Consider the following 114,923-nt stretch of genomic DNA (forward strand, 5'->3'; position numbering starts at 1 on the left):
GACCAGAACGGCAACAGGCGATAGCACCAGTACCAGCAACCAGAAAAGAGACTTTTTCATTCAGCAGCCCTGCAATAAGTTAAAGCCCTGACATACGAGGCTGGCTGTGCACCGTGCCGTCGCCAATTTTAATACCCAACAGCGCAGAGATTTTTTTTGCCATGATTTCAATATCAAAGGCGGCTGCAGAGGAAGAGCTAAAGTCGAGAATCGACTTCTGGGAAGCGTTCGCTTCAACGACGCTCTCATCACGATGGATAATACCCAACAGACGATCGCCCAGTTTATCCTCCATCAGCGCGGTGACGTCACGGCTGACCTGACGGCGATTATCACTCTGATTCAGCACGAAAAAGTGCCCAAGTTTGTGGTTGAGTTTACCGCCGGTTAAACGCTGCTTTTCCACCTGCGACAGCGTCGACATCGAGGCGGTATCCGCCAGCAGCGGGATCAGGTGCAGATCGGCCAGCGGCGTTAATGCCGTCAGCGCCGGTGAAGGGCCTGGAGGCAGGTCGGCGATGATAACTAACCCGGGGTAATTCAATAAGGCCGCCAGCCCACGGGTGAGGAAATGGGGATCGCTGGCCAGGTGTTCGTCAAAAGCCTGACGCTGTGCGTCGCTGACGTCGCCATAGGGCAGAACAAAGATATTGCTGCCCGCACTCAGCACGCACTGGCTCCAGTCGTGAAGCTCCAGCGCTTTCGCGACATAGCCGCGATCATCGCTCAGAGGGACGCCAAAATGCAGGCGTAGCGCATTTTGCACATCAAAATCGATCGCCAGAACTTTGCTGCCGGCGCGAGCTAACGAATAAGCCAGATTTGCCGCGAGGGTCGTTTTTCCTACGCCGCCTTTGGGAGAACACACGCAAATCAACGGCATGTCGCAATCCTTTCTAAAAGTGATTTCAGCGGCTGATCTTTATTTTTCGCCACCGGTTCAACGGCTTTTACCGCAAATAAATGAGCATAGCCTTCAGCCGCCTGCGCAGACGGTACGACCGGACGAACAGCGACCGGTGGTGCTGGCGCGACGACTGGGGCGGGTGCAACGACTGGAGCGGGCGCAACGGACGCGGCCATTGTCGGCGCAGGTTCCGCTGCCAGCGTATTTTCTACAGCCGGAAGAGGGTCATGCGGAGCAGAGACGGACACCGGGGATGGTATTACCGGAGCCGGGGTTGCAGGCGACAAGGATAACGGCGAGTGCGCGGGTTCAGCTTCAACCCAATGAAACATATCCGTAGGGACCGGCTGTGGTATCGGCAACGATACCGACCCTCCCATGGCCAGAGAAGACTCTTTGCTTTCCCCAGGCGAAAGCTGATTGAGAATAACCCAATCTCCCTGTTCTCTGGCGGCGGCGTGTGATGAAAGGTCCTTGAAATCCAGACTTTGCGTACGAGTCTTTTCCTTGAAGCGCTGCAAATCATCATAATGGGTCATGGATAACCTCATGATTCTAAAAAATAATATTTTAGCTGTTTTTATTTTAATACTACGCCTTTAGAGCATAGTTTATTTTATTGTTTTTCATCAACTTAAGTTGGTCAGAATGACCAACAATGCAATGACGTTATAGGGGGGTATCGAACAAGGTAGCGTAAATCACTGATAGTTTTGTGGTTACCCTACCATTTCTTATAAAAAATGATAGCTCCATTTTTTAGGAGGTCCAGACGCCACCCGGCCAGAACTTGCGGCGCCACTGAAATAATCCGTTTTTTATCTCATTAATCTTGAGGTGATGAGCAGAACAAATAGCTATGACGCTTGATGGGATATATTTTAGTCTTTTTATATCGTTGTAGAAATAGGTCGAATAAATTATTTAAGCTAAAAACATCGGCCAGGTACTTTCTTAAGCCTTACTCTTCTCCGGGCATAATAAGCGGCTGCTGTCGAAAGTTTTGGCGCCTTCGACAGCAGCGGGGAACATCAGGCGAGCGGTTTTTGCTGGTTTTCATCCTGGTCGACGGCAAAGCAGGCCACTAGCTGTCCACCATAGTTTTTCAACTGCGGCTGCAGTTGCGTGCACGGGCCGAAACGACGACGACAGCGGGCATTAAAGGCGCAGCCCGGCGGCGGATTCAACGGACTCGGCAGCTCGCCGGTCAGCTTAATACGTTCGCGGCGATCGTCCGGGTTCAGACGGGGGGTGGCCGACAGCAGAGCCTGGGTATACGGATGACGCGGATTGTTGAAGATCTGGTCCTTAGACCCTTTCTCCACGCAGCGGCCGAGATACATCACCATCACTTCATCCGCAATGTGCTCCACGACCGACAGGTCATGGGAGATGAACACATACGACAGCCCCATATCCTGCTGCAGATCCATCATCAGGTTCAGCACCTGCGCGCGAACCGACACGTCCAGCGCCGAGACGGGTTCATCGGCAATCACCACGTCCGGGTCCAGCATCAGACCCCGGGCAATCGCAATACGCTGCCGCTGACCGCCGGAGAACATATGCGGATAGCGATCGTAATGCTCGGTTTTCAGCCCGACCTTCGCCATCATCGCCAGCGCTTTTTCACGGCGCTGTTCTTTGCTCAGTGACGTATTGATCTGCAGCGGCTCTTCCAGGATCTGTCCCACTTTTTTGCGCGGATTCAGCGAGCCGTAGGGGTTCTGGAACACAATCTGGATTTTCTGCCGCCGCAGCTTTTGCGCCGTGGCGTCTGGCTTTAACAGGTCCTGCCCCTGATAGTAAAGTTCGCCGCCGGTCGGGATCTCTATCATCGTCAGCAGACGGCCCAGCGTCGATTTTCCGCAGCCGGACTCGCCGACCACCGCCAGCGTCTTTCCGCGTTCAAGGTTAAACGAGACGCCGTCCAGCGCCTTAACCAGCCGTTCAGGGGCAAACAGCCCCTTCTTCACCGGGTAATATTTTTTCAGATCAATGGCCTGCAACAAAAACTGTTGCGTGGTGGCCTCATGGGTACTCATAGCATAGGCCTCCCGGCATCATCCAGTGGGTAGTGGCATTTCGACTGACGGGTGCCATCAACGCGGTTCAGCTCCGGCTCCTCGCTGCGACACTTATCCGTGGCATAGGGGCAACGTGGGTTTAGCAGACAGCCGTTGGGGCGGTCATATTTCCCGGGCACCACGCCCGGCAGCGACGCCAGCCGCGCTTTATCCTGGGCAAACTCCGGCAGCGCGCGCAGCAGCGCCTGAGTATACGGATGGCGCGGTGCGCGGAAGATATCCTTCGCATCGCCGGCTTCCACCACCTGACCGGCGTACATCACGATAATCTTGTGCGCGGCTTCCGCCACCAGCGCCAGATCGTGAGTGATCAGGACCAGCGCCATGTTCTCTTTTTGCTGCAGCTCCAGCAGCAGCTCGATGATCTGTGCCTGGATGGTCACGTCCAGCGCGGTGGTCGGTTCATCGGCAATCAGCAGCTTGGGTCGGCAGGCTATCGCCATGGCGATCATCACGCGCTGACTCATCCCCCCGGAGAGCTGGTGCGGATAGACATCAAGACGTGATGCCGGGTCAGGAATGCCCACCAGCGTCAGCAGATCGATAGCCCGCTGAATACGGGTTTTCTTATTGCCGCCCTGATGCACCTTAATGGCTTCCATAATCTGGTAGCCGACGGTGTAGCAGGGATTGAGGCTGGTCATCGGGTCCTGGAAGATCATCGCCACTTCCGCCCCCACCAGCTGGCGGCGCTCTTTTTCTGAAATACGCTTCAGATCGCGGCCATTAAATTCCAGCTTTTCCGCCATCACGCGGCCGGGGTAATCAATCAGCCCCATGATAGCCAGGGAGCTGACCGATTTACCGGAGCCGGACTCGCCGACAATGCCAATCACTTCACCCTGATTAACGCTGTAGCTCACGCGGTCTACCGCGCGAAACGGTGTCCCTTCGTCGCCGAAGTGCACCGATAATTTATCAACATTCAATAACGCCATCTCGAACCTCTTACTGCTTCAGTTTGGGATCGAGCGCGTCACGCAGACCGTCACCCATCAGGTTAAATGCCAGCACCGTCAGCAGAATCGCGACACCCGGGAAGGTGACGACCCACCAGGCGCTCTGCGCGAACTGCAGCACATCGGAGAGCATCGTGCCCCACTCCGGTGTCGGCGGCTGCGCACCCATGCCAAGGAAGCCAAGAGCGGCCATATCGAGAATAGCGTTAGAGAAGCCCAGCGATGCCTGAACGATCAGCGGCGCAAGACAGTTAGGCAGAATGTTGATGAACATCTGACGCATCGCCCCCGCGCCTGCCACCCGTGAAGCGGTGACGTAGTCGCGGTTCACTTCCACCAGCACCGCGGCGCGGGTCAATCGCACGTAGTGCGGCAGGGCGACAAAGGTCAGCGCCAGCGAAGCATTCACAATCGAGGGGCCGAAGATAGCCACCAGCACCAGCGCCAGCAGCAGGCTCGGCAGCGCCAGCATAATATCGACAACGCGCATAATGATGGAGTCAACAACGCCGCCAAAGTAGCCCGCTACCAGGCCGAGCACCACGCCGAGAATCAGCGACAGCACCACCACCAGACAGCCAACCAGCAGCGATAAGCGCGCGCCGTACATCAGGCGCGACAGAATATCGCGGCCCACGTCATCGGTACCCAGCAGATGCGCAAAGCTTCCCCCTTCCTGCCAGGCCGGTGGCGCCAGCAGTACGTCGCGGAACTGATCCGCCGGGTTATAGGGGGCAATGAAGTTAGCGAACACGGCGATAATAATCATAATCGCCACGTAGACCAGGCCGACAACCGCCCCTTTGTTGCGTTTGAAATAGTGCCAGAACTCCTGCAAAGGGGTCATTGGCACCGGTGCGGCGACAACTTTATTTTCAGTAATTTGTGACATGATGGCCCCTTACTTCTTATGCCGAATACGCGGGTTCACCACGCCGTACAGCAGATCGACCAGCAGGTTGACGAGGATAATCATCGTCGCGACCAGCAGTACCCCGCCCTGCACCACCGGGTAATCGCGGCGTTGCAGCGCATCGATCAGCCAGCGCCCTAAACCAGGCCAGGAGAAGATCGTTTCGGTCAGAATGGCGCCCGCCAGCAGCGTCCCGACCTGTAGCCCAATCACCGTGACCACCGGCAGCATCGCGTTACGCAGCGCATGGACCACGATGACGCGCATCCGGGTCAGCCCCTTGGCGCGCGCGGTGCGAATATAATCTTCGCCCAGCACTTCCAGCATCGACGAACGGGTCATACGTACAATTACCGCCAGCGGAATGGTGCCCAGCACCACGGCAGGCAGGATCATGTGCATTAAGGCATCAATAAAATCGCCCGGCTCGCCCCAAATCGCGGTATCGATCAGCATAAAACCGGTCAGCGGCAGGGTATCGTCAAGGAATACGGTGTCGCTGATGCGTCCGGAAACCGGCGTCAGGTTGAGCTGTACCGAAACCAGCATGATAAGCATCATGCCCCACCAGAAGATCGGCATGGAATAGCCAGTCAGCGCGAGGCCGACGGAGGTGTGATCGAAGATAGAGCCGCGTTTGACCGCCGCCAGTACGCCCACCGGAATACCGACGATGACGGCGAAAATCATCGCGCACACGCCCAGTTCCATCGTAGCCTTAAAGCGCGGCACGAACTCCTGCCACACGGGAATGCGGCTTTTCAGCGAGATGCCTAAATCCCCATGCAGCACACCCCAGATATAGTGGGCATACTGCTGCCACATCGGCTTATCAAGGCCCATTTCAGCCAGCAGCTGAGCGTGACGTTCAGGGGAAATACCACGTTCGCCCGCCATAATCATCACCGGGTCACCGGGAATCATATGCACAAAGGCAAAGGTGAGAAGGGTAATACCGATAAATGTCGGGATGACAAGTCCCAAACGTCGGAGGATGAACTGCAACATAACCCGGATTCTCTATAGTGACGCCCCGCCTGGTGACCGGACGTCTGTATTGCTCACAAATGTCAATTCCCTCTCCCCAAGGCGGGGAGAGGGGGAACACACTGTTATTATTCGATAGAGACGTTATCGAAGTGGTGTTTACCTAATGGATCGACCACGTAGCCTTTGACTTCTTTACGCACCGGCTCATAGACGGTGGAGTGAGCGACGATCAGCGCCGGAGCCTGGTCATGCATCACCACCTGAGCCTGCTTGTAGAGCTCGATACGTTTGTTGTGGTCGTCGGTCGCACGTGCCGGCTGAATCAGATCTTCAAACGGCTTGTAGCACCAGCGAGAGTAGTTCGAGCCGTCTTTTGCCGCCGCACAGCTGAACAGGGTGGCGAAGAAGTTATCCGGATCCCCGTTGTCGCCGGTCCAGCCCATCATGACGGTCTGGTGCTCGCCTGCTTTCGCACGCTTCAGATACTCGCCCCACTCGTAGGTGACTATCTTGGCCTGCACGCCGATTTTGGCCCAATCAGCCTGAATCATCTCCGCCATACGGCGCGCGTTCGGGTTGTACGGACGCTGTACCGGCATCGCCCACAGATCGATGGAGAAGCCTTTCTCCAGACCCGCTTCTTTCAGCAGCGCTTTCGCTTTTTCCGGATCGTAAGTGTAGTCTTTAACGTCGTCGTTATAGCCCCACATGGTCGGCGGAATCAGGTTCTTCGCCGCCTGGCCTGCGCCCTGATAAACGGCTTTGATAATCGCTTCTTTATTGACCGCATAGGTCAGCGCCTGGCGGACCTTGACGTTATCCAGCGGTTTCTTCTCGGTGTTGAAGGAGAGATAGCCGACGTTCAGGCCCGGCTGTTCCAGCAGGGTAATGTTTTTATCTTGTTTCATGCTCGCGATATCTGCCGGGTTCGGGTACGGCATGATCTGGCATTCATTTTTCTGCAGTTTCGCGTAGCGCACGGAAGCATCAGGGGTGATAGAGAAGACCAGGCGATCGATTTTCGGCTTGGTGCCCCAGTAGCCCGGGAAGGCTTTATACAGAATACGGGAGTCTTTCTGATACTGCAGCAGCTGGAACGGGCCGGTACCGATTGGGTTCAGGTCCACTTTCTCCGGCGTACCGGCTTTCAGCATGTTGTCAGCATACTCTTTTGACAGAATAGAGGCGAAGTCCATGGCGAGATCTGCAAGGAACGGCGATTCCGGGCGGGTCAGCACAAACTGGACGGTTTTATCGTCGACTTTCTTCACTTCGCTAATCAGGTCAGGCAGGCCCATGCCTTCGAAGTATTCATAGCTGCCGCCAGACACTTTATGGTACGGGTTTTGCGCGTTTTTCTGGCGATCGAACGAGAATACCACGTCGTCAGCATTCAAATCGCGAGTAGGTTTAAAGTCTTTATTATCCTGCCACTTCACGCCCTGACGCAGGTGGAACGTATAGGTTTTGCCGTCCGCGCTCACTTCCCATTTTTCCGCCAGGCCTGGAATAACTTCCGTAGTACCGGTTTTAAATTCCACCAGACGGTTATAGATGGGTACCGAGCTGGCGTCATAGGTGGTACCAGAAGTGAATAGCTGTGGGTTAAAGCCTTCCGGCGAACCTTCAGAACAATAAACCAGGGTCTTAGCCTGAACGCTTGCAGCAACGGTCAGGGCGACCAGGCTCAGACCAAGCTTCAGCATCCCTGACTTTTTCAAGGAAATACTCATTATTCTGCTCCAAATGTGATGTTGTTTGCATATATCCGCCAGGCCTTTATTTATTTTTATTCATCATATTTCGCACTACGGATGCGTTGGCTACGCCCGATAGCCCCAGTCACATAGTTATCTATGCTGCCGGGGATGCTCAGCTTGCCGCCTTCCCGTTGCTCGAACTATTAGAATATACCCGGTCCGGTCGGTGGTGCCCGAAGGCATTGAGAGAGATGGGGATTCCTTTCACAAAAACGCCTGAGTTGCAGTGCGGATTCTCCATGAAATGCCCCTCATGCCCTACAATCTGTCAACAGAATGCGTAAACGTCAATACAGCTAACCGGGTTTTACATCCGGGGTGAGAATCAGCAGGCAAAGATTAAAAAAACTTCAGGACGCTATTTTCAGCAGAGAAATTTATGCTAGCAGCAAGCAGGCAGCATAAATAACTTAATACCCGATAACAGCCAGTGATAAGCAATTCTGGTAAATGGTGAAAATTTATTGCGATGTGGCCAATATGTGAGCGATTAATAGCGCGAACGTTAAAACGCACAGCGGAAAATGCTGCCGTTATCCATAAGCTTCGCGAAAAAAGAGCCTTAGAGATATAAAAAAATACAATGGAAGATGTCACAAAATAGTTAACAGGCAACATGAAACAAGGATTCGTGCCTTTTTTGTGACTTTGGTTAACTATCACCCCCCGGCATCGTTGCGCCCGACCCGCAGCTCAACGTCATTCTGCCCCCGGAAGTTCTCATCCTCGTCGGCCGCAGATGCAAAAAAGCCTGCTCGTTGAGCAGGCTTTTTAAATTTGGTCGGTGATAGAGGATGACTCGCCACTGCGTGGCTCGCCCTGCGGGCCGTTGCTAAAGCAACGTTCCCTCGCTACGCTCGGGTCGAACCTCTGCCCCCGGAGGTTCTCATCCTCGTCGGCCGCAGATGCAAAAAAGCCTGCTCGTTGAGCAGGCTTTTTAAATTTGGTCGGTGATAGAGGATTCGAACCTCCGACCCCTTCGTCCCGAACGAAGTGCGCTACCAGGCTGCGCCAATCACCGAATGCGGGGCGCATCTTACTGCTGAGACTCACACCCGTCAATGCCTTATTTGGAAAAAATAGCTCAAGCGGCGAGAAACTCGCCACTCCCGCTATTTCGCCACGGTTTTCCCCGCGTCGGCAACGCGGCACCAGTTGTTATTCTCATTAATCCCGCCGTCCGGCGAGGTATAGCCCAGGCAGCCCATGATGGTGTCATACAGCTCAACGTGACGACGCGGGACTTTCATCGCCGCCTGCTCTTTGAGGCGGGCAAACGCAGCGGCATGATCTGGCGCAGCCAGATACTTATCCGACATCCACACCATCATCGGCACGCGGAACTGTTCCGGCGGCGCCATCTTACGCGGCGTACCGTGCAGGTGCTCATGCTCGTTGATAGACTCTCCGTGATCGGCGGCATAGAACACAATCGCCTTCTTATCACGCAGCTGATCCAGCACGCTCACGATAAAGTGATCGACGTAGGTCACGCTATTATCATAAGAGTTGATCAGCTCCGCTTTCGAGCATTTGTTGTCCACCCCCACACACTCCGGCTGCCATTGCGCAAAGCTGCGCGGGTAACGCTGGGTATAGTTAAAGTGCGAACCTTTGGTATGGAGAATAATCAGGTGCTTACCATGATCATTCTTCATCAGAGAACGCTTAACCTCATCCACCAGCAGCATGTCGTCCACGCTTTTGCCGCGGTTACGCGGCTCCGCGCCAATCTGCTCGCGATAGGCGATGCTGTTCGCCATGGTATTGCTGTAGAACCACATCTCGCTCTGCATCGCATACAGATCGCCGGTAAAGCCGAGCTGGTGCAGGACAGCAAAGACGTTTTGCTCTTTCAGCGTTCGCTGCGGATTGTCTTCCGCCCCGCCCTCACGCACAAACATGCAGCGCAGAGAGAGTTTGGTCGCGGTATCGCAGGAGTAGCCGCGGAAGGCCACCAGGTTTTTCTCCTGCGCCAGCTTCGGCGTGGTATTGCGGTTATAACCCAGGATTCCCATATGGTCCCAGCGGGTAGTTTCACCGATAATGAACACCACGTAGGTATCATCCAGGCCCTGCGGCTCAACATAGGTGAATTTCTTTGCCGGGTTGACCAACGACTTGTTATCTGAGGACTCATCCACCTGCGCCCAGGCGTACAGCCCCAGCGCGGAAAGCCAGTTCGATGGCAGATACGAGTTGGCGATCACCCCGCCGTAGCTCGGCATATCAACTTCAGAGCTACGCTCAATGTCCTTCTGCCGCAGTTCGAGCAGACGAATCGGCCCCCAGACCATCAACCCGGCGAGGGCAACGATAGCGATATTTTTTACCCGCTGGCCCGGCGTCCGAATTTGCCGCAGCAGCGTGTGTTGACAGCGGTTGCTCCAGATAAGCAGCAGCGGCGGTGCGCTGACCAGGGTCAGCCACAGAATCAAATACCAGCCAACCACTTCCTGAGACAGGTCGATATCCGTGGTCATGACCGACGCAATGATGCCGTAACCAATCACCACGTTCAGGAAGGTCATGTAATAGCTGGCGGCAGCGGAGAAAATCACCACCAGCGTGGCGAGTATTCGCCAGACGCGTCGGCCCAGCAGCGACAGAATACGCAGCAGGAAAAATGTCACCAGCACGGTGGCAACCAGTTCCACAATCCCGGAAAGCCCTTTCCAGAGGGTAAATTCCTGCGCATAACCATCAAGGCGACGGAACAGCACAGCAACGTTCATAAACCAGCCGATGTACAGCGCCAGCCAGAGACTGACTTTCTGCTGTGTCATCGTTCTAATATAATTCATGCATGAAACCTGGAAAAAGAAGAGATAAAACCGCCTGACTCACGCAATATAAGCGGGCAGGTTAATAGGGTGCGTTCAGGTTGATTAACGACTCAACCCCATTCGAGATGCCTTGAGGCGACAGGCTCGTGATCCTCTGGTGCTTACTCAAGCAGTGACTGAGGCGAACGAGCGCAGTCAACAATAAGGCAGTTTGAAGGGCGGTGAGTATAAGAAACCTCTATAAAGCGCGCTAAGTAGACCACAGAGAAAGAAAAAAGTATCAGGCGGGAATGTGATCCAACCAAACATTTACAAAATATTTGGTTGGACAGGCACGAATAGCTCAGGAAATGCCGGTATGACGTCGCAAAGATGGCGTATCAGGCGTGGGCTGCGTTGTAGGCTTCACCTTTCGGCTGGCGAATCGTTGTGGAGAGCGCCAGGGAGAGAATCAGCAGGGCAAAGATAACGCAGAAGGTCACGTAGAAGCCGCCGAACAGCGAGGCAATCAACGATCCGCAGATGCTGCCGATACCAAAGCCCAGATAGATGACGCCGTAGTTTTTTGCCAGGTTATTCAGACCGAAGAATTCACTGACCAGCGACGGGAACACGGTAATCGTTCCACCGAAGTTAAAGGCGACGCAGGCAATCGCGGCAAAGAAGGTTGTGGCGTTCAGCGGGGCAAACAGCAGCGCAGCCATGCCGACCAGTGAAACCACCTGACCGATAGTAATGACGCGGATACGGGAAATTTTATCCGACAGAATCCCCAGAACCAGACGTCCGCTCAGGTTGGCGATAGAGATAACGGTGACCGCATTCGCCGCCGTCGCGACATCCAGATGCACCATCCCTTGCGCGATATCTTTTGCTACGCCAATAACATACAGGCCACTCATGCAGGCAGTCAGGAACATCACGGCGAGCATCCAGTACTGCGGTTTACGCATCGACTCGGCCAGCGTGAAGTCATTCTCCACCACGCCATTACGAGAAGCGGCGGTATGATTCGGCGCATCTTTCATTAAGGTGGCGCCGAAAATAATCATCACCAGGACAATGGCGCCCCAGATAATAAAGGTTTTCTCCAGCCCGACGGTGGCCAGCAGGTGGGTATCAATAAATTTGAACCCGAGGCTACCGAGGCCATAGGAACCAATGGAAAAGGCGGAAATCAGTCCTTTACGCTCCGGGAACCACTTCACGCAGTTGGAGAGCGTCAGCAGATAGCCCGCGCCATCCGCCAGCCCCACCAACAGGCCCGCGCTCAGCCAGAGCATCATCAGGCTGTTGGCGTGAGCGGTAAGGAAAAAGCCAAGCCCCAGCAAAATACCGGAAGCCATGGTGACGCGTCTGACGCCAAAGCGTTCCTGCAGTTTACCGGCGACGGAAGAGGATAGCGCCAGACCGAGGCTTAACAGACCGAAAGAGAAAGCCACCTGGCTTACCGGTTCGTCCAGTTTTGCGGAAAGGGAACTGTTGAACAAACTCCATGTATAAACCGATCCCAGCGCGAATTGTGTGACGATCGTGCCGGCCAGCGTAAGCCAGCGGGTATATTGACTGTTTGCAGCGTTCATAGCAGATATCCTGAATAATTAACTGTCGCCACAATAGCGAAGCCAGCCGAACGCCAGGGTAAAAAAGGCATGAAATGCCATCAGCAGGGAATGAAATGCATGTAAGCCGGAATGAATGACATCGAAAAAGATAGGGACATGGCAGCAGCAGAAATAAGTTAGTGATTACTATCTTACAACAATGCGCCATTACTGTGTTTATTAGGTAACAATAACGTTTCACGCATGCTAAAAAAAGGCTAAAAGTTGGCGCTCACCCCCATCACATAGAGATAGCTGGCGCCCGCTGCCGTATTCTCCGCCTGCGATAATGCCGCCCAGGCCGCAAGGTGTGAACTGAGCGCCATATCCGCCCCGAAGGTGACATCGCGCCAGGCGCCATCCTGCCCGCGATTAGGCCCAGTCAGATCCGCAGAGAGCGGCTGGTTATAGCTCACCTGCGCCCACGGATGGACGCCCCATAGCGCCTGGTAATCCATCCGCCAGCCAAGCGTATTTACGTAGGGGTTGTCTGACGCGCGGCGCGCGGGAGCGGTCGATATCACCTCGCTACGCAAACTCGCCACCGGGCCGGAAGTGATACCGTTGCCCAGCGTAAAATTCCACCCCACGCTCATCCCGCGGCCGCTATCCGGCGGTACCACCGCCTGATTCAGCGCAATACCGGGAAGATCGCCGGACGCATTCATACGCTCTGCCAGAATATCTTCATAGCGCGGTTGGCGATCGCTATCCCACGTATAGCGTTCAGGGGTATTACTTTTGGTATCGATAGCGATATATTCCTGTTGCCAGGCATGCGCGTCACTGGCAAACGAGCCCCAGACGACCACACACGCCAGCAGAATCATCCCCCGAAGGCCATTGCATTTCTTTATTATCATTAATGCGACTCCAGAAAAGAGCCAACCTGGCATTATTGCTGTGTTTTTATGGAACGGGATTCACCTGAATACCCTGAATAATGTGATTGGGCGAACGAATACAGCCAATGCACATGCAACCTGAATAATGGCAGGTATATTTGAGGGTAGTATCCCTGTATTAACTATTATCTTTATCTTTCAGCCGTCAAGGCGAACACGTAAGTTTTATGACTAAAGGGAGAGAGACATGCAGCGTTGCGGATGGGTAAGCCAGGACCCGCTTTATATCCAGTATCATGATAACGAGTGGGGCGTTGCGCAAAGAGATGCCGTTAAACTGTTCGAAATGATCTGCCTCGAGGGCCAGCAGGCCGGGCTGTCGTGGATTACGGTCCTGAAAAAGCGTGAAAACTACCGTCAGGCCTTTCATCAGTTCGATCCGCTTCGCGTCGCCGCCATGAATGAGGCCGATATTGAACGCCTGCTTCAGGACGCCGGAATTATTCGCCACCGCGGGAAAATTCAGGCCATTATTGGCAACGCCCGCGCCTTCCTGACCATGGAAGAGAGCGGCGAATCCTTCACCGATTTTGTCTGGTCTTTCGTCGATAATCAGCCACAGATCTCCCATGCCGCCACGCTGGCGGAGATACCCACCACCACACCAGCGTCCGACGCGCTCTCAAAGGCGCTGAAAAAGCGTGGTTTTAAGTTTGTCGGCTCCACCATTTGCTACTCCTTCATGCAAGCCTGCGGCCTGGTCAACGATCATGTGACGAGCTGCTTCTGTCACCCGGGAGGCGATGATGATCCGCAAGTGGGACGCTAAAGAGATCGGCCCGCTGCTCGCCCTGTGGCTGGAGAGCACGATTCATGCCCATCCCTTTATCGACGAAACGTACTGGCACGAGAGCATCGCCGTCGTGCGCGATGTCTACCTGCCCGCCGCCAGCACCTGGGTGTGGGAAGAGGACGCAACGATAAAGGGTTTTGTCAGCGTGATGGAATCCCGCTTTATCGGTGCGCTGTTTGTCGCGCCGGATGCTATCCGCCGCGGCATCGGCAGCGCGCTGCTGAACGAGGTCAAACAGCACTACCTCTGGCTCAGTCTTGAGGTTTACCAGAAAAATATTCAGGCGGTGAATTTCTACCATGCGCAAGGCTTCCGGATAGAAGACTGCGCATGGCAGGACGATACGCTACAGCCGACCTGGATTATGCGTTGGCCGGCGGATCAAACGCCGTAAGCGTCAGCGCGGGGCCGTCATATTTTTCCAGCCACGCCAGCGCCGTATTCCCGGCGCAGCCGTTGCCCAGTCGCGAGGTCGGAATATCTTTGGTCAGAACATTCACCGCGCCGTTTTTGCAAATACCGGCCTGCGGGTCAATATCGGGCCAGGCCCCTTCGTGTAAACAGATAACCCCGGGACGAATGCCCTCCGTCACCACGGCGCCAGCCAGCACCTGGCCGCGCGCATTCCATACCCGCACGACGTCGCCATCAGCAATATTGCGCGCCTGCGCGTCCCGCGGATGAAGGGTTAACGGCTCTCGCCCGGCAACAGCGTACTTTTCGCGCAGCGACGTATGGTTGAGCTGGCTGTGCAGACGATGCGCCGGATGAGCGGACAGCACCTGCAGCTGTCCGGGCTGAGCATTGCCGTGCCACTCGTCCGGCTCCAGCCACATCGGGTGCGGTGGGCAGTCCGGGTAGGCAAAGCCGGCAATGGTTGGAGAGTGAATCTCCATTTTGCCGCTGGCGGTTTTTAGCGGATTAGCTTGCGGATCGGCACGGAATGCCGCAAAGCGGGCAAAACGAGCATTTTCCGGGTTTTCCGGCATTTCAATCAGCTGGTTAGCCTGCCAGAACTGATCAAATGGCGGCAGCGTCACCTGCTGGCTCGCCCCGCGTTGCGCGGCGATCTGATAGAAGGTCTCCAGCCACTGCAGATCGGTTTTCCCTTCGGTAAAACGCGCGCGCCCGCCCTCTTCCCAGCGTTCGCTGAGATCGGCAAAGACGTCAAAATCATCCCGGGCTTCATCGCGGGGCGCGACCACGCGTTTCATCGGCACCAGGTGTTGGTTACTGTAATCGCCGGTCATGGTCATATCGTGCCGTTCAAACGAGGTGGTCGCCGGCAGGACAATATCGGCATGGCGGGCGGCGGCGGTCCAGAAGCACTCCGAAATGACGATAAGCTCCGGTTTCTGCCAGGCCCGAATCAGGCGGTTGGTATCCTGATGATGGGTAAAGTTCGCGCCGCCGCACCACCAGACGAAGCGAATATCCGGGAAATGCCGGTCCATTCCGTTGTGTTGATACGGCGCGCCGGGGTTTTCCAGCGCTTCCACAATACGCGCCACCGGTATTTTTTCGACCGCCTCGGTGCCGCCCGCCACACAGCCTTGCATCGACGCCAGCACCGCCGCCCGGCGGGTCGGATTGCCGCCGTTGGCAAAGTGGTAGGAAAGGCCAAAACCGCCGCCGGGGGTACCAATCTGCCCCAGCATCGCGGCAAGCGTCACCAGCATCCAGTGCTTCTGCTCGCCAAACTGCTGGCGCTGCATCCCCCAGCCGGACATCAGCATGGTGGTATGGTTGTGGAAGAGCGCCGCCAGTTCGCGGATCTTGTCCGCGCTAACGCCGCAAATCTCCGCCGCCCACTCTGCGGTTTTCGGCGTGCCATCGCTTTCACCGGTCAGATAGCGGGCAAAAACGTCATAGCCGCTGGTACAGCGGGCGAGGAACTCATCATCCTGCCAGTCGTTTTCGACCAGCGTATGGGCAATGCCGAGCATCATCGCGACGTCCGTCCCCATATGCGGAGCGATCCATTCGCCCGCCTCGCCAAAGAACTCCGCCGTTTCCGATCGCATCGGATCGATACAGATCACCCGCTTCCCGCTCTGACGCAGGCGGTCAAACCACGGGATCCCCTGCTCATCGGAAGCATTCCAGGCAATTTTTAGCGTATTCAGCGGGTTGGCGCTCCACAGCACCACCACATCGCTGTGCTCCAGCACCATCGGCCAGCTGGTCTGCTGCTGATAAACTTCATTGCCGCCAACCACATAGGGCATGATCGCCTGCGCCGCGCCGGTGGAATAGTCCCCCAGATGCCCGGTATATCCGCCTGCCAGGCTCATATAGCGCTGCAGCAACGTCGCCGCCTTGTGGAGCACGCCGTTAGAGCGCCAGCCGTAGGAGCCGGCAAAAATCGATGCCGGGCCGTAGCTTTCCCGAATCCGCCGATGCTGTGCGTGGATAAGATCCAACGCCTCCTGCCAGCTCACCCGCACAAACTCGTCCTGGCCGCGCACGCCCTGCGGACTCTCCGGCGCGGCAAGGAAACCTTTACGTACCATCGGATAGCGGACGCGGGTTTTGCTGTGTACCTGCTCGCGCACGGCGGTTTGCAGGGAGTTGGCGAAAGCGGTCTCCAGCGCACCGCGGGAAGAGAGGATATTTTCACCATCCGTTTCAACCAGCATAGGCCCCCAGTGAGCCGCGGTTAAGATGGTTTTGGTTGCAGATGAGGTTGGCAAAGCGAGCTCCTGGTCAGCGAATGCAGGGTTGTGACGGCCTGTGACATGACCGTTCAATGTTATTTACAAAAAGAGTGCCGGTCCGGGGAATTTTCTACGTAACGGGACGTCATAATCAACCGTCACGCACGCTGTGACAAAGAATAAAAAGGATTAAGGAAAGAAGATGAAAAAACGCGTACTCATGATTGCGGCTGTGGTTAGCGGCACCCTGGCGATTTCTGGCTGTACCACCAACCCGTATAGCGGCGAACGTGAAGCCGGGAAATCCGGCATCGGCGCCGGGATCGGCTCGCTGGTCGGCGCGGGCGTCGGCGCACTCTCCTCGTCGAAAAAAGATCGCGGCAAAGGCGCGCTGATTGGCGCAGCGGCCGGGGCGGCGCTGGGCGGCGGCATCGGTTATTACATGGATGTGCAGGAAGCAAAACTGCGCGAGAAAATGCAGGGAACGGGCGTCAGCGTGACGCGAAATGGCGATAACATCGTGCTGAACATGCCAAATAATGTCACCTTTGACAGCAGCAGCGCCAACCTGAAACCGGCCGGAGCAAACACCCTCACCGGCGTGGCCATGGTGCTGAAAGAGTATGAGAAAACCGCGGTTAACGTCGTGGGCTATACCGACAGCACCGGCAGTCAGGAGCTGAATATGCGCCTGTCGCAGCAACGTGCCGACAGCGTGGCCAGCGCCCTCATCACCCAGGGCGTGACGGCAAACCGTATTCGCACCAGCGGCATGGGCCCGGCGAATCCTATCGCCAGCAACAGCACGACGGAAGGGAAAGCGCAAAACCGTCGCGTAGAAATCACCCTGAGTCCGCTCCAGTAAGTCCGGCAGTCGACCGCGACCGCCGTCTCCTTCGCCCGGTAAGCGCCGCTTGCCGGGCAAAATGCTTGATATAGCAGATTTTCGCGCTAAGGTGTTCTCCAGATTTCAGCAAAGGAAGCCATCATGGCGAAAGCGGCGCGAGCAACCATTAGCGATGTGGCGAAAGCCGCAAACACCGGCAAAACCAGCATTTCACGCTACCTCAATGGCGAGAAGCACCTGCTTTCCGATGACCTGCTGGCGCGCATTGAAAAAGCGATTGCCGAACTCAACTACCGCCCCAGCCTGATGGCCCGCGGCCTGAAACATGGTCGTACCCGGCTGATTGGCCTGATCATCGCCGATATCACCAACCCCTACTCGGTCAATGTTCTCAGCGGCATCGAAGCGGCCTGTCGCGAAAAGGGCTTCACTCTGCTGGTGTGTAATACCAATAACGAGCTCAACCAGGAGCTGCACTATCTCGACCTGCTGCGCAGCTACCAGGTTGAGGGGATCGTGGTCAACGCCGTCGGAATGCGTGAAGAGGGGCTGAATCGCCTGCAGCAGTCGGCGCTGCCGATGGTGCTCATTGACCGCAAAATCCCGGACTTCGCCTGTGATGTCGTCGGTCTGGACAACACCCAGGCCGCGACCACCGCCACAGAACATCTGGTGGAGAAAGGATTTGAAGCCCTGCTGTTCCTCAGCGAGCCGCTCGGTTCGGTGAACACCCGTCGCGAACGCCTGAGCGCGTTTCGCGCCACCCTCCAGCGCTACAGCGGCATCGTCGCGGAAAACGCGGAAGTTCCACTCAACGACGGCGCCATGCTCGATACGGTGCTGCGCCAGTTCCACTCCCGCCACCGCGGCATGCGCAAGGCGCTGATTTCCGCCAACGGCGCCCTGACGCTACAGGTTGCGCGCGCACTCAAGCGAATCGACCTGGTCTGGGGCAGCGACATCGGCCTGCTCGGCTTCGATGAACTGGAGTGGGCGGAGCTGGCGGGCGTGGGTATTACCACGCTCAAACAGCCCACGTGGCAGATTGGCTATGCCGCGGTTGAGCAGGTGGTGCGCCGGATTGAAGGCACTACCGACCCCATCTGCGAACGGGTCTTCTCCGGCGAGCTGATCGTGCGGGGATCGACCTCCCGCTAACCTTCCTTCGTGATGGTGATCATAAATTAGACATCCTCTGCTTTTCTTTGGAACCGGTACCATCTAGCGTAATAGTGTGATTCGCTACAGCGCTACCGGGAGTTTGTCAGATGGCCAGAAAAATTATTGTCGTGACCGCCGCCTATGGTCATGATTGCCTTAAAGAACTTGGCGGTCAGTCCGCCGTACTGCCGTTTATCGCCGGATCCGGCGCCGATGGCGTGGAGATTCGCCGCGAGCTATTCAGCGCCGACGAGCTCAAGCAGTTGCCGGCGCTGGCCGCCACCATCGAGCGCCACAACCTGCTGACCTGCTACTCCGCACCGGAAGCCTTGTTTGAAGCGAATGGTGCGCTTAACCCGCGTCTGCCGACGCTGTTGCAGGAAGCGCAGACCCTTAACGCCCTGTGGTTAAAACTGTCGCTCGGCCATTTTACCCATAACAACAGTCTGGAATCGCTGCGCCGCATCCTGCAGGAGAGCGGCATGACGCTGGTGGTAGAAAACGACCAGACCGACTGCGGCCAGCTTGCGCCAATGCAGCGCTTTAAAGCCGCCTGTCGGGTGAATCAGCTGCCCGTCACGCTGACCTTCGACATGGGTAACTGGCTGTGGGTCGGCGATTCGCCGGAAGAGGCCGCACGTCATCTGGCGCCCGCCGTCAGCTACATCCACGTCAAAGCCGCAGAGCCGCATCATGCGCACTTTCGCGCCATCCCTCCTGACGAGGCCCCTGCTCGCTGGCTGGCGCTGCTCGCCAACCTGCCTGCCGATGCCCCACGAGGGATCGAATTTCCGCTGGTGGGTCACGATCTGACGGCCGTCACCCGTCGCTATGTGAATTTGTTACGCGAGGAATAAGTCATGGAAAACACATTAGATGTCGTCACCATCGGCGAAGCGATGGCGATGTTTGTCGCGACGGAAACCGGCGATCTGGCCGAAGTAGAACACTTTATGAAACGCGTCGCCGGCGCGGAGCTGAATGTCGCCACCGGCCTGGCTCGTCTGGGGCTGAAAGTCGGCTGGGTTAGCCGCGTGGGTCAAGACAGTTTCGGCCGCTTTGTCCTTCGTTCGTTGGCCAAAGAAGGGATTGATGCGCGCGGCGTCCGTGAAGACAGCCGCTACGCAACCGGCTTTCAGATGAAATCCAAAGTCGAAAATGGAACCGATCCCATTGTGGAATACTTCCGCAAAGGTTCCGCCGCCAGCCATCTGTCGCCAGAGGATTTTCGCGCCGATTACTTCGCCAGCGCTCGCCATCTGCACCTCAGCGGCGTCGCCGCCGCGCTGTCGGAGAGTTCATACGCCCTGCTGGAGCAAGCCGCCGCCACCATGAAGGCCCAGGGGAAGACTATCTCGTTCGATCCGAATCTGCGCCCGGTGCTGTGGAAAAGCGAAGCCGAGATGGTGGAAAAACTCAATCACCTCGCCTTTCAGGCCGACTGGGTTCTGCCGGGCATCAAAGAAGGCATGATCCTCACCGGCCAACAAACTCCGCAAGGGATTGCCGATTTCTATCTCACGCGCGGCGTTCAGGCCGTGATCATTAAAACCGGCAGCGACGGCGCCTGGTTCAAAACCGCCGCGGGCGAACAGGGCGCCGTCGCAGCCGTCAAAGTCGATAACGTCGTCGATACCGTGGGCGCCGGCGATGGTTTTGCCGTCGGCGTGATTAGCGCTCTGCTGGAGGGAAAAACGCTGCAACAAGCGATACGGCGCGGCAACAAAATTGGCGCGCTGGCCATTCAGGTCCAGGGCGACAGCGAAGGATTACCCACACGCGGGGCGCTGGGCGAATAGCCCGGACCGGCGTAATAATAACGGCCTCCTCTGTACCCTACATACGGCGGCGGCGTCATGAACCTCAACTTTAGAGGCAAGCCTATGAACAGCTCTACCAATGCAACCAAACGCTGGTGGTACATCATGCCTATCGTGTTTATCACGTATAGCCTGGCGTATCTTGATCGCGCAAACTTCAGTTTTGCTTCGGCAGCGGGCATTACGGAAGATTTAGGCATTACCAAAGGTATCTCATCGCTTCTTGGCGCACTTTTCTTCCTCGGTTATTTCTTCTTCCAGATCCCGGGGGCGATTTATGCTGAACGCCGTAGCGTACGTAAGCTGATTTTCATCTGCCTGATCCTGTGGGGTGCCTGCGCCTCGCTGACCGGGATGGTGCACAATATTCCGGCGCTGGCGGCGATCCGTTTTATTCTCGGCGTCGTTGAAGCGGCCGTCATGCCGGCGATGCTGATTTACATCAGCAACTGGTTTACCAAATCAGAACGTTCACGCGCCAACACCTTCTTAATCCTTGGGAATCCGGTCACGGTACTGTGGATGTCGGTGGTCTCCGGCTACCTGATTCAGTCCTTCGGCTGGCGTGAAATGTTTATTATTGAAGGCGTTCCGGCCGTCCTCTGGGCCTTCTGCTGGTGGGTGCTGGTCAAAGATAAACCGTCGCAGGTGGACTGGCTGTCGGAAAACGAAAAAGCCGCGCTGCAGGCGCAGCTGGAGAGCGAACAGCAGGGTATTAAAGCCGTGCGTAACTACGGCGAAGCCTTCCGCTCACGTAACGTCATTCTGCTGTGCATGCAGTATTTTGCCTGGAGCATCGGCGTGTACGGTTTTGTTCTGTGGCTGCCGTCAATTATCCGCAGCGGCGGCGTCAATATGGGGATGGTGGAAGTCGGCTGGCTCTCTTCGGTGCCTTATCTGGCCGCGACGATTGCGATGATCGTCGTCTCCTGGGCGTCCGATAAAATGCAGAACCGTAAACTGTTCGTCTGGCCGCTGCTGCTGATTGGCGGGCTGGCTTTTATCGGCTCCTGGGCCGTCGGCGCTAACCATTTCTGGGCCTCTTATACGCTGCTGGTGATTGCCGGCGCGGCAATGTACGCCCCTTACGGCCCGTTCTTCGCCATCATTCCGGAAATGCTGCCGCGTAACGTCGCCGGCGGCGCAATGGCGCTCATCAACAGCATGGGGGCATTAGGTTCATTCTTTGGCTCGTGGTTCGTGGGCTACCTGAACGGCACCACCGGTAGTCCGTCAGCCTCATACATTTTCATGGGAGTGGCGCTTTTTGCCTCGGTATGGCTTACTTTAATTGTTAAGCCTGCTAACAATCAAAAGCTCCCTATCGGCGCTCGTCACGCCTGACCTTTACTACTTACGGAGATCCGTATGAAGCCGTCCGTTATTCTCTATAAAACGCTTCCCGACGACCTGCAGCAACGTCTGGAAAAACACTTTACCGTCACTCGGGTGAAAAACCTGAGCCCTGACACCGTCCAGCAGCATGCGGAAGCCTTTGCCCAGGCGGAAGGTCTGCTGGGGTCGAGCGAAAAAGTTGACGCCGCGTTACTGGAGAAAATGCCCAGGCTTCGTGCGACCTCCACCATTTCCGTCGGCTATGACAACTTCGACGTTGGGGCGCTGAATGCGCGCAAGGTGCTGCTGATGCATACGCCGACCGTGCTGACCGAAACCGTTGCCGATACGGTGATGGCGCTGGTGCTCAGCACTTCCCGTCGGGTGGTGGAGGTGGCTAACCGGGTGAAAGCCGGGGAGTGGACGAAAAGCATCGGCCCGGACTGGTTCGGCAGCGATGTGCACCATAAAACGCTGGGGATCGTCGGCATGGGCCGTATCGGGATGGCCCTGGCGCAGCGCGCGCACGCCGGTTTTGGCATGCCGATTCTGTATAACGCCCGCAGCCGCCACCCGCAGGCGGAAGAGCGTTTTAACGCGCGTTACTGCGATCTGGATACGCTGCTGCAGGAAGCCGACTTTGTCTGTCTGATTCTGCCGCTGACCGCCGAGACTCACCACCTGTTCAACGCGGAAAAATTCGCCAAAATGAAGCCCTCCGCCATCTTTATTAATGCGGGGCGCGGCCCGGTTGTCGATGAGAAGGCGTTGATTGCCGCGTTACAAAATGGCCAAATCCACGCGGCGGGTCTGGACGTTTTCGAGCAGGAGCCACTGGCGAAAGAGTCGCCGCTGTTAAGCCTGCCGAACGTCGTCGCGCTGCCGCATATCGGTTCTGCCACTCATGAGACCCGCTACAATATGGCGGCTTGTGCGGTAGACAATTTGATTGATGCGCTGAATGGCAAGGTTGAGAAGAACTGCGTCAACCCGTAGGTGAAGTGAGGGTAAGCTGAAGCGACCCGGGTCGAGGTCAACGCCTGACCCGGGCTGGCGAACCGGTTAACGCGTTGCGTTAACCGCCGCCGTCCACGCCTGGTTGAAAGCCTGATGCTGGGCAGCCAGCGGGCCAATCAGAGCGTTGTACTGGCTGGCCTGCTGCGAGGTCGGGAACTGAATCCCGTTTGCCACGAAGCTCACCTGAGCATTTTGCTGAGCGATAAAATCACCCACCTGCACCAGTTGCTGAGTAAAGACCTGCGCAGCAGGAATCAGCGGCTGCAGTGCGTTCGCCGGGGCGGTCACGACTTTGCTGTAAACCTGGTCAAAGACCGGTTTCAGATCGTCGCTCTGCTTCAGCGCGCTATGTGCGCCATCGGCCTGCATTTTCGCATTTTCCAGCTGCTGGCTCAGTACGCCCAGCGCGCCGTTTGCCTGACGCAGCGGTTCACGCTGAGTCACATAATCCTGCGCCACGCGAATCGCATTCACGCTGTCTACGACCGGACGCAGACCCGCATCCATCGCCTGACTTACCTGCTGTGAATAGCCGTAAATCACCGCGTAATCGGAAACAAAAGGACCAAACTGTTTTTTCTGATCGGCAGTCAGCGTCGGCAGACGTTCGCCGCTACGCATTGCCGTATTTTGCAGGAAGTCGATAAACGCTTTGCGCTGATCGCCTTCTTTATCGAAACACCCACTCAGGCTAACCACCATTAATAAGGCCGCAATAGCCGCAAACCAGCGAGAGCAGGACTTTCCTGTCGCCATTTTTTTACTCCTTTCAGCCAAAAAAAGCGCACACGGACACACGCGTGCCAGACGCTGACAAGGATAGTCCAGGTCGGCCTTGCAGGATACTCTTTCCTGACAATCTTACGCAGGAAAAGCACCGTTCGCGGCGATTGACGGGAGAACGCCAGCGTCTGTTAAGCCCATCACAATTAACGCCATAACTCGCCCGGCGAGAATAGTTAGTAACATCATGATTTTATTGTAAATAAAATCATTGTTGCGCGTCGAATCCGTGAAAGCGAACGATAATCGCACGCTTCCTGGGCCGGTTGCGTTGCCTGAGGCCAGGTTCAGTGGTTTGATAAATGAGCGATTAACGGCGATGCGTTCGATTATCGCACAAATCACATTAACGACAGCGAGAGAGGCGGCAATTGCCCGACACCGTCCCCCGCTCCGGCTGCCAGGAATGCTGTATGAATAAGACAACCATCGATATTCAGGCTTTTATCAACGAACATCCGTTTACGAAGTACCAGTGGATGATTCTGGCCCTGTGTTTTATTACCGTCGCGATGGACGGGTTTGATACCGCCATCATCGGCTTTATTGCCTCTGACCTGGTACAGGAATGGGGTGTGGAAAAATCCGCGTTAGGCCCGGTGATGAGCGCTGCGCTCGTCGGTCTGGCGGTGGGGGCACTGACCGCAGGCCCGTTGGCTGACCGCATTGGCCGAAAAAAAGTTCTGCTCATGTCGATTGTGGTTTTCGGAAGCTTTAGTCTGTTGACCGCTTTCGCCACCAGCCTCAATCAACTGACGCTGCTGCGCTTTCTGACCGGCCTCGGGTTGGGCGCCGCCATGCCAAACGCAGCAACGCTGATGAGCGAGTATGCGCCGGAACGCCGTCGCGCTTTGCTGGTCAATCTGATGTTTGTCGGGTTCCCGATGGGCTCTTCGCTGGGTGGATTCCTCTCGGCCTGGATGATCCCGCACTACGGCTGGCAAAGCGTCCTGATTCTGGGCGGCGTGATGCCTCTGCTGCTTGCCGTCGCGCTGGTGTTCTTACTGCCGGAGTCGGCACGCTATCTGGTGGTCAAGCGCCAGCCATCGCAGCGTATTGCCGCCATTCTGCGTCGTATCGCCCCGCTGCCTGAACAGGTTGAGTTTGAGCTGCGTGAAGTCGGCCAGGTGAAAGACAAATCGGCCCTGGCCGTCATTTTCTCCCCCCGTTATCTCGTCGGTACCGTGATGCTGTGCATGACCTACTTTCTGGGACTGCTGATTTTCTATTTATTGACCAGCTGGCTTCCGCTGCTGATTCGCGAAACCGGGGCGTCAATGAGCCAGGCTTCGATTATCACCGCGCTCTTCCCGCTGGGCGGCGGTATCGGGGTGCTGATCCTCGGCGCTCTGATGGACAAAATGAACCCCAATAAAGTGGTCGCCGTAGGCTGGCTGTTGACCGGCGTTTGCGTCTTTCTGGTCGGCTTCTCCACCAACAGCCTGGTGCTGATGGGCGTAATGGTCTTTATTGCCGGCAGTATTATGAACGGCGCGCAGTCATCAATGCCGGCCCTGGCCGCCGGATTTTACCCCACCCAGGGCCGGGCGACCGGCGTCGCCTGGATGCTGGGCCTCGGCCGGTTTGGCGGCATCCTCGGCGCCTTCAGCGGAGCCTTCCTGATGCAGGCGCAACTCTCCTTCGTGACCATCTTTACCTTGTTGTCGATTCCGGCGTTTTTATCCGCTATCGCGCTGCTGGTGAAATATAAGATAAGCAAGGGCCAGCCGATACCTGCGCAGGCAAAAACCGAAAATATGCAAAAAGCCTGACCCTCAGGCCAGCGGGCAACCGCTGGCCTGGCGGATTTTTCATCTGTTTACAAAAATTTTCCATTGCGACACGTCTGATGATTAATCATCACCTTATCTGCCGTTTTCATCCCCGAATATCCGTTAAGACGATAGGCTGCCTGCACATAATAACCACCGTGACTATTCTTTGTGTTTTTTCTGACTATTCTTAACAGGCTTGACTAAATTTTCTTTTGCTGTGTGACAGAAGGAGTTCTCAATGGAATATAAAGATCCGGTGTTTGAACTGCTTAGCAGCCTGGAACAAATTGTTTTCAAAGATATTTCCCAGACGATCGCCCAGCCTCGTAAGCAGACCGCATTTAGCGAGTTTGAACAGCTTCGCAAAGGCACTGGTCTGAAAATTGATGATTTTGCCAATGCCATGGGCGTCAGCGTGGCGATGGTACAAGAGTGGGAATCAAGACGGGTGAAACCCTCATCCACGGAGCTCAAATTAATGCGCCTGATTCAGGCAAACCCGCAGCTTTCAAGGCAGATTATCGACTAAAGCTCTATAATAAGAATCAGGTCTGGTTACGGTCCTTATATCGGGACCGTTTTTATTTCTATGAAAAAAGGTTTGCTATCACACCGCAAAAATGAGTTAATGCTCGCAGGTTTGATGTACAGACCACAGAGCATTAGTATAGAGTAGTCCTTGAGCGGTTATCATAGATACCCCGGTAGTGAACTTTCCCTTTATAGCTTCAAATCTGTAGTCCAGACCGTACCGCCGAAAGGTTCATTTATTATTTAAAGGTATTTCGCTATGTCCGGTAAAATGACTGGTATCGTAAAATGGTTCAACGCTGACAAAGGCTTCGGCTTCATCACTCCTGACGATGGCTCTAAAGACGTGTTCGTACACTTCTCTGCTATCCAGAACGATGGCTACAAATCTCTGGATGAAGGTCAGAAAGTTTCCTTCACCATCGAAAGCGGCGCTAAAGGCCCGGCAGCTGGCAACGTAACCAGCCTGTAAGCTTAAATTAAGCTCAGAATTCAAGATCCCTGCCTCGCGGCGGGGATTTTTTTTATCTGCTAATAAAAAACCGCCGCTCATCAGAGGGCAGCTTTTTGTCTTCACCGCGCTGAGAAATGCCAGCCATCCTCCTGCCACGTCAAAGAGTGGGTCAGCCGCAGTCCCCGCAGAAAATCCTCATCATGAGAGACGACAATCATTGCGCCAGGAAACGCGGCTAAAGCCGACTCAATAGCCTGAACGGCAGCCAAATCAAGATGGTTTGTCGGCTCATCCAGCAGCAGAAGCTGCGCGGCTTCTCGCCGCCATAGCACGCAGGCCAGCGCGGCTTTTAGCCGCTCGCCGCCGCTTAAAGCCGACAGCGGCAGATTGATTTTATCCGCGCCCAGCTGCAGCCGGGCAAGACGGCTGCGTAATACACCCGCCTCCAGCGGCGTATCATCAAGATTAAGGTGCGCCATGACCGACAGCGACAGGTCCAGCTGCGTGAGATGCTGATCCAGCCAGGCCGTCTGCACCGACACCCGGCACTTGCCGGACAGTGGCGATTCCAGACCGATCAACGTTTTCAGCAGCGTGGTTTTGCCACAGCCGTTGGGGCCACGCAACGCCACGCGCAGCGGCCCGTCAAGACGCCAGTCGAGCGGCGGTATGGCGGAGAAAGCCAGCTGCAAAGCCTCCAGGACCAACACCTGTTTACCGGCGGCAACCTGGCTTCCCGGCAGAGTGAACATCACCGTGGCCTCCTCCTCTACCCGCTCACGGGCCTGGAGAACCGCGGCGTTCAGCGCGCAATTTTGCTCCTGGTGCTGGCGATGCAGTGTACCGGGCCGCTCCTTCGCCGCTCCTTTATATTTTACCCGTTCAAAGGAGGCGATATTCAGCGTATCCACCACGCGCAGTGTCTGAGCAGAACGTCGCTGACTGGCATCGTGCTCTTTTTGCATCCGCGCCCGCGTGCGACGGCGCTCGGTGGCGGCATGGTCTAACGCCGCGCGCGCGGCCTGCTGCTCCGCGTCGCGCTGCTGCTGATAAGCGGCATAGTGACCGCCGTAGCTGCGCAACGCGCCGGGCGTCAGTTCGAGTATGCGCGACATGCGGGATAACAGCGCGCGATCGTGGCTGGCTATCAGCGCCCCGCCGGGCCAGCATTCAAGCTGGTGATACAGCCAGTCGCGACCCTGCCTGTCCAGGTGATTGGTGGGCTCATCCAGCAGCAGATAATCGGCCGCGGACAGAAAAGCGCCGCATAGCAGGGCCTTCACCCGCTCACCGCCGCTCAATGATGATGCGGGGCGCTCGGGATCAAAATCGGCTAAACCCGCCTCGCGAAAACCTGCGCGCAGGCGATCCGGGAGGTTCCAGCAGCCCTCGAGGCAATCGACATCGTCAGCCAGAGCCTCACCGCGCCCGAGGCGCTGCAAGGCCGCAAAGTAGGGCCCGTAGCCCAGCAGCCCGGCCAGCGTGGTCTGCGGGGTTATCGCGTGCTGCTGCGCAACACAGGCCAGAGAAACAGGCCGTTCGATATGCCCACCAGAAGGCGTATCGATACCGGCCAGCAGGCGCAGCAGACGGGTTTTCCCGACGCCATTACGTCCGACCAGGCCACTGAGGGCATTTTCCAGCGAGAGATTCAACGGGCCAAATAGCGTCTCTCCCGTCGCAAACTGACAGGTGACCTGATGCAAAATAAAAGAGGGGGATTGGGCACGATGGGCCATAAGCACTCCTGAATGAAATTCATATTTCCCCTACAGACGCAGTGCGCCAGCAAGGATCCGAATTCAGCAGGTGTGTTGGTCCATTTTCAGTGTGCTCTCTGTGAGACGAGGGATTCGTCGGGGCACAGGATAGCCATACTCGTCCTTGCATTTCAAGATTAATTTTTCCGCAAACACCTGCGGGTTGAGCGACTCTCCCGCGGCTAAAACGTCAAACCGCCCCGAAATCATCCCCGTTTTATATGCGCATTTTTTATTCTATTTTTTTGAATGAGATGCGCAAATTGTTCCAGTTTTAATCGATCAATAATCGTCCTATCATTTATCACATCGGAGCAACAACGCTCCATACCAAACAAAATCACTTAAGGAATACGACCATGAAATCTATCAAAACTTTCGTTGCAGTTTCTGCTCTGTCTCTGATGACTTTCGGTGCTTTCGCTCAGAGCATCAGCGCCACCGCCTCCACGCTGGATCGTGCTGAAGCCAAAATTGCCGCCCAGGCCGCTGAACAAGGCGCGTCGTATAAAATCACCAGCGCCCAGTTCAACAACCGCGTGCATATGACCGCAGAACTGAACAAATAACGCAATCTCTCTTGCCGGGCCGCCGGACGTTAACCAGACAGGCGACAACGACAACACGATGAAAAGGAAGATAAAATGAAAAATATCAGCGTGATAACCGCCCTGTTTCTGGCCGCTTCATTATCATCTGGCGCCATCGCCGCAGAGCGGCGTCCCGCGCAGCCGGAAGCCGGTTCCAACATGGACACCGCAGTGCATCAGAACCGTATTAACGTCAGCCACGCTTTTGATAAAGAGAGTCTGACCGCGGGGAATTTGCAGTAAATCTGGCCGCCGCAAGGCGTCCGGGTAGGCGAGAGAGTCGCTGAGCGCTATAAAAAAACCTGCCCCAGGGCAGGTTTTTTGTTATGCAAAACAAACGATTATTGCAGCAGGGAAATATCCGCTACCTGCAGGAACAGGTCACGCAGTTTCGACAGCAGCGTCAGACGGTTGATACGGACGTCTTTATCTTCCGCATTCACCATCACGTTTTCGAAGAATTCATCTACCGGTTCACGCAGGGAGGCCAGTTCGATCAGCGCTTCCTGATAGCGGCCTTCGGCAAAGAACGGCTGCAGCTTGTCGCGCAGGACCACCAGATGGGTCGCCAGCTTAATTTCTGCCGCTTCTTTCAGCACGGAGGCATGAACGGCATCGTTCAGCGTCTCTTCGGATTTCGCGAGGATGTTAGATACGCGCTTGTTGGCTGCTGCCAGCGCGGCCGCTTCTTCCAGGGTGCGGAAGTGAGATACCGCTTTCATACGCGCATCGAAATCAGCCGGACGCGTCGGACGACGTGCCAGTACCGCCTGGATGGTGTCGACGGTGTAGCCTTCATCCTGATACCAGGCGCGGAAGCGACCGAGCATGAAGTCAATGACGTCATCGACGACGTTGGCGTTAGTCAGCTTATCGCCGTACAGACGCACCGCTTCTTCGGTCAGCGTTTGCAGATCGAGGTTCAGGTTCTTCTCAACGATAATACGCAGCACGCCGAGCGCGGCACGACGCAGCGCAAACGGGTCTTTATCGCCTTTCGGATGCTGGCCGATACCGAAGATGCCCGCGAGGGTATCCATCTTATCGGCAATCGCTACCGCACAGGCTACCGGATTAGACGGCAGATCGTCGCCGGCAAAGCGCGGCTGATACTGCTCGTTCAGCGCCACCGCCACATCTTCGGCTTCGCCATCGTGACGCGCATAGTGCATGCCCATGATGCCCTGAGTGTCGGTAAACTCGAACACCATGTTGGTCATCAGGTCACACTTGGAGAGCAGACCCGCACGCGTTGCGTGATTGACGTCGGCGCCAGTCTGCCCGGCGATCCAACCAGCCAGGGCCTGAATGCGGTCGGTTTTGTCGCGCAGGGTGCCGAGCTGCTGCTGGAACAGCACGGTTTGCAGACGCGGCAGATGATCTTCCAGACGCTTTTTACGGTCGGTGTTGAAGAAGAACTCGGCATCCGCCAGACGTGGGCGAACCACTTTTTCGTTCCCGGAGATAATCTGCGTCGGATCTTTCGACTCGATGTTGGTGACGAAAATAAAGTTCGGCAGCAGTTTGCCGTCATTACCGTAGACCGGGAAGTACTTCTGGTCGCCTTTCATGGTGTAAACCAGCGCTTCTGCCGGCACCGCGAGGAATTTCTCTTCGAATTTCGCGGTCAGCACCACCGGCCATTCCACCAGCGAGGCCACTTCTTCCAGCAGGCTTTCGCTCAGATCGGCGTTGCCGCCAATTTTGCGCGCCGCGTCTTCGGCATCGGCTTTGATTTTGGCTTTACGCTGCTCGTAGTCAGCAATGACTTTGCCGCGCTCAACCAGAATTTGCGGGTATTGATCGGCGTTGTCGATAGTGAATTCCGGCTCGCCCATAAAGCGATGGCCGCGAATCACGCGATCGGAGGCGATGCCCAGAATGGTTGCCGGGACGACTTTGTCGCCCAGCAGCAGGGTCACGGTGTGAACCGGACGCACGAACTGCACGTCGGAGGCGCCCCAGCGCATCAGTTTCGGGATCGGCAGTTTTGCCAGCGAGGTCGCCACCATGTTCGGCAGCAGCGCTTCCGCGCTTTCGCCCTTGACGTGCGCGCGATACAGCAGCCATTCACCTTTGTCGGTGACCATACGCTCGGCCTGGTCAACGGTGATACCGCAGCCACGCGCCCAGCCTTCGGCCGCTTTGCTCGGTTTGCCTTCCGCGTCGAACGCGGCAGAAACCGCCGGGCCGCGTTTTTCAACTTCGCGATCCGGTTGCGACGCCGCCAGATTAGCGACTTTCAGCGCCAGACGGCGCGGGGCAGCAAACCACTCGACGTTGCCGTGGGCGAGGCCAGCGTTATCCAGCTCCGCGGTAAAGTTCGCAGCAAAAGATTCCGCCAGGCTGCGCAGGGCTTTTGGTGGCAGCTCTTCGGTGCCGATTTCCACCAGGAAAGTTTTTTCAGACATGGCCGCCTCTTATTTATTCTTGTTGCACATCGGGAAGCCCAGGGCTTCACGGGAAGCGTAATAGGCTTCTGCCACGGCTTTGGTCAGGGTGCGAATGCGCAGAATATAGCGCTGACGCTCGGTGACGGAGATGGCTTTACGCGCGTCCAGCAGGTTGAAGCTGTGGGCGGCTTTCAGAATGCGCTCGTAGGCAGGCAGCGGCAGCGGGGTTTCCAGCGCCAGCAGCTGCTGCGCTTCTTTCTCATACTGCTCGAAGCAGGAGAACAGGAAGTCGACGTCTGCGTATTCAAAGTTATAGGTGGATTGCTCCACTTCGTTCTGATGGAACACGTCGCCGTAGGTGGTTTTACCCAGCGGACCGTCGCTCCAGACCAGGTCGTAAACGCTGTCAACGCCCTGAATGTACATCGCCAGACGTTCCAGACCGTAGGTTATCTCGCCGGTCACCGGCTTACATTCGAGGCCGCCGACCTGCTGGAAGTAGGTGAACTGCGTCACTTCCATCCCGTTCAGCCACACTTCCCAGCCCAGACCCCAGGCACCCAGCGTCGGGTTTTCCCAGTTGTCTTCCACGAAGCGGATGTCGTGAATCGTCGGATCCATGCCCAGCTCTTTCAAAGACCCAAGGTACAGCTCCTGAATGTTATCCGGCGATGGCTTAATGACCACCTGGAACTGATAGTAGTGCTGTAAGCGGTTCGGGTTTTCGCCGTAGCGGCCGTCGGTCGGGCGACGAGAAGGCTGCACATAGGCAGTCGCCATCGGCTCTGGCCCCAGCGCACGCAGGCAGGTCATTGGATGAGAGGTGCCGGCGCCGACTTCCATGTCCAGTGGTTGAACAATGGTGCAGCCCTGACGAGCCCAGTAATCCTGTAAGGTCAGGATCAGGCCCTGGAAGGTCCTGGTATCAAACTTTTGCATATTATTTCGTGCTGGATACGTGTGGATTTAAAGGAAGGGATCAGTATACCCGCTGGCTGCGAGATATACAGTACGAAACGGCGTTGTTTAAATAAAATTGCGGGAATTAACGCCATCGCGCGGCATCAGGTGCCGATTTAACGCATAGAAAGATGTAAAAACTGCCCGTCTGGATCAAAAGAACAGATAAAGCGCTCATTCTGCGATGTCAGACCCGACAGCTCATAGCTCCCCTGGAACTGCTCGAAGTGGCTAATGTCCACCATGCGGGGCCCGGTGCTGTAGCGTTTTGCCGCCTTATCCTTGCACAGTTGCGCCATATTGAGGGTAATTTGCGGCGTAATCCGCGCACGTTGCGCTTTTTGCACCGTCTGAGGCGGCTGTTGGCTGCATCCCGCCAGCAGGAGCAATAACAGTCCAGAAAAGAAATATTTCATCACCATTTTCCTCAACCGCCTTGTTAGCAACTCGTTATCGTGCAGGTTACGTGAAATTGTCCGGGCATTGTGCGAATCTCTGCGCATCTCGACAAGAGCGTCGCGATAAACTCGGAATTTTCCATTGCGACATGGCCGGCCAGGAGGAGTCAGACCCTCTTTAAGCAGGAGCAACTGAGGTACCGATGCAGGAAAAAATAAACTGGATAACAAGTTTGCGCGGCATCGCATGCCTGATGGTAGTGATGATTCACAGCACCACCTGGTATATCACCCACCCGCATATCATCAGCTTGCTGGACTGGGATATCGCCAACCTGCTTAATTCGGCTTCTCGCGTCAGCGTCCCGCTGTTTTTCATGATATCCGGCTACCTGTTTTTCGGTGAGCGCAGCGCCCAACCACGGCATTTTCTACGGATCGTACTGTGCGTGGCGTTTTATAGCGCCCTGTCCCTGCTCTACATCACGTTGTTCACCCATATCAACGTGGTGCTGTCACTCAAGCACTTACTGCAAAAACCGGTGTTCTATCATCTGTGGTTTTTCTTCGCGATTATCGTCATTTACCTGCTCTCGCCGCTGCTGCAGGTTAAACAGGTCAGCGGCAGGATGCTGTTGATTCTGATGCTGGTAGTAGGCCTTCTGGCCAACCCCAACATGGTGTCGGTCAAGGCTGGCGGCATCGAGTGGCTGCCGCTCAATCTCTATATCAACGGCGATACGTTTTACTATGTTCTGTATGGCGTACTGGGGCGGGCGATCGGCATGATGGACACCGATAAAAAGTGGCTCACGCTGCTGTGCGCCGCGCTTTTCGCTGCCACGGTGTGGGTGATTTCCCGCGGGACATTGCACGAGCTGAAGTGGCGCGGCGACTTCGGCGATACCTGGTACTTATATTGCGGGCCGGCGGTGTTTGTCTGCGCGATAACCCTGCTCACGCTGGTGAAGAATACCCTCAACGCACGTCCGATCCCTGCCCTGGCGCTGATTGCACGCCATTCGCTGGGGATCTACGGATTTCATGCCCTGATCATTCATGCGTTACGGGCCAGCGGAGTGGAACTGACGCGCTGGCCGCTGCTGGATATCTTCTGGATATTCGGCGCGGCGTTGGGGGGGAGCCTGCTGCTGTCGACGCTGGTACAGCGCCTGGATACCCGACGCCTGGTCAGCTAGCGCGGCAAAAATTAATCCGCCCCATTCGGGGCGGACGCTTATGACGACATCAGCGGCAGCAGCTGCTGATAAATCTGCCGGAACGTTTCGCGACGCGGCGCATAGCGAGCAAAGCGCTCGGCATCCGGTCGATGGGCCTGTTCCAGCGGCAGCTGCGGCAGCAGTTCTGAAAAAACCGCCTCTTTATGCTGCGCCAGCTGCGCTAACCGGGCAGCCCCGAGCGCAGGCCCAACGTCGCCGCCGGTACGGTAATCCAGCTGCTGGCCGCTGATATCAGCCAGCATTTGCCGCCACCAGGCGCTGCGCGCACCGCCGCCAATCAGAGTGATGCTCTCCGGCGTCACGCCGCAGGCATGCACCACATCCATTCCATCCGCCAGCGCGTAGCCCACGCCCTCCAGTACCGCACGTGCCAGTTCTGCCGGGCCGTGCTGATGCGTCAGGCCGAAAAAGACCCCTTTAGCATGTGGGTTGTTATGCGGCGTGCGCTCGCCGGAAAGATAGGGTAAAAACCAGATGGGATCGGCGTTTTCGCTCGCCGATTCCGCCGCCGCCACCAGCGCAGGAACCGTGCCGAGGCCGGTCAGTTTTGCCGCCCAGTCGAGGCAGGAAGCGGCGCTCAACATCACCGACATCAAATGCCAGCGTCCCGGCAGAGCGTGACAAAAGCTGTGTACGGCGCTTTCAGGTTTACTGAGAAAACCGTTGCTGACGGCGAAATAGACCCCGGAGGTTCCCAGGGACAACATCGCCTGCCCCGCATCCGCCATGCCGACGCCTACCGCACCGGCAGCGTTATCGCCGCCGCCAGCGACCACCAGCGCCTGCGGCATATTCCACGCCTCGGCGATGGCGGGACGCAGCGTTCCCGTCACTTCGCAACCTTCGAACAACGCCGGCATGTTATCGCGGCTCAGGCCGCAGGCGGCGAGCAGCTCATCGCTCCAGTCGCGTTTGGCCACATCCAGCCACATCGTCCCGGCGGCGTCAGACATATCGCTGGCAAAGTCACCGGTCATACGCAGGCGGAGATAATCTTTCGGCAGCAGCACCTTGTCCACCTGGCGGAAGATCTCGGGTTCATGGTGCTGGACCCAGAGCAATTTTGGCGCCGTAAACCCCGGCATCATCAGGTTACCGGCAATTTGTCGCGAGCGGCTTACCGCTTTTTCCAGCTGGACGCACTCGTCGCCGCTGCGGCCGTCATTCCACAAAATAGCCGGGCGAAGCACCCGCTGGTGTTTATCCAGCAGCGTTGCGCCGTGCATCTGCCCGGCGATCCCCACCGCTTTTACATCGCGCAGCGTGTGTTGTTCACCCAACGCTTTCATTGCGCGGTCCGTCGCCTGCCACCAGTGCTCGGGGTCTTGCTCGGACCATAGCGGGTGTGGCCGCGATACGGTGAGGGGAGCAGTGTGCGAAGCCAGCACCTCACCTTGCTCATTGAGCAGAATGGCCTTTACGCCCGAGGTGCCCAAATCAATCCCGATGTACATACGGTCTCTCCTTAAACAGTGCGCCACGGTTAACCGTGGCGCGAGAAAGCGTGCTCTCACTCACGCCCGACACTGCCGGGCATCCTTATTACTTATCAAAGAGATAATGGTTAACCAGGTTTTCCAGCTGCTCCTGATGGCCGCTCTGATGCTGAGGAGCCAGATTATGCTGCGCCGCGTAGTGCGCAATCTCCGTCAGCGTCATCTGCCCTTTCAGGATTTGCTGACCCAGATCGCCATTCCAGCCGGCATAGCGTTTCGCGACTCGTTTATCCAGCTCGCCCCCTTCGATCATACGGGCCGCCACTTTCAGCGACAGCGCCATCGTATCCATCGCCCCAATATGACCATAGAACAGATCGTATTTATCGGTGCTCTGGCGACGAACTTTGGCATCAAAATTCAGCCCGCCGGTGGTAAAGCCGCCGGCCTTGAGAATTTCATACATCACCAGCGCATTCTCTTCCACGCTGTTCGGGAACTGATCGGTATCCCAGCCCAGCTGCGGATCGCCGCGGTTGGCATCCACGGAGCCGAACAGACCCAGCGCAATGGCGGTTGCAATTTCATGGTGGAAGGAGTGTCCGGCCAGAGTCGCATGGTTGGCTTCGATATTCAGTTTGATCTCTTTTTCGAGGCCAAACTGCTTGAGGAAACCGTAGACGGTAGAGGCATCATAATCGTACTGATGTTTGGTCGGTTCCTGCGGTTTTGGTTCAATCAGCAGCGTGCCCTGGAAGCCGATTTTATGTTTGTGTTCCACCACCAGCTGCATGAAGCGGCCAATTTGCTCGCGCTCCTGGCGCAGATCGGTATTAAGCAGGGTTTCGTAGCCTTCGCGACCGCCCCACAGGACATAGTTTTCCCCGCCCAGCTTGTGTGTGGCATTCATGGCGGTCACCACCTGAGTCGCCGCCCAGCTGAAGACCTCCGGATCCGGGTTGGTCGCCGCCCCTGCGCCATAGCGTGGGTTGGTAAAGCAGTTTGCCGTCCCCCACAGCAGCTTCACGCCGCTCTGCTCTTGCTTCGCCGCCAGTACATCAACCATCCGGGCAAAATTGTCCAGATACTCCTTCAGAGACGCCCCTTCCGGAGAGACATCCACATCATGGAAGCAGTAGTACGGCACATTAAGCTTATGGAAAAACTCAAAGGCGACATCCGCTTTACGCTTCGCCATTTCCAGCGCGTCGCCCGGCTGCTGCCACGGACGATTGAAGGAGCCCACGCCAAACATATCTGCCCCGTTCCAGCAGAAGGTATGCCAGTAGCAGGCGGCAAACCGCAGATGCTCTTCCATGCGTTTGCCCAGCACCAGCTCGTCCGGGTTATAGTGACGGAACGCGAGCGGGTTAGTGGTTTTTGGGCCTTCATAACGAACGCGATCGAGTTGATCGAAATAGGTTTGCATAATGAACTCCATATTCAGGGGTGCGGCGGGTAATAAGTCATAAGCCAATATAGAATTCATGTTTTACTTTCCTCAATTACGTTATTTCACACCGTGATTGAGAGAATCCACAAACGTGCGCCAGATCGCACAACTGAATATTACTAATACTACTCACGCTATCGTTTCAATGACATATCAATGATATAGCGATTTTATTTATTTTTAAAAACCAGATCGCGGTCATAAATCAGAAAACAAACTAAATTTCGTAATCCAGAAATAAGAACAGATAATTGCCAGTCTTCCTTTAGCTGTTAAGAATTTACTACGTACCAGGCCGTTTCTTTACCCCGTTCGTCTTATCCTGCACTTTACAAAAAAGGCTGATTATTATGAAGATAAAGAACCTTTGCCTCACGCTCTGTGCTTCACTCCTGCTGACCAGTATGGCGGGGATTGCGAAAGAAGTTAAGATTGGTATGGCCATTGACGATCTCCGCCTTGAGCGCTGGCAAAAAGACCGCGATATATTTGTCAACAAAGCTGAATCATTAGGTGCCAAAGTATTTGTTCAGTCTGCTAATGGCAATGAAGAAACGCAAATGTCGCAAATTGAAAATATGATAAACCGCGGTGTTGATGTCCTGGTTATCATTCCCTACAACGGCCAGGTATTAAGTAATGTGATTAAAGAAGCCAAACAGGAAGGTATTAAAGTTTTGGCCTACGATCGTATGATAAATAATGCAGACATTGATTTCTACATTTCCTTTGATAATGAAAAAGTGGGCGAAATGCAGGCCCAAAGTCTGGTAGATAAAGTCCCTCAGGGGAATTATTTCCTGATGGGTGGTTCCCCGGTAGATAATAACGCCAAACTGTTCCGCGCCGGGCAAATGAAAGTTCTCAAGCCTTATATTGACTCCGGTAAAATTAAGATTGTTGGCGACCAGTGGGTTGACGGCTGGCTGCCGGAAAACGCATTAAAGATTATGGAGAACGCCCTCACTGCTAACAATAACAAAATCGACGCGGTGGTCGCTTCCAACGATGCCACCGCCGGCGGCGCGATTCAGGCATTAAGCGCGCAGGGTCTGGCGGGTAAAGTCGCCATTTCCGGCCAGGATGCCGACCTTGCGGGCGTGAAGCGGATTATTTCCGGTACGCAGACCATGACCGTCTATAAACCGATTACCACGCTTGCCACCACCGCCGCTGAAATTGCCGTCGAGCTCGGCAATGATAAAGCGCCGCATGCTGATACTACGTTGAATAACGGACTTAAAGATGTCCCGTCCCGCCTGCTCACCCCGATCGAAGTGAATAAAGACAATATTGAACAAACGGTTATCAAAGACGGTTTCCACAAAAAGAGCGATTTATAATTCCTGACGCCCCTCGCCGGGGCGTCATTCTCGTCCAGCTGGATATCGCTTATGCGGAGCATCTATGTCCTGGTTACTTGAAATGAAAAACATCACCAAAACCTTCGGGACCGTGAAGGCGGTGGATAATATCAGCCTGCGGCTTAACGCAGGTGAAATTGTCTCACTCTGCGGCGAAAATGGTTCTGGTAAATCCACGCTCATGAAAGTCCTGTGCGGAATTTATCCTCACGGCAGCTATGACGGTGAGATTATTTTTGCCGGTGAAACGCTTAAGCCCAGTCATATTCGCGACACCGAACGCAAAGGTATCGCCATTATTCACCAGGAGCTGGCGCTGGTTAAACACCTGAGCGTTCTGGAGAATATTTTTCTTGGCGCGGAAATCTCCCGCTATGGTCTCCTTGATTATGAAACCATGACTCTGCGCTGCCAGAAGCTGCTGGCACAGGTGAATTTGACCATTTCACCCGATACCCGTGTCGGCGATCTCGGCCTTGGGCAACAACAGCTGGTTGAAATTGCCAAAGCGCTCAATAAGCAGGTGCGGTTATTAATCCTTGATGAACCCACCGCCTCTCTCACCGAGCAGGAAACGGCCATTCTGCTGGATATCATTCGCGATCTGCAGGCCCACGGCATCGCTTGTATTTATATCTCCCACAAGCTGAATGAGGTGAAAGCCATCTCCGACACCATCTGCGTCATTCGCGATGGCCAGCATATTGGCACCCGCGATGCCAGCGGCATGAATGAAGATGATGTGATAACCATGATGGTTGGCCGCGAACTCACCGCTCTCTACCCGAACGAGCCGCACGACTGCGGCGATGAAATTTTACGCGTCGAGCATTTAACCGCCTGGCACCCGGTCAACCGGCATATTAAGCGGGTCAACGATATCTCTTTTTCACTGCGTCGCGGTGAAATCCTCGGCATTGCCGGGCTGGTCGGCGCCGGGCGTACCGAGGCCGTCCAGTGCCTGTTTGGCGTCTGGCCGGGGCGCTGGGAAGGGAAAGTGTTCATTGACGGTCAGCCGGTGGCGATTCATCACTGCCAGCAGGCTATCGCCCACGGTATTGCCATGGTCCCGGAGGACCGCAAGAAAGACGGTATCGTGCCGGTGATGGCGGTGGGTAAGAACATCACTCTGGCGGCGTTAAATCAGTTTACCGGCCCGCTGAGCAGCCTCGATGACGCCGGGGAGCAGCACTGCATCCAGCAATCCATCCAGCGGCTGAAAATCAAAACGTCATCGCCGGAGCTGGCCATTGGTCGTCTGAGCGGCGGCAACCAGCAGAAAGCGATTCTGGCCCGCTGCCTGTTGCTGAATCCGCGCATCCTGATTCTCGATGAACCCACACGCGGCATCGATATCGGGGCGAAATACGAAATCTACAAACTGATTAATCAGCTGGTGCAGCAGGGGATCGCCGTCATCGTCATCTCGTCCGAACTGCCTGAAGTTCTCGGGTTAAGCGATCGGGTGCTGGTGATGCATGAAGGCAAGCTGAAAGCCAATTTAGTCAATCATCATCTGACCCAGGAGCAGGTGATGGAAGCCGCGTTGAGGAGCGAACACCATGTCGAAAAACACGTCGTCTGAGATAAAAATTATCCCGCCCGCCCCTGCCGGTATGGCTGGACTCAAAGGGCTGAACCTGCAGGTTTTCGTGATGATCGCCGCGATTGTGGTGATTATGCTGTTCTTCACCTGGGCCACCGAAGGAGCCTATTTAAGCGCGCGTAATATTTCTAACCTGCTGCGGCAGACGGCGATCACCGGCATCCTGGCGGTCGGGATGGTGTTCGTCATTATTTCCGCCGAGATCGATCTTTCCGTGGGCTCGATGATGGGGCTGCTCGGCGGCGCAGCGGCGATTTTTGACGTCTGGCTCGGCTGGCCGCTGCCGCTGACCATTGTGGTCACGCTGGCGATGGGGCTGATTCTCGGCGCCTGGAACGGCTGGTGGGTCGCCTACCGCAAAGTCCCGTCGTTTATCGTCACCCTCGCCGGGATGCTGGCGTTCCGCGGCATTCTGATCGGTATCACCAACGGCACCACCGTCTCGCCCACCAGCCCGGCGATGTCGCAAATTGGACAAAGCTATCTGCCTGACGGTCTGGGTTTCGGCATCGGCGTCATTGGCATGGCGGCCTTTATTGTCTGGCAATGGCGCGGTCGCCTGCGTCGCCAGTCTCTGGGATTAACCACGCCCGCGCCAACCTCGACGGTGGCTCGCCAGAGCATCACCGCGGTTATCGTGCTCGGCGCCATCTGGCTATTAAACGATTATCGCGGCGTCCCCACGCCGGTTCTCATCCTGGCGGCCCTGCTGCTGGCGGGGATGTTTATGGCCACCCGCACAGCCTTCGGCCGGCGAATCTATGCCATTGGCGGCAATCTGGAAGCCGCACGTCTGTCCGGAATTAGCGTTGAGCGTACCAAGCTGGCCGTTTTCGCCATCAATGGTCTGATGGTGGCCATCGCCGGTCTGATCCTCAGCTCGCGGCTGGGCGCCGGCTCGCCTTCAGCCGGTAACATCGCCGAGCTGGATGCTATCGCCGCCTGCGTCATCGGCGGCACCAGCCTCGCTGGCGGGGTTGGTAGCGTCGCCGGTGCGGTCATGGGGGCATTTATCATGTCGGCGCTGGATAATGGCATGAGCATGATGGACGTCGCCACGTTCTGGCAGTACATCGTCAAAGGCGCCATTTTACTGCTGGCGGTATGGATGGATTCGGCGACGAAGCGCAGAGCGTAAGTCTGCCGAATTAAGAATGCCCGAATTCTTTGCGCTACCGCCAGCTTTACGCATAAGAGGCTTGCCATGTTTCGGGCATTGGCCGGTATTGTATGGCCAGAAAGGGAAAACCAGGAAAAGAGACTATGTTTGCAAAGCGCCACCGTATTACGCTGCTATTCAATGCCAACAAAGCCTACGACCGGCAGGTCGTCGAAGGGGTAGGAGAATATTTACAGGCATCGCAACAGGAATGGGATATCTTCATTGAAGAGGATTTTCGGGCGCGTATCGAGAATATCAGGGAGTGGCTGGGCGACGGCGTGATTGCTGATTATGACGACCCGGAAATCGAAAGACTGCTGGCCGACGTCGAGGTCCCGATTGTCGGCGTCGGCGGCTCCTATCATCGCCCCGAATGCTATCCCCCGGTGCACTACATTGCGACGGATAACGCCGCGCTGGTCGAAAGCGCCTTCCTGCATCTGAAAGAAAAGGGCGTCCAGCGCTTCGCCTTTTACGGGCTGCCCGCTTCCAGCGGAAAACGCTGGGCGGTCGAGCGCGAACACGCGTTTTGCCAGCTGGTCGCGAAGGAGAAATATCGCGGCGTGGTTTACCAGGGGCTGGAGACCGCGCCGGAAAACTGGCAACACGCGCAAAACCGGCTGGCGGACTGGCTGCAAACGCTCCCCCCGCAAACCGGGATTATCGCCGTGACCGATGCCCGCGCCCGCCACGTGCTCCAGGCCTGCGAGCTGCTGCATATTCCGGTGCCGGAAAAACTGTGCGTCATCGGCATTGATAATGAAGAGTTGACCCGCTATCTGTCGCGCGTCGCGCTCTCCTCAGTGGCACAGGGGACCCGGCAGATGGGTTACCAGGCGGCCAAGCTGCTGCATCGACTGCTGGATAAAGAGCCGCTCCCGCTACAGCGTCGGCTGGTGCCGCCCATGCGCGTTGTCGAACGGCGCTCCACGGATTATCGCTCGCTCAGCGATCCGTCGGTCATTCAGGCCATGCACTACATCCGCAATAACGCCTGCAAGGGCATCAAGGTCGAACAGGTGCTGGATGCCGTCGGTATTTCCCGTTCTAACCTCGAGAAGCGCTTCAAGGAGGAGGTCGGCGATACCATTCACTCCATCATTCACCGCGAGAAACTCGAAAAGGCCCGCAGCCTGCTGGTGTCCACCACGCTGTCGATTAATGAAATTTCGCAAATGTGCGGCTATCCGTCGCTGCAATATTTCTATTCGGTATTTAAGAAAGAGTACGACGTGACGCCGAAGGAGTACCGGGACAGGCACAGTGAAGTGATGATGTAGCGAATAGAAAGTGAGACCACAAAGAAAAATGCCCGGGGCTGACGCTCCGGGCATTTTTTTATTACATATGGGCAGCAATCAGCCGCTGGTTGTCCTGATACATCGCGAAGAGATAGTTGTTATAGCTCGACCCTTTCGTCGAATAACCCTTCAGCTTATGAATCATGGTGCTGGCCGTCAGTTCCTGATCCGCTTTACGCAGCTGCGCGCGTGATTTACGGAAGGAGCTGTATGCCGGATGCGTGTTCAGGTTCGTCACGTAAGCCTGTACCGACTCCTCCACAGAATCAAACTGGGAGTAGCCTTTCATCGCGCCGCTGCAGTTCCCGCCACCGCATTTCATACCAAACAGATTGTTGTTCATCCGCGCCAGTCTGGAGGTACCCCAACCGCTTTCCGCCGCCGCCATGGTCGCCACCATACTGTTCGGAATGATGTCAACGCGTTCCATCAGCGTACTCCATGGAATATGACGCGTATTGCCAGACCATTTCACCTTATAGCGTGCCGCAATATCCTTCAGACGCGTGCGCTCTGTCGGTGACCAGCGCGAGTCGTATTGTTTGGCGACAAGCCAGTTACGATCGGCGGTGATCACCTGATTCTGTTTAGTAATATAAGGCATTACCGTCCGGAGAAACGCTTTTTTCCTTGGGGTTCCGGAAGGGTATTTTCGCAAATCAGGAAGTGAACTACTCTTTACACTATTGCGAGAATACTCTTGTTTACTGCTTACCTTAACCTGACTACTTTTCTTTACTTGTGAGGCTTTATGACTCGTTGTTGCTATGTGGGTTGTTGCCAACACACTCCCTGAAAATATACAGGTAAGTAACATGAGTATCGCAGCCCCATATCGTCGCATGGGAATCGATATCATTAGGTCTCCTGGTCGGATTTAATCATTCCAACACCTTGTTTTACGCAAAAAAACGTTAATTGAATCGCGAATAGTATCAAAAATACCCAGTGAGAGCACTAACAGAAATAGTCCAATTCCTAAAAGCTGTCATCTGAAATCGGTTTCTGCACGGTCACCAGAGAACGAAAATGCTAGTGCCCTCTCATTTTTCGCCTGTTTTTTGACCTCTGTCACTCAGCCCTTTTTGTCCTCCCTGCAAAAGCGCAGACGGGATGAGTTCATTATCCGGGTTAGCGGGCAAACTGAACAAAAAACCGCTGACAGGACTCCAGAATGAAACTCGCTGCGCTAGCGTCGCTGTTGTTGCCAGGAATGGCCTTCGCCGCCTGGACCACCCCCGATTTTCCGGCCTTTACCGAAGAGGGCACCGGCAGATTTATCAGTCAAAATGAGGTGGCGAAGGGAACGCGCCCGCTACAAATTAATTTTGGCCAACAGTGCTGGCAGCCCGCCGGGGCGATCAAACTCAACCAGATGCTGTCCATGGAGCCCTGCCGCGGCGCCCCCGCGCAGTGGCGGGTCTTCCGCGAAGGTCGCTACACGCTTGAAGTGGATACCCGCTCCGGTACGCCAACGCTGATGCTCTCGCTGGAGGAAAAAGAGGCGGCGACGGCTTCCGCGCCGCAGCTGCGCCAGTGTCCAAAATGGGATGGCAAGCCGCTGACGCTGGATGTCAGTCAGACCTTTGCCGAGGGCAGCAAAGTCCGTGATTTCTACAGCGGCAATCTCGCCACGGTCAGCGCCGGGAAAATTACGCTGCAACCGGCCCCCAACAGCAACGGTTTACTGCTCCTTGAGCGGGCAGACACCCCCGCCGATGCTCCTTTCAACTGGCATAACGCCACCGTCTATTTCGTGCTGACCGACCGTTTCGTCAACGGTAACCCGGCCAACGACAACAGCTATGGGCGGCACAAAGACGGGATGCAGGAAATCGGCACCTTCCACGGCGGCGACCTGCAAGGGCTGACCAGCAAACTCGACTACCTGAAAGCGTTAGGCGTTAACGCGCTGTGGATAAGCTCGCCGCTGGAACAAATTCACGGCTGGGTCGGCGGCGGAACCAAGGGCGATTTCCCGCATTACGCCTATCACGGCTACTACGCTCAGGACTGGACCAGACTGGATGCCAATATGGGGAGCGAGGAAGATTTGCGTCGTCTGGTTGATGAGGCGCACAAGCGCGGCATTCGCATCCTGTTCGATGTGGTGATGAACCACACCGGCTACGCCACTCTCGCCGATATGCAGGCGTTCAAATTCGGCGCGCTGTATCTGCAGGGCGAGGAGCTGAAAAAGACCCTCGGGGAACACTGGACCAACTGGAAACCCGGCCCGGGCCAGACCTGGCACAGCTTCAACGACTACATCAACTTCAGCGATAAAGCCGGCTGGGAAAAGTGGTGGGGCAAAAAGTGGATTCGCACCGATATTGGCGACTACGACAACCCCGGCTTTGACGATCTGACCATGTCCCTGGCCTTCCTGCCGGATCTGAAAACGGAATCAACGGTCCCTTCCGGGTTACCAAACTTCTATCGCAACAAGCCGGATACGGCGGCGAAAGAAATTCCCGGCTATACGCCGCGCGATTATCTGACCCACTGGTTGAGTCAGTGGGTGCGTGATTACGGCATTGACGGTTTCCGCGTCGATACCGCCAAACACGTCGAACTGGCCGCCTGGCAACAGTTAAAAAACCAGGCCACCGCGGCGCTGGCGGCATGGAAAAAAGCCAACCCGGAAAAAGCGCTGGATAACGCGCCGTTCTGGATGACCGGCGAGGCCTGGGGCCACGGCGTCATGCAGAGCGATTACTACCGCCACGGTTTTGATGCGATGATTAACTTCGACTACCAGGATCAGGCGGCGAAAGCGTCAGGCTGTCTCTCCAGTATTGACCTGACCTGGCAGCAGATGGCGGATAAACTGCAGACGTTTAACGTCCTGAGCTATCTCTCATCCCACGACACGCGTCTGTTCCGCGAAGGCGGCAGCACCGCGGCAGAACTGCTGCTGCTGGCGCCAGGCGCGGTACAGCTCTTCTATGGCGATGAGTCCGCGCGGCCGTTCGGACCTACCGGCTCAGATCCGCTGCAGGGGACGCGTTCGGATATGAACTGGCAGGACGTCGCGGGTAAAGCCGCGCTCAGCGTCAGCCACTGGCAGAAACTCGGCCAGTTCCGCGCCCGCCACCCGGCGATTGGCATGGGTAAACAGACCACGCTCTCGATGCCGCAGGGTTACGGTTTCGTCCGTGAAAACGCCGATGACAAAGTGATGGTGGTCTGGGCGGGTCAACGATAGCCCCCCTTCTGATGGCTCCCCGATCGCTTCCGGGAGCCTTTTTAGAATAAAAAACTAATAAAAATCGATAATCCAGCATAAAAATGAAATCTTAGACTTTCCTGCCGATTTGCACCGCGTCGAGGCTGGCGTTATGGTTATCCACTTTCCAGGAAGACCGACAGATTATCCGCAATGACATTTTCACTTTTCGGCGACAAATTCACCCGTCATTCAGGCATTACCCGCTTGATGGAAGACCTCAATGACGGCCTGCGCACTCCGGGCGCAATCATGCTGGGCGGCGGTAATCCCGCGCAGATCCCGGAAATGAACGACTACTTCCAGAACCTGCTGGCCGACATGCTCACCAACGGCAAAGCCCTTGATGCGCTTTGTAATTACGACGGTCCGCAGGGAAAAAGCGAACTTCTGAGCGCGTTGGCGCAGATGCTGCGTGAAGCGCTGGGCTGGGAGATCGAACCACAGAATATTGCACTAACAAATGGCAGTCAGAGTGCATTTTTCTACTTGTTTAACCTCTTTGCCGGGCGCCGTGCGGATGGCAGCACCCGCAAAGTCCTGTTCCCGCTAACGCCGGAATATATCGGCTACGCCGACTCGGGCCTCGAAGAGGATCTGTTTGTCGCCACCCGCCCGAATATTGAGCTGCTGCCAGAAGGCCAGTTTAAATACCACGTCGATTTTGAGCACCTGCAGGTCACGGAAGAGACGGGGATGATTTGCGTCTCTCGCCCGACCAACCCGACCGGTAACGTGATTACCGACGAAGAGCTGATCAAACTGGATGCGCTGGCCCACCAGCACGGCGTCCCGCTGGTGATTGATAACGCGTATGGCGTGCCTTTCCCGGGGATTATTTTCAGCGACGCCAGACCGCTGTGGAACCCGAATATTGTGCTGTGTATGAGCCTGTCCAAGCTGGGCCTGCCGGGCAGCCGCTGCGGGATCATCGTCGCCAATGAGAAAATCATTACCGCCATCAGCAACATGAACGGGATCATCAGCCTTGCGCCGGGCGGAATGGGGCCGGCAATGATGTGCGAAATGATCAAACGCAACGACCTGCTGCGCCTGTCGGAAACGGTCATCAAACCGTTCTACTACCAGCGCGTACAGGAAACTATCGCCATTATTCGCCGCTATCTGCCGGAAGATCGCTGCCTGATTCATAAACCTGAAGGGGCGATTTTCCTCTGGCTGTGGTTTAAAGATCTGCCGATCTCCACCGAGCTGCTGTACCAGCGGCTGAAAAAACGCGGCGTGCTGATGGTGCCGGGCGACTACTTCTTCCCGGGCCTTGATAAGCCCTGGCCGCACACCCACCAGTGCATGCGCATGAACTACGTGCCAGACCCGGAGAAAATTGAAGCGGGCGTGAAAATCCTCGCCGAAGAGGTTGAACGCGCCTGGGGTGAGCAGGGCGCGTAATCGCGCGTTTTGTCGCCCGTCTGAATCGCCAGCGCCGTCCGCAGACGGCGCTCGCCGCTTAATCTCTCCAGCTCCGCCGGCGTCATGCAGTACAGCGCCTGGGTCGGACAGGCCGCCACACAGGCCGGGCCGTCTTCGCGATGGCCGCACAAATCGCATTTCAACGCCTGCACGCCATTGTCGGTCATCATCACGGATATCGCGCCGTACGGACAGGCCAGCATGCAGCTTTTGCAGCCAATACAAAGGGATTGTTCAACGTACACCCTACCGCTGACCCGGCTAATCGCCCCCGCCGGGCAGACGTTGGCGCAGGGCGCGTCTTCGCAATGATGGCAGGTCACGGCGGTGGTAAAAGACCCGCTCTTCACCACCCAAATGCGTGCGCTGAAGGCTTTTGGAGAAAGTGCGGCGCAATCCTGATTTGCCTGGTGTGACACCACGCAGGCGACTTCACAGGTACGACAGCCAATGCATTTGGCCGAATCCGCAATGATAAAACGGTTCATTTTCCCCCCCGCCTGACGTTGATTAGCGTCAGAGTGCCAGAAAACGAACCGCCTTCGCTTTGATCCTGGCGGGGATTGTTGCCAGATCTGTCATCTGCCCAACCGCATCGGGCTTTTTGCCTACACGCGTAAGGTAAATCCCAGTTCGTTAGAGATAGCCTGTGCCGTGTCGCGCAGCGGCTTAAGCAAATTTTTCTCGCCAATCTGTTTCAGACGTGACGTCGAGAGTGAGATGGAGATGGCATACGGTACACGGTGTTGAATATCAAACACCGGAACAGCAATGCAGGAAACGCCAAGCTCATTCTCTTCACGGTCCATCGCCATCACGCTTTCACGAATTTGCGCCAGCTCATCGTACATCGCAGGCAGCCCCGTAATGGTGTTGCGCGTCAGAGGCTGAATCTGCTCCTGATGCGTTTCCCAGTACTCTTTCACATATTCCTGCTGACCAAACGCCATGTAAATCTTACCCATTGCCGAACAGTACAGCGGCATATGTTGGCCGATATACGCGCGGGTACGCAGCATCCCGGTCGTCGGTTCCAGCTTATAAATCAGAATGGCGTGATCGTCCTCACGGCTGGAGAAGTTGATGGTTTCCCCGGTAGAGAGGTTTAGCGCTTCCAGATGCGGCGCCGCCACGTGGATAATATTCAGCGACGTCAGGGCTTTTTGTCCGACGGCAATAAATTTGGTGGTTAAACGATAGCTCCCGGCGGCAGGTGCGGGAGTGACGTAGCCACAGGATTGCAGCCCTTGTAGTAATCGGTGCACGGTGCTTTTGTTCAGCCCGGCCAGTTCTGAAAGATGCGCCAGCGGGCAACCGTTCGGGTAATTGCTTAAGATTTCTATCAACATCAAACCGCGAAACAAACTTTGGCTTCCAGCCGGCCGCTCTTTCTCCGGCGCGTTTTCACTCTCTTTTGTGTTCATCGCTTCCGCTCTCCATTCAGTGGCGACCTGATGGTAGCGCAAAGTGTGTTTCACTTCACGATCTGAACATAAATTTTGTAATTAACTGATTTTATTGAATTTCAAAAACATCCTCACCGATTGCTTTGTGAAATCATGATCGATATATTTGAAATCAGATTTCGCATAGTGAAATTTATAGCTTGTAAAACGTTCTCACCCCCTCATCGGGAGGTCACCTTAAATGACAGAAGCAGCAGTGTTGTCTCCGTTGTTATCTATGCGCCACATCATCAAGCGTTTTGGTGGCAATGTGGCGGTCAATAACGTCAGTCTGGATATTTACCCGGGCCAGGTTGTGGCGCTGTTGGGAGAAAACGGCGCTGGCAAATCGACGTTGATTAAGGTGCTGGCGGGCGTCTATTCCCGTGATGGCGGCGAGATCCTGTTTCGCGGTCAGCCGGTGGATTCTGCCGCCGCGTTACGTCAGGGCAACGAACAGCCTATCGCCTTTATTCATCAGGATTTAGGCCTGGTAGAGTGGATGACCGTCGCCGAAAACATGGCGCTGGTGATGGGGTTTCCCCGTCGCTTCGGTCTGATTGACTGGGCGGCCACCAAACGCCAGGCGCAAAAAGCGCTGGAAGATATCGGCATTCAGATAGACCCGGATGACCGCGTGTTTGACCTTTCCCGCACCGAAAAATCCCTGCTGGCGATTGCCCGCGCGGTGGCAGTTGACGCCTCGGTACTGGTGCTCGATGAACCGACCGCCTCACTGCCTGCCGACGATGTACGCCACCTGTTCCGCGTCATGAACATCCTGCGCGAGAAGCAGGTAGGCATGATTTACATCACCCACCGCCTGGATGAGGTGATGGAGATGGCGGATACCGTTTGCGCGATGCGCGATGGTTGCTACGCCGGAGGCGGCGATATCAGCCGCTACAGCCTGCGTGGTCTGGTCGAACTGATTGTGGGCGAAAACCTGCGTGATGACCAGCGCCAGTCCTTACCCGATGCCAGCGCGCCGGTGCTGTTGAAAATGGACCACGTCAAAGTGGGCGATACCGGGCCGGTCTCCTTCGAGCTGCGTGCCGGTGAGATGGTGGCGCTCGCCGGTCTGCGTGGCGCCGGTCAGGAAGAGATTGGACGTTTGCTGTTTGCCTGCAGGACGCAGGAAAGTGGACAAATCACCTTAAATGGCGTGCCGTTTACGGCGACAACACCAGGGGAGGCGATGTCCGCCGGCGTCTCTTTTGTCGCCGGCGACCGTCTTCATGAAAGTCTGATTCCGGGCATGATGGTGCGTGAAAACCTGTTTATGAACCCCTGTAAACACGGTCATGCGCCGCTTTCCCGCTATAACGAAAAAAGCGAAGCGCCGCTGAGCTGGGAGAAAATCCGCCAGTTCGACGTGCGCCCCTCGCAGATAAATATTGAAATCAGTGCACTGTCGGGCGGCAACCAGCAAAAAGTGGTCATGGCACGCTGGCTCTCGCTCAATGCCCCTCTGCTCATTCTGGAAGACCCTTCTGCAGGCGTTGACGTGGGCGCACGCGCAGAAATTTACGATTTACTCAATCAGGCGCTGCAAAACGGCGTTGCCATTCTGGTCATTTCCAACGACCTGGAAGAGGTGGCGCACATCTGTAACCGGGCGCTGGTATTTAACCGCGGGCAGATCGTCGGCGAACTGCTCAACCAGGATGTCACCTTTGCCAGATTGCTTGAGCTGGCATCGGGCAGCGGCACCATACATTAAGTCGGAGTGCGTTATGGCTAAAACATCAATGAAATCGACGGCCCTGGAATCACGCGTATCACTTCATGAACACGGTGTGGCCACCTGGCTTGGACAATTAACCACCCGTTACGGTTTACCCGCGATCTGTGTGGTGCTGGTTATCGTTTTTTCACTGACAACGCCTTCGTTTGCTTCCCTGTTGACGTTGCAGGCGATCCTCGACAGCAAATCGAAAATCGCCCTGCTGGCGCTGGCGGCGACCATCCCGATGATTGTCGGCAAAATCGACCTCAACGTCGGCTTCGGCATCGTGCTCTGGCATATCCTCGCCATTACTTTGCAGGTCGAATATGGTTTCTCCTGGCCCGCCGCTGTGGCGATCGTGCTGGTGCTCTCTGCGCTCTACGGTTTGCTGAACGGTATTCTGGTGGCGCTGGCGGATATCGACAGCTTTGTTGCGACCCTGGGTTCCGGTACGGTGCTGTACGCCATCGCGCTCTGGCACTCTGGTGGTCGGCAGATCGTTGGTGACTTACCGGACGCCTTTATCGCCCTGCATCACTCCGACCTGTTCGGTATTCCGGTGGTGGCCTTCTACGTCCTTTTTGCCGCCGTGGTGCTGTGGATTATCACCGAACATACCCCGATTGGTCGCTGCATGTACGCGGTGGGCGGTAACCCGGTCGCCGCAGCGCTCAACGGCATTTCCGTTAATCGTTACATCATCGGGGCATTTATCACTTCCAGCACTTTAACCGGCTTTACCGGGGTGATCATCGCCGCCGAGCAGGGCGTGGGCCAGGCCAGCGTTGGTATGGATTATCTGCTCCCGGCGCTGGTGGGCGCGTTCCTTGGCAGCACCACCATTCGTCCCGGCCGGGTGAACGTCTGGGGCACGGTGGTCGGTATTGCGGTGCTGGCGATCGGTATTGCGGGCATCCAGCAGTTCGGCGGCGCGTTTTGGGTCGAACCGCTGTTCAACGGTGCGACGCTGCTGCTGTCGATTACCCTGGCGGGCTATGCTCAACGCCGTCGGGCATTAAATAAAAAACTGGTGCAGCGGGCACAATCGCCAGCATCAGGCTCCTCCGTTACCCAATGACTCTCGCGTAAGGAACTGAAAATGAATAACAAAATAGTTCAGTACTGTCTGGCTGCCGGGTTGATGATGGCAAGTGGTTTCAGCCTCGCCGACGATACCTTTGTTCAGCAGGCGAAAACGGCGATTGCCAAAGCCACCGCGCCAGTCACCGACTGGGATGGCCCAACCCAGGGTCCGACGCTGCAGCCTGGTAAGAAGATCATTTTCATCGCCTCGGACATGAAAAACGGCGGCGTGCTGGGGGTTAAAGAGGGGCTGGAAGAAGCGGCGAAAGCCGCAGGCTGGCAGCTGGATGTGCTGGATGGCGCAGGTTCGGTGAAAGATCAACTGGCGGCGCTTAACCAGGCGATCGCCCGCAAACCGGACGGTATCGTCATTGGCGGCTGGAACCCCAACGTCGCCAAAATTCCGCTGAAAAAAGCCGTGAAAGAGGGCATCGTGCTGACCGCCTGGCACGCGGTGCCCGCGCCTGGCCCGGTTCCGGCTTACAACATTTTCTACAACGTGACCTCCGACTCGAACGAAGTCTCGCGCATGGCGGCGCTGTATGCGGTGGCGAAATCCAACGGTACCGCCAAAGTGCTTATTTTCACCGACTCGCTGTACCAAATCGCGCTGGATAAAGCCAACGCGATGAAGAAGGTGATTGAGCAGTGCAGCGGCTGCCAGGTAGTGGAATTTATCGATACCCCGCTTGCCGACACCTCCAACCGCATGCCGGGCATGACCTACAGCCTGATCCAAAAATATGGCGACAGGTTCGAATACTCGCTGGCAATTAACGATCTGTACTTCGACTTTATGGCTCCAGCCCTGCAAACCGCGGGCAAAGGCACCGGAGATAAGCCGCCGTACAACATCTCCGCTGGCGACGGTTCCGTCACCGCCTACCAGCGCGTGCGTGAAGGCAAAGCGCAGGTAGCAACCGTACCCGAGCCGTTGAAACTGCACGGCTGGCAGCTGCTGGATGAATTAAACCGCGCCTTCGCCGGTAAAGAGCCGTCTGGCTATGTCACCCCGGCGCATCTGGTGACCAAGGAGAACATCGGCGCCGACGGCGGCCAGAACAACGAATTTGACCCGGACAACCATTATCGCGATCGCTACAAAGCCATCTGGGGAGTGAAGTGAGATGTTAGTCGTCACGGGAAGTTTTGCATGCCTGTGCTCACCGGCGATCTGGGCAGAGGGCCCGGTGTGGCTGGCAGACCAGCAGTGCCTGATTTTCAGCGATGTGAAGGGCAACAGAATGTTCCGTTGGGATGCGCAAAATGGGGTCAGCGTGTTCCGCGCCGAATCCCACTATGCCAACGGCAACGCGCGGGACTTGCAAGGGCGTTTGTTGACCTGCGAGCACGGTCGGCGCGGTATCAGCCGTACCGACGCCGCAGGCAATCACACTCTGCTGGTGGATAAAGTCGACGGGCTGCGTTTTAACTCCCCCAACGATATCGCGGTGCGCCAGGACGGGTCGATTTGGTTTACCGATCCGCCCTACGGCATCATCAGCGACGAAGAGGGCTATCGCGCCGCAAGCCAGGTCATTGGCTGCTACGTCTACCGATTTGATGAAGCGCGAAACCAGGTCGCTATTGCCATCAGCGATACCCAGCGCCCCAACGGGCTGGCCTTTTCGCCGGATGATAAATGGCTATACGTGGCAGATATGTCGGTTATTGATTTTCCGAGCCAGGGCCGCCGGGAAATTCGTGCTTACCGCCTTGAAGGCGATAACGCGTTATTTTCCCACGTCGTAACCCAGGTTAAACCGGGTATTCCGGACGGATTTTGCGTCGACCGGGACGGGAATATTTACTGCAGCTGCGAGACAGGGATTTTGATTTTCTCCGCCGCAGGCGAATTACTGGACACCATTGCGGTCCCCGAGCGCGTCTCTAACTGCACTTTTGGCGGCCCCGACGGGAATACGCTTTTTATTACGGCGACGACATCGCTGTACCGGGTGACCCTCGCCCCATCCCGCCTTCAGGGATAAACCGGAGTAACGCCGAAACACACCGGTCCTGCCGGCGTGTTTTTGCAACCCAACACTATTTAGTGGAATAAAATTCCACTATGTGAAACGAAAAGTTGTCATGGAGAAAGCGTATGTTATTGAGTTTTTCTGACCTTAAAAATGAGTTTAACCGCGTCCTGCTGGCACGCGGTGTGGCGGCTGAAACCGCCGATGCCTGTGCGGAAATGTTCGCCCGCACCACCGAGTCAGGGGTCTATTCACACGGCGTAAACCGTTTCCCACGCTTTATTCAGCAACTGGAAAACGGCGATATCATCCCTGAGGCCCTGCCAGGACGCACCGCTTCACTGGGGGCGATTGAACAGTGGGATGCCCGGCGATCTATCGGCAACCTGACCGCCAAAAAAATGATGGACCGGGCAATTGAACTGGCTTCTGACCACGGTATTGGCCTGGTTGCTGTGCGCAACGCCAACCACTGGATGCGCGGCGGCAGCTACGGCTGGCAGGCGGCGGAAAAAGGCTACATCGGCATCTGCTGGACCAACTCCATTGCCGTGATGCCGCCGTGGGGCGCCAAAGAGTGCCGCATCGGGACTAACCCGCTGATCGTCGCCATTCCGTCTACGCCGATTACCATGGTGGACATGTCCATGTCGATGTTCTCCTACGGCATGCTGGAAGTGAACCGCCTGGCAGGCCGTCAGCTGCCGGTTGACGGTGGCTTCGATGACGAAGGCAACCTGACCAAAGACCCGGCGCCCATCGAGAAAAACCGCCGTATTCTGCCGATGGGCTACTGGAAAGGTTCAGGCCTCTCCATCGTGCTGGACATGATCGCCACCCTGCTCTCCGATGGCTCTTCCGTTGCTGCGGTCACTGAAGACAACAGCGACGAGTTCAACATTTCGCAAGTCTTTATTGCTATCGAAGTGGACAAGCTGATCGATGGCGCCACCCGCGACGCCAAGCTGCAACGCATCATGGATTACATCACCAGCGCCGAACGGGCCGACGAAAACGTGCCGGTGCGGTTGCCCGGTCATGAGTTTGCTCGTCTGCTGGAAGAGAACCGCCGCAACGGAATCACCGTTGATGACAGCGTGTGGGCAAAAATCAAAGCGCTGTAAGGAATATCATCATGATTTATGGACATATTTCTCAACCTAACGCCTGCCGGTATCCGGCAGCGATTGAAAAAGCGCTGGAATTTTTGCGCACCACGGACTTCAGCAAGCTGGAGACCGGGGTGGTCGAAATCGAGGGGCGCACGATCTTCGCGCAGATCCTCGACCTGACCACCCGTCCGCACGATGAACTGCGCCCGGAGGTGCACCGCCGTTACCTCGATATCCAGTATTTATATTCCGGTGAAGAGCAGATCGGTGTCGCTATCGATACCGGCAATAATGTAGTAAGTGAAGAATTACTTGAGCAGCGGGATATTATTTTCTATCACGACAGCGAAAACGAATCGTTAATAGAAATGAGACCGGGGAACTATGCCATATTTTTCCCGCAGGATGTTCACCGTCCGGCCTGTAAAAAACACCGGGAAACGGAAATCAGGAAAATAGTGGTTAAAGTTGCTATTTCCGCTTTAGATTAATCCGTCATTTATTTATCGAACACCGATAAATAAAAGGAGTGAAAAATGGAAAGAAATGACGCCGGTTATATCATCGGCGCATACCCTTGCGCGCCCTCATTTCACCAAAAGAGCGAACAAGAAGAGACGGAATTCTGGCGCTTACTCGCGGATACGCCCCACATCCGTGGGCTGGAACAACCATGCCATGAGCACTTTCATCCCTATGGCGATGAGTGGTTGCTCCAGCATACGCCGCAGGAGTGGAAGATGGTGGTGACGGCCATCCCGGAAACGATGCGTCGCCGCGGCGGCGGCAACACGGCTTTCGGCCTGGCCTCCAGCGATGAAGAACAGCGTCTGGCATGCGTCGCATTCCATCGTCATTTACACAACAAAATCAATGCACTAAACAAACGTTTTGCCGGCAAGGTCATCTCCCTTGAACTGCAGGCTGCACCGCTTGTGGGTAATGCGAGCGTAGAGCAGGCAACCGATGCCTTCGCGCGCTCCATCAAAGAGATTGCGGACTGGGACTGGTCATGCTCACTCATGCTGGAACATTGTGATGCCATGAACCAGCCTGCGCCACGCAAAGGCTTTCTGCCGCTGGAAAACGTGCTGCAGGTGCTGGCGGGTTACCGCATTGATATCTGTATCAACTGGGCGCGTTCAGCGATTGAAGGGCGTAACGCCGCCCTGCCGCTGGCGCATACTCAGGCGGCACGTGCCGCGGGCAAACTGGGGGCGCTGATGTTCTCTGGCACCGCGACCGAAGGGCCGTACGGCGAATGGACTGACCTGCACGCACCGTTCGCCCCGTTTTGCCCGCAAGGCCTGTTAACAGCGGCTCACGCAAAAGAATTATTTAATGTGGCTGATTCAGCACAATTACAGTTTGCCGGTATTAAGTTACTGGAAATTGATGCGAATGCTGATGCGAATCATCGCATAGCCATATTACGCGATGGCATTCACGCGCTAAACATAGCCCGACAATAAATATAAAGCGTCAATTTCATCGCAAGGTCAGTCAATTTAAACACGAGATTAATATGAATACTTCCTCTTACGCTACAACCGCGGATATTCCGCGCCAACGCTGGTTAAGAATTATTCCTCCGATTCTTATCACCTGTATTATTTCTTATATGGACCGCGTGAATATTGCCTTTGCTATGCCCGGCGGGATGGATCAGGATTTAGGCATCACCGCGACGATGGCAGGCCTGGCTGGCGGTATTTTCTTCCTCGGCTATCTCTTCTTACAGGTTCCCGGCGGCAAAATCGCCGTTCACGGCAGCGGCAAAAAATTCATCGGCTGGTCGCTAGTCGCGTGGGCGGTAATTTCCGTGTTTACCGGTCTTGTTACCAACCACTACCAGCTGCTGGCGCTGCGCTTTCTGCTGGGTGTGGCGGAAGGCGGTATGCTGCCTGTGGTACTCACCATGATCAGTAACTGGTTCCCGGATGCCGAACGCGGTCGCGCGAATGCCATCGTCATCATGTTCGTGCCGATCGCCGGGATCATCACCGCCCCACTCTCCGGCTGGATAATCACCGCCCTCGACTGGCGCTGGCTGTTCATCATCGAAGGTCTGCTCTCCCTCGTCGTGCTGGTGATGTGGGCGCTGACGATTTATGACCGCCCGCAGGAAGCCCGCTGGATTTCTGACGCGGAGAAAAAGTACCTGGTGGAAACCCTGGCCGCTGAACAGCGCGCCATTGCCGGTAAAACCACGGTGAATGCCTCTCTGAGCACTGTGTTGTCTGACCGCACCATGTGGCAACTGATTGCCCTGAACTTCTTCTACCAGACCGGGATTTACGGCTACACCCTCTGGCTACCGACCATCCTGAAAGAGCTGACCCACACCAGTATGGGCCAGGTCGGGATGCTCGCCATTCTGCCTTACGTGGGGGCGATTGCCGGGATGTTCCTGTTCTCTTCCCTGTCTGACCGCACCGGCAAACGCAAACTGTTCGTCTCCCTGCCGCTGATTGGTTTCGCCGCCTGCATGTTCCTTTCCGTTGTGCTGAAAGAGAGCGTCTGGCTGTCGTACACCGCGCTGGTCGGTTGTGGCTTCTTCCTGCAGTCCGCTGCCGGGGTGTTCTGGACCATCCCTGCCCGTCTGTTCAGCGCCGAAATGGCCGGCGGCGCACGCGGTGTGATCAACGCCCTCGGCAACCTCGGCGGCTTCTGCGGCCCGTATGCCGTGGGCGTGCTGATCACGCTTTACAGCAAAGATGCGGGCGTTTACTGCCTGGCGATTTCACTGGCGATTGCCGCGCTGATGGCGCTGCTGCTGCCGTCCCGGTGCGATGCCAACAGTGCGTCTATCGGCGCGGTCAACGCACCGAAACGCGCGATCTGACGCCTTCACCCCAACCCTCTCCCACCGGGAGGGGATGCAAACCAGGAAAAAAAGATGAGTGAAAAAGAGACCTTCTGGCTGGGTATCGATTGTGGCGGTACTTATCTGAAAGCAGGCCTGTACAACAGCCAGGGTAAAGAATTTGCTATTGAACGCCGGTCCATTCACACCCTCAGCCCGCAGCCCGGTTGGGCGGAGCGCGACATGACGGCATTGTGGCAGCACTGCGCGGCAACCATTTCCCGTCTGCTGCAACGCACCGGCATTCGCGGTGAACAAGTCGATGGCATCGGGATTTCCGCTCAGGGCAAGGGGCTGTTTTTGCTGGATAAAAATGACCAGCCGCTGGGCACCGCGATCCTCTCTTCCGATCGCCGCGCGATGGAGATCGTCACACGCTGGCAGCAGGACGGCATTCCGCAAAAGCTCTACCCGTTAACGCGCCAGACCTTATGGACCGGGCACCCGGCTTCACTGTTGCGCTGGGTGAAGGAGCACGAGCCGCAGCGTTACGCGCAAATTGGCTGCGTGATGATGGGCCACGATTATCTGCGCTGGTGCCTCACCGGCGTGAAAGGCTGCGAAGAGAGCAATATCTCTGAATCCAACCTCTACCATATGACCTCCGGGCGGTACGATCCCCGCCTGACGCAGTGGCTTGGCATCAGCGAAATCGACGCTGCGCTGCCGCCCATTGTCGGTTCATCCCAAATCAGCGGTGAAATCACCTCTCAGGCAGCCGCCATGACCGGTCTGGCGGCGGGAACTCCCGTTGTGGGCGGTCTGTTTGATGTGGTTTCTACCGCGCTCTGCGCCGGGCTTGATGACGAGTACACGCTGAACGCCGTCATGGGAACCTGGGCGGTCACCAGCGGCATCGCTGAAGGGCTGCGCGATAACGAAGCGCACCCCTTCGTCTACGGACGCTACGTGAATGCTGGCCAGTACATTGTCCACGAAGCCAGCCCTACCTCCTCCGGCAACCTCGAATGGCTGACCGCACAACTTGGCGACATCAGCTTTGATGAAATCAACAAGCTCGTCGACAGCCTGCCGAAAGCCGCCAGCGATGTCTTCTTCCTGCCCTTCCTGTACGGCAGTAACGCCGGGCTTGAGATGACCAGCGGCTTTTATGGCATACAGGCGCTGCATACCCGCGCGCACCTGCTACAGGCGGTCTATGAAGGGGTCGTATTTAGCCACATGACGCACCTCAACCGCATGCGCGAACGCTTTACCGAGGTACGTTCCCTGCGCGTCACCGGCGGCCCGGCGCACTCTCCCGTGTGGATGCAAATGCTGGCGGACGTCAGCGGCCTGCCGGTTGAACTGCCGCAGGTGGAAGAGACCGGCTGCTTTGGTGCCGCCATTGCGGCTCTCGTCGGCACCGGCGTTTACGCAAACTTCACCGATGCCCAGCAGACCTTCAGCTACGAAATACGCACCCTGACGCCGGACATGAACGCCCACGCGGCCTACCAGCGCAAATACCGCCGTTACCAGATGTTAATTGAAGCACTTCAGGGCTTTCACGCCCGTATTAAGGAGCACTCTTTATGAGCCGACCATTACTGCAGCTGGCGCTCGATCACACCGACCTTGCCGCCGCCCAGCGCGATGTTGCGTTGTTAAAAGACCGTGTGGATATCGTAGAAGCGGGCACCATTCTCTGCCTGAGCGAGGGGCTACATGCCATTCGCGCCCTGCGCGCCCAATGCCCGGAAAAACTGATCGTCGCCGACTGGAAAGTCGCCGACGCCGGGGAAACCCTGGCCCGGCAGGCGCTGGACGCGGGGGCCAACTGGATGACCATCATCTGCGCCGCGCCGCTGGCCACCATCGAAAAAGGTCACGCCGTCGCTGCTGCGCGCGGAGGCGAAATCCAAATCGAGTTGTTTGGTAACTGGACCTTCGACGATGCGCGCGACTGGTACAGCGCCGGCGTGCGTCAGGCGATTTATCACCGTGGGCGCGACGCTCAGGCGAGCGGCCAGCAGTGGGGTGAAGTGGATCTGGCGCGCATGAAAGCGCTGTCGGATATCGGCCTGGCGCTCTCCGTCACCGGGGGCATCACCCCTGCCGACCTGCCGCTGTTCAAAGAGATTAACGTGAAGGCCTTTATTGCCGGACGCGCCCTTTCCAGCGCCGCCGATCCGCAGCAAGTGGCTGAAGAGTTCCACGCCCACATTCGCGACATCTGGAGAGCGTAATTATGCGTAACCATCCATTAGGCATTTATGAAAAAGCGTTACCGAAAGACTTATCCTGGCCGGAGCGTCTGGTTCTGGCGAAAAGCTGCGGATTCGACTTCGTGGAGATGTCCGTCGACGAAACCGATGAGCGCCTGTCGCGACTCGAATGGACCACCGCCCAGCGCGCCTCGTTAGTGGAAGCGATGCTGGAAACCAATGTGTCGGTTCCGTCGATGTGCCTTTCCGCACATCGCCGTTTTCCGTTCGGCAGCCGCGACGAAGCCGTGCGTGAGCGGGCCAGGGATATCATGAGCAAAGCCATCAAGCTGGCGCGCGATTTGGGTATCCGCACCATCCAGCTCGCCGGTTACGACGTCTATTACGAGGAGCATGACGCGGGCACTCAGCAGCGTTTCGCCGAAGGGCTGGCGTGGGCCGTTGAACAGGCTGCAGGGGCTCAGGTGATGCTGGCGGTGGAGATCATGGACACCGCGTTTATGAACTCCATCACCAAGTGGAAAAAATGGGACCAACTGCTCGCCTCGCCGTGGTTCACCGTCTACCCGGACGTGGGCAACCTCAGCGCCTGGGGTAATGACGTCCCGGCGGAGCTGGCTCTGGGTATCGACCGCATCGCCGCGATTCATCTGAAAGACACGCAGCCGGTCACCGACACCAGCCCAGGCCAGTTCCGTGATGTGCCGTTTGGTGAAGGATGCGTCGATTTCGTCAATGTCTTCAGCACATTACAGAACCTGAACTATCGCGGTGCATTTCTGATTGAGATGTGGACTGAAAAAGCCAAAGAGCCGGTACTGGAAATCATTCAGGCCCGCCGCTGGATTGAAGCCCGTATGGAGGAAGGAGGATTCGTATGTTAGAGCAACTGAAAGCCGAGGTGCTGGCGGCAAACCTGGCGCTGCCCGCTCACGGGCTTGTTACCTTCACCTGGGGGAACGTCAGCGCAGTGGATGAAAGCGGCAAACTGATGGTGATTAAACCTTCTGGCGTGGAGTACGCCGTGATGAAAGCCGAAGATATGGTGGTGGTGGATATCGCCAGCGGCAAAGTGGTGGATGGCAGCAAGAAACCCTCTTCCGATACGCCAACGCACCTGGCGCTCTATCGTCGCTTCCCGGAGATCGGCGGCATTGTGCATACTCACTCCCGCCACGCCACCATCTGGTCGCAGGCCGGGCTGGACCTGCCCGCCTGGGGCACCACCCACGCGGACTATTTCTACGGAACGATCCCGTGCACCCGCCTGATGACCGCTGAAGAGATCGGCGGCGAGTACGAGTACCAAACCGGCGAGGTGATCGTCAAAACATTTGAGGAGCGCGCCCTGAACCCGATGCAGGTTCCGGCGGTACTGGTGCACTCCCACGGCCCGTTTGCCTGGGGTAAAAATGCCCATGACGCGGTGCACAATGCGGTGGTGCTGGAAGAGTGCGCCTATATGGGCCTGTTCTCGCGCCAGCTGGCCCCACAGCTGCCGGATATGCAGGCTGAATTGTTGGATAAACACTACCTGCGTAAGCACGGAGCAAATGCCTATTATGGGCAGTGAGCGACGCCTCTGCGGCCCCCTGACAAGCTTCCGCCGGGAGAGCGTCGGGGGTCAGGGTATCAGACCACGCAATGCCAGAGCCTTATTCCGAATTAATATGCTCCTTACAATACCGCCGCTTCCATGCGGCGGGCGTTATGCCGGTATGCTTGCGGAAAATCTGCCGAAAATAGCCCACATCGTGAAAACCGCACTGCTCCGCCACCTCTTTTAGCGACAGCGAATCGCTGATCAACAGCTTCTCCGCTGCCCGTACACGCTGACGGTGAATGGCTTCGGTTAACGTCAGACGAAAGGCCCGTCGGTAAACCCGACCTAAATAATCCACATTGCAATGCAACTCTTTCGCCAGCAGCGACGCCGAAATGGGCAGATGAAAGTGCGTACCGATCATCTGGCGAGCTTTCCAGGCCAGCGCAATACCCGGGTTATTCCCCGCGCTTTCGCTTAAAGCAGAGGCGGATATCTGCTGTAGAATCAGCAGCAAAATACATTCCAGCGCTACGCTACGATGCACATTTTCCTGCTCATTTAAGAATTGTCGAAATAACCCGGTCATATATTGTGGGTCACTTAACGTTGTGTGCTGCGGTAACATCAACACCGATTGATGCGCTTTTTTTTCCACCGCTGGTGTTAATTCAAAATGCAGCCAGTAAAACTTTAAATCTGCCGGAAATTCCCCCACGCCGACATGACGGCGTTGCGGCCAGAGTAATAAACTTTCTCCTGAATTTACCGTGAAAATCTTATCCTCTTCACGGATCGTTAATGTCCCCTTTTCAACAAAAATAACTTCCCAGGAATGCAGGGTACGCGACGGGTGGCTGCCCACGCCGCGAGAAATAAATAACCCTCCGTTTTGCACCCGGATCGGAAGCGCTATGGATAATTCGAGCATAACTATGTCAACTCTCGCTAATACGTGATGAAAATAATCATCTTATTATTGATTATTAACGAAAACAGCCTGATTGAGCGGATCGAAATCACATTTTCTCAATCAGGTCGGAATCATCACCTTTTTGTACTTTTCCCTTCCCTTGTCGTGTGGTGAATTCAATGCAAAATAAAAAGGTACTTTGCAAACTACACAACAAGAGCCACAACCAGGCGGCTTATTTTCTGGAAACAAAATCTCCGAATACGTGAGGCGTTCTCCATGACTTCGACATTAATTTCCACTACCGATCCGGCGCAAAAAGCGCTGGACGATAAATTATCCGTACGTGAAAAAGTAGGCTATGGGCTGGGGGATGCAGGCGGAACGGTCATTACCTGCCTGATCATGAACTTTTTAACTTTTTTCTATACCGATGTCTTTGGGCTAACGCCCGCGCTGGTCGGGACCCTGTTCCTGGCCCTGCGCGTTTTCGACGCGATTTCCGACCCCATTATGGGCGTTCTCGCCGACCGAACTCAAAGCCGCTGGGGGCGCTTTCGTCCCTGGCAACTGTGGATTGCCGTGCCGATCGGTATTATCGGCGTACTGACGTTTACCGTGCCTGATGCCAGCATGGGGGTAAAAATCGCCTGGGCATTCGGCACCTATCTGCTGCTGTCGATGAGCTACACCGCGATTAACGTGCCGTACTGCGCGCTGATCAACACCATGACCACTCGCCATAGCGAGGTTATCTCGTGCCAGTCCTGGCGCTTTGTCCTGTGCGGCGTAGCGGGGTTTCTGGTCTCCGTCGGACTGCCGTGGCTGGTAAAAGCGCTCGGTCAGGGCAACACAGCCCAAGGCTATCAGTATGGTGTCGGCGTACTCTGCGCCATTGCGGTGGTGATGTTCCTGTGCTGCTTCTTCTGGGTCCGCGAGCGCGTCTCGCTAGACATGATGGGTAAATTTACACTGCGGGAGCATATCGCCGGTCTGCGTAAAAACGACCAGCTGCTGCTGATGCTGGTGATGTCGTTCCTGCTGATCAACGTCTTTAATATCCGCGGCGGCGGCTATATGTACTTCATCACCTACGTCCTTGAAGGGTCTACCGGCTACACCTCGCTATTTTTCACCATGGTGACCTTCGCATCGATTTTCGGCTCCATCATCATCAACCTGCTTTCACGCCGCTTCGATACCATCAAGCTCTACTACTACACCAATCTGGTGCTGGCCACCCTGGCCATCGCGATGTGGTTTTTACCAACCGGCCAGGCATACCAGACCCTGTGGCTGGTGGTTATCCTCAGCAACGGTATTATTCTCGGCTTCACCCTGCCGCTGCACTTCTCATTGATGGCCTTCTCTGACGACTACGGCGAATGGAAAACCGGCGTGCGTTCTTCCGGTATGAACTTTGCCTTCAACCTGTTCTTCATCAAGCTGGCGTGGGCCTCCAGCGCCGGAATTATCAGCCTGATTTTTATCTACGTGGCCTATCAGCCTGGCGCCGGCAACCAAACGGCCCTGTCGTTGTCCGGGATCGCCTCAATGGAAACCCTGCTGCCCGCCCTGTTCCACCTGCTGCTGGCCTTTTCGATCCGCGTCTGCAAGCTCAATAATCCGATGATGGTGCGCATTGCCACCGACCTGCATGCGCGTCACGTTCAGCCTTAAGGAGTCCGTCATGTCTGTAATGGAAGTCAATCTACGCAAACTGAAAATCAGCGACCCGTTCCTCGGTCAGTACCAGCAGTTGGTGCGCGATGTGGTGATTCCCTACCAATGGGATGCACTGAACGATCGCATCGACGAAGCCGATCCAAGCCATGCGATCGAAAACTTTCGCATTGCCGCAGGGCTGCAGGAGGGGGAGTTTTACGGGATGGTATTTCAGGACAGTGATGTGGCGAAATGGCTGGAAGCCGTGGCCTGGTCGCTGTGTCAGAAGCCGGACGCCGGGCTGGAAAAAACCGCCGATGAGGTGATTGAACTGGTGGCCGCCGCCCAGTGTGAAGATGGCTATCTGAACACTTACTTCACGGTCAAAGCGCCTGCAGAACGCTGGACTAACCTCGCCGAGTGCCACGAACTATACTGTGCCGGGCACATGATTGAAGCGGGCGTCGCCTTCTTCCAGGCGACCGGTAAGCGTCGGTTGCTGGAGGTGGTTTGCCGCCTCGCCGACCATATCGACAGCGTGTTTGGCCCCGGAGAACATCAGCTGCACGGCTATCCTGGGCACCCGGAGATCGAGCTGGCGTTAATGCGCCTGTATGACGTGACCCAGGAGCCGCGCTATCTGGCATTGACGAACTATTTCGTCGAAACGCGCGGAACGCAGCCGCATTTTTACGATATCGAATATGCGAAACGCGGCAAAACGTCCTACTGGAATACCTACGGCCCGGCGTGGATGGTGATGGATAAGCCCTACAGCCAGGCGCACCAGCCGATTTCTGAACAGCCCGTCGCCATCGGTCATGCGGTTCGCTTTGTTTACCTGATGACCGGCATCGCCCATCTCGCCCGCTTAAGCCAGGACGAAGGCAAACGTCAGGACTGCCTGCGCCTGTGGAACAATATGGCCCAGCGTCAGCTGTATATTACCGGCGGCATTGGTTCGCAGAGCAGCGGTGAGGCCTTCAGCAGCGACTATGACCTGCCAAACGACACGGTCTATGCCGAAAGCTGCGCATCCATCGGTTTAATGATGTTTGCTCGCCGAATGCTGGAAATGGAGGCCGACAGCCAGTACGCCGACGTGATGGAACGCGCGCTGTATAACACCGTGCTGGGAGGAATGGCGCTGGATGGCAAGCACTTCTTCTACGTTAACCCGCTGGAAGTGCACCCGAAGTCGTTAAAATTCAATCATATTTATGACCACGTGAAGCCCGTTCGTCAGCGTTGGTTCGGCTGCGCCTGCTGCCCGCCGAATATCGCCCGCGTACTCACGTCTCTGGGGCACTATATCTATACGCCGCGTGAAGAAGCGCTCTACATCAATCTGTATGTCGGCAACAGCGCGGAGATCCCGGTTGGCGATAAGACCTTGCGGCTGCGTATCAGCAGTAACTATCCGTGGCAGGAGCAGGTGAAAATAGCAATCGACTCACCCATCCCAATCGACCATACCCTGGCGTTACGTCTCCCGGACTGGTGCGAAAAGCCGCAGGTGACGCTGAACGGTGTGCCCGTTCCACAGGATGTACGCAAAGGCTATCTGCACATCATCCGTCGCTGGCAGGAAGGCGACACTATCCTGCTAACGCTGCCTATGCCGGTGCGTCGCGTTTACGGTAATTCGCTGGTGCGCCATCAGGCAGGCCAGGTCGCCGTACAGCGAGGCCCGCTGGTTTATTGTCTGGAGCAGGCGGACAACGGCGAGCAATTGCATAACCTACAGCTGCCGCGTCACGCACGGTTCAGCGCTTTTGAAGGCAAAGGGATTTTTGCTCACAAGATACTTCTCCAGGCGCCGGGCTATAAGCAAACGGCGGAGAATGCGGAACGTCAGGCGCTGTGGAATTACGACCGCACGCCAGCCTCACGCCAGCCGCAGACCTTAACCTTTATTCCGTGGTTTAGCTGGGCCAATCGCGGCGAAGGAGAGATGCGCATCTGGGTGAAAGAAACGGACGAATAAGCGCGGGAGGTATCGCAGCGCCCCGAGGGAGTTCAACCAGAGAATCCCCGTCGGCGCTGTGCTGTCCGAAAACGCCTGAAGAGACTTACAGGAACAACGCCTTATCGCGCAGAATATGGTCATTACCGCGCCGGCGGGTAAAGCCAGTCCGGTCAAAATATTCGAGGATTTGGATCGCCAGCTTTCTGCCGACGTTCAGCGTATCGCGGAAGTCTGCCGCGCAGGTCGAACCGCGCAACTGATCCAAATCGCGGATCATGCTGGCAAAGGTCACAATCCGATCGTTGCGATAATAACGATCTTTGACGATCGCGGTAATCATGCCCTGCTGCGCCGCCTGACGCAGCACCGCGCGCATCAGCGACTCTTCAACGCCCGCCTCTTTCGCCAGGTCGCGTACCCACCAGGGCTCATCGGCGAACAGGTCGGCAACCCGCAGCCAGATGGCCTGCTGCTCTTCGGTAAAGCCCGCTTTGTGTTCCGGCAGATGCAACCATCCGTGATGGCTGTCGATGGTCCCACTGGCGCGCATCTGTTCAATCAGCAGCAGCACCAGCGCTTCGTCCTCCATCGGCAGCGCAATGCGCCGCAGACGTTCGCGGCCCGGTCCAGGCTCCTCGCGATGCTGATCGTGATAGCGCGCCAGCGCATCAAGGAGTTTTGTCTGCCAGCACGCCGCCAGCGCAGGACTGAGCAGATTATGACCCGCCTGCAGATAGCCAGCGTTGCGGGTCAGCGCCGCCAGGCCATTTTCATTCAGCTGGCGGGCCCAGGCAAATTCATCCACACGTACCGCGTCGCGCTGCAGGTGCGTCTCCAGTGCCTGGGCGTCATCCGCAGCCGCCGTCAGCGCATGAAGCCACTGCAAATATTCCGCTTTCCGTTTCCCGCGCCGCGGCGGATTTAGCGTCACTACGCGGGCTCCCGCCAGGGTCGCGCGGGCGGAGATATCGCGCAGCACCAGGCGGTCGTTATCTGCCAGCCACAGCGGAGTATCGAGTACCAGTTCGGCGAGATCCCCCTCCAGCAGCGATACGCGTCCGGTAATATGGCTGGCGGCATGGTGGATATGCAAAGACTGCCACTGCGTCAACGGCGTGTGGCGCTGTAATTCAACAATCACCCGTCCGGACGGCTCGGGAGGCTGAACGGACAGCAGCCAGTCGCCGCGATTCAGCACCTCTTTCTGCGCATCGCCGACAATATTCAGCGCGATGCGCTGACCGGCCCGCGCCCGCTCGACCGGCTGGTTTTGTGCATGCAACCCGCGCACGCGCATCGGCTTATCCACCCCGGTCAGCCATAGCGTATCGCCGACGTTGACCTCGCCGCTGAGCGCGGTGCCGGTCACCACCAGGCCCGCCCCTTTTACGGTAAAGGCGCGATCGATAGCCAGGCGAAAACGCTGATGCTGCGGGTGGCTACGTTCAGGTAGCTGGCGCAGATGTTCGCGCAGCGCGTCAATGCCCCGGTTTTCCGGCGCCGCCGTAGCAAACAACGTCGCCTGGGTAAAGCCAAATTCGGCCAGCACCGCCACCACGTCGGCATGCACCTCGCTCACGCGCGCCGCATCAACGCGATCGGCCTTGGTCAATGCCACGGTCAGCGACGGCTTTCCCGTCAGTTGCAGAATGGCCAGATGTTCGCGAGTCTGCGCCATCACGCCATCATCGCAGGCCACCACCAGCAACGCGTGGTCAATACCGCCCACGCCCGCCAGCATGTTAGACAGAAACTTTTCGTGGCCCGGCACATCGATAAACCCCAGTACGCGACCGTCGGGCTGTGGCCAGTAGGCGTACCCCAGATCGATCGTCATCCCGCGCGATTTCTCTTCCGGCAGGCGGTCGGCATTAACGCCGGTGATCGCCTGCAGCAACGTCGTTTTGCCGTGGTCAACATGTCCGGCGGTGGCAATAATCATTGTAATAACATCTCCATAAACCGGGGTTCATCTTCAAGACAGCGCAAGTCCAGCCACAGACAGCCATCGTAAATCCGTCCGATAACCGGGATCGTCAGCCCACGCCAACGGGTCGCCAGCGCCTCCAGCTGACTGCCGCGACCATCGCGCGGCGTAAAGGTCAGCGCCGCCCCAGGCAGGCGATCCACCGGTAGCGAACCGCTGCCAATTTGCGACTGACACGGCTCCACCCGCACCTCAAACTGCGTGTAGTGGGCGGCCAGCAACGGCTGCAGGCGCCATGCCTGCGCCTGAATCGCCTCCGCCGTGCGGGTCAGCAGGCGCAGCGTGGGCAGCCGATCGGCCAGCGTTTCCGGATGCAGATAGAGCCGCAGAGTGGCTTCCAGCGCGGCAAGGGTCATTTTATCCGCCCGCAGCGCGCGCTTCAGCGGATGCTGCTGCAAACGAGCAATCATCGCCTTTTCGCCAACGATAATCCCCGCCTGCGGGCCGCCCAGCAGCTTATCGCCGGAAAAGCTCACCAGACTGACGCCCGCCGCAATCATCTCCTGCGGCATCGGCTCTTTCGGCAGGCCATACTGGCTCAAATCAACCAGCGAACCGCTGCCCAAATCGGCGATCACCGGAATACCCGTTTCGCGGCCAATCGCCGCCAGCCCGGCTTCATCGACGGCTGTCGTGAAGCCCTCGATGCTGTAATTGCTGGTATGGACCTTCATCAACAGCCCGGTATTGTCATTCACGGCCTGGCGATAATCTTTGGCATGGGTGCGGTTGGTGGTGCCGACCTCATGCAGGATGCAGCCCGCCTGACGCATCACATCGGGAATGCGGAATGCGCCACCGATCTCCACCAGCTCGCCGCGCGAGAGCACCACCTCTTTACCGCCGGCGGTGGCCGCCAGCATCAGCAGCACCGCCGCGGCGTTATTGTTGACGATACACGCATCTTCCGCGCCGGTGATGCGGCACAGCAGATCCGCCAGCGCCCGATCGCGATGCCCGCGCCCGGCATCATCCAGGCTGTACTCCAGAGTGACCGGAGCGCGCATCGCCTGTGCGACCGCTTCAACCGCCGCTTCCGCCTGGATAGCCCGCCCCAGGTTGGTATGCAGCACCGTGCCGGTGAGGTTGAACACCGGACGCAGCGCGCTTTGCCCGGTTTGCGCCAGCCGCCGCCCGGTCTCCTGCGGCCAGTCATCGCACCAGCCCGGCAGCGCCTGTTCCTGACGAATATATTCCCGCGCCTCCTCCAGCATCTGGCGCAGCAGCGCCACCACCTGAGCATGACCATAGCGGGCCAGCACAGCAGAAAAAGCAGGGTCGCGAAGCAAACGGTCGGTGGCCGGAAGCCGGGTGTAAAGCGCACGAATATCGGTAGTCATGAATGGACCTGGCGGTAAGTTATTTACCCCCTCCCGGCGGGAGAGGGAGTCAACAAATCAGCGCTGATTGTAACGTCTCCGGAAAGAAACTGTTACCTGCCTGGGTCAAGTCCTTGGCGGTTCGGTACGGGCGAAACTGGCGCGCTGAAACAGCGCGTCGACCAGCTTAATCAGCTGAGGCCGGGTCGCACACCAGCCGGGCGCAACCCGCCGAAAGTTGAGATAGGCAATCGCGCACGCCGCTGAAATCGTCGCCAGATTAACCTCATCGATCCGCAGGCTGCCATCGGCTACACGGGCTTCCAGTTCATCAAGGCCGCGGGCTACTTTCTCCCGCTGGCGCAGCAGCTCGCTTTCTGACTGCTGCGCCGCCGGACGGGTCTTTTCGCGTACCAGCGCCTGCGCCGCCTCCATTACGCCGTCGGCCAGCGCCTCCAGCTGGCGCATTTTCAACGCCGCGTTCGGGTCCGATGGCACCATTGCCGGCGCAGCGTCGAGCTGTTCAAGGTATTGCGCGATAATGGGGGAGTCATACCAGCATTCGCCGCTGTCCGTGACCAGCACCGGCACCTTACCCAAGGGATTGTATTTCCCGACGCCGTTCACCTCCTGGTAGGGAAATTCATTGACGAATTCGAAGGGGAGGTTTTTCTCCAGCAGAATGACGGAGATTTTACGCACAAAGGGACTGGTGTAGCTGCCGATCAGTTTCATTGCCTGCTCCTTTCGCCCACAAAAAGATAAGTATGGGTCAGGCGCAGGCAAAAGGCAGGTCAGACTTCACGTCAATCGCCTGGCTGACTTTCCGATAGCGCGGGTAGTCTTTGTAGAGCCGGTCGCGCTCGGCGGAAACACGCACCGTGTTCGCCTGCGCTTCAGAAAGCTGTGCCTTCAGGGTATTGATGCTGTGCAGCGCGGTCACCAGATCGGCCTGCAGTCTGTCGACCCGGGCCTGATAGCGCACGGGATCAATCGGGCGCGCAGAGTTTGTCGGCGATCACATCCGCAAAATTCAACCAGTTATTTTTTGTGAACAACATCACAATATAGAGACAAACCAGAAACAATATTATGTGATGTAATTCACATTAATTAACCTAATCGGGTTAATTTTGACCCGTTGCGTTTTTTTTGCACACCAATTTTGTGATGAGAATCACTATAAATAGCTATCAGATACCTATATTCATGTGATCAAGGTCACACAAAAACCCACCAACTGGACAGTTTAATGATTCAGTGCCAGATTCGCTTTATCAATCAGGGTCCGGCGACCTCTGCCGCCATATTCACAACAAGCCTCAGGCTTTTAGCCTACGCGATAAGCAAAACAGAAGAAGGGGTGTTTTATGTCATCCGATATCAAGATCAAGGTGCAAAGCTTTGGTCGTTTCCTCAGCAATATGGTGATGCCAAACATCGGCGCGTTTATCGCGTGGGGTATCATTACCGCATTATTCATCCCGACAGGGTGGTTACCAAACGAGACGCTGGCGAAATTAGTCGGCCCGATGATCACCTACCTGTTGCCGCTGCTTATCGGCTATACCGGTGGTAAGTTAATTGGCGGTGAGCGTGGTGGCGTCGTCGGCGCTATTACCACAATGGGCGTCATCGTCGGCGCGGACATGCCGATGTTCCTCGGCGCGATGATCGCAGGTCCGCTGGGCGGCTGGGCGATTAAACATTTCGATAGCTGGGTAGACGGTAAGATTAAGTCCGGTTTCGAGATGCTGGTGAACAACTTCTCTGCCGGTATTATCGGGATGATCCTCGCGATTCTGGCATTCCTCGGCATTGGCCCGGCGGTTGAGGTTCTGTCTAAAATTCTGGCGGCAGGCGTTAACTTCATGGTTGTCCATGACATGCTGCCGCTGGCATCAATCTTCGTTGAGCCAGCGAAAATCCTGTTCCTTAACAACGCCATCAACCACGGTATCTTCTCGCCGCTGGGTATCCAGCAGTCTCATGAGCTGGGTAAATCCATCTTCTTCCTGATTGAAGCCAACCCGGGTCCGGGGATGGGCGTGCTGATGGCATACATGTTCTTTGGTCGCGGTAACGCGAAGCAGTCCGCAGGCGGTGCCGCAATCATCCACTTCCTGGGCGGTATTCACGAAATCTACTTCCCGTATGTGCTGATGAACCCGCGTCTGATCCTTGCCGTGATTCTCGGCGGTATGACCGGTGTGTTCACCCTGACTATCCTCAACGGCGGTCTGGTTTCTCCTGCCTCCCCAGGTTCTATCCTGGCGGTGCTGGCGATGACGCCGAAAGGGGCGTACTTCGCTAACATCGCGGCAATTATTGCGGCCATGGTCGTCTCCTTTGTGATCTCCGCCATTCTGCTGAAAACCAGCAAAGTGAAAGAAGAAGATGATATCGATGCTGCGACCCGTCGCATGCAGGATATGAAAGCCGAATCCAAAGGCGCGGCCACACCGCTGTCTGCAGGTACCGTGGCTAACGATCTGAGCCATGTGCGCAAAATCATCGTCGCCTGCGATGCCGGCATGGGTTCCAGCGCCATGGGCGCCGGGGTACTGCGTAAAAAAGTGCAGGATGCGGGGCTGAGCAATATCTCCGTCACCAACTGCGCCATTAACAACCTGCCGCCGGATGTCGACCTGGTGATTACCCACCGCGATCTGACCGAGCGGGCGATGCGCCAGGTGCCGCAGGCCCAGCACATTTCGCTGACCAACTTCCTCGACAGCGGCCTGTACACCAACCTGACCGAGCGTCTGGTTGCGGCGCAGCGCCATACTGATAACGAAAAGAAAGTTCACGGTAGCCTGAAAGACAGCTTTGATGCACCGGAAACCAATCTGTTCAAGCTTGGCGAAGAGAACATCTTCCTCGGTCGCAAAGCGGCGACGAAAGAAGAGGCGATCCGCTTTGCGGGCGAGCAGCTGGTGAAAGGCGGTTATGTTGAACCGGAATATGTGCAGGCGATGCTGGACCGTGAAAAACTGACCTCCACTTACCTGGGCGAGTCCATCGCGGTACCGCACGGCACCATCGAAGCAAAAGACCGTGTCCTGAAGACCGGCGTGGTGTTCTGCCAGTATCCGGAAGGGGTTCGCTTTGGCGAAGACGAAGATGACGTCGCCCGTCTGGTTATCGGTATCGCGGCACGCAATAACGAGCACATTCAAGTGATTACCAGCCTGACTAACGCGCTGGATGATGAGTCGGTGATTGAGCGCCTGACCCACACCACCAGCGTTGAGGAAGTGTTGTCTCTGCTGAAAGTGTAACCTGGAGTCCGGATAAGGCGTTCACGCCGCAATCCGGGAACGCCCACCCTCTCCTCATGCGTGGGGAGAGGGTTCGGTTGAGGGACCCGCCTCACCCGAACCCTCTCAGGTAAAAACATTAATGAAGGCTAATACTATGAATGCATTACATTTTGGCGCAGGTAATATCGGACGTGGCTTCATCGGCAAATTGCTGGCTGACGCGGGGATCGCTTTAACATTCGCCGATGTGAATCAGGTGGTACTTGATGCCCTGAATGCCCGTCATAGCTATCAGGTTCATGTCGTCGGTGAAAACGAGCAGGTCGATACCGTCTCCGGCGTCAATGCCGTCAGCAGCATCGGCGATGAAGTCATTGACCTGATTGCCCGCGTTGACCTGATCACCACCGCCGTCGGCCCGGTGGTGCTGGAGCGCATTGCGCCGGCTATTGCGCAAGGACTGGCGCAGCGTAAAGCGCAGGGGATAACCGCCCCGCTAAACATCATTGCCTGCGAAAATATGGTGCGCGGGACCACACAGCTTAAAGGCCACGTATTTAACGCCCTGGCGGAAGAAGATAAAGCCTGGGTAGAAGCCAACGTCGGCTTTGTCGATTCCGCGGTTGACCGTATTGTTCCCCCGTCAGCCTCTGCGACGCATGACCCGCTGGAAGTGACCGTGGAAACCTTTAGCGAGTGGATCGTCGATAAAACCCAGTTTAAAGGGACCTTGCCGGCGATCCCTGGCATGGAATTAACCGACAACCTGATGGCATTTGTCGAACGTAAGCTATTCACCTTAAACACCGGACATGCTATAACCGCCTACCTCGGAAAACTGGCCGGGCACCAGACAATCCGCGAGGCGATTCTCGATGAGAACATTCGCGCCGTGGTGAAAGGGGCCATGGAAGAGAGCGGCGCGGTACTGATCAAACGCTACGGCTTTGATGCGCAGAAGCACGCCGCCTACATCCAGAAAATCCTCGGCCGTTTCGAGAATCCGTACCTGAAAGATGACGTTGAGCGCGTGGGCCGTCAGCCGCTGCGTAAACTGAGCGCGGGCGATCGTCTGATTAAGCCGCTGCTTGGTACGCTGGAATATGCTCTGCCGCATGTTAACCTGGTCAAAGGGATCGCGGCGGCAATGCATTTCCGCAGCGAAGAAGACCCGCAGGCGCAGGAGCTGGCAGACTTGATTAACGAGAAGGGTCCCCAGGCTGCGCTGGCACAGATTTCCGGTCTGGATGCAGCAAGCGCCGTGGTGACCGAGGCCGTTAACGACTACAACGCCACCAAATGAGGCAAGACCTGGCGCGGTACGAACCGCGCCCATTACTACTCCTGTCAGATATGCAGGCCATAATGGAAGAAACACAGGCATTTGAAAACCGCGTGCTTGAGCGTCTGAATGCTGGCAAAACCGTACGAAGCTTCCTGATCACCACCGTCGAGCTACTCACGGAAGCGGTCAATATTCTGGTGCTTCAGGTGTTCCGTAAAGACGACTATGCGGTGAAATACGCAGTGGAGCCCTTGCTGGATGGCGATGGGCCGCTGGGAGACCTTTCTGTACGCCTGAAGCTGATTTACGGCCTTGGGGTGATTAGCCGCGCCGAATACGAAGACGCCGAGCTGCTGATGGCTCTGCGCGAAGAGTTGAATCACGACGGAAATGAGTACGGTTTTACCGATGATGAAATTCTTGGGCCTTTCGGCGAACTGCATTGCGTGACCGCCCTGCCGCCGACGCCACTGTTTGATGAGAGCGACGAAGAACTGCTGGCAATGCAGAAGCTGCGCTACCAGCAGGTTGTACGTTCAACAATGATGCTGTCTCTGACCGAGCTGATTTCCCGAATCAGCTTGAAAAAAGCCTTTCAGAAATCAACGCTCTGACCCGGGTTACACCTGGTCACAAGTCGGCCGGTAAAGCTGCCTGTAATACTCCAGACGACTCAGGAACAGCGCCTCTTTGTTCTGCGGGATTTCCCGCGGCACGTGCTGCAAACGCGGGGATTTTTTCAAATACTCCATAAAAGCCTGGCTTGAAGCCATAAAATCAACTGTCTTGTCGATAATACGCGGTACGCCGTCACCGATTTTTGCCATCTCGCCCTCCTGTTTTCAGGGATTATCCTGTAAAGGATTAGCGAAAAATGAGGCCAGGGTTGAGGAAAACGTGCGGTATTGATGACAGACTTCACAGAGATGAAAAACAGGCGGCTATTAGTAATAATATTATTTACATTCATATAATTATAAATCATTACGCCTGAGACTTCCGCGGAAAAAACGTCGGGCTTTTGATAAATGACTACCCACAACAGAAGTCACAGCACATACTATATGTTGTCGAAATCCCTTTATTAATAGATTAAGTCATCATGAAAGAAGTCGAAAAGAATGAAATCAAGCGTTTGAGCGACCGCCTCGACGCCATCCGCCATCAGCAGGCAGACCTGTCGCTGGTGGAAGCTGCGGACAAATACGCCGAGCTGGAAAAAGAAAAAACCACCCTCGAAGCCGAAATTATTCGCCTGCGCGAAGTTCAGGGCCAGAAACTAAGCAAAGAAGCCCAGAAGCTGATGAGCCTGCCACATCGCCGCGCAATCACCAAAAAAGAGCAGGCCGATATGGGCAAGCTGAAGAAAAGCGTTCGCGGACTGGTGATTGTGCATCCGATGACCGCCCTCGGTCGCGAAATGAACCTCAAAGAAATGACCGGCTTCTCTAAAACCGAGTTCTAATCCTTTAGTCCCGAGAACCTCCCCGGTGGCGCTACGCTGACCGGGGCTACGGGTTCGTGCGGTCGGGTAGCCCGGATCAGGCGCTCGCGCCGCCATCCGGGAAAATCCCCGGCGGCGCTACGCTGGTCAGGGCGACGGAATCGTGTCCGCTGGCGGTTGGTAGCCGGGCAGGCGCTGATTCACATATCACTCACGTCCATGAACTCCCCTCTCTTATTGGCCCAACCAATTATTTCCTAAACCACTCAACGGTTCACATATCCATCATTTTTGGTCACAGACGTATTGCCTGATAATAACATTTGATTAACCATTCATTGTCGTTAACCCTACAACTCAATTTTGGCTGGGCCAGTTTTACAAAAGATGTGATCTGCAAGGAGCGCAGACTCAGCACCGCATCTTTGTGGCCCGATGGAGACCTGCATGAACCTCTGGCAACAAAATTACGATCCGGCCGGTAATATCTGGCTCTCAAGTCTTATCGCATCGTTACCGATTCTGTTTTTCTTTTTTGCCCTGATAAAGCTCAAGCTCAAAGGGTACCTGGCAGCGACATGGACCGTGGCCATTGCGCTATCGGTCGCGCTGCTGTTCTATAAAATGCCGGTGGACCGCGCGCTGACTTCTGTGGTCTACGGCTTCTTTTACGGCCTGTGGCCCATCGCGTGGATTATTATCGCCGCGGTATTCGTCTATAAAATTTCGGTCAAGACCGGGCAGTTCGACATTATCCGCTCGTCGATTCTCTCGATTACCCCTGACCAGCGCCTGCAGATGCTGATTGTCGGCTTCTCCTTCGGGGCTTTCCTCGAAGGTGCGGCCGGCTTTGGCGCGCCGGTGGCGATTACCGCCGCGCTGCTGGTCGGCCTGGGTTTTAACCCGCTGTATGCGGCGGGCCTGTGTCTGATCGTCAACACCGCGCCGGTTGCCTTCGGTGCGATGGGCATTCCCATTCTGGTCGCCGGCCAGGTGACCGGTATCGACAGCTTTGCCATCGGCCAGATGGTCGGTCGTCAACTGCCGTTCCTGACCATTATCGTCCTGTTCTGGATTATGGCGATTATGGACGGCTGGCGCGGTGTCAAAGAGACCTGGCCGGCGGTCATGGTGGCCGGTGGCTCGTTCGCCATCGCACAGTACCTCAGCTCCAACTTCCTCGGCCCGGAACTGCCGGACATCATCTCTTCCCTGGTGTCGCTGGTTTGCCTGACCCTGTTCCTCAAACGCTGGCAGCCGGTGCGTATCTTCCGCTTTGGCGATATGGGCGCCGCGCAGGTCGATCAAACGCTGGCGCGTACCCATTACAGCGCCGGGCAGATCGCTCGCGCCTGGTCGCCCTTCCTGTTCCTGACCGCCACCGTGACCCTGTGGAGCATTCCGCCGTTTAAGGCCCTGTTTGCCCCCGGCGGCGCGATGTATGACTTCGTCATCAATATCTCTGTCCCGTTCCTCGATAAGATGGTGGCCCGCATGCCGCCGGTTGTCAGCGCCGCCACGCCTTACGCTGCGGTGTATAAGTTCGACTGGCTGTCGGCTACCGGCACCGCCATCCTGTTTGCGGCTTTACTTTCCATCGTCTGGCTGCGCATGAAACCGAAAGACGCGCTGGTCACCTTTGGCAGCACGTTAAAAGAACTGGCTCTGCCGATTTACTCTATCGGCATGGTACTGGCGTTCGCCTTTATCTCTAACTATTCCGGGCTGTCGTCGACGCTGGCCCTTGCGCTGGCGCATACCGGCCACGCGTTTACCTTCTTCTCGCCGTTCCTCGGCTGGCTGGGGGTATTCCTGACCGGTTCGGACACCTCGTCTAACGCGCTGTTCGCCGCGCTGCAGGCGACCGCGGCACAGCAGATCGGCGTATCCGATATTCTGCTGGTCGCGGCCAACACCACAGGCGGCGTCACCGGTAAAATGATTTCGCCGCAGTCCATCGCCATCGCCTGTGCGGCGGTAGGGCTGGTGGGGAAAGAGTCGGACCTGTTCCGCTTTACCGTAAAACACAGCCTGATCTTTACCTGCATGGTTGGCGTTATCACCACGCTACAGGCCTATGTCTTAACCTGGATGATCCCATGATAGTGATGCCCCGGCGCCTCGCAGACGATGTCGTCCGTCGTGTGCGGGCGCTGATTGAAGAACAAAAGCTGGAGGCGGGCATGCGACTGCCCGCCGAGCGCCAGTTGGCCGCGCAGCTTGGCGTATCGCGCAACTCGCTGCGCGAAGCGCTGGCGATGCTGGTGAACGAAGGTCTGCTGGTCAGCCGTCGCGGCGGCGGGACCTTCGTGCGCTGGCAGCACGAGACGTGGTCGGAACAGAATATCGTTCAGCCGCTAAAAACGCTGCTCGCCGACGACCCCGATTACAGCTTTGATATTCTGGAAGCCCGCCACGCCATCGAAGCCAGCACGGCCTGGCATGCGGCGATGCGGGCAACCGATGCCGAAAAAGAGCGCATTCGCCTGTGCTTTGAAGCCACCCAGAGCGAGGACCCGGACCTCGCCTCGCAGGCCGACGTGCGCTTTCATCTGGCGATCGCCGAAGCCTCGCACAACGTGGTGCTGCTACAAACCATGCGCGGCTTTTTCGACCTCCTGCAATCCTCGGTCAAACAGAGCCGCCAGCGGATGTACCTTGTCCCGCCGGTATTCGCCCGTCTGACCGAACAGCACCAGGCCGTGATGGAGGCCATTTTCGCCGGTGACGCCGAAGGCGCACGGCAGGCGATGATGGCGCATTTAGGCTTTGTCCACGCCACGATTAAACACTTTGATGAAGACCAGGCCCGCCAGGCGCGAATTACCCGTCTGCCCGGTGACCACAATGAAAATGCCAGGGAGAACCCGTGATGATTATTTCAGCCGCCAGCGACTATCGCGCAGCCGCACAGCGTATCCTGCCACCGTTCCTGTTCCACTACATCGACGGCGGCGCCTATGCCGAACACACGCTGCGCCGCAACGTTGAAGACCTGTCTGATGTGGCGCTCCGCCAGCGGGTCCTGAAGAATATGTCGGACCTGAGCCTGGAGACGACGCTGTTCAAAGAAAAGCTCTCCATGCCGGTGGCGCTGGCGCCGGTCGGACTGTGCGGAATGTACGCTCGCCGCGGTGAAGTGCAGGCGGCAGGCGCCGCGGATGATAAAGGGATTCCGTTCACCCTCTCCACCGTTTCCGTCTGCCCGATAGAAGAGGTCGCGCCGACCATCAAGCGTCCGATGTGGTTCCAGCTGTACGTCCTGCGCGATCGCGGCTTTATGCGCAATGCGCTGGAGCGCGCCAAAGCGGCGGGCTGTTCCACCCTGGTGTTTACCGTTGATATGCCCACCCCCGGCGCCCGCTATCGCGATGCCCACTCCGGGATGAGCGGCCCGAACGCGGCGATGCGCCGCTACTGGCAGGCGATGACTCACCCACAGTGGGCGTGGGATGTCGGTTTAAACGGTCGCCCTCACGATCTCGGCAATATCTCCGCCTATCTCGGCAAGCCTACCGGTCTTGAGGATTATATCGGCTGGCTGGCCAACAACTTCGATCCGTCGATTTCGTGGAAAGACCTTGAGTGGATCCGCGAATTCTGGGATGGCCCGATGGTGATCAAAGGGATCCTCGATCCGCAGGATGCGCGGGATGCGGTACGCTTCGGCGCCGACGGGATCGTGGTCTCCAACCACGGCGGCCGCCAGCTCGACGGCGTTCTCTCCTCTGCCCGCGCGCTACCGGCGATCGCTGATGCGGTCAAAGGCGATATCGCCATTCTCGCCGATAGCGGTATTCGTAATGGTCTTGATGTGGTGCGGATGATTGCGCTGGGCGCCGATAGCGTACTGCTGGGCCGCGCCTATCTCTACGCGCTGGCCACCCACGGTAAGCAGGGGGTAGCCAACCTGCTGAATCTTATCGAGAAAGAGATGAAAGTGGCCATGACCCTGACCGGAACCAAAACCATCGGCGAAATCAGCCGCGATTCGCTGGTGCAGAACGCCGACGCGCTGCAAACCTTCAATGCGATTAAGCAGGGTAACGCTGCCTAACCCCCCGCCCGGCGCTCTCCCACGAGGATGAGGGCCGGGCAAATATCTGCTATTCTGCCCGCGCGATTAAGAGCCTAATGAGACAGGGCAGCATGCTGAACATTGTACTATTCGAACCTGAGATCCCGCCGAATACCGGGAATATCATCCGCCTGTGCGCCAACACCGGCTTCAATCTGCACATTATCGAGCCTATGGGATTCACCTGGGATGATAAGCGCCTGCGCCGCGCCGGGCTGGATTACCATGAATTTACCGCCGTTCAGCGTCATCGCGACTACGCGGCCTTCGTCGAAAGCGCCAGGCCGCAGCGCCTGTTCGCCCTGACCACAAAGGGCACGCCGGCTCACAGCGCGGTAAGCTATCAGGATGGCGATTTCTTGATGTTTGGCCCGGAAACGCGCGGCCTGCCGGCCAGCATTCTTGATGCCCTGCCGGCGCAGCAGAAAATCCGTATTCCGATGATGCCGGACAGCCGCAGCATGAACCTGTCAAATGCGGTGTCGGTGGTCGTGTACGAGGCCTGGCGCCAGCTGGGGTATCCTGGCGCGGCATTGCGCAGTTAGCCTCCGCGATTCACGGATGGCGGCGCATCGCGCCTTATCCGGGCTACATACCGGCACCAGACCGTAACCCGGCTAAGCGCAGCGCCAGCCGGGGAAGCTCCCGGATGGCGGCGCATCGCGCCTTATCCGGGCGACATATCAGCACCAGACCGTAGCCCGGCTAAGCGAAGCACCAGCCGGGGGAAACTCCCGGATGGCGGCGCATCGCGCCTTATCCGGGCAACATATCAGCGCCAGACCGTAGCCCGGCTAAGCGCAGCGCCAGCCGGGGGAAACTCCCGGATGGCGGCGCATCGCGCCTTATCCGGGCGGCATACCGGCACCAGACCGTAACCCGATTCTAGATACCGTCGCCGTACTCGAAGGTATGGTGAATACCGTTAAAGTGCTGATCCATATCCATCGCGGGTTTATCGCTCTCTGGCTTACCGACGATACGCGCCGGTACACCGGCTGCGGTGGTGTGCGGCGGTACGGGCTGTAGCACCACGGAACCGGCGCCAATTTTCGCCCCCCGACCCACTTCAATATTGCCGAGGATCTTCGCACCGGCGCCAATCATCACGCCTTCACGGATTTTCGGGTGCCGGTCGCCGCTGGTTTTACCGGTCCCGCCGAGGGTGACGGACTGCAGAATCGACACGTCGTCCTCAATCACCGCCGTTTCGCCAACCACAATGCCGGTAGCGTGATCGAGCATAATCCCGCGGCCAATTTTCGCCGCCGGATGGATATCCACCTGGAAAGAAACGGAAACCTGGTTTTGCAGGAAAATCGCCAGCGCGCGGCGCCCCTGATTCCACAGCCAGTGGCCAATGCGATAGGCCTGCAGCGCGTGGAAACCTTTCAGGTACAGCAGCGGCGTCGAGTATTTATCGACCGCCGGATCGCGGGTGCGCACCGCCTGGATATCGCAGGCGGCGGAAGCGATCATTTCCGGGTCAGCGGCATAGGCCTCTTCCACCACTTCACGAATAGCGATAGCCGGCATAATGGGGGAAGCCAGCTTATTCGCCAGCATATAGCTCAGGGCGCTGCCCAGATTTTCGTGTTTGAGTAGCGTTGCGTGGTAAAAACTGGCGAGCATAGGCTCACAGTCGGCCAGAGCCCGGGCTTCGGCTTTAATATTATTCCAGACGATATCCAGTTCTTCACACGGCATTGCTGACTCCAGGCGATAGCAGAATGACCGGCCAGTTCTACGCTGACCGGGTCATCGAGGTGACAAAGGTTCCTTTAAGATTAATTGCTGCGCTCGTCCTTGCGCGCACGGCCTAATAAAGTCAATGCTGCCTCGCGCGCAATTTTTCCGCAATACAATACCTGATAAATTTCCTCGGTTATTGGCATTTCAACACCTAAACGCTGTGCCAGAACGCGAACTTCCCTGGTATTGCGATAGCCTTCAACCACCTGGCCAATCTTATCCTGCGCGCTTTGCACATCCATACCCTGACCGAGCATCATGCCGAAGCGGCGGTTACGCGATTGGTTATCGGTGCAGGTCAGCACCAGATCGCCCAGCCCCGCCATCCCCATAAAGGTTTCCGGATCGGCGCCCAGCGCGGTACCGAGACGAGACATTTCAACCAGACCCCGGGTTATCAGCGCCGTACGCGCATTGGCGCCAAAGCCGATGCCGTCAGACATCCCGGCGCCAATGGCGATAACGTTTTTCACCGCCCCGCCAAGCTGCACGCCGATAAAGTCCGGGTTGATATAGACGCGGAAGCTTTTACCGCAGTGCAGTAAATGCTGCAGGTCGTCGGCAAACTGCGGCTCCGTGGAGGCCAGCGAAATGGCCGTCGGCAGCCCTGCCGCCAGTTCTTTGGCAAAGGTCGGGCCGGAAATGACCGCCAGCGGGATCGTGTCGCCCAGCGCTTCGCGCGCGACATCCTGCAGCAGGCGACCGGTTTCGGCCTCAAGGCCTTTTGTCGCCCAGACCAGGCGCGCATCCGGGCGCATCAGCGGTTTAATCTGCCGCAGAACCTCACCAAAGACATGGCTGGGCACCACAACCAGAATATCGCGGCTGGCCGCCAGCGCGGCAGACAGATCGCTTTCAAGATGCAGCGTGTCAGGGAAAGGGACGTCAGGAAGGAAAGCGGCGTTGCAGCGGTCATGTTGCAGCGTCGCGATATGTTTCGGGTCATGGCCCCAGAGCACAACATCGTGGCCATTTCTTGCCAGGGTGATGGCAAGAGCGGTGCCGTATGAGCCGGCACCGATCACAGTCATTGCAGCATTAAGTGCGTTCATCAGGCATCCTGATGTTGTTCGGCACCTTCGCCAGCTTGCTGCTGCAGATAGTTCATGAACAGCGCATCGAAGTTCACTGGCGCAAGGTTCAGTTGCGGGAAGGTACCGCGAGACACCAGGCTGGTAATGCACTCACGCGCATACGGGAACAGAATGTTCGGGCAGTATGCGCCGAGGCAATGCGCCATCTGGTTGCCGTCAATGCCGTCGATGGAGAAGATGCCGCCCTGCTGTACTTCGCACAGGAATGCGGTTTCTTCGCCCAGCGCAGCGGTTACGGTTACGCGCAGCACCACTTCGTAGACGCCTTCAGCCAACTGGCTGGAAGCAGTGTCCAGATCAAGTTTAACTTCCGGCTGCCAGTCTTTCTGGAAAACTTGCGGCGCATTCGGCGCTTCAAAGGAAATATCCTTGGTATAGATACGCTGGATCTGGAACGTCATTTCGGTGCTGTTTTGTTCTGACATAGTAAAACCCTTTCGTGTTGTCCTTAAATACGCCTACCCGACCTGGGCGGACGCAAAATTAGCGCAGCAGGGGATCAAGTCCACCACGTGAATCAAGCGCATACAAGTCGTCACAGCCGCCAATGTGCTGCTCATCAATAAAAATCTGCGGAACCGTCGTACGACCGCTGCGCTCAATCATCTCTTCACGCTTCGCGGCATTGCCATCGATCGGCAGTTCATTGAACGTTACGCCTTTACTGTTCAGCAGTGCTTTTGCACGAATACAGAACGGACAGGTCGCTTTGGTGTAGATATCAATATTGGCCATGACTTCACTCCTGTTTTTACCCGCAGGATTTTACGCCGCAGACAAGGCTGCCCCCCGACGGCTCGCCGCAGTGGGGGAAACCTGGCTACGTCATAAAGACGTGGGTAAATTTATTTGCCGCGTACCAGCGGAAGGTTTTCGCCGCTCCAGCCAGCAATGCCTTCTTTCAGTACAAAGACCTTTTCAAATCCGGCTTTATTCAGCGCGCTGGCAGGCTCTTGTGCCTGCATACCGGAACCATCTACCACTATAATGGGTTGTGCTTTGTGTTTTTCCAACTCACCAACGTTATTTGCCTTGATTTCGCTCGGCAGCAGGTTGATGGAGCCCGCGATATGGCCTTTACGGAAGTCGTCACGCTGACGCAGGTCGACAACCACGGCATCTTCTTTGTTGATCAGACGCGTCGCTTCGCCACGGGTAATGACTTTAACTTTCGACATCAGCCCCTTAAAGGTGGTGAACAGCACCGCCACCAGCAGCGCGATCCACGCGATGCTCAGGACGGGGTGACGGCCGACGAATTGCATAATTTCTTGCATGGGGGGTTACAACTCCCGACTAAGTGATAAAAAAACCAGGGAAGGAGTATACCTGTGCATTGCGGCAAATACAGCCAGTGAGCGCGATGTAATGTATTTTCTGCGGCCCGTCACGAAAAAATCCCCTTCCGACGACTTTCGCGCGGGCCCGACGCTCTCTTTCTTTGATCTTTTACGGTGCTTTGAACGATTCAGCTGTAGTAAAATTACGCAAATTTTCTGTCTTTGAGCATGAGGTTGTCGCAATGTCGAATTCTAAAAAGCCGATGGTACTGGTCATTCTGGATGGCTATGGCTATCGTGAAGACCAGCAGGATAACGCGATTTATAGCGCGAAAACGCCAGTCATGGACGCATTGTGGGCGAAACGTCCCCATACGCTGATTGATGCTTCTGGTCTCGAGGTCGGTCTGCCGGATCGCCAGATGGGCAACTCTGAAGTGGGTCACGTTAACCTCGGCGCCGGTCGTATCGTTTACCAGGATCTGACCCGTCTCGATGTCGAAATCAAAGAACGCACGTTCTTTGCAAACCCGGTGCTGACCGCCGCGGTCGACAAAGCCGTTGCTGCGGGTAAAGCCGTGCACATCATGGGCCTGATGTCCCCAGGCGGCGTTCACAGCCACGAAGACCACATCATGGCGATGGTAGATCTGGCCGCCGAACGCGGGGCAGAAAAAATCTACCTGCACGCTTTCCTCGATGGTCGCGACACCCCGCCGCGCAGCGCTGAAAACTCGCTGGCGAAATTTGAAGAAAAATTTGCCGCGCTGGGTAAAGGCCGCGTGGCCTCCATTATTGGCCGCTACTACGCCATGGACCGCGACAATCGCTGGGACCGCGTTGAGCAGGCGTATGATCTGATGACCCTGGCGCAGGGCGAGTTCCAGGCCGACAGCGCCGTTGCCGGTCTGCAGGCCGCCTACGCCCGCGATGAAAACGACGAATTCGTGAAGGCGACCGTCATCCGTGCCAACGGCCAGGCCGATGCCGCGATGGAAGACGGCGACGCGCTGATTTTCATGAACTTCCGTGCTGACCGCGCCCGTGAAATCACCCGTGCCTTCGTAAACGCCGATTTCGACGGTTTCGCCCGTAAGAAAGAGGTCAAACTCGACTTCGTGATGCTGACCGAATATGCCGCCGACATCAAAGTCGCTTGCGCATACCCGCCGGCGTCCCTGGCCAACACCTTCGGCGAGTGGATGGCGAAGAACGACAAGACTCAGCTGCGCATCTCCGAAACCGAGAAATACGCCCACGTGACCTTCTTCTTTAACGGCGGTGTTGAAGAGCCGTTCAAAGGCGAAGAGCGTATTCTGATCAACTCACCAAAAGTCGCCACCTACGACCTGCAGCCGGAAATGAGCTCCGCTGAGCTGACCGAAAAACTGGTGGCCGCCATCAAGGGCGGTCAGTACGACACCATCATCTGTAACTATCCGAACGGCGATATGGTCGGTCATACCGGCGTGATGGAAGCGGCAATTAAAGCCGTTGAAACGCTGGATAACTGCATCGATCAGGTCGCCAAAGCGGTAGAATCCGTCGGCGGCCAGCTGCTGATTACCGCCGATCACGGTAACGCTGAGCAGATGCGCGACCCGGCAACCGGCCAGGCCCATACCGCCCACACCAACCTGCCGGTGCCGCTGATCTACGTTGGCGATAAATCGGTGAAAGTCGCCGAAGGCGGCAAGCTTTCCGATATCGCGCCAACCATGCTGTCGCTGATGGGAATGGAAATCCCGCAAGAGATGACTGGCAAGCCGCTGTTCATCGTGGAATAATCCTTCCCCATGAGGGGAAAGGCGACTTATTCAAATACATGGATCGCAACGGCTGTTCGATCCGTCCTTTACGCCAGCGCACTCAGCGCTGGCGTATTGCTGTGCGCCGCACCCGCTCAGGCGGATGACCGCGACCAGCTCAAATCAATTCAGGCCGATATCGCCGCCAAGCAGAGAGCGATACAGCAGCAACAGCAGCAACGTTCTTCCCTGCTCGCCCAGCTCAGGGCTCAGGAAGAAGCTATCTCTGCGGCCACCCGCAAATTACGCGAAACTCAGGATACCCTGAACCAGTTGAACAAGCAGATTGACGAGATGAACGCGTCCATCGCTAAACTGGAGCGTCAGCGTGCCACTCAGGAGCGCAACCTGTCCGCGCAGCTTGATGCCGCGTTCCGCCAGGGGCCGCATACCGGGATGCAAATGATCCTCAGCGGTGAAGAGGGTCAGCGTAACCAGCGCATGCAGGTTTACTACGGTTACCTGAACCAGGCCCGCCAGGAGACGATCGCCCAGTTGAAACAGACGCGCGAAGAGGTCTCCGCGCAAAAAGCGCAGCTGGAAGAAAAGCAGAGCCAACAGCAAACGCTGGTTTACGAGCAGCGCGCACAGCAGGCCAAACTGGAACAGGCGCGTAACGAACGTAAGAAAACCCTTTCAGGCCTTGAATCGTCTATTCAGCAAGGTCAACAGCAGCTGGGCGAAATGCGGGCTAACGAATCGCGCCTGCGCGGTCGGATCGCGCAGGCAGAAGCCGCCGCGAAGGCCCGCGCTGAGAGTGAGGCTCGCGAGGCACAGGCCGTGCGCGATCGTCAGCAGGATGCCTCGCGGAAAGGCACCACCTACAAACCGACCGAAAGCGAGCGTTCGCTGATGTCCCGTACCGGCGGTCTCGGCTCTCCGCGCGGTCAGGCCTACTGGCCGGTACGCGGAACGTTGCTTCATCGTTATGGCGAACAGCTGCAAGGTGAACTACGTTGGAAAGGGATGGTTATCGCTGCGTCTGAAGGCACCGAGGTCAAGGCAATCGCCGATGGCCGGGTGATTCTCGCCGACTGGCTACAGGGCTACGGCCTGGTGGTGGTCGTTGAACACGGTAAAGGCGATATGAGCCTTTACGGCTATAACCAAAGCGCGCTGGTCAGCGTCGGCACTCAGGTCCGGGCGGGCCAGCCGATTGCTCTCGTAGGCAGCAGCGGCGGTCAGGGCCGTCCGTCGCTCTATTTCGAAATTCGTCGCCAGGGTCAGGCGGTCAATCCACAGCCGTGGTTGGGAAGATAAGTTTTGCTTCAATTTCGCAGAATTGCATTCGCGGTAGCCGGTACGCTGGCTATGGCCTCGCCAGCATTTGCCGGCAAACTCTCGATCGTTATTGACGACTTTGGCTATCGTCCACAGACCGAAAATCAGGTACTGGCGCTGCCAGCAACGATCTCCGTCGCCGTATTACCCAACGCCCCTCACGCCCGTGAAATGGCGAGCAAGGCGCATAATCTCGGTCACGAGGTCCTCATCCACCTGCCAATGGCGCCGCTCAGCAAGCAACCGCTGGAAAAAGACACCCTGCGTCCGGATATGAGCAGCGATGAGATCGAGCGCATCATCCGCGACGCCTATGGCAAAGTGCCGTACGCCGTTGGCCTGAACAACCATATGGGCAGCGCGATGACCTCCAGCCTGTTCGGGATGCAAAAGGTGATGCAGGCGCTGGAGCGCTACAATCTCTATTTCCTCGACAGCGTCACCATCGGCAATACCCAGGCCATGCGCGCGGCGCAGGGCACCGGGGTGAAGGTTATCAAGCGCAAAGTGTTCCTCGATGACACGCAGAATGAGGCCGATATTCGCGTCCAGTTCAACCGCGCCATCGCGCTGGCGCGCCGCAACGGTTCCGCGATTGCTATCGGTCACCCGCACCCCACCACGGTGCGCGTCCTGCAGCAAATGGTCTATAACCTGCCGCCGGATATCACCCTGGTGCGTCCGAGCAACCTGCTGAACGAGCCGCAGGTCGATACCTCAAGGCCGGACAGCGGGCTGCCGCCGTCGGCAACCACGCCGCCAACGTCGCCGCGTAATCCGTTCCGCGGCGTGAAGTTCTGTAAGACGAAGCATCCGCCGGAGCCGGTGTACGCCAGCCGCTTCTTCAGCGTCCTGAGCGAAAGTATCAGCCACAGCCCTCTGGTGCAGTACTACCAGCTGAAATGGCAGGGCTGGGACAACCCGACGAACTAAGCGGATCGGGAATCTGTTCGTTGTTCCGCGACAGATTCCCGTTTATCGTCAAAAGCATACCAGGCTTTCAAATACTTCATAACACTGTGCAAGATTGCCTATAGCCCGGCCGCAGCCGGGCTGCCGTGTTCTGAGGTTAATCCCAGCTCAGAACCACTTTACCGGACTGGCCAGATCGCATCGCATCAAAGCCCTGCTGGAACTCATCAATGGCAAAACGGTGGGTGATAATCGGTGACAAATCCAGTCCAGACTGGATCAAGGCCGCCATCTTGTACCAGGTTTCAAACATTTCCCGGCCATAAATCCCTTTGATAAACAGCCCTTTGAAGATAACTTTGGTCCAGTCGATCGACATATCCGACGGCGGAATACCGAGCATCGCAATACGACCGCCGTGGTTCATGGTGTCCAGCATGGTGCGGAACGCCGGCGGCGCACCGGACATTTCCAGGCCCACATCGAACCCTTCGCTCATCCCCAGTTCGGCCATCACATCGGCCAGACTCTCCCTGGCGACGTTAACGGCACGCGTTACACCCATTTTACGCGCCAGGCCCAGTCGATACTCGTTAACGTCCGTGATAACCACATTACGTGCGCCGACGTGTTTAGCGACCGCCGCCGCCATGATGCCAATCGGTCCCGCGCCGGAAACCAGCACATCTTCGCCAACCAGATCGAAAGAGAGCGCCGTGTGAACCGCGTTGCCAAACGGGTCAAAAATCGACGCCAGATCGTCAGAAATGTTGTCGGGGATTTTGAAGGCGTTGAAAGCCGGAATCACCAGATATTCCGCGAAACAGCCCGGACGGTTAACCCCCACACCGATGGTATTACGGCACAGGTGCGTGCGCCCGGCGCGGCAATTGCGGCAGTGGCCACAGGTAATATGCCCTTCACCGGACACGCGATCGCCAATCTTAAAGCCGCGTACTTCCTGGCCGATACCCACCACTTCACCGACGTATTCATGCCCTACAACCATCGGTACCGGGATGGTTTTTTGCGACCATTCGTCCCAGTTATAGATGTGTACGTCGGTACCGCAAATTGCGGTCTTGCGGATTTTGATCAGCAGATCGTTATGGCCGACTTCCGGTTCCGGTACGTCGGTCATCCAGATGCCTTCTTCCGCTTTCAGTTTGGATAACGCTTTCATCTCACGCCCTCAGGCAATCACGCCCAGTTGTTTACCGATGCGGGTAAAGGCTTCCACCGCACGTTCAATTTGTTCAGGGGTATGCGCCGCCGACATCTGGGTACGAATACGCGCCTGGCCTTTTGGTACCACCGGATAGAAGAACCCGGTCACGTAAATCCCTTCTTTTTGCAGCTCGCGCGCAAAGTTTTGCGCAATCACGGCGTCGCCCAGCATGACCGGGATAATCGCGTGATCGGCGCCGGCCAGCGTAAAGCCCGCAGCGGTCATTTTTTCGCGGAACAGGCGCGCGTTGGCCCACAGGCGATCGCGCAGTTCGGTGCCGGACTCCACCATCTCCAGCACTTTGATGGAGGCAGCGACAATCGCCGGGGCCAGCGAGTTGGAGAACAGATACGGACGCGAGCGTTGGCGCAGCCATTCAACCACCTCTTTACGCGCGGCGGTATAGCCGCCGGACGCGCCGCCCAGCGCTTTACCTAATGTCCCGGTGATGATATCGACACGGCCCATCACAGCGCAGTATTCATGAGAGCCGCGACCGTTTTCCCCGACAAAGCCGACGGCGTGGGAATCGTCGACCATCACCAGCGCATCGTATTTATCCGCCAGGTCGCAGACGCCTTTCAGATTGGCAATCACGCCGTCCATGGAGAATACGCCGTCGGTGGCGATCAACACATGACGCGCGCCGGCTTCACGGGCCTCTTTCAGACGCGCCTCCAGCTCCTGCATGTCGTTATTGGCATAACGGTAGCGTTTGGCTTTACACAAACGTACGCCGTCGATGATGGAGGCGTGGTTCAGGGCATCGGAAATAATGGCATCTTCCGGGCCTAACAGGGTTTCAAACAGACCGCCGTTGGCGTCAAAGCAGGAGGAGTAGAGAATTGCATCTTCCATGCCGAGGAACTCCGCCAGCTTCTTCTCAAGCGCTTTGTGGCTGTCCTGCGTCCCGCAAATAAAGCGCACCGAAGCCATACCAAAACCGTGGCTGTCCATTCCCGCTTTCGCGGCGGCAATCAGCTGCGGATGGTTAGCCAGACCCAGATAGTTATTGGCGCAGAAGTTAATCACGTTGCTGCCGCCGACGGTTATATCCGCCTGCTGCGCCGACGTAATAATGCGTTCTTCTTTAAATAACCCTTCCGCCCGAGCGGTCTCGAGGCTATTGGTCAACTGTTCGTAAAAATCACCACGCATTGCAACTCTCCAGATTTGGCAAAATTTGGCACATATTACCCAAAGCTATACTCTGATACGAGATGATGCATTCCTGAATGAATTATTTGCAGCATAAATCACGCTCACCACCCCGCGTTACGGCGAATGGCTGAAGCCTGCTCCATGTGGTGATATGATATGAGTATCCGTGTCCGGATTGTCTCTGGACGCCATACTTCAAAGGTTACAGTTATGATCATCGTTACCGGCGGCGCAGGCTTTATCGGCAGCAACATCGTTAAAGCACTGAATGACAAAGGCATTACCGACATTTTGGTCGTAGATAATCTGAAAGACGGCACCAAGTTTGCTAACCTGGTAGACCTGGATATCGCTGATTACATGGATAAAGAAGACTTCCTGATTCAGGTGATGGCCGGGGAAGAGTTCGGCGAAATTGAAGCCATATTCCACGAAGGTGCCTGCTCTTCCACCACAGAGTGGGATGGCAAGTACATGATGGATAACAACTATCAGTACTCTAAAGAGGTGCTGCACTACTGCCTGGAGCGTCAGATCCCGTTCCTGTACGCCTCGTCGGCGGCCACCTACGGCGGTCGCACCAGCGACTTTATCGAATCCCGTGAATATGAGCAGCCGCTGAACGTTTACGGTTACTCCAAATTCCTGTTTGACGAATACGTCCGCCAGATCCTGCCGGAAGCCGACTCGCAGATCGTCGGTTTCCGCTATTTCAACGTCTACGGGCCGCGTGAAGGCCACAAAGGCAGCATGGCGAGCGTAGCTTTCCACCTCAACACCCAACTGAATAATGGCGAAAGTCCGAAACTGTTCGAAGGCAGCGATGGCTTCAAACGCGATTTCGTCTACGTGGGCGACGTGGCGGCGGTGAATCTGTGGTTCTGGGAAAACGGCGTATCCGGCATTTTCAACCTCGGCACCGGCCGCGCGGAATCTTTCCAGGCGGTAGCCGATGCCGCGCTGGCATATCACCAGAAAGGCAGCATCGAATACATCCCGTTCCCGGAGAAGCTGAAAGGCCGCTACCAGGCATTTACCCAGGCGGATCTGACCAACCTGCGCGCAGCAGGCTACGACAAACCGTTTAAAACCGTTGCCGAGGGCGTAACGGAATATATGGCCTGGCTCAACCGCGACGCGTAAGACATAACATGAAAATATTGGTGGTTGGCCCGTCTTGGGTGGGCGACATGATGATGTCGCAAAGTCTCTATCGCACGCTCAGGGCGCGCTATCCCCAGGCGATAATCGACGTGATGGCACCTGCGTGGTGCCGTCCGCTGCTGTCGCGCATGCCGGAAGTTAACGAAGCAATCCCGATGCCGCTCGGCCACGGCGCGCTGGCAATCGGCGAACGACGTAAGCTGGGGCACAGCCTGCGCGAGCGTCGCTACGATCGTGCTTACGTGCTGCCCAACTCGTTTAAATCGGCGCTGGTGCCGTTCTTCGCCAACATCCCGCACCGCACCGGCTGGCGCGGCGAGATGCGCTACGGTCTGCTGAACGACGCGCGGGCGCTGGATAAAGACGCCTGGCCGCTGATGGTTGAACGCTATGTCGCGCTGGCCTATGACAAGGGCGTCATGCGCAGCGCCAAAGACCTGCCGCAGCCGCTGCTGTGGCCGCAACTGCAGGTTCATGAAGGCGAAAAATCGCAGGCCTGTAGCGCGTTTAATCTCTCAGCCGATCGCCCGATGATCGGCTTCTGCCCCGGCGCAGAGTTTGGCCCGGCAAAACGCTGGCCGCACTATCACTACGCTGAGCTGGCGAAACAGCTTATCGACGACGGTTACCAGATAGTCCTGTTCGGTTCGGCCAAAGATAACGAAGCGGGAAAAGAGATCATCGCCGCGCTGAGCAGCGAACAGCAGGCCTGGTGTCGCAATCTGGCCGGGGAGACCCAGCTTGAGCAGGCCGTCATTCTGCTTGCCGCCTGTAAAGCGGTGGTCAGCAACGATTCCGGCCTGATGCACGTCGCCGCCGCGCTGGACCGCCCGCTGGTGGCGCTGTATGGCCCAAGCAGCCCGGACTTCACTCCCCCGCTGTCGCATAAAGCGCGGGTGATTCGCCTGATTAGCGGCTACCACAAGGTACGTAAGGGCGATGCCGCACAAGGGTATCATCAGAGTCTGATCGATATTACGCCGCAGCGCGTACAGGAAGAGCTAAACGCGCTCCTGCAGGAAAAAACCGATAAAGAGGAAGCGTAACGGATGCGGGTATTGATCGTAAAAACCTCGTCCATGGGCGACGTCCTGCATACGCTGCCCGCGCTGACCGATGCCGTGCAGGCGTTTCCCGGTATTCGCTTTGACTGGGTCGTCGAGGAGGGGTTCGCACAGATTCCGTCCTGGCATGAAGCGGTCGATCGGGTGATTCCCGTCGCCATTCGCCGCTGGCGTAAAGCCTGGTTTTCCGCGCCGGTGAAGGCCGAACGCCAGGCCTTTCGCGACGCCGTACGGGCGCACAAATATGACGCGATTATCGACGCCCAGGGTCTGGTCAAAAGCGCCGCGCTGGTCACCCGACTGGCGCGCGGCGTGAAGCACGGTATGGACTGGCAAACCGCTCGCGAGCCGCTGGCAAGCCTGTTCTACAATCGCCGCCACCATATCGCGAAACAGCAGCATGCCGTTGAGCGCACCCGCGAACTGTTCGCCAAAAGCCTGGGCTACGCCAAACCCGACGCGCAGGGCGATTACGCCATTGCACGCCATTTTATGCACCTGGATAACCCCTCTGCCGAGCCGTATCTGGTGTTTCTGCACGCGACGACTCGTGATGACAAACACTGGCCGGAAGAAAACTGGCGGGCGCTGATCGACCTGCTGGCCGCCAGCGGGCTACGTATTAAGCTGCCGTGGGGAGCGCCGCATGAAGAAGCGCGGGCTAAGCGCCTGGCGGAGGGTCACGCCTTTGTCGACGTACTGCCGCGCATGAGTCTTGAGCAGGTCGCTCAGGTGCTGGCGGGCGCTCGCGCGGTTGTCTCCGTCGATACCGGACTAAGCCATCTTACCGCTGCGCTCGATAAACCCAACTTTACGCTGTATGGCCCGACCGATCCGGGGCTGATTGGCGGATATGGTAAAAACCAGCACACGCTCATATCGCCAACGAAAGCAACCAGCGATATAAGTGCAGAGACGATATGGCGGGCGATAAGAGGAGTGGTTTAATGCGCAAAATCCATGTGATTAATCTGGAAAAGATGGGGGGCGTCGAGCGCCTCTTCTTACAGTACATTCATGATATCACCGCCGGACAGGATCGTATTTTTTGCATCAGCAACAATATTGGTCCGGAAATCGCGCAGCATCTGAAGGGCCGTCATATCACCTTCGTAAACCGGATAATCAACAGCTGTCCGGTGAAGTTTCCGCCGTTCCTGCGCAAGTATGCGTTGCAGACCCGGACCTGGCTGGCCAATGCAGACGTTATCATCGTCTGGGATCTGGTCCCCGTATTTGCTGCCAGACCGTCCCGGGGAAAGGTGATTTATTACGATCATGGCTGCTCCTGGCGCTACCCTCACAATAAAAAAACGTCCGGCTTCTTTGCCTCCCTGAGCGGCTATATTTCCGCATCCTACGCCTCTCAGCGGGTCATGACGTTACGCTTCAACCTGCCGTGTCCTTCCAGGGTGCTCACCAACCGCATTACGCCACCTGACAATATTTTTACCGGCGATAAGCCCCTCTCTGCCCCCCTGCGTCTGGGTGTAGCGGCAAGGCTGGTTGGTCTGAAGGGGATAAGCGTCGCGCTGTTAACGTTAAAAAATCTTCTCGATCGGGGTACCAACGTCACCCTCGATATTGTTGGTAAAGGGCCAGATGAGCAGCAGTTTAAAGCGCTTGCCGAAAAGTCAGGTATTGCCGATCGCGTCAATTTTCTCGGTTTCCACGACGACTTAAGTCATTTTTTCAACAATATTCATATTTATCTCAGCACACCGGTTACAGAACCCTTTGGCCTGTCCTGCCTGGAAGCTCTGTTTTACGGCGTACCGGTTATTTACCCGTTAATTGACGGGCAACCGGAAGTGGTTAAGAACGGATACTGCGGCATTGGTATTACGCCGGACGTGACGCCGGAGGACCATTTCAGACTCTGCGGTGTGAACGTCAACTTCCCTCACGATGTTTATTATCCGCAGCAAGACGCGCTACTTCCCCCGCGGCTGTTATCGCCGGAAAAATGCGCCGACGCGGTGCTATACATCGTGAATAACAACTACGAGCTTTTCCGCCAACATGCTTTTGAGCACGTAAAAGCGCATTTCGATGCCACGACCTTTGTCAGTGATTTTAACTCTACCATCAGCGAACTTGTGGATGCATAGCGTGACCTTAGACAGCTCAAAAATCAGAAAAACAATACTTAACCTGGTTGTTTCACTGTATCTCCTTGCTTTTGCACTGTATTACATTAATCCCGCAGAAATCAGAAAAGTGTACTACCTGGCTGGTTATCTGACGGTGTTAAGCGCATTGCTCAGCATCCGGACAACGAAAACCTGGACCCAGAATTGGGATCTTGCCGGTGCGCTGGCCCTCTTTGCCCTGGGGCTGTTTGCCTGGTACGGATTAAATTACGCGCATGGCGAGTACTGGGATATTTACGATTCCTACAAAGACACCGCCAAAGTGCTGGCGGTGAGCGCCATCGTAGTGTTTCTGCTCTCCAGTCTCCGGTTTACCTTTAACGCAACATGGTTCAACTACTTGCTTATCGCAGCGGGGCTGGTCACCAACTTCTATGCCATCTACCAGGGGCTGACGCTGCACGTTTTCCGGATTCAGATTACGCTCGAACGGGCCACGATCATCGCCTATATCTTCACCATGACCAATATCGTGCTGCTCGGAACCATTCTGGAACTGAAAAATAAATATCGTTACGTCCTGTTCCTGATTTGCGCGATGACCGGGCTGGCGGCGATTGCGTTTACCGAAACGCGAGCCGCGCTGCTGGCCTGCCCGGTACTGATTATCCTGCTGCTCTTTGTGCACCCGCAGGTGAGTAAACAGCAGTTGCTGAAGCTATGTGCGGCCTTTGTTATTGCACTGGTTCTGCTGACCGCCCTGTTCCATCAAAAACTGATCGCCCGCTATCAGGAGATGCAAACCGATATCACCCAGTACCAGGACCACAATAGTGTCTCCTCCGTCGGTTCGCGTTTAGTCATGTTTAAAACGGGATTACAGGCAGGTCTTGATGCCCCCTTCGGCGAGTCAGCGGAAAGACGCGGGAACGATATTAAGCAGCAAGTGCAGGCTAATCCTGGCCTTGCCGGGGCGCTGGATTTTATCAATGTCCATATGCACAACGAGTTTATTGAAAACTTCTCCCTGCGCGGCATTGGCGGCGTTGCCACGCTGATCCTTTTATACGCCGTATTATTGCTCAACGCCTGGCGCAAACGTAACGCGATACAAGGCGTTCTCACGCTAACGGTGATAGTTTACGGATTAAGCGACGTGATTTTCTTTAGTAAAGAAGCGGTGATTGTCTTCTCAATGGCCCTGATACTCTCCGTATTACAGCAGAAAATCGCCATCGGGCAGGATAAAGCGCATGCGTAACCCTCACTGCCTGTTCAGCGTTATTATCCCGGTCTTTAATAATGCGCCGTATATCAGGCAGACGCTGGACTCGGTGTTTGCCCAAATTGATAGCGATGTCGAAGTCATCATTAGCAATGACGGCTCGACGGACAATAGCAAAGCGGTTATCCAGCAGGCCATTGATGAATATCGCGGCGCGGGCCAGATCCATTTTTATAGCCACGAGAATACCGGCGTATCCAGCACGCGTAATCGTGCCCTGGATAAAGCACAGGGTGCCTGGATTGGCTTTATTGATGGCGATGACCTCTGGAGCCCTCATTTCTGGCAAACAATAAAACCACTCCTCCAGCAAGGCGATAGTGATTTAATCGACTTTCATTATCACTATTTTAAAGACCGGCTGCCTGCGCCCACGCAAACGGCACCAGGGCAGCAGACAACGATAACCGATAAACAGCATGATGCGTTATATGCCGTCTTCCGCCGCTCCCACTGGCATATCTGGAGTCGGGTCTACCGGCGCGAACTCATCGGCAACCATCGCTTCCATGTTGGCCGTCGCTATGAAGATATGATGTTTACCCCTTGGTTATATCTCGAGGCCAGACGCATTATTTGCCTGGAGGAGACGCTCTACTGGTATCGCGATAACGCCTTCGGCATTACCCGCAATATTCAGACCTCGGATATCAGCGATATGGTCTTTGCACTCAATCAGCTGATTGAGAAGGTGGCCACGCAACCGCCATCTGAATTACCGCCGCGATTGATCACCGCGCTGATTAACAATTTATTCAATGAGATAAAAGGGTTGCACGACAAGATCTACGGATTTTATAACTACAGCGATGAGACAATGGCGGCACTCACCGCTGCCAGTAAACTCCTGACAGCGGACGGGATGTCTCTGAAGCGACGGCTTCATCTGCGATACCCGAACATCTGGAAGAAAACCTCCCGGCTCCGCCAGATGTTACGTAAAGGGCGATAAGCTAGATTTTGGTCTGATAATATTCAGCCAATGTCATCCCTTTTGCCTGCGGCGCCAGCCAGCTGAAAAAAGCCTCCAGATCGGCATATAAACGCTCGATATCCTGTTGGTTTTTAAACGTCGGGCTACCGCCTGGCATATATTCAGAAGAGTGCAGCATATATTCGACATAGTCGTTGCCCTGAGCCAGGGTCTGCTGCACCACTTTCTTCATGGTGTCGACATTTCCCCCCATCGGGCGCAGCCAGTGAACGGAAGGCGAGCGCACTTTACCGCGCAAGCGATCGTAGCCCTGCTTCACGCTGTTCATCCAGCCGGAGTGCTTATACTGAATACTCATCGGCACTTCCAGCAGCGAAGAGCGGCCTTCGCGGCTGATATCATTCTCATCGAGGAAATAGGCTTGCTGCGGGAAGCGGCGGTAATCGGTCCCGCCATCGCCCTGCGGGGCGCCTTTCGCCGTCTTCCAGTTGACTCGCGGCGTAACCGAACAGTCCACCAGATAGCCATGCTCTACCAGCAGACGGGCGTAGCGCTCATCAAACGCCCAGCGCCCGGCGCGATGGCTGACCATTTTCGTCTGGAAAGTGTCTTCCAGCAGGTGCGTCATATAAGCCACTTTTTCGCGCATCGCCGCCACGGGATATTCAATCAGATAGGGCTTATGGCGCCAGTCGTCATCGGTCAACGGGTCCGTCGGCGGGCTGTTCCAGGCATGGAGATGCATGCCGATTTCCGCCGTCCCACGGGCAATCACATCTTTGGCGAATTCGATATAGAAGGGATCCATCGCCATTTCATAGTTCGTTAAATAGACGGGTTTAAAGCCATACTTTTCGCAGAGCTGCTGAAAACGCGGTAAATAGCGCGCATTCTCGGTGGTAATGCTGTCATGTTTTTGCCAGAGGTTGTCGCCCTCTGTATCAATCGTGATGAGAAATGCGGGATTGTGCACGAAAACGTCCTCAGACCATACGTATCCGGTCATGGTAGAGCAATACAACGCTTCTCTCAATCTGTCTGATCCCCTAGAATCGGAAACCTGATATTGAATGAAGAACAGAGAATGACGTCTGAAACCCGCTCTTCCGGCCCTGTGACCCCGATGCGAATCCTGGTTATTAAGCTGCGCCATCATGGCGATATGCTGCTGATCACGCCGCTCATTCACACCCTCAAACAGCGCTATCCCGCGGCTAGCGTTGATGTGCTGCTGTATGAAGAAACCCGGGATATGCTCGCCGCTAACCCTGATATCGACCAGATTTTCGCCATTGACCGGCGCTGGAAAAAACAGGGGAAAGGCCACCAGCTCAAGATGGAGTTCAGGCTAATCCGCACCCTGCGCCAGCAGCGCTACGATATGGTGCTCAATCTTGCCGATCAGTGGCCAAGCGCAATTATCACTAAACTGACCGGCGCGCCAACCCGCATCGGTTTTGACTTCCCGAAACGACGTCACCCGGCATGGCGTTTTTGCCATACCGCCCTCGCCTCAACCGAGCAGCATAACCAGCTGCACACCGTGCAACAGAATCTGTCGATTCTGGTGCCGACGGGGCTGGATAGCCATGATGCGCCGGCGAAGATGGGCTACAGCGAACAGGACTGGAGCGCCAGCCGCGCGCTGCTGCCGGAAGGATTTCAGGACCACTATATCGTCATTCAACCGACCTCCCGCTGGTTCTTTAAATGCTGGCGCGAAGATCGGATGAGCGCCCTGATTAACGCCCTCTCTGCCGCGGGCCACCCGGTCGTGCTGACCTCCGGTCCTGATGCCAAAGAGAAGCAGATGATCGAAACCATTATGGCGGGCTGCCCCAACGCTCGCCTGCACTCGCTGGCCGGGCAGCTAACCCTTCGCCAGCTGGCTTCCGTCATCGACCACGCCCGTCTGTTTATCGGCGTCGATTCCGTGCCAATGCATATGGCCGCCGCGCTGGGCACGCCGCTGGTGGCGCTGTTCGGGCCGTCAAAGCTGACCTTCTGGCGTCCCTGGCAGGCCAAAGGCGAAGTCATCTGGGCGGGTGATTTCGGTCCTCTGCCCGACCCGGATGACATTGATACCGGCACGGAAGAACGCTACCTCGATTTAATCCCCACCGATGCCGTTATCGCGGCAGCGAAGAAGGTACTGGCATGAGCAAATTCAGGCTGGCCCTGGTGCGCCAGAAATATCGCCCGGACGGCGGCGCGGAGCGCTTTGTCGCCCGCGCGCTGGAAGCCCTTGATAGCAGCAATCTTGAACTGAACGTGATTACTCGCGAATGGCAAGGGCCGGTGAAACCCGACTGGAATATTCACATCTGCAACCCGCGTAAATGGGGGCGCATCAGCCGTGAACGTGGTTTCGCCGATGCCGCGCGTCAGCTGTGGCAGTGCGAAAACTTCGATCTGGTGCAGAGCCATGAGCGCATTCCCGGGTGCGATCTGTATCGCGCGGGTGACGGCGTCCACCGTCGCTGGTTGCAGCAGCGCTCGCGTATTTTGCCCGGCTGGAAAAGCCGCCTGCTGTTTGCCGACCGCTACCACCGCTATGTCATGCAGGCCGAACGCGAGATGTATCGGGATTCATGCCTGCGCGGCGTCATCTGTAACGCGGAAATGATAAAACGCGAGATTATTGAAGACTTCGGCCTGCCGGCGGAAAAAATCCACGTTATCTATAACGCCATCGATAACCAGCGTTTCCTGCCGCCTACGGAAGCGGCCTTTGTCGCGCTCCGTAACCAATGGAATCTGCCGCTGCAGGCGACCTGCCTGATCTACGTCGGCTCCGGTTTTGAGCGCAAGGGGCTGGATGCAGCGATTCGCGCCATCGCGCCGACCAACCGCTATCTGCTGGTCGTGGGTAAAGATAAAGAGCAGGGCCGTTATCAGCAGCTGGCGAAAACGCTGCACTGCGAGGAGCGGGTGCGCTTTTTCGGCATGCAGTCGGAAACCCTGCCGTTTTATCAAATGGCCGACGGCCTGCTGCTGCCAACGTTGTACGACCCGTTCCCGAACGTCATTCTGGAAGCCATGGCCTGTGGCCTGCCGGTGATCACCACTACCGGCTGCGGCGGCGCGGAATTTATCGTCCAGGGAAGCAATGGCTTTGTCTGCGATGCGCTCGATATTCCGGCGCTTCAGCAGGCGGTGACGGCGCTTCCTGCCCGCGCGCTGGGCTCCGCAGAGGGGAACCGCGCCCGGGAACGCATTATGGACTGCACCAGCGCACGGTTATCGACGCAGCTGCTCTCCCTCTATCAGGATCTGGTGAAATAACGATGCGTATACTGTTTGTGATCGACGGGCTGCCCGGCGGCGGTGCGGAAAAAGTGGTGCTGACGCTGGCAGAGCATTTTCTGAGTCAGGGCGATCGGGTCTCGCTGTTTTCCCTGCGTGACGTCTGCGATTACCCCCTGCCGGACGGGCTGGATTATCAGGTCATTAGCGACCATTGCCGCAAACCGTGGCGCAAAATCACCGAACTTTCGCGCCGCGCCCGTCAGCTGGATGCGGCCATAGTCAAAGCCGAGCAGGCGGGCGAATTCGATCTGGTGCTCTCCAACCTGCATAAAACCGATCGTATTGTCGCCCGCAGCCAGTCGCTGAAAAACCGGAACGTCTGGTTCTGCCTGCATGGCGTCTTCTCCACATCGTATCTGGGCCATCGCACCGGCTTCGATCGCTGGATGAAGCAGCGGAAGATTAAGCGTGTCTACCAGGGACGCAATGTCATAACCGTCTCCGCGGCGGTTGGCGAGGATCTGGTGGAACAGTTCGCCATACGCCCGGCACAGTTAAAAACCATTTATAACCCGTTCGACATTCCCGCTCTGCGCGCTGGGGCCGAAGCGCCTGGCGAGCAGCCGGCGGGGGACTATATTATTCACGTCGGTCGCTTCCACCCAGGCAAACGCCACGATCGCCTGATCGAAGCCTACGCGCAAAGCGGTATCGATGCGCCGCTGGTGCTGCTGGGGCAGGGAAAACCGGAGCAGGAACAGCGCCTGCGCCAGCTGGCGCAGCAGCTACAGGTTGGCGACAGGGTTCTGTTTAAAGGCTTCCAGAAAAACCCGCTGCCGTGGATTAAACACGCGCGGATGCTGGTGCTCAGCTCCGACAGCGAAGGCTTTGGTAACGTGGTGGTTGAGGCTCTTCTGCTGGATACTCCGGTCGCCAGTACCCGCTGTCCTGGCGGGGTGACGGAAATCCTCACCGGCGAATTAGCCCGCGGCCTGGCCGATCTGAACAGCCCGGCGCTGGCCCGGACGATGCAAAGCATTTACCATAACCCACCAGCCATCGACCCTTCTGCGCTGGAAAGATTCAGCGTGGATGCGATTTGTCAGCAGTACCGTCAGCTGCGTCGCGGCTGATACGGCTATTTAACCAGGATCGAATGATTTATGAGTCAAACGCCTTTACTGAGCATTGTGGCTGCCGTTTATAACGGCGAAAAATTCCTTGCACAATTCTTTGCGTGCATTGAGCAACAGCAGCTGGAAAGCTATGAGCTGATCCTGGTCAACGACGGTTCGACGGACGGTAGCCTGGCGGTTATCAACGAATGGAAGATGCGCTTATCGCATATTATTGTGCTGGAGCAGGAAAACCAGGGCGTCTCGGTGGCGCGTAACACCGGCCTCGCCGTAGCAACGGGTCGCTACCTGACCTTTCCGGATATCGACGACAATATTTATCCCGGAATGTACCGCGCCCTGCTGGAGATGGCGGAAAAGGGCAACCTTGACGTGGCCACCTGCAACGGCCGCTACGTCTACGAGACGAAAAAAGATATCCATCCCATTTTTCCGCTGGACCGGCTGCAGTCGACCGGCGTTTTGCCCGGTCACGTGTGGTTAAAGCAGGCGCTGGATTCGCGTAAGTTCCTGCATGTGACCTGGCTGAATATCTATCGCCGCGAATTTATCATGCGGCACAAGTTCCGCTTCGAGCCCGGATTACGTCATCAGGACATTCCGTGGACCACGGAAGTGCTACTGGCGGCTGACCGCGTGCAGTACACCAGCGAACAGTTCTACGATTACTACATTCACTCGCAATCGGTGTCGCACAAACCGGACAACGACGACACGCTGATGCGCTCAGCGCGCCACTACATGAAAATTCTGGAGATGCTGGACGCTATCAACCAGCGCTACCCGGACAAGGTTCGCGATATTTCCGCCTGCCGCTGGCAAATAGCGAAAGAAGGGCTAGGGATCATCCATACGATAGACGAGATGAAAGATCGCGAAAAACAACGGCAGCTGATTGCCGAATTTTTTGCGCGCGGCATATGGCAGCTCATCTGGAAAAATGCCCACGACCTGCGCTTGCGCTGGCGGCTGGGACGGCGTTATTTCCGTTTGAAGAAAAGGCTGGCAAACTAAGTACCGTGCCCCGTAACCCGCCGGAAAAAGAGCAGTATATTCTGGAGATGTATGAGTAAAATTGCGAAACAAGTCGCCGCTGGCGTCTTCCTCACTATCCTGAAGGCAACCGGCTATAGCGTAAAAAAAATTGCCCGTTTTTCAGCGCAGGAACGACTGAATACCATTGCGGTATTTTCGACAACGGCGTTAGGGGATTTCCTGTTAAATACGCCCGCCATCGGGGCCATAAAAGCCCGTTGGCCGGATGCAAAGCTGCTGTTGGTTATCAATCAGCGTAACAAGGACCTGGCCACCGGCAGCCCGCTCTTCGATGAGATTCTGTACTGGAACGGCAAAGTCAACGGCATGCTGCCGCTGGCAAAAACGTTGCGTCGCCATGGCGTTGATGCAACATTTATTCTGCATTCACACACCCCCTACGATATCATCGCCGCGTCTCTGGCTCGCTCCCGCTATATCCTGAAAGACGTGTATTACAACGATTATCAGGGAAGAGCGGATTTCCTCCTGGCGCCGTATCTGTCCGCGTTTTACGATAACAGGCAAAATGGCAATATCCATCTGATACATCAGAAAACCCAGTTGCTGAACGCCGTTGGTATCGACACGCCATCAGAACAGATGTTTATTCCGGCACCCTTTACGCCTGAGCATCACGATATCCCCGTTATCGGGATTCATGCCGGGGCATCCACGCCTGAAAGATGTTGGCCGGAGGAAAATTTTTCACGGTTGATCGAGCAACTTATCAGCAATCATGACACTATTCAGATTGAGCTGATCGGCGCGGCGGGCGAGAAGGCCCTGAATCAGCGCATTATTGAAGGCATGTCGGTCGCGAGCGACAGAGTTAAAAATGTCGCCGGCACAACAAACCTTATCCAGCTGGCGGCAAAAGTGGCTGGGTTTAAGGCCCTGGTCGTCGGCGATACCGGCCCGTTACATATTGCCATTGCCGTGAAAACACCCAGCGTGGGGCTGTATGGAAGCCAGAGTGCTATTGATGGCGCCGCCCCGATTCAGGATCAGGCGATCCATCAGTTCATTCGCTCGCCAGAAGATCAAAGCGGGATAAAAGGCGTCAGCATTGCCGAGGTTTATGCTGCTACGGTAGATGCCCTGCGCTCACCGTCGGCAAAAGCGCCTTAAGAGATAGCTTTAAGCACACTAAATGCTTAGAATTTGCCCGCTGAAACAAAAAAACGGATATATCCTTTGGAATTGCTTTATACCACTTTACTCTACCTTATACAGCCGTTGGTGTGGCTGCGACTATTATTACGCAGCCGTAAAGCCCCTGCCTATCGTAAACGCTGGGCGGAACGTTATGGCTTCTGTCAAAACAAGGTAGCACCGGATGGGATTCTGCTGCATTCCGTTTCCGTGGGTGAGACGCTTGCCGCTATCCCGCTCGTGCGTGCGCTGCGCCACCGCTACCCCTCGCTGCCGATCACCGTCACCACCATGACGCCGACCGGCTCAGAGCGCGCCATGTCCGCCTTCGGCAAAGATGTTCACCATGTCTATCTGCCTTACGATTTGCCCTGCGCAATGAACCGCTTCCTCAACACGGTGCAACCGAAGCTGGTTATCGTCATGGAAACCGAGCTGTGGCCGAATATGGTCGCCGCGCTGCACAAACGTAAAATCCCGTTGGTCATCGCCAACGCCCGTCTGTCGGAACGTTCCGCCAAAGGCTACGCCAGACTGGGGAAATTTATGCGTCGGCTGCTCAGTCGCATCACGCTGATTGCGGCGCAGAATGAAGAAGACGGCAATCGCTTTCTGGCTCTGGGCCTGAAGCGCAACCAGCTGGCGGTCACCGGCAGCCTCAAATTTGATATTTCCGTGACGCCAGAGCTGGCCGCCCGCGCGATTACTCTCCGCCGCCAGTGGGCGCCGCACCGCAAAGTCTGGATAGCCACCAGCACCCACGACGGCGAAGAACAAATTATTCTGCAGGCGCACAGGAAGCTGCTCGATACCTTCCCTGACCTGCTGTTGATTCTCGTCCCTCGCCACCCTGAGCGCTTCGCCGACGCACGAGGAATGGTGCAGAAAGCGGGGATGAGCTTCACGCTACGCAGCACCGGCGAAATCCCGTCGAACAGCACCCAGGTGGTGATCGGCGATACCATGGGGGAGCTGATGCTACTGTACGGCATTGCAGACCTCGCCTTCGTCGGTGGCAGCCTGGTTGAGCGCGGCGGTCACAACCCGCTGGAGCCGGCGGCGCATGCCATCCCGGTACTGATGGGTCCGCACACGTTCAACTTCAAAGATATTTGCGCCAGGTTGCAGCAGGATGATGGCCTGATTACGGTCACCGACGTCAATTCGCTGGTCACCCAGGTCTCCAATCTGCTCACCGATGAAGACTATCGTTTGTGGTATGGCCGCCACGCGGTGGAAGTCTTGCATCAAAACCAGGGCGCGCTCTCGCGTCTGCTACAGTTACTGCAACCCTATCTGCCGCAGCGGAGCCACTGATGTCGACCCGACTGTCCGTCGTGATGATCGCCAAAAATGCGGCGGATCTGCTGGCAGATTGCCTGGCCTCCGTAGACTGGGCCGATGAAATCGTACTGCTGGACTCCGGCAGTAGCGATAACACCGTCGAACTGGCCCGCAGCCTCGGCGCGACGGTCTACGTCAACAGCGACTGGCAAGGCTACGGTATTCAGCGTCAGCGCGCCCAGGACTACGCGAGCGGCGACTATGTGCTGATGATTGACAGCGATGAACGCGTGACGCCGGAGCTGGCCGACTCGCTTCGCCGCGTCCTGGAGGCCCCTCAGAGCGGCGCCGTCTACAGTATCGCCCGACGTAACTATTTCCTTGGCCGCTTTATGCGCCATAGCGGCTGGTATCCCGACCGCGTCATGCGTTTGTACGAACGCAGGCGTTTCCGCTATAACAATAATCTGGTGCACGAATCGCTCGATGCCAAAGGCGCGCAGGTTATCGAACTACCGGGCGATTTACTGCATCTGACCTGCCGCGACTTCTCCGGCTTCCAGCAAAAGCAGCTGGCCTATGCCTCTGCATGGGCTCGAGAGCGCCATCAGAAGGGGAAGACGACCTCTCTGGCGAGCATCTTCGGCCATACGCTGGGGGCTTTTGTCAAAACGCTGCTGCTGCGCGGCGGCGTGCTGGATGGTAAACAGGGCTGGCTACTCGCCGTGGTCAACGCGCAGTATACGTTTAATAAATACACCGAGCTGTGGGCGCTGAGCCGCGGCTATTCAGAGAAAGTGTAATTATGAGCACAAAAGCGATCTATCCGGGTACCTTCGACCCCATTACCAACGGGCATATCGATATCGTCACGCGTGCCGCCAGCATGTTTGACAAGGTGCTGCTGGCTATTGCCGCCAGCCCGAGTAAAAAACCGATGTTCACGCTCGACGAGCGTATTGCGCTGGCGGAGCAGGCAACGGCGCATCTGGTTAACGTCGAGGTGATTGGTTTCAGCGATCTGATGGCGAATTTTGCCCGCGCGCAGCAGGCGAATATCCTGATTCGCGGGTTACGCGCGGTAGCCGACTTCGAATATGAGATGCAGCTGGCGCATATGAATCGCCACCTGATGCCAACGCTGGAAAGCGTCTTCCTGATGCCCTGCAAAGAGTGGTCGTTTATCTCTTCATCGCTGGTGAAAGAAGTGGCGCGTCACCAGGGGGATGTGTCCCACTTCCTGCCGGCCAACGTACACCAGGCGCTGCTGAAAAAGCTGTAGGACCCGCTTCCCGGAGGCGGCGCTTGACGCGCCTTGTCCGGGCTATCCGTCCGCAGACGGCTGAAAACCTGCAGCCTGGCTAAGCACAGCGCGAGCCGGGCTCAACGCAACCACCACGCTTTACTTCTGGCACTGGCGGCAATAAAACGTTGCCCGCTGCGCATGTTTGCTGGCCGTAATCGGCGTACCACAAACGCGACAATGTTCGCCCTTGCGGCCATAAACCTGCAGCTCCTGGGCGAAGTAGCCCGGCTTACCATCGCTTTGCAGGAAATCCTTCAGCGTCGTGCCCCCCTGCTCAATCGAGCGTAGCAGCACCGCTTTAATCACTTTGACCAGCAGCTCGCACTCTTCGCGCGAGAGCGAAGACGCTAACCGATCGGGATGGATCCCGGCCGAAAACAGCGATTCGCTGGCGTAGATATTGCCTACCCCGACCACCAGCTTGTTATCCATCAGCCAGGGCTTAATGGCGGTTTTCTTTTTCGCGCACTTCTGCTGCAAATAGTCGGCAGTAAACTCATTGCTCAAGGGCTCTGGGCCAAGGTGCGCCAGCGCAGGATGCCCTTCCAGACTGCGGGTCCACAGCCAGGCGCCAAAGCGGCGTGGGTCGGTATAGCGCAAGACCTTGCCATTACTCATCACGAGGTCAACATGATCGTGCTTTTCTGCCGGCAGCTCTTCAATCAGGATACGCAGACTGCCCGACATCCCAAGGTGGATGATAATCCAGCCGCCGGGAAGCTCCAGCAGCAGATATTTGGCACGCCGCTGCACGCTCAGCACCGGTATGTCGCTCAGACGATAGATTTCTTCACTGACAGGCCAGCGCAGGCGCCCGTTGCGAATAACAGCATGCAGAATGGTCGCGCCCACCAGGTGTGGTTCGATGCCGCGACGGCTGGTTTCTACCTCAGGTAATTCAGGCATTCGTTTTCCTCCGTTAACCCAGAGTATTGTGCTGCAGCAACAGACGGTAGGGAAGCAAATTCCCGGCAGGGTTTATCCGACGGTTTCTGCCGGACAAAAACAAAAAACCCCGCCGGAGCGGGGTTTTCTTTACAAGGAAACTAAAATTATTTGATTTTAGCTTCTTTGTATAAAACGTGCTGACGGACAACTGGATCGAATTTTTTCAGTTCCAGTTTTTCCGGCTTAGTACGTTTGTTCTTCGTGGTGGTATAGAAGTGACCAGTACCAGCAGAAGAAACCAGCTTGATTTTCTCACGAATACCTTTAGCCATGATTTATTTCCTCTTAGTACTTAGTACTTTTCGCCACGGGCACGCAGTTCAGACAGAACTGTATCGATGCCTTTCTTATCAATAACACGCATACCTTTAGCAGATACACGCAGGGTGACAAAACGCTTTTCGCTCTCAACCCAGAAACGGTGAGAGTGCAGGTTCGGCAGGAAACGGCGTTTGGTCGCGTTCAGTGCGTGGGAACGGTTGTTACCGGTCACCGGACGCTTGCCAGTAACTTGGCAGACTCGGGACATGTCTATTCTCCAAAAATCAAATTAGCTCGAGCTTCGTATGGGGTATCGGCGCCTCGTCAGGCTTTACAGCCCGGTCATCGCAGTTCTAAGTGAACCATCGATTGCCAGGCCCAAATGCCAAACCCGAGATTCTCAAAGGTGGCGTAGTATACGCTGACTCGGCGATGTGCTCAAGTCCCGAACAGACAAAGATCCCGCTGGATCGCGTGATCGGGGCTAAATCCAGCCGCGTTCGGCAAAAGATACATACGCACCGCGGCCGATTACGAGATGATCGAGTACTCGTATATCCATGAAACCACAACACTTTACCACACGTTCGGTCATCAGTCTGTCGGCCTTACTCGGCTCGGGACTGCCGGACGGATGATTATGTGCAAGGATCACCGCAGCGGCGTTCACTTTGATGGCTTCACGTACAATTTCTCGTGGATGCACCTCTACGTGGCTAAGAGTACCAGAAAAAAGCCGGCTATGTTTCAATACCCGGTTCTGATTATCTAAAAAGATCACGATGAAGATCTCCCGCTCCTCATCGCAGAGATGGCTTTGCAAAAACTCCAGCGTCATCATCGGCGTGGCCAGAGAAGGCTCTTCAACCAGCCGCAGGCTAAAATAACGCCGCGCCAGTTCGGCAACCCCCTTTAGCTGAGCATATTTCGCCAGGCCAATCCCCTCGACCGTCTCAAACTGCGCTTTATTTGCTGACAGCAGGCCATACAGCGAACCAAAACGCTGTAGCAGGTCATGCGAATACGTTATGACATCTTTGTCCCGCGTTCCGGTGCGTAAAAACAGCGCCAGCAGCTCGACATCCGACAACGTTTCAATACCGTAAAGCCACATTTTTTCCCGTGGCATCAGGGGTTCCGGTGCATCCATAGGGCCTCTCCTTCTCATGCCCCCATCCTGGCACAGCCCGATGGCGCTGCCGACTGGCGCATCTACCTCTTGCGTAGCGCCTCGCAAAGTGAATGCCTGGCAGCCACGCGACGACGACGGGATTGTGGTAAGATGCGCGGATTCTGGTGTACTGCAACAGGAAAGAATCATGATGAGTCTGGCTGGTAAAAAGATCGTTCTTGGCGTGAGCGGCGGCATTGCTGCTTATAAAACGCCGGAACTGGTGCGCCGCCTGCGTGACCGTGGCGCGGATGTGCGCGTCGCCATGACGGAAGCCGCCAAAGCCTTCATTACGCCACTGAGCCTGCAGGCGGTGTCTGGTTATCCGGTCTCCGATAGTCTGCTCGATCCGGCAGCGGAAGCAGCGATGGGTCATATTGAGCTGGGCAAATGGGCGGACCTGGTTATCCTCGCCCCGGCAACCGCCGATCTGATCGCCCGCGTCGCCGCCGGTATGGCCAACGATCTGGTTTCCACCATCTGCCTCGCGACCCCTTCCCCGGTTGCCGTTGTCCCGGCGATGAATCAGCAAATGTACCGCGCAGCGGCCACACAGCATAACCTCGAGGTACTCGCCTCACGCGGCCTGCTGCTCTGGGGTCCGGACAGCGGTAGCCAGGCCTGCGGCGACATTGGCCCTGGCCGTATGCTGGATCCGATGACGATTGTAGATTTAGCCGCCGCGCATTTTTCGCCTGTCAAAGATTTGCAACATCTCAACATCATGATTACCGCGGGCCCGACGCGTGAACCGCTGGATCCGGTGCGTTATATTACTAACCACAGCTCCGGCAAGATGGGGTTTGCCATTGCCGCCGCGGCCGCCAGCCGCGGGGCGAACGTCACGCTGGTGAGCGGGCCGGTCGCATTACCGACGCCGCCGTTTGTCCGGCGTATCGATGTCACGACCGCGCTGGAAATGGAAGCTGCGGTCCAGCAAAGCGCTCAGCAGCAGCAGATTTTTATTGGCTGCGCCGCCGTAGCCGATTACCGTGCCGTCGCCATCGCTGAAGAAAAAATTAAAAAGCAAGGTGATGAGCTCACCCTCAGAATGGTTAAGAATCCGGATATTGTTGCCGGGGTGGCAGCACTCGCGGCCAATCGGCCTTTTGTCGTAGGGTTTGCCGCCGAAACGAATAATGTGGAAGAATACGCGAGGCAAAAACGCGCGCGCAAAAATCTCGACCTGATTTGCGCTAACGATGTTTCGCAGCCTGATCAAGGATTTAACAGCGACAGCAACGCATTACACCTTTTCTGGCAGGATGGAGATAAGCGCTTACCACTTGAGCGTAAAGAACTCCTTGGCCAATTATTACTCGACGAGATCGTGACCCGTTATGATGAAAAAAATCGACGTTAAGATTCTGGACCCGCGTGTCGGCCAGCAATTTCCGCTGCCGACCTATGCCACCTCCGGTTCCGCCGGACTTGACCTGCGAGCCTGTCTCGACGACGCCGTAGAGCTGGCTCCGGGTGCAACCACGCTGTTGCCGACCGGCCTGGCTATTCATATCGCCGATCCGTCTCTGGCGGCGGTGATTCTGCCGCGTTCAGGGCTGGGTCATAAGCACGGCGTGGTTCTGGGCAACCTGGTTGGCCTTATCGACTCCGACTACCAGGGGCAGCTGATGGTTTCCGTCTGGAACCGTGGCCAGCAGAGCTTTACGATTGAGCCCGGCGAGCGCATCGCTCAAATGGTCTTTGTACCCGTCGTACAAGCGGAATTTAACCTGGTGGAAGATTTTGACGCCACCGAACGTGGCGAAGGTGGCTTTGGTCACTCAGGGCGCGCATAAGCCCGACCACATCGAATCCGCATCCCAAAGTGCACTAATGCAATAACATCGCCGCAAACGACCGTTTGCGGTCGCTTTGTGGATGTCTGCCTGACAAGTGCTTATTTTCAGGGGTATTTTAAAACATGGCAGAAAAACAAACTGCGAAAAGGAATCGTCGCGAAGAAATACTTCAGTCTCTGGCCCTGATGCTTGAATCCAGCGATGGAAGTCAGCGCATTACCACAGCGAAACTGGCGGCGTCTGTCGGCGTGTCCGAAGCGGCGTTATACCGTCATTTTCCCAGTAAAACCCGCATGTTCGATAGCCTGATTGAGTTTATCGAAGACAGTCTGATTACGCGCATCAATTTGATTTTAAAAGATGAAAAAGACACATCGGCGCGTCTGCGTCTGATTGTGCTGCTGATTCTTGGGTTTGGTGAGCGTAATCCTGGGCTGACGCGAATTCTGACCGGCCATGCGCTGATGTTTGAACAGGATCGCCTTCAGGGGCGGATTAACCAGCTGTTTGAGCGTATTGAGGTTCAGTTGCGTCAGGTCATGCGTGAGAAGAAAATGCGGGAAGGTGAAGGCTACACCATCGATGAGGCGCTGCTGGCCAGCCAGCTGCTGGCATTCTGCGAAGGCATGCTGTCGCGTTTTGTGCGCAGCGAGTTTAAATATCGTCCGACGGATGATTTTGACGCCCGCTGGCCGCTGGTCGCCGCACAGTTGCAATAACTGAAAGCCCGGGGGCCTGTCGCCTCCGGGTTTTTGACTTATACGCCAAACTCTTCGCGGTAAGCGCGTACCGTCGCCAGATGCTCAGCCATCTCCGGCTTCTCTTCCAGATAGGTAATCAGGTCTTTCAGCGTCACGATAGAAATCACTTTGCAGCCGTAGTCGCGCTCGACTTCCTGAATCGCGGAGATTTCGCCGCGGCCACGTTCCTGGCGGTCCAGAGAGATCAGTACGCCAGCCAGTTCCGCGCCGTGCGCCTGAATAATTTCCATCGACTCGCGAATCGCGGTGCCTGCGGTAATCACATCGTCAACCAGCATGACGCGCCCCTGCAGAGCGCTGCCGACCAGGTTGCCCCCCTCGCCGTGGGTTTTGGCTTCTTTGCGGTTAAAGCAGTAAGGCAAATCCAGATCATGGTGCTCCGCCAGCGCAACCGCGGTAGTCGTCGCGATAGGGATCCCTTTATAAGCCGGCCCAAACAGCAGATCGAAATCAATTCCGGAATCGACCAGCGCTTCGGCGTAGAAACGGCCTAACAGTGCCAGATCGCGCCCGGTATTAAACAGGCCGGCGTTGAAGAAATAGGGGCTCTTACGCCCGGATTTCAGCGTAAATTCGCCAAACTTAAGTACCTGCTTGTTAAGTGCAAACTCAATAAACTGGCGCTGATACGGTTTCATGGATTCGCTCCTCATCTTACTTTTCATTATTTAGGTTTACGCCAAATTCTTCACGCGTCATCAGGCGGCACAGAAACGTCGATAACGCTGTGAGCTGGTCGCGTATGGCAGCCGAGAAAGACCGCATGAAGGATAAAACGTAAAAAAAAGGGCGACTCATCAGCCGCCCTTAAAATTAATTTTCTAATGCCGCTTTCTGCGTCGCGACAATGGATTCGATACCCCTGCGGGCCAGGGCCAGCAAGGTGAGTAGCTCTTCGTGGGTAAACGGCTCGCCTTCCGCGGTGCCCTGTACCTCAATGATGCGGCCATCTTCGGTCATCACCACGTTCATATCAGTTTCCGCCGCTGAATCCTCGACATATTCCAGATCGCAAAGCGCTTCGCCATTGACGATACCAACGGAAACTGCGGCGACCATCCCTTTCATTGGATTGCTTTTCAGCTTGCCGGTCGCCACCAGCTTATTCAGCGCATCGGCCAGCGCCACGCAGGCGCCGGTAATGGATGCGGTACGGGTGCCACCGTCTGCCTGCAAAACATCGCAATCGAGGGTAATGGTAAATTCACCAAGCGCTTTCAGATCGACCGCTGCACGCAGCGCACGGGCAATCAGACGCTGGATTTCCATGGTGCGGCCGCCCTGTTTCCCTTTCGCGGCTTCACGCGCGTTACGGGTATGGGTTGCACGTGGCAGCATGCCGTATTCTGCCGTGATCCACCCCTGGCCCTGGCCTTTCAGGAAGCGCGGTACGCCTTCATCGATCGATGCGGTGCACAACACTTTGGTGTCACCAAATTCGACCAGCACGGAGCCTTCTGCGTGTATTGTATAGTTACGGGTCAGGGTGACGGGACGCACCTGATTAGCGCTACGACCTGCTGGACGCATAATGATCTCTCCGGCTTGAAACGAATGTGGCGCGCATTATACACAAAATCATGCGGGATGCATGAGGTGACGCGCCCCTGACAGCATCGATGACTGGCGCCCAGGGCGGAGCGAGGCCGCCAACAGAGGGGCTGCCAGAAGGATAACGTGTCTATACGGATAATGCTCGCTTATTCCTATCCTGATAAGGCCCTGAAAGCTATAATCCACCTCACTCTCCTTTAAAAACAGGAACGTCTATGATCCGCAGTATGACCGCCTATGCCCGGCGTGAAATCAAGGGTGAATGGGGCAGCGCCGCATGGGAACTGCGCTCGGTAAACCAACGATATCTGGAAACTTATTTCCGTCTGCCGGAGCAGTTCCGTAGCCTGGAGCCTGTCGTGCGTGAGCGTATTCGTTCACGTCTGACCCGTGGCAAAGTTGAATGTACCTTACGTTTTGAGCAGGATCCCAGCGCCCAGGGCGAGCTGATTCTGAACGAAAGCCTTGCAAAACAGCTGGTCAATGCCGCCAACTGGGTCAAGATGCAGAGCGACGAAGGCGAAATCAACCCGGTTGATATTCTGCGCTGGCCTGGCGTGATGGCCGCTCAGGAACAGGATCTCGATGCGATTGCCGCCGATATTCTGTCGGCCCTGAACGGTGCGCTGGATGATTTTATCGTTGCCCGCGAGACCGAAGGTCAGGCGCTGAAAGCGCTTATTGAGCAGCGTCTGGAAGGCGTCACCGCCGAAGTCGCCAAAGTGCGCGCTCATATGCCGGAAATCTTACAGTGGCAGCGCGAGCGCCTGGTTTCCCGACTGGAAGATGCGGAAGTACAGCTGGAAAACAACCGTCTCGAACAAGAGCTGGTGCTGATGGCGCAGCGTATCGACGTCGCCGAAGAGCTGGATCGCCTGGAAGCGCACGTAAAAGAGACCTGGAACATCCTGAAGAAGAAAGAAGCCGTTGGCCGCCGTCTTGACTTTATGATGCAGGAATTTAACCGCGAGTCGAACACACTGGCATCGAAATCCATTAATGCCGAAGTGACCAATTCCGCCATCGAACTGAAAGTCCTGATCGAGCAAATGCGCGAGCAGATCCAGAATATCGAGTAAATTGCTGGTCGAACTCATCAAGTCTCGCAATATCTCACCGGCAGCACCAAGCCCGCGTAATAACGGGCTTTTTTTATGCCAGAGAATTTCACATGATTGCATCCCCGCGCTGCCATCCGTGACGACAAAACGGCGAGAGAGTATCGATCCAGGTTGAAAGTGAACTGCATCTGATTCTTTTATAACGGGTATGCCACTCAAGGATTCCTTCCTGGGCTCTCTGAAAGAGTGAGGTCCCCGTTCAGCCCTCAGGATTCCGCTATTTGTAGCTGCGCTGTCGGTTTAAGTACAGCATACATAATACCAGTCAGCACTGTACCGGCGATGATAGAAACCAGATACATTGCAACATGCCCCACAGCATGAGGGATCGCCAGCACAAACAGCCCGCCGTGAGGAGCCATCAGCGTGCAGCCGAAAAACATCGACAAACCACCGGCCAGTGCACCGCCAGCCATCGTCGACGGGATCACGCGCATTGGGTCTCGGGCAGCAAAGGGAATGGCCCCCTCGGAGATAAAGCACAGGCCCAGCACAAAAGATGCTTTGCCAGCCTCACGCTCCTGTTGGGAGAATTTAGCTTTTGCCAGCCAGGTAGTGACGCCCATTCCCAATGCTGGCACCATACCGGCAGCCATGATCGCCGCCATAGGTTGATAAGACTGGGACGCCAGCAACCCAACGCCGAAAGTGTATGCAGCTTTATTGACCGGCCCACCAAGATCGAAGCATTGCATCGCCCCCAGCAAAATTCCGAGTAGCACGGCATTGGCGGTCGTCATACCGGCCAGGAACGTGGTCAATCCCAACATAGCGGCGGAAACCGGGCCTCCCACCACATAAATCATCACCAGTCCGGTAATCAGTGTCGCCAACAATGGAATCACCAGTACAGGCTTTAACGCATCCATTGCCTGCGGCAGGCGAATTTTCTCTGCCAGATACTTAGCAACATAACCCGCCAGAAAACCAGCCACTATACCGCCTAGAAAACCCGCACCGCTATTGCTGGCAAGCATACCTCCAATCAGTCCAGGTGCCAGTCCGGGGCGATCAGCGATAGAAAATGCAATAAAACCGGCCAGTACCGGCACCATCAGTGCGAAAGCCGCCTTCCCGCCGATTTGCATTAGAGCCGCTGCCAGCGTGCCTGGCTCTTTGAAAGCCTGAATGCCAAAAACAAACGAGAGCGCAATACACAGGCCGCCAGCCACCACCAGCGGCAACATATGAGATACACCAGTCATCAAATGTTTGTATACTCCCGGCAGTTCCGCTTTTAGCGACGGTGCTGGTTTTTTCGCATCCCTACCACCATAGAGCGTTGCCGAGGCAAGGGCCTGAGCAATTTCCTGGGCAGGTTTTTTCAGTGCTGCGCCAGTACTGGTGCAATAAAGTCGTTTATCCGTGAAACGGGACAAATCGACGTCGATATCGGCGGCGATAATGACCACATCGGCAGATGCAATCTCAGCAGTGGTTAATTCATTTTTTGCTCCCACCGATCCATGTGTTTCTACTTTGACCCAATATCCTTGCTTCGTGGCCGCAACAGTCAGGGCTTCTGCGGCCATAAAGGTATGCGCCACGCCAGTGGGACAAGCAGTGATGGCAATAATACGTTTGTTCATAGGGTACGCCTTCTTTTCGATGATTCTATTAAGGATTAAGGCTTTTTTTATTGCTTTATCGTCACAGGGAAATAGTGTTATTTCATTATTTATTGTCGGGAATATGCGGCGGCCTGACGGAATAACTCCTTGTCGGGCCGAATCCCCGTGTACAAGGCAAATTGTTCTACCGCCTGAATAGCAAATACTTCGGAACCGGTTATAACGACTTTATTTTTTGCTCTGGCGTATTGTATCAGCGGTGTTTGTTCCGGCATTGCGACCACATCGAATATAATGTCGGCTGCATCGACTTCGTCTGGGGTATAAGACATTTTGTCGGCGTCTTCGCTGCCGGTCATGCCAATCGGCGTTGCGTTAATCAATAACCCTGGCTGTAACCCTTCCATATCCGGACGCCATTCATAACCACATAATTCAGCCAGACTGCGGCCACTCTCTTCGTCAATCGCGACGATATATCCTTTTTTGAATCCAGTATCTCGCAGAGCACAAGCCACTGCTTTGGCCATTCCACCACTACCGCGCAGCGCGAAGACCAGACTGGTTGGCACCCGAAATTGCCTTAGCAACGTGGTGATAGCAATATAATCCGTGTTATAGGCTTTCAGATAACCGTGAGTATTCACAATGGTATTCACTGAATTAATGGCTTTAGCAGACGCGTCTAATTCATCCACAAGGGCGATACAGTCCTGTTTAAACGGCATGGAGATGGCGCAACCGCGAATACCCAGAGCCCGAACGCCGGCGATAGCACTCGCCAAATCGGTGGTGGTAAACGCTTTGTAGAGATAATCAAGTCCCAGGGCGTCATACAGATAATTATGAAAACGCGTCCCGAAATTACTGGGTCTTGCGGCGAGAGACATGCAGACAGTAGTGTCTTTATTCAGATGTAGGGTCATTTCATATTCCTGAGCTAAAGTAGTTCGCCACTTTTACCGGCACAGCGGTGAAAAGTATCGGTGATTGCGAAACTAAACCATGTCCATCGGTTCAGTAACCATCTGATGCATCCGGCTCCGATATGTGTCCTGGCAGCAGGGTACATCCATTATTTGTGGCATCTCGATCAGTATTCCTTGCTGTCGAAAAAATAATGGACTAAAACGATGAGATTAAAAATTGCTGTCTTTTTCCCTTTAAGGTTCCTCTTTTATGTATGGTCAACGGCTTGAACATCAGTATTTACGCCTGCTGACTCTGTTTCCCCACAGAGAAGAGAACATCACGCTA

General features: G+C 56.3%; 105 protein-coding genes, 1 tRNA gene, 1 other RNA gene and 3 pseudogenes (2 of these 110 running past the window's edge). 64 read left to right on the top strand and 46 right to left on the bottom strand.

The features are described from left to right. From bcsA to FNY10_RS23585, 13 genes and pseudogenes are all read right to left on the bottom strand, one after another. Window positions 1–60, bottom strand: partial view of a UDP-forming cellulose synthase catalytic subunit gene (gene bcsA, locus FNY10_RS23525; RefSeq protein WP_141963111.1) — the start only. It extends 2,052 nt beyond the left edge of the window; the window shows 60 of its 2,112 coding nt (coding positions 1–60); its start codon is at window positions 58–60; its stop codon lies beyond the left edge, outside the window. Window positions 61–79: 19 nt separating this feature from the next. Then, a pseudogene (locus tag FNY10_RS23530) lies at window positions 80–872 on the bottom strand (cellulose synthase operon protein YhjQ/BcsQ). A gap of 1 nt (window position 873) precedes the next feature. After that, on the bottom strand, window positions 874–1,446 hold the full coding sequence (gene bcsO, locus FNY10_RS23535) for a cellulose biosynthesis protein BcsO (protein WP_141963107.1): 573 nt from the start codon (window positions 1,444–1,446) through the stop codon (window positions 874–876). 492 nt (window positions 1,447–1,938) lie between these two features. After that, window positions 1,939–2,952 (bottom strand): dipeptide ABC transporter ATP-binding subunit DppF, encoded by a 1,014-nt coding sequence (gene dppF, locus FNY10_RS23540; protein ID WP_160704242.1) that lies wholly within the window; start codon window positions 2,950–2,952, stop codon window positions 1,939–1,941. Beyond that, window positions 2,949–3,932: a dipeptide ABC transporter ATP-binding protein gene (dppD, locus tag FNY10_RS23545; protein WP_141963105.1), complete on the bottom strand. Its 984-nt coding sequence runs from the start codon at window positions 3,930–3,932 to the stop codon at window positions 2,949–2,951. The genes dppF and dppD overlap by 4 nt, the downstream gene beginning before the upstream one ends. A 10-nt stretch (window positions 3,933–3,942) precedes the next feature. After that, the gene (dppC, locus tag FNY10_RS23550; protein WP_100682983.1) at window positions 3,943–4,845 is read right to left on the bottom strand and encodes a dipeptide ABC transporter permease DppC; all 903 of its coding nucleotides are present in this window, start codon (window positions 4,843–4,845) and stop codon (window positions 3,943–3,945) included. Between the two features lie 9 nt (window positions 4,846–4,854). Next, complete coding sequence (gene dppB / locus FNY10_RS23555; RefSeq protein ID WP_004868763.1) at window positions 4,855–5,874, bottom strand: dipeptide ABC transporter permease DppB; 1,020 nt, start codon at window positions 5,872–5,874, stop codon at window positions 4,855–4,857. Between the two features lie 107 nt (window positions 5,875–5,981). Further along, window positions 5,982–7,589, bottom strand: a complete 1,608-nt coding sequence (gene dppA, locus FNY10_RS23560) for a dipeptide ABC transporter periplasmic-binding protein DppA (protein ID WP_131049366.1) — start codon at window positions 7,587–7,589, stop codon at window positions 5,982–5,984. A gap of 805 nt (window positions 7,590–8,394) precedes the next feature. Then, a non-coding RNA gene (locus FNY10_RS23565) (RtT sRNA) lies at window positions 8,395–8,526 on the bottom strand. Window positions 8,527–8,560: 34 nt separating this feature from the next. Beyond that, a tRNA-Pro gene (locus FNY10_RS23570) sits at window positions 8,561–8,637 on the bottom strand. Between the two features lie 91 nt (window positions 8,638–8,728). Beyond that, window positions 8,729–10,420: a kdo(2)-lipid A phosphoethanolamine 7''-transferase gene (gene eptB, locus FNY10_RS23575; RefSeq protein WP_100682979.1), complete on the bottom strand. Its 1,692-nt coding sequence runs from the start codon at window positions 10,418–10,420 to the stop codon at window positions 8,729–8,731. Between the two features lie 362 nt (window positions 10,421–10,782). Next, entirely contained in the window at window positions 10,783–11,985 is a 1,203-nt protein-coding gene (locus FNY10_RS23580) for an MFS transporter (RefSeq protein ID WP_131049365.1), read from the bottom strand. 239 nt (window positions 11,986–12,224) lie between these two features. Next, on the bottom strand, window positions 12,225–12,869 hold the full coding sequence (locus FNY10_RS23585) for an autotransporter outer membrane beta-barrel domain-containing protein (RefSeq protein ID WP_160704241.1): 645 nt from the start codon (window positions 12,867–12,869) through the stop codon (window positions 12,225–12,227). A gap of 229 nt (window positions 12,870–13,098) precedes the next feature. Here FNY10_RS23585 and tag point away from each other — a divergent pair, with 229 nt between their 5' ends. Further along, window positions 13,099–13,680 (top strand): DNA-3-methyladenine glycosylase I, encoded by a 582-nt coding sequence (gene tag, locus FNY10_RS23590; protein ID WP_100682976.1) that lies wholly within the window; start codon window positions 13,099–13,101, stop codon window positions 13,678–13,680. Continuing rightward, window positions 13,658–14,098, top strand: coding sequence for an N-acetyltransferase (locus FNY10_RS23595; protein ID WP_100682975.1), 441 nt, complete (start codon window positions 13,658–13,660; stop codon window positions 14,096–14,098). The genes tag and FNY10_RS23595 overlap by 23 nt, the downstream gene beginning before the upstream one ends. Here the strand turns inward: FNY10_RS23595 and FNY10_RS23600 are convergent. Then, complete coding sequence (locus tag FNY10_RS23600; protein WP_131049363.1) at window positions 14,067–16,397, bottom strand: molybdopterin guanine dinucleotide-containing S/N-oxide reductase; 2,331 nt, start codon at window positions 16,395–16,397, stop codon at window positions 14,067–14,069. The genes FNY10_RS23595 and FNY10_RS23600 overlap by 32 nt on opposite strands. Window positions 16,398–16,563: 166 nt before the next feature. Between FNY10_RS23600 and FNY10_RS23605 the strand changes: the two genes are divergently transcribed. The 6 genes from FNY10_RS23605 to ghrB all read left to right on the top strand — a co-directional run bounded on the left by FNY10_RS23605 (window position 16,564) and on the right by ghrB (window position 22,520). Continuing rightward, window positions 16,564–17,226, top strand: coding sequence for an OmpA family lipoprotein (locus FNY10_RS23605; protein ID WP_100682973.1), 663 nt, complete (start codon window positions 16,564–16,566; stop codon window positions 17,224–17,226). A 123-nt stretch (window positions 17,227–17,349) separates the two neighbouring features. Next, a complete protein-coding gene (locus FNY10_RS23610; protein WP_131049362.1) occupies window positions 17,350–18,366 on the top strand; it encodes a LacI family DNA-binding transcriptional regulator in 1,017 nt (338 codons plus the stop codon). Between the two features lie 110 nt (window positions 18,367–18,476). Continuing rightward, entirely contained in the window at window positions 18,477–19,226 is a 750-nt protein-coding gene (locus FNY10_RS23615; RefSeq protein WP_160704240.1) for a sugar phosphate isomerase/epimerase, read from the top strand. Between the two features lie 3 nt (window positions 19,227–19,229). Beyond that, on the top strand, window positions 19,230–20,168 hold the full coding sequence (locus FNY10_RS23620) for a sugar kinase (RefSeq protein WP_160704239.1): 939 nt from the start codon (window positions 19,230–19,232) through the stop codon (window positions 20,166–20,168). Window positions 20,169–20,252: 84 nt separating this feature from the next. Then, on the top strand, window positions 20,253–21,533 hold the full coding sequence (locus FNY10_RS23625) for an MFS transporter (RefSeq protein ID WP_131049360.1): 1,281 nt from the start codon (window positions 20,253–20,255) through the stop codon (window positions 21,531–21,533). Window positions 21,534–21,557: 24 nt separating this feature from the next. Continuing rightward, window positions 21,558–22,520: a glyoxylate/hydroxypyruvate reductase GhrB gene (ghrB, locus tag FNY10_RS23630; RefSeq protein ID WP_160704238.1), complete on the top strand. Its 963-nt coding sequence runs from the start codon at window positions 21,558–21,560 to the stop codon at window positions 22,518–22,520. A gap of 66 nt (window positions 22,521–22,586) precedes the next feature. Here the strand turns inward: ghrB and FNY10_RS23635 are convergent, their stop codons facing one another. Further along, the gene (locus FNY10_RS23635; RefSeq protein WP_100682967.1) at window positions 22,587–23,297 is read right to left on the bottom strand and encodes a DUF3053 domain-containing protein; all 711 of its coding nucleotides are present in this window, start codon (window positions 23,295–23,297) and stop codon (window positions 22,587–22,589) included. A 440-nt stretch (window positions 23,298–23,737) separates the two neighbouring features. Between FNY10_RS23635 and FNY10_RS23640 the strand changes: the two genes are divergently transcribed. The 3 genes from FNY10_RS23640 to cspA all read left to right on the top strand — a co-directional run bounded on the left by FNY10_RS23640 (window position 23,738) and on the right by cspA (window position 26,102). Then, entirely contained in the window at window positions 23,738–25,096 is a 1,359-nt protein-coding gene (locus FNY10_RS23640; RefSeq protein ID WP_160704237.1) for an MFS transporter, read from the top strand. 241 nt (window positions 25,097–25,337) lie between these two features. Beyond that, entirely contained in the window at window positions 25,338–25,628 is a 291-nt protein-coding gene (locus tag FNY10_RS23645; protein ID WP_100682965.1) for an HTH-type transcriptional regulator, read from the top strand. 261 nt (window positions 25,629–25,889) lie between these two features. Continuing rightward, complete coding sequence (gene cspA / locus FNY10_RS23650) at window positions 25,890–26,102, top strand: RNA chaperone/antiterminator CspA (RefSeq protein ID WP_000014594.1); 213 nt, start codon at window positions 25,890–25,892, stop codon at window positions 26,100–26,102. A gap of 101 nt (window positions 26,103–26,203) precedes the next feature. Here the strand turns inward: cspA and FNY10_RS23655 are convergent, their stop codons facing one another. Next, window positions 26,204–27,823: an ABC-F family ATP-binding cassette domain-containing protein gene (locus FNY10_RS23655; RefSeq protein ID WP_160704236.1), complete on the bottom strand. Its 1,620-nt coding sequence runs from the start codon at window positions 27,821–27,823 to the stop codon at window positions 26,204–26,206. Window positions 27,824–28,203: 380 nt separating this feature from the next. Between FNY10_RS23655 and FNY10_RS23660 the strand changes: the two genes are divergently transcribed. Both FNY10_RS23660 and FNY10_RS23665 read left to right on the top strand, forming a co-directional pair. Continuing rightward, entirely contained in the window at window positions 28,204–28,413 is a 210-nt protein-coding gene (locus tag FNY10_RS23660; RefSeq protein WP_160704235.1) for a YdgH/BhsA/McbA-like domain containing protein, read from the top strand. A 75-nt stretch (window positions 28,414–28,488) separates the two neighbouring features. Beyond that, window positions 28,489–28,677, top strand: coding sequence for a hypothetical protein (locus tag FNY10_RS23665; RefSeq protein ID WP_160704234.1), 189 nt, complete (start codon window positions 28,489–28,491; stop codon window positions 28,675–28,677). A gap of 98 nt (window positions 28,678–28,775) precedes the next feature. Here FNY10_RS23665 and glyS read toward each other — a convergent pair whose 3' ends face one another. The 3 genes from glyS to FNY10_RS23680 form a co-directional block, all read right to left on the bottom strand. After that, complete coding sequence (glyS, locus tag FNY10_RS23670) at window positions 28,776–30,845, bottom strand: glycine--tRNA ligase subunit beta (protein ID WP_160704232.1); 2,070 nt, start codon at window positions 30,843–30,845, stop codon at window positions 28,776–28,778. A gap of 9 nt (window positions 30,846–30,854) precedes the next feature. Then, window positions 30,855–31,766, bottom strand: coding sequence for a glycine--tRNA ligase subunit alpha (gene glyQ / locus FNY10_RS23675; RefSeq protein WP_004205014.1), 912 nt, complete (start codon window positions 31,764–31,766; stop codon window positions 30,855–30,857). Between the two features lie 137 nt (window positions 31,767–31,903). Continuing rightward, entirely contained in the window at window positions 31,904–32,209 is a 306-nt protein-coding gene (locus FNY10_RS23680) for a YsaB family lipoprotein (RefSeq protein WP_131049355.1), read from the bottom strand. 179 nt (window positions 32,210–32,388) lie between these two features. Between FNY10_RS23680 and FNY10_RS23685 the strand changes: the two genes are divergently transcribed. Next, the gene (locus FNY10_RS23685) at window positions 32,389–33,384 is read left to right on the top strand and encodes an acyltransferase (protein WP_100682959.1); all 996 of its coding nucleotides are present in this window, start codon (window positions 32,389–32,391) and stop codon (window positions 33,382–33,384) included. 38 nt (window positions 33,385–33,422) lie between these two features. Here the strand turns inward: FNY10_RS23685 and xylB are convergent, their stop codons facing one another. Beyond that, window positions 33,423–34,880, bottom strand: coding sequence for a xylulokinase (gene xylB, locus FNY10_RS23690; RefSeq protein ID WP_131049354.1), 1,458 nt, complete (start codon window positions 34,878–34,880; stop codon window positions 33,423–33,425). 88 nt (window positions 34,881–34,968) lie between these two features. Continuing rightward, window positions 34,969–36,291, bottom strand: a complete 1,323-nt coding sequence (gene xylA, locus FNY10_RS23695) for a xylose isomerase (protein ID WP_131049372.1) — start codon at window positions 36,289–36,291, stop codon at window positions 34,969–34,971. 374 nt (window positions 36,292–36,665) lie between these two features. Here xylA and xylF point away from each other — a divergent pair, with 374 nt between their 5' ends. The 4 genes from xylF to xylR all read left to right on the top strand — a co-directional run bounded on the left by xylF (window position 36,666) and on the right by xylR (window position 41,727). Beyond that, the gene (gene xylF, locus FNY10_RS23700) at window positions 36,666–37,658 is read left to right on the top strand and encodes a D-xylose ABC transporter substrate-binding protein (protein WP_131049353.1); all 993 of its coding nucleotides are present in this window, start codon (window positions 36,666–36,668) and stop codon (window positions 37,656–37,658) included. Between the two features lie 64 nt (window positions 37,659–37,722). Next, window positions 37,723–39,264, top strand: a complete 1,542-nt coding sequence (locus tag FNY10_RS23705) for a xylose ABC transporter ATP-binding protein (RefSeq protein ID WP_131049352.1) — start codon at window positions 37,723–37,725, stop codon at window positions 39,262–39,264. Beyond that, window positions 39,242–40,423, top strand: a complete 1,182-nt coding sequence (gene xylH / locus FNY10_RS23710) for a xylose ABC transporter permease XylH (protein ID WP_131049351.1) — start codon at window positions 39,242–39,244, stop codon at window positions 40,421–40,423. The genes FNY10_RS23705 and xylH overlap by 23 nt, the downstream gene beginning before the upstream one ends. Window positions 40,424–40,548: 125 nt before the next feature. After that, window positions 40,549–41,727 carry a D-xylose utilization transcriptional activator XylR gene (gene xylR / locus FNY10_RS23715; protein ID WP_100682953.1) on the top strand — a complete coding sequence of 393 codons (1,179 nt, stop codon included), beginning with the start codon at window positions 40,549–40,551 and terminating at the stop codon, window positions 41,725–41,727. A gap of 61 nt (window positions 41,728–41,788) precedes the next feature. On the opposite strand, the gene FNY10_RS23720 is transcribed toward xylR, so the two are convergent. Further along, the gene (locus FNY10_RS23720; RefSeq protein ID WP_100682952.1) at window positions 41,789–42,607 is read right to left on the bottom strand and encodes a protein bax; all 819 of its coding nucleotides are present in this window, start codon (window positions 42,605–42,607) and stop codon (window positions 41,789–41,791) included. A 315-nt stretch (window positions 42,608–42,922) separates the two neighbouring features. On the opposite strand from FNY10_RS23720, the gene FNY10_RS23725 reads away from it, so the two are divergent. Both FNY10_RS23725 and avtA read left to right on the top strand, forming a co-directional pair. Next, window positions 42,923–44,956, top strand: coding sequence for an alpha-amylase (locus FNY10_RS23725; protein WP_131049350.1), 2,034 nt, complete (start codon window positions 42,923–42,925; stop codon window positions 44,954–44,956). A 174-nt stretch (window positions 44,957–45,130) separates the two neighbouring features. Next, on the top strand, window positions 45,131–46,387 hold the full coding sequence (avtA, locus tag FNY10_RS23730) for a valine--pyruvate transaminase (RefSeq protein ID WP_141963083.1): 1,257 nt from the start codon (window positions 45,131–45,133) through the stop codon (window positions 46,385–46,387). Between the two features lie 23 nt (window positions 46,388–46,410). Here avtA and FNY10_RS23735 read toward each other — a convergent pair. Next, window positions 46,411–46,896, bottom strand: a pseudogene (locus FNY10_RS23735) (4Fe-4S dicluster domain-containing protein); the annotation flags it as partial. Window positions 46,897–47,016: 120 nt separating this feature from the next. Continuing rightward, window positions 47,017–47,832 (bottom strand): IclR family transcriptional regulator YiaJ, encoded by an 816-nt coding sequence (gene yiaJ, locus FNY10_RS23740; protein WP_100682948.1) that lies wholly within the window; start codon window positions 47,830–47,832, stop codon window positions 47,017–47,019. A 223-nt stretch (window positions 47,833–48,055) separates the two neighbouring features. Between yiaJ and FNY10_RS23745 the strand changes: the two genes are divergently transcribed. From FNY10_RS23745 to araD, 12 genes are all read left to right on the top strand, one after another. Continuing rightward, window positions 48,056–49,576, top strand: a complete 1,521-nt coding sequence (locus FNY10_RS23745; protein ID WP_160704230.1) for a sugar ABC transporter ATP-binding protein — start codon at window positions 48,056–48,058, stop codon at window positions 49,574–49,576. A 13-nt stretch (window positions 49,577–49,589) separates the two neighbouring features. Next, window positions 49,590–50,660, top strand: coding sequence for an ABC transporter permease (locus tag FNY10_RS23750; protein WP_131049347.1), 1,071 nt, complete (start codon window positions 49,590–49,592; stop codon window positions 50,658–50,660). A gap of 63 nt (window positions 50,661–50,723) precedes the next feature. Continuing rightward, entirely contained in the window at window positions 50,724–51,791 is a 1,068-nt protein-coding gene (locus tag FNY10_RS23755; protein ID WP_224742589.1) for a substrate-binding domain-containing protein, read from the top strand. A gap of 1 nt (window position 51,792) precedes the next feature. Further along, entirely contained in the window at window positions 51,793–52,656 is an 864-nt protein-coding gene (locus FNY10_RS23760) for an SMP-30/gluconolactonase/LRE family protein (RefSeq protein ID WP_100682944.1), read from the top strand. A 113-nt stretch (window positions 52,657–52,769) separates the two neighbouring features. Next, the gene (gene yiaK, locus FNY10_RS23765) at window positions 52,770–53,768 is read left to right on the top strand and encodes a 3-dehydro-L-gulonate 2-dehydrogenase (protein WP_160704228.1); all 999 of its coding nucleotides are present in this window, start codon (window positions 52,770–52,772) and stop codon (window positions 53,766–53,768) included. Between the two features lie 11 nt (window positions 53,769–53,779). Then, complete coding sequence (locus FNY10_RS23770) at window positions 53,780–54,247, top strand: YhcH/YjgK/YiaL family protein (protein WP_100682942.1); 468 nt, start codon at window positions 53,780–53,782, stop codon at window positions 54,245–54,247. Between the two features lie 45 nt (window positions 54,248–54,292). Next, the gene (locus tag FNY10_RS23775) at window positions 54,293–55,228 is read left to right on the top strand and encodes a DUF4862 family protein (RefSeq protein ID WP_141963075.1); all 936 of its coding nucleotides are present in this window, start codon (window positions 54,293–54,295) and stop codon (window positions 55,226–55,228) included. Window positions 55,229–55,281: 53 nt separating this feature from the next. Next, window positions 55,282–56,601 carry an MFS transporter gene (locus FNY10_RS23780; protein ID WP_141963073.1) on the top strand — a complete coding sequence of 440 codons (1,320 nt, stop codon included), beginning with the start codon at window positions 55,282–55,284 and terminating at the stop codon, window positions 56,599–56,601. Between the two features lie 54 nt (window positions 56,602–56,655). Then, window positions 56,656–58,161 carry an FGGY-family carbohydrate kinase gene (locus FNY10_RS23785; protein ID WP_141963071.1) on the top strand — a complete coding sequence of 502 codons (1,506 nt, stop codon included), beginning with the start codon at window positions 56,656–56,658 and terminating at the stop codon, window positions 58,159–58,161. Beyond that, complete coding sequence (gene ulaD / locus FNY10_RS23790; protein ID WP_141963069.1) at window positions 58,158–58,811, top strand: 3-keto-L-gulonate-6-phosphate decarboxylase UlaD; 654 nt, start codon at window positions 58,158–58,160, stop codon at window positions 58,809–58,811. The genes FNY10_RS23785 and ulaD overlap by 4 nt, the downstream gene beginning before the upstream one ends. Window positions 58,812–58,813: 2 nt before the next feature. Beyond that, window positions 58,814–59,674 carry an L-ribulose-5-phosphate 3-epimerase gene (locus FNY10_RS23795; RefSeq protein WP_131049343.1) on the top strand — a complete coding sequence of 287 codons (861 nt, stop codon included), beginning with the start codon at window positions 58,814–58,816 and terminating at the stop codon, window positions 59,672–59,674. After that, window positions 59,668–60,363, top strand: a complete 696-nt coding sequence (gene araD, locus FNY10_RS23800) for an L-ribulose-5-phosphate 4-epimerase (RefSeq protein WP_100682936.1) — start codon at window positions 59,668–59,670, stop codon at window positions 60,361–60,363. Before FNY10_RS23795 ends, araD begins: the two co-directional genes overlap by 7 nt. 82 nt (window positions 60,364–60,445) lie before the next feature. On the opposite strand, the gene FNY10_RS23805 is transcribed toward araD, so the two are convergent. Then, window positions 60,446–61,264, bottom strand: a complete 819-nt coding sequence (locus tag FNY10_RS23805; protein WP_131049342.1) for an AraC family transcriptional regulator — start codon at window positions 61,262–61,264, stop codon at window positions 60,446–60,448. 261 nt (window positions 61,265–61,525) lie between these two features. Between FNY10_RS23805 and FNY10_RS23810 the strand changes: the two genes are divergently transcribed. Together FNY10_RS23810 and FNY10_RS23815 are read left to right on the top strand one after the other, a co-directional pair. Beyond that, the gene (locus FNY10_RS23810; protein WP_160704226.1) at window positions 61,526–62,926 is read left to right on the top strand and encodes an MFS transporter; all 1,401 of its coding nucleotides are present in this window, start codon (window positions 61,526–61,528) and stop codon (window positions 62,924–62,926) included. 10 nt (window positions 62,927–62,936) lie between these two features. Continuing rightward, window positions 62,937–64,898, top strand: a complete 1,962-nt coding sequence (locus tag FNY10_RS23815; protein ID WP_160704224.1) for a glycoside hydrolase family 127 protein — start codon at window positions 62,937–62,939, stop codon at window positions 64,896–64,898. A gap of 85 nt (window positions 64,899–64,983) precedes the next feature. Here FNY10_RS23815 and selB read toward each other — a convergent pair whose 3' ends face one another. The 4 genes and pseudogenes from selB to FNY10_RS23835 all read right to left on the bottom strand — a co-directional run. Further along, complete coding sequence (gene selB, locus FNY10_RS23820; RefSeq protein WP_141963065.1) at window positions 64,984–66,822, bottom strand: selenocysteine-specific translation elongation factor; 1,839 nt, start codon at window positions 66,820–66,822, stop codon at window positions 64,984–64,986. Next, window positions 66,819–68,207: an L-seryl-tRNA(Sec) selenium transferase gene (gene selA / locus FNY10_RS23825; protein WP_160704222.1), complete on the bottom strand. Its 1,389-nt coding sequence runs from the start codon at window positions 68,205–68,207 to the stop codon at window positions 66,819–66,821. Before selA ends, selB begins: the two co-directional genes overlap by 4 nt. 105 nt (window positions 68,208–68,312) lie before the next feature. Next, window positions 68,313–68,921: a glutathione S-transferase gene (locus FNY10_RS23830; protein WP_131049338.1), complete on the bottom strand. Its 609-nt coding sequence runs from the start codon at window positions 68,919–68,921 to the stop codon at window positions 68,313–68,315. Between the two features lie 76 nt (window positions 68,922–68,997). Continuing rightward, window positions 68,998–69,180, bottom strand: a pseudogene (locus FNY10_RS23835) (hypothetical protein); the annotation flags it as partial. A 376-nt stretch (window positions 69,181–69,556) separates the two neighbouring features. Here FNY10_RS23835 and FNY10_RS23840 point away from each other — a divergent pair. The 3 genes from FNY10_RS23840 to mtlR all read left to right on the top strand — a co-directional run bounded on the left by FNY10_RS23840 (window position 69,557) and on the right by mtlR (window position 73,348). Next, window positions 69,557–71,467, top strand: a complete 1,911-nt coding sequence (locus FNY10_RS23840) for a PTS mannitol transporter subunit IICBA (RefSeq protein ID WP_141963061.1) — start codon at window positions 69,557–69,559, stop codon at window positions 71,465–71,467. A gap of 136 nt (window positions 71,468–71,603) precedes the next feature. Next, complete coding sequence (gene mtlD, locus FNY10_RS23845) at window positions 71,604–72,752, top strand: mannitol-1-phosphate 5-dehydrogenase (RefSeq protein WP_141963059.1); 1,149 nt, start codon at window positions 71,604–71,606, stop codon at window positions 72,750–72,752. Beyond that, the gene (mtlR, locus tag FNY10_RS23850) at window positions 72,749–73,348 is read left to right on the top strand and encodes a mannitol operon repressor MtlR (RefSeq protein WP_100682926.1); all 600 of its coding nucleotides are present in this window, start codon (window positions 72,749–72,751) and stop codon (window positions 73,346–73,348) included. The genes mtlD and mtlR overlap by 4 nt, the downstream gene beginning before the upstream one ends. A 6-nt stretch (window positions 73,349–73,354) precedes the next feature. Here mtlR and FNY10_RS23855 read toward each other — a convergent pair whose 3' ends face one another. Then, window positions 73,355–73,561, bottom strand: a complete 207-nt coding sequence (locus FNY10_RS23855; RefSeq protein ID WP_100682925.1) for a hypothetical protein — start codon at window positions 73,559–73,561, stop codon at window positions 73,355–73,357. Between the two features lie 275 nt (window positions 73,562–73,836). On the opposite strand from FNY10_RS23855, the gene FNY10_RS23860 reads away from it, so the two are divergent. The 5 genes from FNY10_RS23860 (at window position 73,837) to trmL (ending at window position 78,801) form a co-directional block, all read left to right on the top strand. Further along, window positions 73,837–74,199 (top strand): YibL family ribosome-associated protein, encoded by a 363-nt coding sequence (locus FNY10_RS23860; RefSeq protein WP_100682924.1) that lies wholly within the window; start codon window positions 73,837–73,839, stop codon window positions 74,197–74,199. A 426-nt stretch (window positions 74,200–74,625) separates the two neighbouring features. Beyond that, window positions 74,626–76,281 carry an L-lactate permease gene (gene lldP, locus FNY10_RS23865; RefSeq protein WP_131049336.1) on the top strand — a complete coding sequence of 552 codons (1,656 nt, stop codon included), beginning with the start codon at window positions 74,626–74,628 and terminating at the stop codon, window positions 76,279–76,281. Continuing rightward, the gene (gene lldR, locus FNY10_RS23870; protein ID WP_100682921.1) at window positions 76,278–77,051 is read left to right on the top strand and encodes a transcriptional regulator LldR; all 774 of its coding nucleotides are present in this window, start codon (window positions 76,278–76,280) and stop codon (window positions 77,049–77,051) included. Before lldP ends, lldR begins: the two co-directional genes overlap by 4 nt. Further along, window positions 77,051–78,235, top strand: coding sequence for an FMN-dependent L-lactate dehydrogenase LldD (gene lldD, locus FNY10_RS23875; protein WP_100682920.1), 1,185 nt, complete (start codon window positions 77,051–77,053; stop codon window positions 78,233–78,235). Before lldR ends, lldD begins: the two co-directional genes overlap by 1 nt. 92 nt (window positions 78,236–78,327) lie before the next feature. Continuing rightward, window positions 78,328–78,801, top strand: a complete 474-nt coding sequence (gene trmL, locus FNY10_RS23880; RefSeq protein ID WP_160704220.1) for a tRNA (uridine(34)/cytosine(34)/5-carboxymethylaminomethyluridine(34)-2'-O)-methyltransferase TrmL — start codon at window positions 78,328–78,330, stop codon at window positions 78,799–78,801. A 340-nt stretch (window positions 78,802–79,141) separates the two neighbouring features. On the opposite strand, the gene cysE is transcribed toward trmL, so the two are convergent. From cysE to FNY10_RS23905, 5 genes are all read right to left on the bottom strand, one after another. Continuing rightward, the gene (gene cysE, locus FNY10_RS23885; RefSeq protein ID WP_004106845.1) at window positions 79,142–79,963 is read right to left on the bottom strand and encodes a serine O-acetyltransferase; all 822 of its coding nucleotides are present in this window, start codon (window positions 79,961–79,963) and stop codon (window positions 79,142–79,144) included. 80 nt (window positions 79,964–80,043) lie between these two features. Beyond that, complete coding sequence (gene gpsA, locus FNY10_RS23890) at window positions 80,044–81,060, bottom strand: NAD(P)H-dependent glycerol-3-phosphate dehydrogenase (RefSeq protein ID WP_100682918.1); 1,017 nt, start codon at window positions 81,058–81,060, stop codon at window positions 80,044–80,046. Next, window positions 81,060–81,527, bottom strand: coding sequence for a protein-export chaperone SecB (gene secB, locus FNY10_RS23895; protein WP_004868904.1), 468 nt, complete (start codon window positions 81,525–81,527; stop codon window positions 81,060–81,062). The genes gpsA and secB overlap by 1 nt, the downstream gene beginning before the upstream one ends. Before the next feature lie 58 nt (window positions 81,528–81,585). Next, window positions 81,586–81,837 carry a glutaredoxin 3 gene (gene grxC / locus FNY10_RS23900; protein WP_100682917.1) on the bottom strand — a complete coding sequence of 84 codons (252 nt, stop codon included), beginning with the start codon at window positions 81,835–81,837 and terminating at the stop codon, window positions 81,586–81,588. A 110-nt stretch (window positions 81,838–81,947) separates the two neighbouring features. Further along, the gene (locus FNY10_RS23905) at window positions 81,948–82,379 is read right to left on the bottom strand and encodes a rhodanese-like domain-containing protein (RefSeq protein ID WP_100682916.1); all 432 of its coding nucleotides are present in this window, start codon (window positions 82,377–82,379) and stop codon (window positions 81,948–81,950) included. A 245-nt stretch (window positions 82,380–82,624) separates the two neighbouring features. Here FNY10_RS23905 and gpmM point away from each other — a divergent pair, with 245 nt between their 5' ends. From gpmM to FNY10_RS23920, 3 genes are read left to right on the top strand one after another with little or no spacing between them, the layout of a single operon-like run. Next, window positions 82,625–84,169: a 2,3-bisphosphoglycerate-independent phosphoglycerate mutase gene (gene gpmM / locus FNY10_RS23910; protein ID WP_160704218.1), complete on the top strand. Its 1,545-nt coding sequence runs from the start codon at window positions 82,625–82,627 to the stop codon at window positions 84,167–84,169. A gap of 9 nt (window positions 84,170–84,178) precedes the next feature. Then, window positions 84,179–85,450, top strand: coding sequence for a murein hydrolase activator EnvC (gene envC, locus FNY10_RS23915; RefSeq protein WP_100682914.1), 1,272 nt, complete (start codon window positions 84,179–84,181; stop codon window positions 85,448–85,450). Between the two features lie 3 nt (window positions 85,451–85,453). Continuing rightward, a complete protein-coding gene (locus FNY10_RS23920) occupies window positions 85,454–86,404 on the top strand; it encodes a divergent polysaccharide deacetylase family protein (RefSeq protein WP_160704216.1) in 951 nt (316 codons plus the stop codon). A 136-nt stretch (window positions 86,405–86,540) separates the two neighbouring features. Here FNY10_RS23920 and tdh read toward each other — a convergent pair whose 3' ends face one another. Both tdh and kbl read right to left on the bottom strand, forming a co-directional pair. Continuing rightward, the gene (tdh, locus tag FNY10_RS23925; protein ID WP_100682912.1) at window positions 86,541–87,566 is read right to left on the bottom strand and encodes an L-threonine 3-dehydrogenase; all 1,026 of its coding nucleotides are present in this window, start codon (window positions 87,564–87,566) and stop codon (window positions 86,541–86,543) included. A 9-nt stretch (window positions 87,567–87,575) separates the two neighbouring features. Beyond that, window positions 87,576–88,769, bottom strand: coding sequence for a glycine C-acetyltransferase (gene kbl, locus FNY10_RS23930; RefSeq protein ID WP_160704214.1), 1,194 nt, complete (start codon window positions 88,767–88,769; stop codon window positions 87,576–87,578). 213 nt (window positions 88,770–88,982) lie between these two features. On the opposite strand from kbl, the gene rfaD reads away from it, so the two are divergent. The 6 genes from rfaD to FNY10_RS23960 all read left to right on the top strand — a co-directional run bounded on the left by rfaD (window position 88,983) and on the right by FNY10_RS23960 (window position 95,330). Beyond that, on the top strand, window positions 88,983–89,915 hold the full coding sequence (gene rfaD, locus FNY10_RS23935; protein WP_131049332.1) for an ADP-glyceromanno-heptose 6-epimerase: 933 nt from the start codon (window positions 88,983–88,985) through the stop codon (window positions 89,913–89,915). An 8-nt stretch (window positions 89,916–89,923) separates the two neighbouring features. After that, window positions 89,924–90,982: an ADP-heptose--LPS heptosyltransferase RfaF gene (gene rfaF, locus FNY10_RS23940; RefSeq protein WP_100682909.1), complete on the top strand. Its 1,059-nt coding sequence runs from the start codon at window positions 89,924–89,926 to the stop codon at window positions 90,980–90,982. Window positions 90,983–90,985: 3 nt separating this feature from the next. Next, complete coding sequence (gene rfaC, locus FNY10_RS23945; RefSeq protein ID WP_131049331.1) at window positions 90,986–91,948, top strand: lipopolysaccharide heptosyltransferase RfaC; 963 nt, start codon at window positions 90,986–90,988, stop codon at window positions 91,946–91,948. Beyond that, window positions 91,948–93,111, top strand: coding sequence for a glycosyltransferase family 4 protein (locus tag FNY10_RS23950; protein ID WP_160704212.1), 1,164 nt, complete (start codon window positions 91,948–91,950; stop codon window positions 93,109–93,111). The genes rfaC and FNY10_RS23950 overlap by 1 nt, the downstream gene beginning before the upstream one ends. 109 nt (window positions 93,112–93,220) lie before the next feature. Next, window positions 93,221–94,354 (top strand): O-antigen ligase family protein, encoded by a 1,134-nt coding sequence (locus FNY10_RS23955; RefSeq protein WP_228267383.1) that lies wholly within the window; start codon window positions 93,221–93,223, stop codon window positions 94,352–94,354. Then, window positions 94,347–95,330 carry a glycosyltransferase family 2 protein gene (locus FNY10_RS23960; RefSeq protein WP_160704210.1) on the top strand — a complete coding sequence of 328 codons (984 nt, stop codon included), beginning with the start codon at window positions 94,347–94,349 and terminating at the stop codon, window positions 95,328–95,330. Before FNY10_RS23955 ends, FNY10_RS23960 begins: the two co-directional genes overlap by 8 nt. A gap of 1 nt (window position 95,331) precedes the next feature. Here the strand turns inward: FNY10_RS23960 and FNY10_RS23965 are convergent, their stop codons facing one another. Beyond that, on the bottom strand, window positions 95,332–96,285 hold the full coding sequence (locus FNY10_RS23965) for a polysaccharide deacetylase family protein (RefSeq protein ID WP_160704208.1): 954 nt from the start codon (window positions 96,283–96,285) through the stop codon (window positions 95,332–95,334). A 111-nt stretch (window positions 96,286–96,396) separates the two neighbouring features. Here FNY10_RS23965 and rfaQ point away from each other — a divergent pair, with 111 nt between their 5' ends. The 8 genes from rfaQ (at window position 96,397) to coaD (ending at window position 104,453) form a co-directional block, all read left to right on the top strand. After that, window positions 96,397–97,473 (top strand): putative lipopolysaccharide heptosyltransferase III, encoded by a 1,077-nt coding sequence (gene rfaQ / locus FNY10_RS23970; RefSeq protein WP_160704206.1) that lies wholly within the window; start codon window positions 96,397–96,399, stop codon window positions 97,471–97,473. Beyond that, entirely contained in the window at window positions 97,470–98,597 is a 1,128-nt protein-coding gene (locus FNY10_RS23975) for a glycosyltransferase family 4 protein (protein WP_160704204.1), read from the top strand. Before rfaQ ends, FNY10_RS23975 begins: the two co-directional genes overlap by 4 nt. A 2-nt stretch (window positions 98,598–98,599) precedes the next feature. Then, window positions 98,600–99,694 carry a glycosyltransferase gene (locus FNY10_RS23980; RefSeq protein ID WP_160704202.1) on the top strand — a complete coding sequence of 365 codons (1,095 nt, stop codon included), beginning with the start codon at window positions 98,600–98,602 and terminating at the stop codon, window positions 99,692–99,694. 30 nt (window positions 99,695–99,724) lie between these two features. Then, entirely contained in the window at window positions 99,725–100,711 is a 987-nt protein-coding gene (locus FNY10_RS23985; protein WP_160704200.1) for a glycosyltransferase, read from the top strand. 51 nt (window positions 100,712–100,762) lie between these two features. Next, complete coding sequence (locus FNY10_RS23990; protein WP_160704198.1) at window positions 100,763–101,863, top strand: glycosyltransferase family 9 protein; 1,101 nt, start codon at window positions 100,763–100,765, stop codon at window positions 101,861–101,863. A gap of 66 nt (window positions 101,864–101,929) precedes the next feature. After that, on the top strand, window positions 101,930–103,204 hold the full coding sequence (waaA, locus tag FNY10_RS23995) for a lipid IV(A) 3-deoxy-D-manno-octulosonic acid transferase (RefSeq protein ID WP_100682898.1): 1,275 nt from the start codon (window positions 101,930–101,932) through the stop codon (window positions 103,202–103,204). After that, complete coding sequence (locus tag FNY10_RS24000; RefSeq protein ID WP_131049321.1) at window positions 103,204–103,974, top strand: glycosyltransferase family 2 protein; 771 nt, start codon at window positions 103,204–103,206, stop codon at window positions 103,972–103,974. The genes waaA and FNY10_RS24000 overlap by 1 nt, the downstream gene beginning before the upstream one ends. A gap of 2 nt (window positions 103,975–103,976) precedes the next feature. Then, on the top strand, window positions 103,977–104,453 hold the full coding sequence (gene coaD, locus FNY10_RS24005) for a pantetheine-phosphate adenylyltransferase (RefSeq protein WP_100682896.1): 477 nt from the start codon (window positions 103,977–103,979) through the stop codon (window positions 104,451–104,453). Between the two features lie 120 nt (window positions 104,454–104,573). Here the strand turns inward: coaD and mutM are convergent, their stop codons facing one another. From mutM to radC, 4 genes are all read right to left on the bottom strand, one after another. Then, on the bottom strand, window positions 104,574–105,383 hold the full coding sequence (gene mutM / locus FNY10_RS24010) for a bifunctional DNA-formamidopyrimidine glycosylase/DNA-(apurinic or apyrimidinic site) lyase (RefSeq protein ID WP_160704196.1): 810 nt from the start codon (window positions 105,381–105,383) through the stop codon (window positions 104,574–104,576). A 146-nt stretch (window positions 105,384–105,529) separates the two neighbouring features. Further along, window positions 105,530–105,697 (bottom strand): 50S ribosomal protein L33, encoded by a 168-nt coding sequence (gene rpmG, locus FNY10_RS24015; protein WP_003024094.1) that lies wholly within the window; start codon window positions 105,695–105,697, stop codon window positions 105,530–105,532. 20 nt (window positions 105,698–105,717) lie between these two features. Further along, entirely contained in the window at window positions 105,718–105,954 is a 237-nt protein-coding gene (rpmB, locus tag FNY10_RS24020; RefSeq protein WP_002436699.1) for a 50S ribosomal protein L28, read from the bottom strand. Between the two features lie 216 nt (window positions 105,955–106,170). Next, the gene (radC, locus tag FNY10_RS24025; protein WP_141963033.1) at window positions 106,171–106,836 is read right to left on the bottom strand and encodes a RadC family protein; all 666 of its coding nucleotides are present in this window, start codon (window positions 106,834–106,836) and stop codon (window positions 106,171–106,173) included. A 172-nt stretch (window positions 106,837–107,008) separates the two neighbouring features. Between radC and coaBC the strand changes: the two genes are divergently transcribed. From coaBC to slmA, 3 genes are all read left to right on the top strand, one after another. Then, window positions 107,009–108,220 (top strand): bifunctional phosphopantothenoylcysteine decarboxylase/phosphopantothenate--cysteine ligase CoaBC, encoded by a 1,212-nt coding sequence (coaBC, locus tag FNY10_RS24030; protein ID WP_131049371.1) that lies wholly within the window; start codon window positions 107,009–107,011, stop codon window positions 108,218–108,220. Beyond that, complete coding sequence (gene dut / locus FNY10_RS24035) at window positions 108,198–108,656, top strand: dUTP diphosphatase (RefSeq protein ID WP_004868951.1); 459 nt, start codon at window positions 108,198–108,200, stop codon at window positions 108,654–108,656. The genes coaBC and dut overlap by 23 nt, the downstream gene beginning before the upstream one ends. A gap of 125 nt (window positions 108,657–108,781) precedes the next feature. After that, window positions 108,782–109,378 (top strand): nucleoid occlusion factor SlmA, encoded by a 597-nt coding sequence (slmA, locus tag FNY10_RS24040; RefSeq protein WP_004868952.1) that lies wholly within the window; start codon window positions 108,782–108,784, stop codon window positions 109,376–109,378. A gap of 38 nt (window positions 109,379–109,416) precedes the next feature. Here slmA and pyrE read toward each other — a convergent pair whose 3' ends face one another. Both pyrE and rph read right to left on the bottom strand, forming a co-directional pair. Beyond that, window positions 109,417–110,058 carry an orotate phosphoribosyltransferase gene (gene pyrE, locus FNY10_RS24045; RefSeq protein WP_131049318.1) on the bottom strand — a complete coding sequence of 214 codons (642 nt, stop codon included), beginning with the start codon at window positions 110,056–110,058 and terminating at the stop codon, window positions 109,417–109,419. A 175-nt stretch (window positions 110,059–110,233) separates the two neighbouring features. Continuing rightward, a complete protein-coding gene (gene rph / locus FNY10_RS24050) occupies window positions 110,234–110,950 on the bottom strand; it encodes a ribonuclease PH (RefSeq protein WP_160704191.1) in 717 nt (238 codons plus the stop codon). 239 nt (window positions 110,951–111,189) lie between these two features. On the opposite strand from rph, the gene FNY10_RS24055 reads away from it, so the two are divergent. Beyond that, window positions 111,190–112,053 carry a YicC/YloC family endoribonuclease gene (locus FNY10_RS24055; protein ID WP_131049316.1) on the top strand — a complete coding sequence of 288 codons (864 nt, stop codon included), beginning with the start codon at window positions 111,190–111,192 and terminating at the stop codon, window positions 112,051–112,053. Between the two features lie 248 nt (window positions 112,054–112,301). Here FNY10_RS24055 and FNY10_RS24060 read toward each other — a convergent pair whose 3' ends face one another. Together FNY10_RS24060 and FNY10_RS24065 are read right to left on the bottom strand one after the other, a co-directional pair. Further along, on the bottom strand, window positions 112,302–113,684 hold the full coding sequence (locus FNY10_RS24060; RefSeq protein ID WP_131049315.1) for a fructose-specific PTS transporter subunit EIIC: 1,383 nt from the start codon (window positions 113,682–113,684) through the stop codon (window positions 112,302–112,304). 89 nt (window positions 113,685–113,773) lie between these two features. After that, the gene (locus FNY10_RS24065; protein WP_100682890.1) at window positions 113,774–114,592 is read right to left on the bottom strand and encodes a shikimate 5-dehydrogenase; all 819 of its coding nucleotides are present in this window, start codon (window positions 114,590–114,592) and stop codon (window positions 113,774–113,776) included. A gap of 253 nt (window positions 114,593–114,845) precedes the next feature. On the opposite strand from FNY10_RS24065, the gene FNY10_RS24070 reads away from it, so the two are divergent. Then, window positions 114,846–114,923, top strand: partial view of an SgrR family transcriptional regulator gene (locus FNY10_RS24070; protein ID WP_131049314.1) — the start only. 1,737 nt of this gene lie beyond the right edge of the window; only the first 78 of its 1,815 coding nucleotides appear in the window; its start codon is at window positions 114,846–114,848; the stop codon falls past the right edge of the window.

The organism is Klebsiella sp. Lac1 (assembly GCF_009825425.1).
Classification (GTDB): Bacteria; Pseudomonadota; Gammaproteobacteria; order Enterobacterales; family Enterobacteriaceae; genus Klebsiella; species Klebsiella electrica.

Coding starts and splice junctions, on each gene's coding strand:
- bcsO (WP_141963107.1), bottom strand. CDS start 1,446: ATGACCCATTATGATGATTTGCAGCGCTTCAAGGAAAAGACTCGTACG.
- dppF (WP_160704242.1), bottom strand. CDS start 2,952: ATGAGTACCCATGAGGCCACCACGCAACAGTTTTTGTTGCAGGCCATT.
- dppD (WP_141963105.1), bottom strand. CDS start 3,932: ATGGCGTTATTGAATGTTGATAAATTATCGGTGCACTTCGGCGACGAA.
- dppC (WP_100682983.1), bottom strand. CDS start 4,845: ATGTCACAAATTACTGAAAATAAAGTTGTCGCCGCACCGGTGCCAATG.
- dppB (WP_004868763.1), bottom strand. CDS start 5,874: ATGTTGCAGTTCATCCTCCGACGTTTGGGACTTGTCATCCCGACATTT.
- dppA (WP_131049366.1), bottom strand. CDS start 7,589: ATGAGTATTTCCTTGAAAAAGTCAGGGATGCTGAAGCTTGGTCTGAGC.
- eptB (WP_100682979.1), bottom strand. CDS start 10,420: ATGAATTATATTAGAACGATGACACAGCAGAAAGTCAGTCTCTGGCTG.
- FNY10_RS23580 (WP_131049365.1), bottom strand. CDS start 11,985: ATGAACGCTGCAAACAGTCAATATACCCGCTGGCTTACGCTGGCCGGC.
- FNY10_RS23585 (WP_160704241.1), bottom strand. CDS start 12,869: ATGATAATAAAGAAATGCAATGGCCTTCGGGGGATGATTCTGCTGGCG.
- tag (WP_100682976.1), top strand. CDS start 13,099: ATGCAGCGTTGCGGATGGGTAAGCCAGGACCCGCTTTATATCCAGTAT.
- FNY10_RS23595 (WP_100682975.1), top strand. CDS start 13,658: ATGATCCGCAAGTGGGACGCTAAAGAGATCGGCCCGCTGCTCGCCCTG.
- FNY10_RS23605 (WP_100682973.1), top strand. CDS start 16,564: ATGAAAAAACGCGTACTCATGATTGCGGCTGTGGTTAGCGGCACCCTG.
- FNY10_RS23610 (WP_131049362.1), top strand. CDS start 17,350: ATGGCGAAAGCGGCGCGAGCAACCATTAGCGATGTGGCGAAAGCCGCA.
- FNY10_RS23615 (WP_160704240.1), top strand. CDS start 18,477: ATGGCCAGAAAAATTATTGTCGTGACCGCCGCCTATGGTCATGATTGC.
- FNY10_RS23620 (WP_160704239.1), top strand. CDS start 19,230: ATGGAAAACACATTAGATGTCGTCACCATCGGCGAAGCGATGGCGATG.
- FNY10_RS23625 (WP_131049360.1), top strand. CDS start 20,253: ATGAACAGCTCTACCAATGCAACCAAACGCTGGTGGTACATCATGCCT.
- ghrB (WP_160704238.1), top strand. CDS start 21,558: ATGAAGCCGTCCGTTATTCTCTATAAAACGCTTCCCGACGACCTGCAG.
- FNY10_RS23635 (WP_100682967.1), bottom strand. CDS start 23,297: ATGGCGACAGGAAAGTCCTGCTCTCGCTGGTTTGCGGCTATTGCGGCC.
- FNY10_RS23640 (WP_160704237.1), top strand. CDS start 23,738: ATGAATAAGACAACCATCGATATTCAGGCTTTTATCAACGAACATCCG.
- FNY10_RS23645 (WP_100682965.1), top strand. CDS start 25,338: ATGGAATATAAAGATCCGGTGTTTGAACTGCTTAGCAGCCTGGAACAA.
- cspA (WP_000014594.1), top strand. CDS start 25,890: ATGTCCGGTAAAATGACTGGTATCGTAAAATGGTTCAACGCTGACAAA.
- FNY10_RS23655 (WP_160704236.1), bottom strand. CDS start 27,823: ATGGCCCATCGTGCCCAATCCCCCTCTTTTATTTTGCATCAGGTCACC.
- FNY10_RS23660 (WP_160704235.1), top strand. CDS start 28,204: ATGAAATCTATCAAAACTTTCGTTGCAGTTTCTGCTCTGTCTCTGATG.
- FNY10_RS23665 (WP_160704234.1), top strand. CDS start 28,489: ATGAAAAATATCAGCGTGATAACCGCCCTGTTTCTGGCCGCTTCATTA.
- glyS (WP_160704232.1), bottom strand. CDS start 30,845: ATGTCTGAAAAAACTTTCCTGGTGGAAATCGGCACCGAAGAGCTGCCA.
- glyQ (WP_004205014.1), bottom strand. CDS start 31,766: ATGCAAAAGTTTGATACCAGGACCTTCCAGGGCCTGATCCTGACCTTA.
- FNY10_RS23680 (WP_131049355.1), bottom strand. CDS start 32,209: ATGGTGATGAAATATTTCTTTTCTGGACTGTTATTGCTCCTGCTGGCG.
- FNY10_RS23685 (WP_100682959.1), top strand. CDS start 32,389: ATGCAGGAAAAAATAAACTGGATAACAAGTTTGCGCGGCATCGCATGC.
- xylB (WP_131049354.1), bottom strand. CDS start 34,880: ATGTACATCGGGATTGATTTGGGCACCTCGGGCGTAAAGGCCATTCTG.
- xylA (WP_131049372.1), bottom strand. CDS start 36,291: ATGCAAACCTATTTCGATCAACTCGATCGCGTTCGTTATGAAGGCCCA.
- xylF (WP_131049353.1), top strand. CDS start 36,666: ATGAAGATAAAGAACCTTTGCCTCACGCTCTGTGCTTCACTCCTGCTG.
- FNY10_RS23705 (WP_131049352.1), top strand. CDS start 37,723: ATGTCCTGGTTACTTGAAATGAAAAACATCACCAAAACCTTCGGGACC.
- xylH (WP_131049351.1), top strand. CDS start 39,242: ATGTCGAAAAACACGTCGTCTGAGATAAAAATTATCCCGCCCGCCCCT.
- xylR (WP_100682953.1), top strand. CDS start 40,549: ATGTTTGCAAAGCGCCACCGTATTACGCTGCTATTCAATGCCAACAAA.
- FNY10_RS23720 (WP_100682952.1), bottom strand. CDS start 42,607: ATGATATCGATTCCCATGCGACGATATGGGGCTGCGATACTCATGTTA.
- FNY10_RS23725 (WP_131049350.1), top strand. CDS start 42,923: ATGAAACTCGCTGCGCTAGCGTCGCTGTTGTTGCCAGGAATGGCCTTC.
- avtA (WP_141963083.1), top strand. CDS start 45,131: ATGACATTTTCACTTTTCGGCGACAAATTCACCCGTCATTCAGGCATT.
- yiaJ (WP_100682948.1), bottom strand. CDS start 47,832: ATGAACACAAAAGAGAGTGAAAACGCGCCGGAGAAAGAGCGGCCGGCT.
- FNY10_RS23745 (WP_160704230.1), top strand. CDS start 48,056: ATGACAGAAGCAGCAGTGTTGTCTCCGTTGTTATCTATGCGCCACATC.
- FNY10_RS23750 (WP_131049347.1), top strand. CDS start 49,590: ATGGCTAAAACATCAATGAAATCGACGGCCCTGGAATCACGCGTATCA.
- FNY10_RS23755 (WP_224742589.1), top strand. CDS start 50,724: ATGATGGCAAGTGGTTTCAGCCTCGCCGACGATACCTTTGTTCAGCAG.
- FNY10_RS23760 (WP_100682944.1), top strand. CDS start 51,793: ATGTTAGTCGTCACGGGAAGTTTTGCATGCCTGTGCTCACCGGCGATC.
- yiaK (WP_160704228.1), top strand. CDS start 52,770: ATGTTATTGAGTTTTTCTGACCTTAAAAATGAGTTTAACCGCGTCCTG.
- FNY10_RS23770 (WP_100682942.1), top strand. CDS start 53,780: ATGATTTATGGACATATTTCTCAACCTAACGCCTGCCGGTATCCGGCA.
- FNY10_RS23775 (WP_141963075.1), top strand. CDS start 54,293: ATGGAAAGAAATGACGCCGGTTATATCATCGGCGCATACCCTTGCGCG.
- FNY10_RS23780 (WP_141963073.1), top strand. CDS start 55,282: ATGAATACTTCCTCTTACGCTACAACCGCGGATATTCCGCGCCAACGC.
- FNY10_RS23785 (WP_141963071.1), top strand. CDS start 56,656: ATGAGTGAAAAAGAGACCTTCTGGCTGGGTATCGATTGTGGCGGTACT.
- ulaD (WP_141963069.1), top strand. CDS start 58,158: ATGAGCCGACCATTACTGCAGCTGGCGCTCGATCACACCGACCTTGCC.
- FNY10_RS23795 (WP_131049343.1), top strand. CDS start 58,814: ATGCGTAACCATCCATTAGGCATTTATGAAAAAGCGTTACCGAAAGAC.
- araD (WP_100682936.1), top strand. CDS start 59,668: ATGTTAGAGCAACTGAAAGCCGAGGTGCTGGCGGCAAACCTGGCGCTG.
- FNY10_RS23805 (WP_131049342.1), bottom strand. CDS start 61,264: ATGCTCGAATTATCCATAGCGCTTCCGATCCGGGTGCAAAACGGAGGG.
- FNY10_RS23810 (WP_160704226.1), top strand. CDS start 61,526: ATGACTTCGACATTAATTTCCACTACCGATCCGGCGCAAAAAGCGCTG.
- FNY10_RS23815 (WP_160704224.1), top strand. CDS start 62,937: ATGTCTGTAATGGAAGTCAATCTACGCAAACTGAAAATCAGCGACCCG.
- selB (WP_141963065.1), bottom strand. CDS start 66,822: ATGATTATTGCCACCGCCGGACATGTTGACCACGGCAAAACGACGTTG.
- selA (WP_160704222.1), bottom strand. CDS start 68,207: ATGACTACCGATATTCGTGCGCTTTACACCCGGCTTCCGGCCACCGAC.
- FNY10_RS23830 (WP_131049338.1), bottom strand. CDS start 68,921: ATGAAACTGATCGGCAGCTACACCAGTCCCTTTGTGCGTAAAATCTCC.
- FNY10_RS23840 (WP_141963061.1), top strand. CDS start 69,557: ATGTCATCCGATATCAAGATCAAGGTGCAAAGCTTTGGTCGTTTCCTC.
- mtlD (WP_141963059.1), top strand. CDS start 71,604: ATGAATGCATTACATTTTGGCGCAGGTAATATCGGACGTGGCTTCATC.
- mtlR (WP_100682926.1), top strand. CDS start 72,749: ATGAGGCAAGACCTGGCGCGGTACGAACCGCGCCCATTACTACTCCTG.
- FNY10_RS23855 (WP_100682925.1), bottom strand. CDS start 73,561: ATGGCAAAAATCGGTGACGGCGTACCGCGTATTATCGACAAGACAGTT.
- FNY10_RS23860 (WP_100682924.1), top strand. CDS start 73,837: ATGAAAGAAGTCGAAAAGAATGAAATCAAGCGTTTGAGCGACCGCCTC.
- lldP (WP_131049336.1), top strand. CDS start 74,626: ATGAACCTCTGGCAACAAAATTACGATCCGGCCGGTAATATCTGGCTC.
- lldR (WP_100682921.1), top strand. CDS start 76,278: ATGATAGTGATGCCCCGGCGCCTCGCAGACGATGTCGTCCGTCGTGTG.
- lldD (WP_100682920.1), top strand. CDS start 77,051: ATGATTATTTCAGCCGCCAGCGACTATCGCGCAGCCGCACAGCGTATC.
- trmL (WP_160704220.1), top strand. CDS start 78,328: ATGCTGAACATTGTACTATTCGAACCTGAGATCCCGCCGAATACCGGG.
- cysE (WP_004106845.1), bottom strand. CDS start 79,963: ATGCCGTGTGAAGAACTGGATATCGTCTGGAATAATATTAAAGCCGAA.
- gpsA (WP_100682918.1), bottom strand. CDS start 81,060: ATGAACGCACTTAATGCTGCAATGACTGTGATCGGTGCCGGCTCATAC.
- secB (WP_004868904.1), bottom strand. CDS start 81,527: ATGTCAGAACAAAACAGCACCGAAATGACGTTCCAGATCCAGCGTATC.
- grxC (WP_100682917.1), bottom strand. CDS start 81,837: ATGGCCAATATTGATATCTACACCAAAGCGACCTGTCCGTTCTGTATT.
- FNY10_RS23905 (WP_100682916.1), bottom strand. CDS start 82,379: ATGCAAGAAATTATGCAATTCGTCGGCCGTCACCCCGTCCTGAGCATC.
- gpmM (WP_160704218.1), top strand. CDS start 82,625: ATGTCGAATTCTAAAAAGCCGATGGTACTGGTCATTCTGGATGGCTAT.
- envC (WP_100682914.1), top strand. CDS start 84,179: ATGAGGGGAAAGGCGACTTATTCAAATACATGGATCGCAACGGCTGTT.
- tdh (WP_100682912.1), bottom strand. CDS start 87,566: ATGAAAGCGTTATCCAAACTGAAAGCGGAAGAAGGCATCTGGATGACC.
- kbl (WP_160704214.1), bottom strand. CDS start 88,769: ATGCGTGGTGATTTTTACGAACAGTTGACCAATAGCCTCGAGACCGCT.
- rfaD (WP_131049332.1), top strand. CDS start 88,983: ATGATCATCGTTACCGGCGGCGCAGGCTTTATCGGCAGCAACATCGTT.
- rfaF (WP_100682909.1), top strand. CDS start 89,924: ATGAAAATATTGGTGGTTGGCCCGTCTTGGGTGGGCGACATGATGATG.
- rfaC (WP_131049331.1), top strand. CDS start 90,986: ATGCGGGTATTGATCGTAAAAACCTCGTCCATGGGCGACGTCCTGCAT.
- FNY10_RS23950 (WP_160704212.1), top strand. CDS start 91,948: ATGCGCAAAATCCATGTGATTAATCTGGAAAAGATGGGGGGCGTCGAG.
- FNY10_RS23960 (WP_160704210.1), top strand. CDS start 94,347: ATGCGTAACCCTCACTGCCTGTTCAGCGTTATTATCCCGGTCTTTAAT.
- rfaQ (WP_160704206.1), top strand. CDS start 96,397: ATGACGTCTGAAACCCGCTCTTCCGGCCCTGTGACCCCGATGCGAATC.
- FNY10_RS23975 (WP_160704204.1), top strand. CDS start 97,470: ATGAGCAAATTCAGGCTGGCCCTGGTGCGCCAGAAATATCGCCCGGAC.
- FNY10_RS23980 (WP_160704202.1), top strand. CDS start 98,600: ATGCGTATACTGTTTGTGATCGACGGGCTGCCCGGCGGCGGTGCGGAA.
- FNY10_RS23985 (WP_160704200.1), top strand. CDS start 99,725: ATGAGTCAAACGCCTTTACTGAGCATTGTGGCTGCCGTTTATAACGGC.
- FNY10_RS23990 (WP_160704198.1), top strand. CDS start 100,763: ATGAGTAAAATTGCGAAACAAGTCGCCGCTGGCGTCTTCCTCACTATC.
- FNY10_RS24000 (WP_131049321.1), top strand. CDS start 103,204: ATGTCGACCCGACTGTCCGTCGTGATGATCGCCAAAAATGCGGCGGAT.
- coaD (WP_100682896.1), top strand. CDS start 103,977: ATGAGCACAAAAGCGATCTATCCGGGTACCTTCGACCCCATTACCAAC.
- mutM (WP_160704196.1), bottom strand. CDS start 105,383: ATGCCTGAATTACCTGAGGTAGAAACCAGCCGTCGCGGCATCGAACCA.
- rpmG (WP_003024094.1), bottom strand. CDS start 105,697: ATGGCTAAAGGTATTCGTGAGAAAATCAAGCTGGTTTCTTCTGCTGGT.
- rpmB (WP_002436699.1), bottom strand. CDS start 105,954: ATGTCCCGAGTCTGCCAAGTTACTGGCAAGCGTCCGGTGACCGGTAAC.
- radC (WP_141963033.1), bottom strand. CDS start 106,836: ATGGATGCACCGGAACCCCTGATGCCACGGGAAAAAATGTGGCTTTAC.
- coaBC (WP_131049371.1), top strand. CDS start 107,009: ATGAGTCTGGCTGGTAAAAAGATCGTTCTTGGCGTGAGCGGCGGCATT.
- dut (WP_004868951.1), top strand. CDS start 108,198: ATGATGAAAAAAATCGACGTTAAGATTCTGGACCCGCGTGTCGGCCAG.
- slmA (WP_004868952.1), top strand. CDS start 108,782: ATGGCAGAAAAACAAACTGCGAAAAGGAATCGTCGCGAAGAAATACTT.
- pyrE (WP_131049318.1), bottom strand. CDS start 110,058: ATGAAACCGTATCAGCGCCAGTTTATTGAGTTTGCACTTAACAAGCAG.
- rph (WP_160704191.1), bottom strand. CDS start 110,950: ATGCGTCCAGCAGGTCGTAGCGCTAATCAGGTGCGTCCCGTCACCCTG.
- FNY10_RS24055 (WP_131049316.1), top strand. CDS start 111,190: ATGATCCGCAGTATGACCGCCTATGCCCGGCGTGAAATCAAGGGTGAA.
- FNY10_RS24060 (WP_131049315.1), bottom strand. CDS start 113,684: ATGAACAAACGTATTATTGCCATCACTGCTTGTCCCACTGGCGTGGCG.
- FNY10_RS24065 (WP_100682890.1), bottom strand. CDS start 114,592: ATGACCCTACATCTGAATAAAGACACTACTGTCTGCATGTCTCTCGCC.